This is a genomic window from Haloplanus vescus (assembly GCF_900107665.1).
GTDB classification, from domain to species: Archaea; Halobacteriota; Halobacteria; order Halobacteriales; family Haloferacaceae; genus Haloplanus; species Haloplanus vescus.
Genome location: NZ_FNQT01000003.1, coordinates 164,131 through 272,097, shown reverse-complemented (window position 1 = coordinate 272,097; position 107,967 = coordinate 164,131). Strand labels below are relative to the sequence as shown.

The following is a 107,967-nucleotide window of genomic DNA, read 5'->3' as shown; positions in this document are numbered from 1 at the left end:
GTGACGAGAACGTCGCTCGCGCCCATCTCCTTGAGGTCGTTGATGACGCCGAACACCGCGCGCTCCTCGACGACGGCGTGGACGGCCACGTCGTCGGAGCCGGCCACGTCCATCACCGTCGGGCCGCCCATCCCCGGCAACACGTCGCGCACGTCGTCGAGTTGCTCCTCGGGGACGTTCAGCATCACGTAGCGGCGGTCCTCGGCGGCGAGGACGGACTCGAAGGCGGTGACCAACTGCTGGACCTTCTGGTCGTCGACGACGTCCGGCCGGGCGAACAGGCGGACGGAACTGGCGAGCACCTCCTCGATTTCGGCGAGGCGGTTCACGCGGAGGGTCGTCCCCGTCGACGTGATGTCGACGATGGCGTCGGCCATGTCGACGTGTGGGGTGAGCTCGGTGGCGCCCGTCACCTCGACCACCTCGGCGTCGACGCCGCGCTCGGCGAAAAAGTCGCGCGTGATGCGCGGGAACTCGGTGGCGACGGTGCCGCCGGCGAGGTCCGCGACGGTTTCGATATCGCCGTCCTCGGGGGCCGCGACGACGAGGCGACAGCGCCCGAACTCCAGATCGAGGAGGTCGACGAGGTCGTGGCCCGACTCGCGGACCTGGTCGAGACCGGTGATGCCGACGGCGGCGGCGCCGTCAGCGACGTACTCGGGGATGTCGGCGGCGCGAGCGAACAGCGCGGTCACGTCGGGATCGACGGTATCGGCGTAGAGCTTGCGGTCGGCGCCGCCTTCGAGATGCAGGCCGGCGCGTTCCAGCAGGTCGATCGACGGGTCGTGCAGGCGGCCCTTGTTGGGGACGGCGAGACGCATTGGCTCAGTTCTCGCGCCGACGGGGCAATTGCCTTGCGGTGCCGTCGAACGTTCAGGTCCGCAGCGTCGACGCGACGTGCTCGCTCGCTGAGGGTAGCTCTCGCGCCCGCGCCATCACCGTGAGATACGTCGAGACGGGGTATCGAAGCGAGGTCGCTCGCTCCTCGTCGTCCGCGTCGGCGAGTTCGGCGTCGACACCGGCCAGTCGGTCCGTCTCGTCGGCCAGTATCGAACGAGTCAGTACGGGCACCGACGGGTCTGCGTTCGCCGACTGCACGGCCCTCAGCGCCTCGCTCCGAATCGCCGACACGTCGTCGACCGACTCGATGGCGAATCGCTCCCCGTCGGCGACGCGGGCGCGGAGCGATTCGAAGGCCCGCAGGTCGACGACTGCGCGGTGTGCCCGCACCAGCGACCGCGCCAGCGACCCCTCGGCCCAGTCGAGTTCGTACTCGGGGTCGAGAGGCCGGTAGAGCTCTTCTAGCGCCTCGGCCGCCGGCGTCTCGCTCACGTCGACGCCCTCGACCTGCCACGGGCGCTCCGAGTCCACCGACGGCAGGTCCGCGCGCTCTGACTCGAAATCATCCCGGAGCGTCTCGCGGGCGGCGCGATAGCGCGAGCGGAGCGTCGGCGAGTCGTCGAGCGACGCGACGTGTCGGTCGTAGAGGTGTTCGGCGTCGTCGACGGCGACGCGAGCGCGCTCGATGTCCTCGGCGAGTTCGCCAACGCCGAGCGGGTTGCCTGGGCGGTAGCGTCTCGGGCGGTTCGTGTCGATATGCGTGTCGAGTCGTCGCTCGATGGCGGCGTGAACCACGAGCGCGGTCACGGGGTCGGCGCCGAGATACTCGTGGCGCTCGCGGAGCGCCTGCCGGTCCTCGCGGACGATAGTCGCGTCCGAGTGGAGGTCGTCGCGGGTCAGGCCGTCGTCGATGGCGCGCCACGACGCGGCGGCGAAGCGCGCCTCGGGCCGTGCGTCCGCGAAGCCGTCGAGTCGCTCGTAGTCGCTCGGCGCGTTCGCGGCGCGTTCGACGGCCTCGACGGCGTGCTCGCGGGCGTGGCTCACTCGCTCTCGGATGGCGCCGTTGGGAATCGCGTCGGGGCCGAGGTTCGCGGGCACCTCGTCGAGGAGGTCCCGCGCCCGCGTTTCGGTCGCTTCGAAGTGCGTCATCGAGATGTTGACGGGGATGCGCTCGGGGACCGTCGGCGAGCCGTCGGCGACGAGTTCGCGGAGTGCCGCCCCGTCGAGGGTCGTCGTATCGTCGCCGTTCGAGAGGGCACCACAACCGGCAGTCGCGACGGCGCCGGCGAGGGCGAGCGCCCGGCGGCGTGTGAGTCCCGTCATCGGCGCTCACTCTCGTTTCGGCGCTGGCGGAGGTGGTCGTTGCGGACCGCACAGGACGCCGAGCCACGACTCGACCCGTAGCCGTTGATGTCGGTCGGATCGAACGCGGCCGGAATGCGAATCAGCGTCGCGAGGGTGTCGCGAGCGTCGGTTTCACAGGCCACGTCGGCGTCGCGGTACTCGCGGGCGTAGCTCGTCTTGATGTCCGACTCGGACCACTCGACGTGACAGAGGTCCGTCGTGAAACACTCGCGGATGCTCGAGTGCTCGACGTACACCGTCGCGGAGTCGTAGTCCGTCTCCTCGAGGAAGGCGCGGGCGGTGTCGGCGCCGTCGACGGCCGCGATGCCGACGTTTGCCACCTCGTCGGCGCTGGTGACGAAGAAGTTGCCGCGTGTGTGGATGCGTACCTCGCCGTCGGTCGTCGTCGGTCGCTCGCCCGTCCAGAGGAGGGGCCCGCGGTCGGAGCGTCGCAGGCGACGCCATTCGGGGTCCATGGCGATGTTGCCGGTCGATTCGGAGGGATAGCTCGACTCCGAGGAAGTCTCGCCGGAACAGCCGGCGGCGCCCGTGAGGAGTGCCGCCGCTACGGACAGGGCGGTTCGGCGTGTCGTGGAGGGCATCGTCCGGTCTCCCGCCGCGACGACCAAATGCTTTCCGTCCAAACCCCGGGGCCTTAACCCGGCGGCGTCTGAGATGGCGGTATGCAGACGCTCGCGATTCGCGGCGGTCGCGTCCTCCGACCGGACATGACCGTCACCGAGGCGGACGTACTCGTCGACCGCGAGGGCGGCGACATCGTGGAGATTGGCCCGGACCTCGACGGCGACGAGACGCTGGACGCCACGGACGGTCTGGTGATGCCCGGTCTGGTGAACGCCCACACCCACGTCGCCATGACGCTCCTCCGGGGCTACGCCGACGACAAACCGCTGGAGACGTGGCTCCGCGAGGACATCTGGCCCGTCGAGGCGGCGCTCGAACCCGCAGACATCGAGGCGGGCGCCGAGCTCGGCATGGTGGAGATGATTCGGTCGGGGACGACGGCCTTCGCGGACATGTACTTCGAAATTGACCGCACGGCGGCGGCCGTCGACCGCGCGGGGACCCGGGCCGTCCTCGGTCACGGCGCCATCTCGGCGGGGAAAGACGACGAGGCGGCCCGCGCCGACATCGAGGAGAGCGTCGCGATGGCGGCACAGGTCGACGGCGCCGCCGACGGCCGGGTGTCGGGCGCGGTGATGCCTCATAGCCTCACGACGGTCACGCCCGAGTTGCTGGAATTCGCCGCCGAGCGAGCCCACGAGAAGGGCGTCCCCGTCCACTACCACGCCAACGAGACGCGGGACGAGGTCGACCCCATCGTGGACGAACGGGACCAGCGACCGCTGGCGTGGGCGCGTGACCTCGGCCTGTGTGGCAACGACGACTTCTTCGCCCACGGCGTCCACCTGGACGACAGCGAAATCGACCTGCTGGCCGAGACGGGGACGGGCGTCGTCCACTGCCCGGCCTCGAACATGAAACTCGCGTCGGGGATGGCCCCGGTCCAGCGATTGCTCGACGCGGGCGCGACGGTCGGTTTGGGCACCGACGGCGCCGCCTCGAACAACGACCTCGACCTCTTCGACGAGATGCGAGACGCGGCGATGCTCGGCAAGCTCGCGGCCGACGACGCGAGCGCCGTCGCAGCGCCCGACGCGGTGCGGATGGCGACGGCCGGCGGCGCCGACGTGTTGGGGCTGGACACCGGGCGTCTCGAACCCGGCGCGGCGGCGGACATTGCGGTGGTCGACTTCGACGCGCCGCACCTGACGCCGGGCCATGACCTGGTGAGCCACCTCGCGTACGCCGTCCGGGGCTCCGACGTTCGCCACACGGTGTGTGACGGCGACATTCTCATGCGGGACCGCGAGGTGCTGACGCTGGACGAGGAAGCCGTGGTGGAGCGCGCGGCCGAGCGGGCGCGAGCGTTGGTCGAGCGGGCGGAGTGACGAAGACGGTAGCGTTTTGCCCCGCCTCGCGCTACGGAGCGTATGACCCGCACGATAGCCGAGCGACTCGACGACCCCGAGGCCGCACAGGCCGAGGGCCGCCGGAAGATGGACTGGGCGGAGGCGCACATGCCCATCCTGGCGGAACTTCGCGAGTCGTTCGCGGCGGAACAGCCACTCGACGGCGAGCGAATCGCGATGGCGATGCACGTCGAGGCGAAGACGGCCGTCCTCGTCGAACTCCTCGCCATCGGCGGCGCAGAGGTAGCCATCACCGGCTGTAACCCCCTCTCGACGCAGGACGACGTGAGCGCGGCGCTCCACGCCGTCGACGGCGTCACCTCCTACGCCGCCCACGGCGTCGACACCGAGGAGTATTACGACGCTATCGAGGCCGTCGTCGACGTGGACCCGACCATCACCGTCGACGACGGCGCCGACATGGTGACGCACATCCACGACGAGCATCCGGAGCTGATTCCCCAGCTCAAGGGCGGATGCGAGGAGACGACGACCGGCGTCCACCGCCTGCGGTCGATGGCCGACGACGGCGCGCTCGACTACCCGATGTTCGCCGTCAACGACACGCCGATGAAGACGCTGTTCGACAACGTCCACGGCACCGGCGAGTCCGCGATGGCCAACATCGCGATGACGACGAACCTCGCCGTCGCCGGCAAGACAGTCGTCGTCGCCGGCTACGGCTACTGCGGCCGGGGCGTCGCGAAGAAGGCGTCCGGCATGAACGCCGACGTCGTCGTCACGGAAGTCGACCCCCGGCGCGCGCTCGAAGCCCACATGGAGGGCCACGAAGTGCTACCGATGAACGAGGCGGCCGCCGAGGGCGACATCTTCGTGACGACGACGGGCAACCGCGACGTGATTACGCGCGAGGACTTCGAGCAGATGGCCGACGGCGTCGTCCTCGCGAACGCCGGGCACTTCGACGTGGAAATCAATCTCGCCGAACTCGACGACTTGGCCGAGACGCGCCGAGAGGTGCGCGACGGCGTCGAGGAGTACGCCCTGCCCGACGGCCGGCGCGTGAACGTCCTCGCTGAGGGGCGACTGGTGAACCTCGCCGGCCCGCTGTCGATGGGTCACCCCGTCGAAGTGATGGACCAGAGCTTCGGCGTGCAGGCGGTCTGCGTGCGCGAACTCGCCGCCAACCCCGACGCCTACGACGCCGGCGTCCACGAGGTGCCGGACCGCCTCGACCGCGAGGTGGCGGAGGTGAAACTCGACGCCGAGGACATCGACATCGACACCCTCAGCGACGAACAGCGCGAATACATGGACTCCTGGGACCACGGGACCTGACGGGCACTTTATCAGGCACCGCCGCCCAGTCGGGCGTATGTCCGCGAACCGCAAGGGCGACCGCCGGGAGCGCGAACTCGTCAACGAACTCGACGCGGCGGGCTTCGCCGTCATGCGCGCGCCCGCGAGCGGAAGCGCGACGGAGCGTGACCTGCCGGACGTCCTCGCCGGCGACGGTGAGCAGTTCTACGCCATCGAGGCGAAATCGAGCGCCGGCGACCCCATCTATCTCACGGGCGAAGAGGTCGAGTCACTCATCTACTTCGCGCGCAACTTCGGCGCCAACGCCCGCATCGCCGTTCGCTTCGACCGCGAGGACTGGTACTTCTTCCACCCCGGCGACCTGCACGTCACCGACGGTGGCAACTACCGCGTGAAAAAGGAGACGGCGCTCCAAGACGGCACGGACCTCGACGGCCTCGTCGGCCACTCGACGCAGGCGCGCCTCGACGACACCTAAGCGGTCGTCGGGCCGGCGGCATCGATGCCGTCGGTGGGTGAGGGGCCAGCGTCGCGGTCCGTCACGGGACGGAGTCGCGACGCCGGGAACGCGTAGTGAGTCACGTCGCCGCCGCGACGGAGGGCGTCGAGATAGACCGCCCGGAAGACGGGTTCGTGACGCCCGTAGTCGGCGTTCGAGGGGTAGTCGGCGACGAGGCGACCTTCGTCGGTGGCGACGCTGTCGGCTCGGTCACCGGTCGCGGCGACGACGACGAGTCGGTCGCCGGTTTCGCGGTCACTGACGAGGGTCCCGGGGTCGATGGCGTGGCGCGCACAGAGTGCGGGCGCGTCGTCGCCCGTCGGGACGAACGTCCGCCCGCCACAGACCGCACAGACGGCGGTCCGCTGTCCGGGCGGCGGGACGAGTCCGTCGGTCACGTCGAGGGCGACCCGTCGGCGGTGTTTGCATCTGGCGTCCCGAATCTGGGCGTCGGGGCAGGTGCAGGACCGGGCGTCGAGGTCGACGACGTACGTGCCGCCGTCCGTCTCAACGGCGTAGCGGCCGTCGCGAAGCGGACGGACCGCCATGGGGTCGGTGCGGGCGCGGCGGGCGCGACCCGTGGTGTCCGCGGGCGGGCGGGTGGTCTTCGAGCGGGTAGCCGGCAGTGACGCGGGTGTGTGTTCTGGGTGCGTCATGGTGGGGGGAGCGACCGTCGCTCCGTTACCAACAGTAGGCGCTCGACACACCTAAACCCTCGTTCCGACGGGCTGTGGGTGGGCTACGCGGCAGTCAGGGATTCCGTCGGCATCGAAGGGCTTTTGCCGGGGCCGGCGGATTCCCGAGTATGGAACTCGAAGAGGGGATGGTTCGGAAAATCGCCATCTCCGTCGGCGCCGTCGGCCTCTTCGTCGCACTCGTCGCCGGAATCGGCATAACGTTCAGCGACGGTGGGATTGGGTCGACGGGCGGACTGGCGCTGGTCGGCACTATCGTCGTGTTCATCCTCGTGATGGCGGGCGTCGGTATCTTCCTCGCGGACTGAGGCTCAGTCGTCGGCTTCGGCGACGGCGGCCGCGTAGTATCGGAGCGGATGGTCGATAGTCTCACAGCGCTCGTCGGGGTTCACGCAGGCGTCGAACGTCTGCATCGTCGTACACGAGGGCGCCGGATACTGACTGCCGTCTTTGTCTTCGAGCACCGCCACTCGGTAGTCGAGCGAATCGTCGTCGAGGACGGGCCACCGCTGAGCGATGGTGTCGGCGTCGAGGCCGAGTGAGACGAGGAAGGCGGTGGCGGCGAAGGCCGCGTGTGCCGAGAGGTCGTCACCGTCGAGCGCCGCCTGCATACAGGGCGGGAACTGCTCGGGGGCGACGACGTCGACGGAGGGGAGGCGGTCGCGGTCCGCGAGTCGCTCCCGGAGCGTCGTCACGTCGTCGTCCAACGCCGCGGCGAGTTCGTCGCCGGCGGCGCTCCCCCGAACGTCGAAGGGGAGGCCGTCGACGACCCGGCGGCGGACCGCTTCGCGGAGCAGTCGGTGGAGTTCCTCGCCACGAACGGGCACCTCGCCGGCGGCCAGTTCGCGGTTGACGAGACGCCACTCGTCGCCCCAGTCGGTGTCGACGAGGCGGAGATACGCGGCCACGTCGACCCGAAACCAGGGGTGGTGGGCGTCGTCGCCCTCGCGGGTCACGGCGTCTGCGAGGTCGAACTCCGCGAGGACGGTGTCGAGGTCGGCCCGCGGGCGCGAGACGCTCTGTAGGTCGTCGTCGCTCGCGTTGAGGTCGGCCTGGAGGCGTTCGTGGGCGGTGTCTGCCTCCGCTTCCGCGTACTTCTCGACGGCGGCGCGCATATCGACCAGCGAGACGAGGATGCGCGCGATGGGATACGAGAGGAGTTCGTCGCGGTCGCTCCAGCGTTCGGGCGTCTCCGACTCGACGGTGCCCGACATGAGCGCGCGTTCGACGCGTTCGCGGGCGCGTTCGACCGCGGGGTCACCCTGCGTGACCAGTCGCGGCGGCGAGATATCGGCCCGCTGGACCGCCTCGCGCGCAGCGCGAAAGAACGGATACCGGGCGTAGAGCGGGTCGGGACGCATCGACCGACGGTTGTAGAGCGGGGTGGATAAGCGCGACGGTCACAACCACACGACCTAAGTTCGCGTCCACCCAGCGAGTAGTCGTGCCGACGTTCGAGTACCCGTGCCCGGAATGCCGGACGACCAACAGCCTCCACGACGCCGACTGCCGATTCGAGGGGACGCCGTGGGCCGACATCGAGGCGGCCTACGTCGACGTGGTGGCCGTACTCTCGGGCGGGGTGACCGACGCCGACGCGCTTCCCGAGGCCGTCACGGAGTGGGGACCGCTCCGGCAGGCCGCAGTCGAACGCCTCCGCCGCGACGGCCGCATCGACGACACCAACGACCGCCTGCGTCTCCTGCCCGCTGAGGAGTACCGCGAGGCGGTGTCGGTGCCCACCCGCGACCCCATCAAGACCATCTACGAGCGCGGGAGCGTCCCCGGCTGTCACGACAACGCCGTCTTCGCCATGATTGCCTGGTACGAGATGGTCGGCCTGTCGTGGGCGGAGACGAAACAGAACGTGACCGAGTGGCTCCGCGAGAGCGGAACGTGGGACCGCGGCGGCTTCGAGGAGGCATCGCCCGAGGCGCTGGTCGAGAAGAAACGCCACGTCTACGAGGCGGGGTACGGCTGGAAGGAGAAGGCGACGGCGGCCAAACGCGTCATCGACCGCAGCCTGTAACGGGCCGAAGAGTTTTTTCGACGGCCGTCGACTGCCCGCTATGGTCTCCGATTCCACCCTCAACGCCCTCCTCGGTGCCGCCGTGACCGTCGTGCTCTCGTTCATCCCGTTCTCGCCCGTCTTCGGCGGTGTCGTCGCCGCGTATCTCGACGAGGCCGACCACGCCGAAGGTGCGCGCCTCGGCGCGATTTCGGGGTTGATTGCCTCCGTGCCGCTCGTGCTCATCGGCCTCCTCGCGTTCGTCGTCTTCGGCGTCTTCCTCGGCGTCGCAGACCCGGGGATGGCGTTCGGCGCCCTCGGGATACTCCTCCTCCTCCTCGTCGGCGGCGGGGTTACGCTCGCCTACACCGTCGGACTGAGCGCGCTCGGCGGGTATCTGGGGTCGTATCTGGTGGACGAAATCTGAGTTCGGTGGCAGGTACGAGGAGTTCGGCGAGCCTCGCTATCGTTCGGCCACGCCATTACGGACACGATAGAGTCCGATTCTCCGGCGATGTGCAACCTCGATAGTGACGAATGCAGTTCCTCCACCGAAACCTTTTGACTGTAAACGTTGTAAGGATTGACAGAGGAGTCGAGACGTATGTCCAACGCCAGCAAGCGAATTCCGGTCACGGAAGAACGGTGGAAAGAACTGAACGACCTCAAGGAGGCGGGCGAGACGTACGACGACTTGCTGGGGGAACTGATTCGAGAACACCAGCGCCGCCAACTCGCCGAGCGAGCGACGGAAGTCCGTGAAGCGGACACTGACGAACTGACATCGCTCGATGAGTTATGAGGTCCTCCTCGCGGAGGAAGCCCGTGAGTACGTCGCCGCGCTAGATGAGAAGAGCACCCGCATCGTGACGGACAACCTTCGGAACTTAGCGGACGATCCGTATCCGAGACCGGATTCGGGAGCCGGTGACAAAGAGAAGCTGGTGCTCGAGGGGGCGGAGCTCTATCGTCTGCATATCGGTCGGACCCACACCGCGTTCTACGACGTTCTCGAAGCGGACGAGGAAGTCCGTGTCATCGAAATCATGGACATCGACGAGGCGCACAAGCGCTACGGATTCGACTGATACGGTATCGTGGTTGGCCGAATAGGCACATGGGAGTCCTGCGAGGAGTTCGGCGGGCCTCGCTGACGCTCGGCCACGCCATTACGGGCACGATGGGATTTGAACCCACGACCGTCGGATGCCTTCCCCCACACGCGACCGCGCGGAGTTAGAAGTCCGACGCTCTATCCGGACTGAGCTACGTGCCCTCACCGGGGAGAACGGGGGACGGTCAAAAAACGGTTCGGAACGCCCATCAGCCATCGAAGCGGTACAGCGACGTGACGTAGGGCAGGCGGTCGAACATCGGAACCGCGAGCGGCAAGCCGACGATAGTAATAGCGAGGAAGCTCGCGACGTTCGCCCATATCCAGCCGAGCCACCAGCCGACGAGGACGAAGTAGAGGGCCCGGAGCGCGAGCGAACGCTGGCCCGTCGAATCCTCGTGGGCGTCAAGCGAGCGGGGTTCTTTCAGCGTCAGGACGGTGGGGATGAGATTTATGAGTTTGATGCCGATGGGGGCGCCGACGACGGTCGCACAGAGGAACCACGCGGCGTTGACGACGGCGGGCGTGGCCCACCAGCCGACGACGACGAACCAGAGGGCGCGCGTGAGGAGGGAGCGTTGTGCCATACGTTCCAGAGGGTGACAGCGGGCAAAAGGCTGGCGCGGCGGCGAAGGCAGAGTATAAGCCTGCGAAGCGGGTAGTCGTGTTCGATGAAGGTACTCGGAACCGTCGGGCTCCCCGGAAGCGGGAAGGGGGAGGCCGCGGCAGTCGCCCGCGAGGCCGGCGTCCCGGTCGTCACGATGGGCGACGTCATCCGCGAGGCGTGTCGCGACCGGGGGCTCGACCCAGCGGAACACCACGGGTCGGTCGCGACGGCGCTCCGCGAGGAGGAGGGCGAGACGGCCATCGCCGAGCGGTCGCTTCCGCTCATCGAGTCGTCGCTGGAGGAGGCGGAGACAGTGCTCGTCGACGGGTTGCGCTCGCCCGCCGAAATCGAACGCTTCGAGGACGCCTTCGGGGACGGGTTCGTCCTCGTGAGCATCGAGGCGCCGTTCGAGACGCGCGCGGAGCGGTTGGCCGACCGCGGCCGCGACGACACGGACCTCAACCGCGAGGCGTTGCGGGCGCGCGAGGAGCGCGAACTCGGGTTCGGCATGGGCGAGGTGATGGACCGAGCGGACGTGACGGTACAGAACACGGCGTCGCTCGAATCGTTCCGCGAGCGGATTCGCGAGTTGCTGGAGGACGACTTATGATCTATCAGATCGACGTGCGGGTGGTCGCACCCGTCCGAGATACGGAAGTGACGGACCGAGTGGTAGACGCAGTTCGGAACCTGTTCCCGAACGCGGAGACGGAACAGGAACCGGGGCGAATCGTCGCCGAGGCGCATTCGATGGACGACTTCGCCGAGCGACTGCACGAACAGGAGATTCTCGACACCGCGCGCCGCCAGTTCCTCGGCAGCGCCGACGAGGACGGCTTCTCGTTCGCACTCAAAAAGCAGGCGGCGTTCGAGGGCGTCGTCAACTTCGCGGTGGGCAATCCGGACGAACTCGGCGACATCGAGGTGCAGGTGACCGTCCACGACCCCGACGTGGAGACAGTCATCGACCACGTCGCGCCGCCGACGGAAGAGGGCAAGCCGATTCAGCCCGACGAGTAACTTTTCTCGCTCGGCGGTGACGGTCGGCTATGGAGTTCACCGTCTCGACCGACACGCGCCTCGAAGCCGTCGACATCACCGACCGCGTCGAGTCGGCAGTAGCGGCGCGGGAGCGAAATGCACCGACAGCGACGGTCTTCGTCGAACACACCACCGCGGGCGTCGTCGTCAACGAAGCCGAACCGCGCCTGCTGGACGACGTGGAAACGTTCCTCTCGGAGTTGGTCCCCGACGAGGGGTGGCGCCACGACGAGCTGGACGGGAACGCCGATTCCCACCTCCGGACACTCGTCCTCGGCGCCTCGGAGACGGTTCCGGTCGACGACGGGGAGGTGGCGCTCGGGCGGTGGCAGTCGATGCTGCTGGTCGAGTGCGACGGGCCGCGGGAGCGGACGGTCCGAGTCGTCTAGACGAACACGAGGACGGCGAGATAGAGGAGGACGACGCCGAGAACGTCGCAGGTGTTGGTGACGACGGGAATCACCACGTCGTCGGGGTCGAGTTCGAACCGGTAGGCGGCGTAGGTGGCGACGACGGTGACGAGGACGGCGAGGACGGCCAGCGAGAGCCCACTCGATATCGAGACGGCGAGGACCGTCCACGGCGAGAGTTCGGTCGACCCCGTGAGCGCGGTCAGGCCCCACGCCCCCAGTCCGACGACGGGGAAGATGGAGGCCGCGAGCGCAACGGTGGCGACGGCGTTGCCGGCGAGCGATTCGTCGGCCGGGGAAAACGAGAGCGTCCCGAGGTGGAAGGCCGTCGAGAGGCGCGCGGCGAGGACGCTCCCGAGGTTGCCCGCCGTGCCGATGGTGACGGGGACGAGGACGAGCAGGGAGGGGTAGCGAAGCAGCGTTGTCTCGAACCGGCCGAGGACGAGCCCGCTCCCGATTTCGACCAATGTGAGCACGAGGAGGACGGGGAGCATGGCCCGCGAGATGGCGCGGACGGTCCACGCGGTGCTCACTCACCCACCCCCCGCGACGAGCGCGACGGTTCGGACCGCGATTAGGAGAAAGAGGATACCGAAGACGTCGCCCGTCGTCGTGACGAGGGGGCCGACGAGCGTGTCGGGGTTGTGGCCGCGGCGGTAGCCAGCGAAGACGACGGTGACGACGACGGCGACGAGGGTCACGCCGGAGAGCAGACCCGCAATGAGGGCGATGCCGAGCATTCGGGGGAGGCTCGCGACGGGGTTGCCGAGCGTCGTGAGGATGACGACGACGGCGGCGGCGGCGAACAGCGACGTGACGATACCGTTGGCCAGGGCCGCCGCCACCGCCGCCCGGAGGCGCCGGTCACCGGCGGCGACGCGTGGCTCTATCAACCCCTGATGGAGCCCGGTCGCCAAGCGTGCCCCGAGCGACCCGTAGACGTTCCCGCGGGTCGCGAGGAGGGCCGGGACGAGAACGAGGAGTCCGGGGACCGAGCGAAGGTCGGCGCGCATCCCGCCGAGGACGACGCCGGCGAGAAGGCCGCCGACGAGGCTGGCGCCGAGTGCCGGGAGCGCCTCGCGATAGGCCTCGACGGCAACCTCGCGGACGGTCATCGTTGGGAGGGACGTAGCCCTGCATGAAAAGTATCGGGCTATCCGGTGTGGGGAGCGTTATCCGAACGGACCCATCCCGCCCATGCCGCCCATGCCGCCGCCACCGCCGCCGTCGCCTTGCTGCATCTTCTTCATCATGCGCTGCATGTCGCCGTCGCCCATCCCCTGGAACTGTTTGATGGTCCGCTCCATCATCTTGTGCTGTTCGAGGAGTTCGCGGATGGACTCCTCGTCGACGCCGGCGCCGCGGGCGATGCGCTCGACGCGCTCTTGGCCGATGGTTCGGGGGTTCTCCAGTTCGTCCTCGGTCATCGAGTCCATGGCGACGTCGAAGGTTCGCATCCGGTCCTGAGTCACGTCCATCGCGTCGTCGGGCAACTGGTCCATCAGCCCGCCGCCCATGCCGGGAATCATGTCCATCACCTGGTCGAGCGGCCCCATGTTGTTCATCGCCTCCATCTGCTTTTGCATGTCCTTCAGGGTGAACGACCCCTCCATGATGTCTTGGGGCTCCCAGTCGTCCTCCTCGTCGCCCGTCTCGGCCATCGCGCGCTCGACGCGCTCGGAGAGCTGTTTGAGGTCGCCCATCCCGAGCAGTCGGGAGATGAAGCCGTTGGGCTCGAAGCGCTCGATGTCCTGTACCGTCTCACCGGTCCCGAGGAAGGCGATAGAGGAATTCGTCTCGTTGACGGCGGTCAGCGCACCGCCACCTTTCGCTGTCCCGTCGAGTTTCGTGATGACGACGCCGTCGATGCCGATGGAGTCGTCGAACTGCTGGGCTTGGTCTTTGGCGCCCTGTCCGATGGCGGCGTCGAGGACGAGCAAGGAGCGGTCGGGGTCGACCGTCGAATCTATCTCCTCGATTTCGTCGATGAGGTCGTCTTCGAGGGCGTGTCGACCCGCCGTGTCGACGATGTGAACGTCGGCGTCTGAAGTCGCTTCCAACCCTTCACGGGCAATCTCGACCGGGTCGTCCGAGTCGGGGTCGCCGTAGAACTCCACCTCGGCACGGTCGGACATCTGCTCGGCCTGTTCGTACGCGCCGGGGCGGAAGGTGTCGGTCTGGATGACCGCGGGACGGAGTCCCTTCTTCGAGAACCACCACGCCATCTTCGCCGCGGAGGTGGTCTTCCCCGACCCCTGGAGGCCGGCGAGGAGGATGGTCTGCGGTTCGAGCGGAATCTCCGTCGAGTCGCCGATGAGGTCGACCAGTTCTTCGTAGACGATTTTGAGGACGTGGTCGCGGGCGCTGGTGCCACCCGGTGGTTCCTCTTCGAGCGCTCGCGTCTCGATGGCGTCCGAGAGCTCCATCACGAGGTCGACGTCGACGTCCGCCTGGAGCAAGGAGCGCTGAATCTCCTTGACGACCTCCTCGACGTCGTCCTCGTCGAGACGGGACTTCCCCTGAAGTTTGGAGAGAGTGCCGCGCAGGGAACTCCCCAGATTGTCGAGTACCATTACCATTCGCTACGCGCTGGCGCCGGTAAAGGCTTTGTTCACCGGGAGAGCCGGGGACGCCTATAAGTCGGTCGGGGGCCAACGCGAGTCGATGCAGCGGCGTCACTACCTCCGCACGCTGGGTGCGCTGACGGCCGGGAGCGGCCTCGCCGGCTGTGCGGATTCGGCGACCGAGACGACATCGACGGGCGAGCGGAGCGAGACGCCGCCGGCCACCGCGACTGCGACGGCCACCACCACGTCGACGCCCCAACCGACGTCGCGAACTCTCGACCCCTATCGCTCGTGGCTCGTCGCGCCGACGCCCGTGACGCCGCACACCTACGAGTTCACGCACCTCTCGCTGGCCGCGGTCCGGCGCGACGCCACGCCGTCGTTCGCCGAATCGCTGGACACCTACTGGCGCCAGCGAAGCGAGGCGTACTTCGGGGTCCCCATCCCCGTCGACGCCCTCGACGCCGTCCTCACGGTGAACCACGCCGGCGACCCCGACGAGTCCTATCGCGTCGCTGGCGGGTCGTTCGACCCCGACGCCCTTCGGAGTGCGCTCGCCGAGGCGGGCTTTACCGCCACCGGCTTCGTCGACGACGTGCAGCGATTCACGCGGACCGAGGACGGCGTGCGGCGCGTCGTCGGCCTCCATCCAGACGTCTTCCTCACTATCGGCGCCCCCGACGCCACGACCGACCCACTCGCGACGGCGCTCGACCAGCAGGCGGCGGGCGAAGTCCACACGGCCGATGATTCGGGGCTCGCCGCACTGGTCGACTACTTCGGGACGGCGGACTACGCGACGGGGTACGAACTCGAACCCGCAGAGGACACGTATCCGCTCAGTAACGCCGTCGCGACGGGGCGGCGCCTCGATATCGAGGGCGACACGACGTGGACCGAACGGGTGTACGTCCTCCCGCCGGACGCGACTATCGACCGGGCCGCCGTCGAGGACAAAATCGAGACGCGACACGCCGGCCAGCCCATCGAGGAGTTCCGACGCGAGGGTCGAATCGTCGCCGTCGGCGGCGAAGTGGAGAGCTCGCTGGTTCGGCTGGTGTAGCCGGAAAACCCTTAGTCGTACTCGTCCAGAGAGAGTGTATGTCCTCCAGACGTGACGTCATCGGTGGTCTCGGACTCGCCTTCGTGACCGGACTGGCCGGCTGTAGCGCCCTCAACTCCCCGGATCCGACCGTCGTCGACACCGAAGTCGACGGCGGCATCGACTCCCTGTTCGGTGACACCGACATCTACGTCGTCGTCCAGAACGACGGCGGCGCCGGCGACGTGGACGTGACGCTCGAGCTCCTCGACAGCGAGGGGACGGTGCTCCTCGACGAGACACAGACCGTCGAGTTCGACGCCGACGAGCGAAAGCGCGTGACCTTCTCCGTCGACGTGCCGGAAGACGCCGAAGAGATGAACGCGACGGCGACGGCGGCGTAGGGGGCTCGGGCGGATTCGAACCACGCCGACTTCGGTCGCGATGCTCTCTCGTCGTCTACTTCGAATCGCTCTCACGTCACAAAATCCGAGTGGGCTCGGGCGGATTCGAACCACGGTCACTCCGCTCGCTCACGCTCGCTTCGTTCCCTGATTCGAACCGCCCTCGGGACGACAACCCGTTCGCTGTCGCTCACGGGTTGTAGTGGGCTCGGGCGGATTCGAACCACCGGTCTCGGCCTTGTAAAGGCCGCGTCATAACCAACTAGACCACGAGCCCTCGTCGCACCGTCGGTCCCGGGGCCGAATAACGGTTTCTGTCTCTCGCCGCGAAACCCTTACCGTCGCGCGTCCGATTCGTGCAGTATGCGCCGCACGACTCGACTCGCCCTCGTCTGCTGTCTCGTCGTCGGCCTCGCTGGCTGTGCCGGTGTCGGGTCGACGCCCACCGCGACCGACACGCAGGCGCCCGTGACCGCCGACGCGACGACGACGGCGACCCCCACCGCGACGCCCGAACCGGTCGCCACGCCCGGCAGCGACTACGACACTGCGACAGTCACCATCAGCGCCGAGAACGGGACGCAGGTGGCGACGGTGGAGGCGTGGGTGGCGGACGACTTCGGCAAACGCTACACCGGCCTGAGCGAGACGGAAGCCCTCGAACCGGGCCAGGGGATGCTGTTCGTCCACGGGCAGGAGGGGAATCACGCCTACGTGATGCGGAACATGGACTTCCCGCTCGACATGGTCTTTATCGCCGAGAACGGCACTATCACGACGATTCATCACGCGCCGCTGGAATCCGACGACGACGACCTGACCCAGTATTCGGGGCGCTCGAAGTACGTCCTCGAAGTGCCGTACGGATACACCAACGAGACGGGCGTCGAAGTCGGCGACCGGGTCGACATCGATCGATGACGGGGCTCGACGCGTTGGCCGACCAGGAGGGCTGGCACGTCGAGGGATTCGCGGCCCGCGTCCACTACAAGGGCGAGGGCGACCGCTACGCCGTCGAATACTACGAGCCGAGCGACTGCGTGCTCTACTGGAAGGTGAAAGGCGACGGCGAGACGGCGGTGCCGGTGGGGCGGGACACGGTCCCCGACCCACTCCGCGAGCGAGTGCGAATCGACCTCGACGCGGCGGGCATCGACCCCGACGTCGAAGGGCGATCGCTGTAAATCCGTTCGAGAGGCCGCGAGCCGCCCAAAACCCCAAATACGCAGGGCGCCAACGGAGTGGTATGACATCGACACTCGGCCGCGTCGCGGTGGCGCTTCTCGTGACGCTCTCGTTCGCGGCTGGCGCGGCACCCGTGACCGCGCAATCCGAACAGCCGGCGTGGTCGGACGAGCTCTTCACCGACTTACAGGACATGCAGCCCCGATACAACGGGAACGTCACCGAGGCCAACATGAGCTTCGGCGAACGACAGGTGTTCAACCAAATCAGCGGCAACGTCGTCAACGTCTACTTCGTCGGGACGGACGTGGTCTTCTCCTTCTACATGCGCCCCGACGGCACGCTCACCGACCTCCGGCAGTCGGGCCGTGACGACGCCGACCTGAAGATGGAGATGACGCGTGACACGGCAGAGGGTCTAGTCAGCGCCGACAACCCGGTGCCTCGGTTCGTCAAGGCCGTCAACGACGGGCGCGTCGTCCAGAAGCAGGGTCCGCGCATCGTCCGCGGCATCGTCATCAACGGCGAAGACGGAAATCCGGTCAAGCAGGCGACGTGGGGGATAATCAACGTCGTCAACGGCCTCAGATAAGTAGCGATTTGTGACCGGGGCCCGTCGTGGACAGGCATGAGCGTCCAAGCCGAGTTCGACAGGTGGGCCGCGGCGGGGAAAGACAAGGGAATGGAGGAGCGCCACTGGCACACCGCCAAGGAAGCGCTCGCGCGGATGCCCGTCGAAGCCGGCGAGACGGTGCTCGATTTGGGCACCGGGTCGGGCTACGCGCTCCGCGCCCTCCGCGAGACGCGTGACGTAGGACGGAGCGTCGGCCTCGACGCGTCGACGGCGATGGTAGACAACGCCCGCAGTTACACCGACGACCCGACGCTGGAGTTCCTCGCCGGCGACTTCGAACACCTTCCCTTCGCGGCGGACAGCATCGACCACGCGTGGTCGATGGAGGCGTTCTACTACGCGCAGGACCCCGCAGCGGTGTTGTCGGAGCTCCGGCGCGTGCTCCGCCCGGGTGGGACCTTCTTCTGTGCGGTAAACTTCTTCGAGGAGAGCGTCCACACCCACGAGTGGCAGGACACGGTGGGCGTCGAGATGCAACTGTGGGACCGCCAGCAGTACCGCGAGTCCTTCCGCGAGGCAGGCTTTCACGTGGCCGAACAGGACACGATTCCGGACCGCGAAATCGACATTCCGCCCGCCGATGCCTTCCCGACCGAGGACTGGGAGTCCCGCGAAGCGATGGTCGACCGCTACCGGACGTGGGGGACGCTCCTGACGGTCGGCGTCGCTCCGTAGCGGGGGCTTTTGTCGGCGCCGACCCAACCGACTCGACGTGTCCGCTCGATCACGACTCGCGCTCGCCCGCCGCGTCGTCCGCGAGGTGCAGGCACGCGACGTCACACTATTGGCTGCCAGTATCGCGTACTATGCGTTCGTCTCCCTGCTCCCGCTACTCGTCCTGACGACTGTCGTCGCCACCGCGGTCGGCGGCGCCGAACTCCGGGCCGCGGTGCTGGACCTCGCCGGGCAGTATCTCCTGCCGGTGGGACAGGGGGTCGTCGGTGAGGCCCTCTCGAACACGACCGGCCGGGGTGGCCTGACGGTCGTCGGCGTCGCGCTCCTACTCTGGAGTTCGCTCAAGCTCTTCCGCGGCATCGATACTGCGTTCGCGCGCGTCTACGGCTCCGAGTCCCGGGGGCTCCTCGGGAGCCTCCGAATCGGCGTGACCGTCCTCGGCGCCGTCGGCGCGGGCGCGCTCGGCGGCATCGCACTCGTCGGCGCCCTCACCCTGTTTCGGACGCCAGTCGCGGCGCTCGTGCCCCTGCTCCTGTTCTGTGTCCTCGTCGTCGCCCTGCTGCCGGTGTACTACCTGACGCCGTCGACCGCGCTGTCACTCAGGAAGGCGCTTCCGGGCGCGATTTTCTGTGCTGTCGGGTGGACGGGCCTCGGGACGGGGTTCGCCCTCTACGCGGCCGTCGCGACGACGAGCGGGCGGTTCGCGCTCTACGGCGTCCTCGGCGCCATCCTTCTGCTCGTGACGTGGTTCTATCTCGCGGGGCTGGTCATGCTCGTCGGCGCGACGCTCAACGCCGTCCTCGCGGAGGCGACGGTGGCTCGGAATCGGCAGGTACAACACTCGCCAGACCGAGACCAGCAGACGACGGCAATGACCGGCGACGACACGCGAGACGACGCAGAGCCCTCCCCCGCCCCGGACATCGAGGACCTCGAAGACCGGCTGGACGAGGTCCGCGCCGACCTCGACGAGTTCGAGAGCGACGTCGACGCGCGGACGGTCGACCGCTCCGACCTCGAAGCGGAGCTGAAGGCGTACGTTCGCAACCGGATGCGCCGCGGCCACGCTCGGGGTTGGGGCCCCTATCTCGTGCTCCTCTACGGGACGGCCATGACGCTGGGAGCCTTTTACCTCCTCAACAGCGACCTGCTCGCCGTCGTCGCCATGATAATCATCTTCCTCTCGACGCTCGGGCTGTACGTCCTCTTCGTCCTGTTCGGACTGGGGCTCTCGGCGCTCGGGTCGCCCGTCCGGCTCGTCCGCCGCTTCCGTCGCTAACGGAACGCGGAGTATTTACTCCTCGGCGCGTATGTCTCGCGCATGAGACACGTCGTCGCCGCGGCCGCCGACCGCGGCATCGGCGAAACGAGCGTCGTCGAGACGGCGCCGGACGCGCTCGTCGACCTGTTCGGCGCGCTCACCTACCTCGGCGACCCCGTTGGACTGTTGGTACTCGTCACCGCCGGCTACCTGCTGGCGGACCACCTCGACATCGGGACGCCGCGCATGGCCGCCGCCATCGCCATCGCACTCGGCGGCTTCGCGCTGACGCTCGCGCTCAAACACGCCTTCACGCTCCCCCGGCCGCCGGGCGCAGGCACCGACGGCTACGGCTTCCCGAGCGGCCACGCCATCGGCGCGACAGTCGTCTACGGCGGCCTCGTCGGCCTGCTCTCGCCGCGTCGAATCAGGTCGCGACACTACTGGGGCGCTGCAGGGGTCATCGCACTCGTCGCCGCGTCGCGAGTCGTCATCGGCGTCCACTACCTCGTAGACGTATTCGTCGGCGTCGGCGTCGGCGTCGCGTACCTCGCCGTCGCCACCCGCGTCGGTCCCGGCTGGACCCCGGACCGCGTGACATCCGTCGCGGTCCAGCGGACGTTCGCGCTCGCAGTCGGCGTCGGACTGGTGGCGCTGAGCATCGACGTGGTGCTGGATACGGTCATCGCCGTCGCCGCCGCGGCGGGTGGGTGGCTCGGCTGGCGACTCGCCGGTGACCGCGCCCTCGAAGCGACCGGGTCGACACGACGACTCGTCGCCTCGCTGGCCTTCCTCCCCGTCGTCGCGATTACGGCTGGGACCGTCGTCGAGGGGGGCGTCTCGCTCCCCGTGGCGGCGGCGCTGGCAGGGGGCGTCGTCGCGCTGATTCTCGCGTTGCCGGGGCTACCGCTCTGGAGCGAACGCTCGGCGGCCTGAGTCGCGTCGCGAAAAAAGGTCGGAGACGGGGCGTTAGAACTTCTCGAGGTAGCGGTCGAGTTCCCAGTCGGAGACTTCGACGATGTACTCGCCGAACTCCTGGGACTTGGCCTCGATGAACTTCTCGGAGACGTGTTCGCCCATGGCGCTTTTGATACGCTCGTCGTCCTCGAAGGCCTCGACGGCCTCGCCGAGGTTGGACGGGAGCGTCGTGATGCCGTACTCGTCGCGCTTCTCGGCGTCGAACTCGTAGATGTTCTCGCGGACCGGGTCGGGGCAGTCGAGGTCGTTCTCGATGCCGTCGAGACCGGCGTGAATCATGGCCGCGAAGGCGAGGTAAGGGTTACACGACGGGTCCGGCGAACGCAGTTCGATGCGCGACGCGGCGGGCACGCGGGCCGCGGGCTTGCGGACGAGCGCCGAGCGGTTGCGGTCGGACCAGGCGACGTAGACGGGAGCCTCGTAGCCCGGCACCAGGCGCTTGTAGCTGTTGACGGTCGGGTTGGCGATGGCCGTGATGGCCGGGGCGTGTTCGAGGACACCGGCGAGGTAGCTCTTGGCCGTGTCGCTGAGGTTGAACTCGTCGTCCTCGTCGTGGAACGCGTTCTCGCCGTCCTCGGTGAACAGCGACATGTGGGTGTGCATCCCCGAGCCGTTGATTCGCGCGATGGGCTTGGGCATGAACGTCGCGTGCAGGTCGTGTTCCGCCGCGATGGCGCGAACGACCGCACGGAAGGTGGCGACGTTGTCGGCCGTCGTCAGCGCGTCGTCGTACGTGAAGTTAATCTCGTGCTGACCCTCGGCGACCTCGTGGTGGCTGGCCTCGATGTCGAAGCCCATGCTCTCCAGGCCGTAGATGATGTCACGGCGCACGTCGGACGCGAGGTCTTTCGGTGCGAGGTCGAAGTAGCCGCCAACGTCGTTCGTGACGGTCGTCGCGCGACCGTCCTCGTCTTCCTCGAACAGGAAGAACTCCGGTTCGGGGGCCATGTTGACCTGATAGCCCATATCGTTGGCGCGCTCGATGGCGCTTTTGAGGACACCACGCGGGTCGCCCGAGAACGGCTCGCCGGTGGACGTGTCGATCACGTCACAGATGAGCCGAGCGGTCGCGCCCTCGTCGTCGTCGCGCCACGGCAGAACAGCGAACGTCTCGGGGTCGGGGTCGAGACGCATGTCGGACTCCTGAATGCGGACGAAGCCGTCGATGGAGGAACCGTCGAAGTAGATGCCCTCGGTGAACGCCTTCTCCGCCTGCGACGCCGGCACCGAGACGTTCTTGACCGTCCCGAGAATGTCGGTGAACTGCATCCGGAGGAAGTCGACGTTTTCTTCCTCGATTTCGTCGATTACTTCCTGTTCTGTCTCCGTCAGACCGCCGTCAGTCGCCATATTTTCGTCCGTCATGTTCTGGACAGGGTTAATCTATACTCCTAGTATTAAGCCCTTTTTGTTGAGTGCAATTTACTCGACGCTCGCAACGGAATTGGATATTCGTAAACTTCTATACCCCCCGAACCGTGTGTGACTACCATGACGTACGAAAATCTCGACGCCAAGCTGATTAACGCACTCCTCGGCGACGGTCGAGCGAGCCTTCGAAGCCTGGCCGAAGAACTCGACGTGTCCGTCACCACCGTCTCGAATCACCTCCGTGACCTGGAGGACGAGGGCGTCATCGAAGGGTACACGCCGCGTGTCAACTACGACGCCCTCGGCTACGACGTGACGGCCATCCTCCAGTTGAAGGTGGAGGGGAGTGCCCTGCCCTCGGTCACCGAGAGCCTGCGCGAGCAGAAACAGATGATTAGTGTCTACGAGGTCACGGGCGACTACGACGTCATCGCCATCGGCAAGTTCCTCGATACCGACGGCATGAACCAGCAGATCAAGACGCTGCTGACCGACGCCGACATCCGCGAGTCCAACACGAGCGTCGTCCTCAACGCCGCCGTCGAGAACAAGCAGTTCAACCTCGACGTCGACGAAGAGGAGTAACTACCGTCGCCCCGCGAGCACCCGGGGCGAGCTATTCAACGACTGCCGAGTGGCGACGCTAGAACCCGTCCTCGAACACGAAGGTCCACGTCCCACTTTTTCCCGCATTGCTACGCTCGCGGCAAAAAACTGGACCAAAAACCCTAGAACCCGTCTTCGAACACGAAGGTGCCGTCGCGCTGGACGACTTCACCGTCGACTTCGATGACCGACTCCTCGGACATGTCGACGATCATGTCGACGTGTTCGGCGCTCTCGTTGCGCTCGTTCCCCTCACCGACGGTGTCGGCGTAGGCGTTCCCGACCGCCATGTGGACGGTGTCGCCCATCTTCTCGTCGAACAGCATGTTGTACGTGAACTGGTCGATAGAGCGGTTCATCCCGATGCCGAGTTCGCCGAGGTAGCGGGCGCCCTCGTCAGTCTCCAAAATTCCGGTGAGCACGTCCTCGTTGCGCTCGGCGCTGTGACCGACGACCTTGCCGTCTTCGAAGCGGAGCCGTGCGTCCTCGATTTCCTTGCCCTTCCGGTAGAGCGGCAGGTCGAAGTGGACGTACCCCTCGACGGACTCCTTGACCGGCGCGGTGAACACCTCGCCGCCGGGCAGGTTGTGTTCGCCGTAGTCGTTGAGCGTCGGGTTGCCCGCGACGGACATGGTGATGTCCGTCTCGTCGCCACTCTTGATGCGCACCTCGTCGGCGCCGTCGAGGATGTCGACCATCTGGGCCTGATGCTCACGCTGGGCGTCCCAGTCGAGGGTGACAGCGTCCCAGACGAACTCCTCGTAGGCCTCGGTGCTCATCCCGGCGAGTTGGGCGTGGCCGGACGAGGGGTACTGCGTGAGACACCACCGCTTCTCCAGTCGCTCGTCGAGGACGGGCCGCATCGCCCGGCGGTAGGCGGCGTTGGTGTCCGGGGACACGTCGCTCTGCTCGGAGACGTTCGCGCCGCCGCGGGCGATGACGAACGCGTCCGCTTCCTCGAAGAGGGCAAGCTGGTGACTCGGCGTCTCGAAATCGTCCGCGTCGCTCGCGCGGAGATACGCCCGCGCGGCGCGCTCGGAGTTGTTCATGAAGACGGGGTTGGCGCCCCGCTCGCCGAGCGCTTCGTGGAGCGCGACGGCGAGGTCCTCCGCCTCCGCCGGCATGGTGACGACGACGTTGTCGCCGGCCTCGATTCGCGTCGAGTGGTCGACGATGGTCTCTGCGTGCGTGCGAATGCGCGGGTCCATGTGACCGCCTTCCGGCGCGGGCGGCAAAGCCTTTCGGAGTGGAACTTGCCGTTCAGAGTTCCGGTTCGATGTAGACGAACGACACGCGTTCGTCGTGGGCGCGGAGTTTCTCGTCGATGCGCGCGATGTCGTCGTCGATGCCCCCGGTGTCGAGGTCGGCGGCGAAGCTCACGTCGGCGGTGACGAGGATGTCGGTCGGGCCGACGAACATCGTCCGGAAGCGGTCGACGTGTTCGACGCCGGGGTGGTCGGCGATGATGGACTCGAACTCGGCTTCGCGGCCAGCGGGTACGCTCTCGCCGAGGAGGAGGCGCTTGTTCTCCCACGCCAGCGCGAGCGCGAAGAACATGAGGAGGACGCCGATGACCGCCGCGGAGACGGCGTCGTAGATGTGGTTCCCGGTCACGCGCGTGAGGACGATACCGACGAGGGCGACGACGGCACCCCCGAGGGCGATGGCGTCCTCGGTGAAGGCGGTGAGGGTCGTCACGTCGCTGGTGGTTCGGAAGGCTTCGACCAGCCCCGACCAGCCGTACTCGTTCATCTGCCGCCGGAGTTCGGCGTGCGCCTTCACGAACGCGTAGCTCTCGAAGGCGATGGCGCCGAGCAAGACGGCCACGCTGACGTAGACGGCGTCGAAGGTGTAGCCCGCAAACGTCACCATCCCCGGGGCGGCGGAGTGCCCGTGGAGGATGGCGTCGTAGCCGTGTTTCAGACTCTCCCAGCCCGCGATGCCGAACAGGAGGACGGAGACGAGGAAGCTGTAGAAGAACTGTGCCTTGCCGTAGCCGAAGGGGTGTTCGCGATTCGGCGACTTCCCGCTGTATCGGATGCCGACGAGCAAGAACACCTGATTGCCCGTATCGGAGATAGAGTGGTACGTCTCCGAGAGCATGGAGGGGCTTCCGGTGAGCAGGAAGGCGCCAAATTTCAGGACGGCGATAGCGCCGTTCGCGATGAGTGCGGCCAGAACGACCGACTTACTGCCAGCCATGGGACATCCCTCGAACGGCCCCCGATTCAAGCTTCCGCCTGCTGACCGTAACCGAGTTGGTCGTGGCCGGTCACGGACCCACATGCTCACCGTCTGCGCCGACACGCACGGCAGCGACAGCGCGGAACTCACCGGACGCACGCGCGAGGCCGTCGAAGCCGCTGACCTCGTTCTCCACGCCGGCGACTTCACGACGGGCGCGGTGCTCGACGAGTTCCGCGACCGAGCGGAGCGACTGGTCGCCGTCCACGGCAACGCCGACACCGCCGCGGTGCAGGAGCGTCTCCCATCCGCGGCGACGACCACCTACGCCGGCGTCCAGATAGCGATGACCCACACCGAACCCGGCGGGACGACGGCGCTCTCGCTGTTCGGCCGCCAGCGAGGGGCGTCACTCGTCGTCACCGGTCACACGCACCGGCCGACGGTCGACACGCCCGCGAACGGCCCGACGCTTCTCAATCCGGGGAGCCACGCCGAGCCACGGGGGCATCGCGCCGCCCACGCCGAACTGTGGGCGCCGGGCCACGACGACGTCCCCGCGGACCTGCGCGCGGACGACGCCGCCCTCGTCGGGACGCTCCGCTCGCCGGAGGGCGAGCGACTCGGAGAGATTCGAGTGCCGGGCGAGGACTGAGCGAAAAGGGGAGGACCGAAGGGGGGGAGGGAGGGCCGAAGCGAGGGGGAGAGGGCCGAAGGGAGGGGGAGAGGGCCGAAGCGAGGTCGGGGGGACCACGCACTTCGACGTACGGCCGTCGGTATAATAGGGGCAGCGTAAACTCAAAACGGCGTTGTAGTTTCGGAGACCGTCCGGTGGCGAAACGGCTTTGTGGGGGCCGGAACACGTCTCTCTCATGCAGGCACCGCTGCTCCAGGGTTCGCTCTTCGACGACCCCGTCTTCATCGGACTGGTGGTGCTGATGCTGTTGCTCGTCTTCGGCGGCTACCTGCTCATCCGACGGACCCTGCTCTCGCTCCGAGAGGGGTTCGACGACGGCTACCGCTGACTCCCCCGACACGGCTTAGTACCCCCCTCACACAGGAACGCACACTCGATGGTTGCAACCGGAACTCTGTTGACGTTCGTCGTCGCCGCACTCGCGAGTCTCTTCATGGCGTGGGCCATCGGCGCCGGGTCGTCCGGGTCGACGCCCTTCGCCGCCGCCGTGGGCGCGAACGCAATCTCCGTCATGCGCGCGGGGTTTATCGTCGGTCTCCTCGGGTTCACCGGCGCCGTCCTACAGGGGGCGAACGTCACCGAAGCGGTCGGGACGGAGTTGATCGGCGGCGTGTCGCTGACGGCGACAGCGGCCATCGTCGGTCTTCTCACCGCCGCCATCCTCGTCGCCATCGGCGTGTTCACCGGCTATCCCATCGCGACGGCGTTCACCGTCACCGGCGCCGTCGTCGGCGTGGGCCTCGCCCTCGGCGGCGACCCCGCGTGGGCGAAGTACCGACAGATTACGACGCTGTGGGTGCTCGCGCCGTTCGTCGGCGGCGGCATCGCGTACGGCACCGCGCGCCTCCTCCGGTCGCCCGCCGTCTCCGAACGGTACGCCATCTCGTTACTCGGCGGACTCGTCGGCGCCCTCGTCGCCACTATCGAGTTCGCGTTGCTCGGGCCGGCCGGCGAGGCGGCGTCGATTTCGGCCGCCATCGGCGCGGCGCTGTCGGTGGGAGCTCTCCCCGTCGCGTTCGCCTGTGCCCTCGTCGTGACGGCGCTTCTCTTCCGCGGACTGACCACGCATCCCGAAGCCACCCAGCGCCGGTTTCTCCTCTCGCTGGGGGGTCTCGTCGCGTTCTCCGCCGGCGGGAGTCAGGTGGGGTTGGCTATCGGCCCGCTCGTCCCCCTGCTCGACGAGGTGGCGGTTCCGCTGCCGGCGGTGCTCGCCGGGGGCGGGTTCGGCCTCCTGCTGGGTTCGTGGACCGGAGCGCCGCGGATGATTAAAGCGCTCGCACAGGACTACTCCTCGCTCGGCCCGCGGCGGTCGATTGCGGCGCTCATCCCGGCGTTCGCCATCGCACAAGTCGCCGTCGCCTTCGGCATCCCCGTCTCCTTCAACGAAATCGTCGTCTCGACGATTATCGGGTCGGGCTACGCGGCCGGTGGCGGTGGCGTCAGCCGACGGAAGATGGTCTACACCGTGCTGGCGTGGATTGGGTCGCTCGTCTTGGCGCTCGTGCTCAGCTACGGTGCGTTCACCGCCATCGAGGTGCTGCGCTAACTCTCGGCTTCCGCCTCGGTCTCTGACTCGTCTTCCTCGTCGTCGTGGATGGTGAGGCGGGCTTTCATGATGCGGGTGTTGTCCACCTGCTCGATGCGGATGGTGATGCCGTCGAAGTCTATTTCCTCGCCCTCCTCGACGAGTCGCCCGGCACGGTTGAAGATGAAGCCAGCGAGTGTCTCGAACTCCTCGCCCTCGGGCAAGTCGAGCTCCAGCATCTCGTTGACCTCGTCGATGTTGACCTCGCCGCGAACGATGACCACGTCGTCGTCGAGGAACTCGAACGGCTCTTCCTCGTCACCTTCGAGGATGTCGCCGACGATTTCCTCGACCATGTCTTCGAGCGTAATCAGCCCCTCCGTCGTCCCGAACTCGTCGATGACGATGACCATCCGCATCCGGTTGTCCTGAATCTCCTCCAGCAGTTCGTCGACGTTCTTCGATTCGGGGACGTGGAGCGTGGGCTGGACCACGTCCGTCAGGTCGCTCCGCCCCTCGCCGTAGTCCTTCTCTCGGATGAGGTCACGGAGCGTGACGATGCCGATGATGTTGTCGAGATTCCCCTCGTAGACGGGGATGCGCTCGTGGTCGCTCTGGATGCAGGTTTCGATGGCCTCGTCGAGGGCGGCGTCTTTCGGCACCGCCGTCATGTCGAGTCGCGGCGTCATAATCTCCTTGGCGATGGTGCGGTTGAACCGGAAGATGCGCTGGAGCATCTCGCGTTCCTCCTCTTCGATGACGCCCTCGCGCTCCCCGGTCTGGATCATGTTCTGAATCTCGTCGCGGGTGACGTACGTCGACTCGATGGCGGAGCGCCCGCCCGTCACGCGGTTGATGACGCGCGTGAGGTAGTCGAAGACGACGACCAACGGGAGCAAGGCGAGTTCGGAGTACTTGAGCGGGCGAGCGATGCGGAGCGCCCACGATTCGGTGTGCTCGACGGCGTAGGATTTGGGGGCACTCTCGCCGAACAGGAGGACGAGCGTCGTGACGCCGAAGGTGGCGGCGAGGACGGCCTGCCCCTGCGAGAGGTAGATGGCGAACAGCCCCGTGGCGATGGAGGACATCGCGATGTTGACGATGTTGTTGCCGACGAGAATCGTGATGAGCAGGCGATGCGGATCGGATTTGAGCTCTTGGACCAACCGAGCGCCGGGAATCCCCTCCTCGACGAGGGAGTCGACGCGGTGGCGAGCCAGCGAGAACATCGCAATCTCCGACGAGGAGAAAAACGCCGAGAGCGCGATGAGAAAGAGGATAGCCACCGAGCCGGCAATCGTGACTGTCGTATCCGTCAGCGTCACGATATCGGCAAGCTGTGCCGGGGCGACGATTCCGGCGGCGCTCGCTAGCGGCGACAAACCCATGGAAGTACAGACCGTAGTCGCGGCCCCGAATTAAGCGTTGCCCTCATAGGTACCGTCTCACCCGAGCGAAGGGCTTACGCGGACGCCGACCCAACTGTGGCGCATGTCAGACAGCGACCCGCCGATCACCCTGTATCGACTGCAGGCGTGTCCGTACTGCGAGCGCGTCGTTCGGACGCTCCAGGACCTCGGCCTCGACTACACCTCGCGGTTCGTCGAGCCGATGCACTCCGAGCGGGACGTGGTCAAGCGAGTTGCTGGGTCGCGGCCCGTCCCCGCCATCGTCGACGAGCGAACCGGCGTGACGATGTCGGAGTCGGCGAACGTCGTGGAGTACTTGGAGAAGACGTACGGTGACGGACTCGTCGACGGGGGGTCGGCCTGATGGTCGATTTCGACGTCGTTCCCCTGCCCGACGCCGACCACGTCGCCGAAGGCGAGCAAGCCCCCGACTTCACGCGCCCACTCGTCAACGACGAGTTCTGGGAGGACGCCTCGCTCTCCGACCTCACGGACGAGGGCCCCGTCTGCCTCGTGTTCTACCCCATGGACGGCGCCTTCCCCGCGACGTACATCTGGAACGAACTCCGTGACCGCGAGTGGGACGACCACCTCACCGTCGTCGGCGTCTCCATCTCGACGCCCTACGCCCACAAGCAACTCGTCGAGGAGCGAGAGATGCCCTACGACCTCTTCGCCGACCCCTCGAACGAAGTGGCCGAGGCCTACGGTGTCGCCCACGACCTCGACGGGATGGCTGGCGTCTCGGAGCCACGGCCGGCTGTCTTCCTGCTCGACGAGGACCGGACCGTCCAGCACGCGTGGGTGGCCGAGGAGTGGCCGGACTTCCCGCCGTACGACGACCTCGAAGCCGAGATTCGGGCGCTCGCAGAGTAATGGGCCTCGACGAAGCCGCGGCGGCCGTCCGCGACGGTGACGCCGCCGTCTACCCCACCGAGACGGTGTACGGCCTCGGCGCCGACGCCACCGACGCCGACGCCGTGGCGGGAGTGTTCGACCTGAAGGGACGGCCTCGGGACAAGCCGCTCTCGCTCGGCGTACCGAGCGTCGACGCCGCACTCGAATACACCCGGCCGACGGAGCGCGAAGCGGCGTTCATGCGCCGCTTCCTCCCCGGTCCCGTGACCGTCGTGGTCGAGCGCCGCGAGACGCTCCCAGACAACCTCACGGCGGGTCGGGAGCGCGTCGGCGTGCGCATCCCCGACCACGAGACGGCGCTCGCCCTCCTCGAACGCACGCCACCGCTGACGGCGACGAGCGCCAACCGCTCGGGAGCGCCGAGTGTCACCCGCGTGTCGGACCTCGATTCGCGCGTCCGCGAGGGCGCCGGCGCCGTCGTCGACGGCGGCGAGACGCCCGGAACCGAGAGCACCGTCGTCGACCCCGGCAAGGGCGTGATTCACCGGCGGGGCGCGATGGCCGACGACATCGAGGCGTGGCTACAGGCCGAGCAGTGACTTGAGCGACCGGGTCCGAACGCCACACTCCTCGCGGTACTCGCAGGCGTCGCACTTGGCCTCGTCGTCGATTCGCGGCGGGGGCCCGTCGATATCCCGGACCGACCGGACCGTCCGCCGATACGCCGCCCGCGTGCGCGTCGTCAGGTCGACCCGCCGAACGACTCCGTGAGTCGGATACTCGACGAGCGCGGCCGGAATCTCCCGTTCGCGTTCCCACGCCAGCGCCTTCGCCATCGCCACCGCGCGAACGCGTTGCGGGCGCCAGACACCTCGTGCCGGTGGCCGGCCGGGCGAGACGAACGTCGGCACCGGCGGGTCGCCTGCCAAAATCTTGTGCGCGCGGCCGCGACACTCCCGGCCCGTCAAGGTGACGCGCGTCGCTTCCGGGTCGACGAGTCCGTCCCAGTCGTCGCGGGCGGCGAGTGAGTCGAGCGCTGACCGATACGCCGACGGCGAGGGCGCTATCGGTTCAGTAGCGAGGTCGGCGTCGCTCGCCTCGCGCAACGAAGCGTAGCGAAAGGCGAGGCGCTGTCGGTCCCGGGCGTCCGGTGGCGGACCCCCCTCGTCGTCTCGCTGGGCGTAGTAGTGCTGTCGCAGGCAGTACGCCGCCCGAGCGAGGCCGCTGAACGTGAGCACGGGGGCGGTGGGCGCGGGATGGTATTTGAAGCGCTGGGTGGCCTCGGCTGATTCGAACCTCGGCGGTCCGCTGGCTGTACGCTCTGCGTGTAGACGAGAAACCGACAGGAACCCGGCTTTGTCGTGACTCTCCGAATCGTCAACAGAACCGTCTCACGGAACGAGCGGTGGCTTACAGGTCGTAGCCGTGTCGCCGGAGTGCCTCCGCCAGGTCGCTGTCCGGCGCCGCGTCGAACTCGACCATCGACGACTCCGGTCGCGTCGTCGTGTACAGTTCGGAGTCGATGTTGTCCGGGATTTCGTTCGTGTGGGACTCGTCCACGACTGCAACCGAGATTTTTGGGCCCGAAGGCGCGTCGTCTGATTCACTCATTACCCGACTGTACGGGCGAGCGACGTTTGGCTTTTGGCATTCATTGCGCGTCGTGAGGGAAGTGCTTGAGGCACTTTGCCGGCGTTCGTGCCACCGGATTCGAACCTCGGCCGTTTCGCTCACTTCGTTCGCTCCACTCCCTGAGTCGAATCCTGCTCTGCGGTCTTTTTCCCCACGTTTTTGCGAGGGAGCACGAGGAACCGGAGGTTCCTCGGGCAGCCGGTGCTTCGCGCCGGCGACGAAGCGACCGAGGAAAAGTGGGATGGGCCCTGCCGGATTCGAACCAGCGATCACCCGGTGTCCCATGCCCGCGGACGTGCCGCAGGCAGTATGAGCCGGGGGCTTTAACCAGACTAAGCTAAGGGCCCTCCTGCGCGTATCGACACTCGGACGCCTTGAACGTGCCGGACTCGCTCGTCGGTATCAAAAGGTTGAGGGTGTCCATCGACGTAGTTCACGACAACTGGATGGTCGACGGGACGAATCGCACTCTCGCGACGTCTGCCGTCGACGCCCACCACTCATGACAGACGCCTCCGTATCCAACGCCGTTCTCGTCACTATCGACTCGCTCCGGGCCGACGCCATCGGCCCGTACACCGACGAGTACGAGACACCGACGCTCTCGGCCATCGCCGACCGCGGCACCGTCTTCGAGAACGCCTTCGCACACGGGAACTGGACGCCGATGTCGTTCCCGTCGATTCTCGCCTCGCGCCCCGTGTTCGCCGACACCGGCCGCATCGGCGTCGACGGGGCGACGACACTTGCCGAGCAGTTACAGGATGCCGGCGTCGCCACCGCCGGCTACAACGCCGCGAACGGCTTCCTCACCGAGCAGTGGGGGTACGACGACGGCTTCGGCGACTTCGACGCGTTCGTCGGCGGCGGCAGCGACGGCCCCGCCGGCGAGTTCGTCGCCGCGCACCCGACGTGGGGGGCGTGGATTCAACTGCTCACGTCGCCGTTCCGCCGGGCCGGTAACTTCCTCCGAGGGGGCGCGGACGACCGGCCGTTCACCGACGCCTCGCGGATGCTCGACGCCGAAGAGGCGGCCACCTCCTTCGTCGCCGACACCGACGAGCCGTTCTTCCTCTGGATACATTACATGGACGTCCACACGCCCTACGTCCCGGCGCCGCGGTATCTCCGCGACACCGACCGCCGCGTCGGCAAGACGCGGATGCTGGTCGCGCACGTCCGAACGGGACTGGGGTGGTCCGTCGGCGACCGAACGCTCGCGGACCTGCGGACGCTGTATCAGGGTGCCGTCCGCCAAGTCGACGCCAGCGTCGGGCGTCTGCTCAACGCCCTTGACGACGCGGGCGTCGCCGACGACACCGCACTCGTCGTCGCCGGCGACCACGGCGAGGAGTTCATGGACCACGGCCACCTCGCCCACTACCCGAAGCTCTACGACGAACTGGTTCGCGTCCCCCTCATAATCGACGTACCGGGGATGCCGTCGCGACGCGTCTCGGAACACGTCGGACTCGACGCCATCCCGCCGACAGTCTGTGACTTGCTCGGCGTCGACCCCGCTGAGGAGTGGGTGGGCGAGAGCCTGCGCCCGACGCTCCGCGACGGGACCGCACCGACGGACCGCCCGGTCGTGACCGTCACCGTCCGTGGCGACGACGTGACCCAACAGCCGATTCCGCGGTCGTTGGACGAGGGCGACCTGGTGGTGAGCGCCCGCGACGATGACTGGACGTACATCCGGAACACGGTGACGGGCGAGGAAGAGCTGTACGACCGCCACGCCGACCCGGAGCAACGAACGGACCGCTCGGCGGCCGACGACCCGGAGACGGAGACGGCCCGCGACCGACTGCGTGGCGTCGTCGACGACCACGTCGCTGTGCTCGACGCGGTGGACGCCGAGGAGGAGGCGGCCGGCGTCGACGGGGATATCGAAACCAGATTAAAGGCACTCGGCTACCGATAGCGTCCGGAATGTTCCGTCGATACCTGCGAGCGATGCTGGTCGGGCCGGAGGCGGTGCAGCTCCGCCGGTTTTTCCTCGTCGGACTGCTGGCCGCCGGCTTCCAGACCGGCCTCCTCGGGGCGCTCGTCGAGTGGGGGAACATCCAGTATCTTCTGGCGGCCATCTGTTCCATCGAGGTGACCATCCTCCTCCAGTACGGCGTCAACAATCGCTGGACGTTCAGCGCGGCCCGCCATCAGGGGTGGCGCGAGTACGGACGTGGCCTCCTGCGGACGAACCTCGTCCGCGGGTCGGCCATCCCAATCCAGTTGGGCATCCTGTTCGGCCTCGTCTCGCTCGCGACGGTCCCGTATCTGGTCGCCAACGGGGTCGGTATCGTCGTAAGCGGCGTCTATCGGTACGTCCTCGAATCGCGGTGGACGTGGAAGGACTGACGCGCGGTCTCTCAACGCCACTTACCAGTCCAGCCGACGTTGCAGGAGCGTCGCGCTCCCGAACAGCGACAGACCGAGCGCGAACAGGCAGACGATGGCCGCGTACGTCAGCGAGGGCTGGAAGTTTCGCATCCCCTGATTGACCAAGACGCCGAGGCCGCCGTTGGCGACGAACCACTCCGCGATAACGACGCCGGAGAGCCCGCTGACGAGCGAGAGTTTCACGCCCGCGAGGACGGTCGGAACGCCGTAGCGCAGCCTGACGGCGATACGCGCACGGCGTGGCGCAGCGACGGAGTCAAGCAGCGAGCGGTGCGTCTCGGGGAGTGTCGTCAACCCGCTCGCCGTCGCGACGGCGATGGGGAAGAAGGTTGCGAGCGCTATCAGCACCGTGGCGGCGCTGACGGAGATACCGAACCAGACCAGCAAGAGCGGCGCGGCGACGATGGTCGGCGTCACGCGCGTGCCGACGAGGAACGGGCCGGCTACGGGACGAGTCCGGGGGAAGAAAGCGACGAGCGCACCCACCGCGCCGCCGACAGCCGCCCCGAGCGCCCACCCGGCGGCGAGTTTGGAGAGCGAGCCGAGCGTCGCGCTGGCGAACAGTCCGGGCGCGGCGAGAAGCCGCGACGCCACCTCGGGCGGCGCGGGCAGGAAGGCGTCGGCGTTCGGGACGGTGAGCGTGCCGACGACCCAGAGGCCGGCGAGGAGACAGAGCGCGACGGCGCCGAAGCGGAGCCGTTCCGAGAGCGGGGCGTCGCCCCCGCCGGTCCGCGTGCCGAAGGCGCTCACGCCGTCGGCGTCGCTCCAGCGAAGCAGGCGTTCCGCGACCGAGACGAAGCCGAACAGCGTCAGGCCGACGCCGACGATGAGCGTGACGTGCGCGAACACGAGCGCCGTCTCCAGGTCGGCCGCGGCGCGCAACACGGCGTAGCCGAGGCCGCGCGACGCCGCGAGAAACTCCGCGAGCAACACGCCTTCGACCGCGAGCGGGGTGGCGATTTTCACGCCGGCGAAGACGCTCGGGAGTGCGTTCGGCAGTCGGACGTGTCGAATCCGGGCCCACGTCGACGCCTCCACCGACCGCAAGAGGTCGAGTTGGCTCGACGGGACGGAGAGCAGGCCGTCGAGCGACGCGACGGTCACGGGAAAGAAGGTGAGAATCGCGGCCATCAGCACGCGGGTGTAGAGCGTCGCCCCGAAGGCGACGATCAACAGCGGTGCGATGGCGACGAGGGGGACGATGCGGACGGAGAGCAAGAGCGGGTAGACGGCGAGGCGGAGTCGCCGCGACGCGGCCATGACGCCCGCGAACGCGACGCCCGCGCCGACGCCGACGAGCCACCCGAGACCGATTTCGAAGGTCGTGTAGACGAGGTGACCGGCGATGTCGGCGCGGTGCCCCTGAAGCGCGCCCGCAATCGCCGTCGGCGCGGGCAACAGGATGGTCGGGACGCCGGTGAGCACCGTCGCTACCTGCCAGCAGACGAGGGCGGCGGCGAGCGTGACGGCCGCGACGACGGGGCGGGCGAGGCCGTCGACGAACTGGCGCACGCGGCGGCGACCGGCGTGCATTCAGACGGGGAGGTCGTAGTCGGTGGTGACCTGCGCGGCGTAGTCGCCGACGACCGATGCCTCGGTGTCGAGATAGTCGTTCGTCCAGACGTCGGCAACCGGAATCCCGGTGTCGACGACGCCGCTATCGGCGAGGTTCGAGACGACGCGCTCCCACGCGTCGGCGCGCTGGTGACCCCAGCCGTGTTCGCGGACCGTGTCGGACAACACGAGGTTCTTCGCCGTGTATTTCAGCTTGAGAACGCCCATCTCGCGGGACTGTGAGAGGCTGGAGCGGGCGTCGACCATCCGGTCCATCGCCCCCTCGGGGTTGTTGGACGCCCACGCCCACCCGCGCGCCGTCGCCCGGAGGAACCCGCGGATGGCGTCGCCGTTCTCGTCGGCGTAGCCGGGGCGAGTGAAGACGGTCCGCCCGATGGCCGGCGTGTAGTCGGCCAGCCAAAGCATCGAGGCGTTGTACCCCTGTCGAGCGAGGCCGACGGAGTCGGAGAAGATGCCGACCGCAGCGTCGACGTTGCCCGAGAGGAGGTTCGAGGTCTGCTGTTCGACGCCGACATTGACGAGTTCGACCTCATCGCGAATCCCCTCCTGTTCGAGGAGCATCTCGAGGTAGGTCATCGTCTTCGCCGACTCGGCGACGGCGGCGACGCGCTTACCGGCGAGCTGTTGGGGGTCGGTGAGCTCGCCACCGAACTGCTCCTCAACGGTGTAGATGGCGGCGTTCGAGGCCTGCGCGTTCGCGTACGACCGAACGTCGAGGTCCTTGTCCCGCGCCTGCAACAGGGCGACACCGGTCCCGAGGCCGAGGTCCTGATTCCCGAGGCCGACCTGTTTGGCCGCGAACCCACCACCTTGGCCCGAGACGAGTGTCACGTCGAGGCCCTCCTCCTCGTAGAAGCCGTTCTGGTCGGCGACGAAGTAACCCGCCTGCGTGGCGTTCGGTTTCCAGTTCAGAATGACTGAGAGGGAGGTCGGGTCCTCCGACTCGGCGCTGGCGCTCCCGCCCGACCCACCGACACACCCCGCGAGTCCGGCGCCCGCCATCACACCGACCGCCCGAAGTGCGTCTCGCCGTGTGCTGCGTTCCCAAGACATGCTCGTGCATGGCGGTAGGATTTGTTTCACTTAAACATTTCACAGGAATTCTTATTAATTGGGAACAGACTGCGCGAGGCGTCGCCTCTCGAACGTTGAAGACAGAGAAGCGCCGTCGCCAGGGCTCGAACCTGGGACCACCTCGTTAACAGCGAGGTGCTCTACCATCTGAGCTACGACGGCTCAGTTTCTGGTAGTTGCAGTCGACCCAAAGGGCTTTCGTTTTCACCCGCGCCCCGTCGGCCGGTCACACGATGTCGTGCCACACCGACACGCTTTCCGCGCGGGCGCGCCGACACGACGCCATGAGCGACTTCGAGGCCGTCGTCACGCGCGTCGCCGACCGCGTGACCCCGGACGCCGAGGAGCGAGAGCGTCTGGCGGAAGCGGTCGACGCCCTGACCGACCGAATCCACGACGCCCTCGCTGACGTGCCCGCCGACGCGGACGTGGTCCAAGTCGGGTCAACCGCTCGCGGGACGTGGCTCGCCGACGACCGCGACATCGACCTGTTCGTCCGCTTCCCGCCCGACCTCAACCGCGCCGAACTGGAGCGCTACGGCCTCGACGTCGGCCGGAGTGCCCTCCCCGACGGCCGTGAGGAGTACGCGGAACACCCCTACGTCACCGGCGAATTCCACGGCTTCGACGTCGACCTCGTCCCCTGCTACGACGTGGCCGACGCGACGGAGATTCAGTCGGCGGTCGACCGCACGCCCTTCCACGACGCCTACCTCCAGGAGCGTCTGGACGCCGACCTCGCGCACGACGTGCGCCTGTTCAAGGCCTTCCTCACCGGCATCGGCGCCTACGGCAGCGACCTCCGCACCCGCGGGTTCTCCGGCTACCTCTCCGAACTCCTCGTCCTCGAACACGGCGGCTTCGAGGCCCTCCTCCGCGCGGCCGCCGACTGGCATCCCCCGGTTCGGCTCGACCCCGAGGACCACGGGACGGCGACCTTCGACGACCCCCTCGTGGTCATCGACCCGACCGACCCCGAGCGAAACGTCGCGGCCGTCTGCGCCGCCGAGAACGTCGCCCGCCTCCAGCATTACGCTCGCGACCTCCTCGCGGACCCGCGGGACTCCCTGTTCGTCCCGAGCGACCCCGACCCACTCGACGCCGACGCCGTCCGCGACCACCTCGACCGGCGCGGGACGACGCCCGTCGCCCTCGTCTTCGAGGCACCCGACCTCGTGGACGACCAACTCTACCCCCAGCTGCGCAAGTCGCTGAACGGCATCGCGGGCGAACTCGACCGGCGCGGGTTCGCCCCGCTCCGAACGGCGACCTTCGCCGACGAGCGCGCCGTCCTGCTGGTCGAACTCGCCGTCGAAGAACTCGCCGCGGTGACGCGGCACGACGGCCCGCCCGTCGACGTTCGCGAACACGCGTCTGGCTTCTACGACGCCTACGCCGACGACGACGTGTACGGCCCCTTCATCGACGGTGACCGCTACGTCGTCGAACGCGAACGCGAGTTCACGACGCCGGCGGCGTATCTGACGAGCGACGCGCTCTTCGACGTTGGACTCGGCGCCCAAATCGAGACAGCGTTGGAAGAAGGGTACGAGTGCTACGTCGGCGACGAGGTGGCGACGCTCGCTCCGGAATTCGGCGTCGAACTCGCGCGCTACTTCGAGCCGACGCCCTAAGCGAGGCCGTGGCGCGCCCGCACCGTGGCGAGGAGGTCGGTCGTGTCTTCTGACGCGTCGCCGTCGTCTTCGAGCGGGTCGCGGCCGTCGAACGTCTCGTGGATGGTGGCGACGCTCTCCGAGAGCGTGTCGAGTCCGTAGCCACCTTCGAGGACGAACCCGAGGCCAGCGCCCACGTCGTCGGCGAGCGTCCGAATCCGGTCGGTGAGGCGGGCGTACCCCTCGGTGGAGACGCGCATCCGCGAAATCGGGTCGTGGCGGTGGGCGTCGAAGCCCGCACTCACGAGGACGAGGTCCGGGTCGAAGCGTGCGAACGCGGGGCGAATCGCCTGCTCGAAGGCGAGGAGGTAGTCGGCGTCGCCCGCGCCGGACGCGAGGGGGACGTTGAGCGTCGCGCCCTCTCCTTGGCCCTCTCCCGTCTCCTCGAGTGCGCCGGTACCCGGATACAGTCCCTCCTCGTGAATCGAGGCGTAGAACACGTCGTCGCGGTCGTAGAAGATGTCCTGCGTGCCGTTGCCGTGGTGGACGTCCCAGTCGAAGACGGCGACGCGCGTCGCCGACCCGTCGTCGAGGACGGACTGGGCGGCGACGGCGACGTTGTTGACAAAGCAAAAGCCCATCGCGTCGTCGATGGTCGCGTGGTGGCCGGGCGGGCGCCCGATGGAGAAGGGTGTATCGCGGCCGTCGTCGCCGGCGAGGGCGCGTTCGGCGGCCCACTGGGCGAGGCCGGCGCTCTTGAGTGCGGCGTCCCACGTACCCTCGGAGGCGACGGTGTCGGTGTCCCAGTCGCCGCCGCCGTCCGCGGAGAATTCGCGGACCTCCTCGACGTACGCGGCGTCGTGAACAGCGGTGACCGCCTCGACCGACGCGGGGTCGGCGTCGACGTAGGTGACGCCGTGGCGCCGAGAGAGCTGCCGGCGGATGGCGCGCAACCGGTCGGCAGTCTCCGGGTGGCGTTCGCCCGTATCGTGGTCGAGACAGGTGTCGCTGTAGCCGAACTGCATCTATTCGAAGAGCGCGAAATACGTCTCGATGTCTTCGGCCTGGATGGTCCGCCGGTCGGCGTGGTTGGCAAGCGTCGCCGCCGCCGCGGCGACGTTGTCCGCGTAGTCCTCCAAGATGTCGGCGAGTGCGATGCGGGCATCCATCGAGACGCGATAGCTGTCACCGATGTCGAGGCGGGCGATGCGGTCGACCGGTGCGACGGGGAGCTCGAGGGAGTCACGGTCGACCACCTGCTCGACGCCGAAGTCGGCAGCCATCAGCGTCTTCCGGCCGTCCCCCGTCGCCGCCTCCGCCGCGTCGACGGCGAGTTCCGCCCCGTGGCGCTGGATGCGCCGGGCGAGTTCCTCCGCCGCGTCCGCGCTCACCCGCAGGTCACCCGCGTTCCGACGAATGATCGTGTCTACCGGGGCGAACGGTAACTCGACGCTCATACCCCGATAGGGGTACGTGGCGCGTATAATCCTTTCCGTCGGCCGAGTGGCCGTCTCGCCGCGAATATTACCGCACTTCGTCGGCGTCGATGCGGCCGTCGTGAATCTGGCCGCGAACCGTGACCTCCTCGCCCAGTCGGAGGTCGGCCTCCGTCTCGACGCTCCGCGTCTCGGTGCCGTCGTCGAGGACGACCGGATTCCCGGCCTGGACGACCGTCCCCGTGAACTGGACCGTCTCGCCGTCGTCCGGGTCGGCCGTCTCTGCCGCGACGGTCGCTGCCTCGCCGCCGGCCGCTCCACTGCCGCCGTCGTCGCCGAAGGCACCGAGGCCCGCGTTGCCGTCCTGGCCGCCAGCGTCGGCGCCGCCCGCGTCGTCCGTCCCCGGCGCGTCGCTCGGCGGGTCGGTGACGGTCACCGTCGCGCGCCACCCAGCCGAGGCTTCCAGGTCGTCTTGCCACCCCTCCTGAATCTCGGCGTCGGTGACGACGAGGTAGTCCGCGAGGTCAACGTCAAAGTCGGCCTTTTCGCCCCAGAGCGCGACGCGAATGTCGCCCGTCTCGTCTTTGATGCGGACGTTCCGAACCTGCCCCTCCGAGCCGTCGTCGCGGTCGAACGTCCGCTTCTGGTCCGTCTCGATGACGCCGCCCGCGATGTCGGCCGTCTGTTCGAGTTCGAGGTCCGCGATGTCGGTCGTCTCGGGGTCGTAGTGGACCGCGTCCTCGATTTCCTCGACAGCGCCCCGAGAGCCGACGTGGAGTTCGAGGTCGCCGTCGCGTTCGCGGACGTAGCCGTCGACCACCTCGACGGAGGTGCCGGTGTCGAGCTCCGTGGCCCGGTCCGCTCGCTCGTCCCACAGCGTCACCCGGACGCGACCGGTCTCGTCGCCGATGGTCAGGTTGGCGACGCGACCCTCGGAGCCGTCGTCGCGGTCGAAGGTCCGCACCGAGTCCGTCGCGAGCACGCGCCCACGAAGGTTCACGTCCGAGAGGCCGAGCGAGAGGTCGTCGATCTGGTAGGTGTCCTGAATCTGGATGTCGATTTCCGCCTCCTCGTCGACCTCGGCTTGGTCGGCGCTGACCTCGATGCCGCTGTACCCCTCCTGCGGACGGCCCTTGATGCGAAGCACGTCGCCGACAGCGACTTCGCCGTCGTCGACCGACTGGGCCATCCGGTCCCAGAAGGAGACGCGGACCTGCCCGGTCTCGTCGGCCACGTCGACGTTGATGACGCGGCCCTCCTCGGCGTCCTCGTCCTCCGCGTCGTCGCGTTCGAACGTCCGCAAGTCGCCGACGCCGATCACCTTCGCGAGGAACTTCACCTCGTTCATCTCGGGGTCGATGTCGGCGACACCGCTCACCTCCTCGTCTTCGAGTTCGTGAGCGATGAGCATCGCTGCCGTCTCCTCGTCGGCCAGCCCCCCCATCTGCTCGACCTTGTCGTGTACGGCGGCCTCGAACTCCTCGAAATCAACGTCGGTGTCGAGGTCCTCGTACACGTCCTCGATTACGCCCATCGTATCCAGCAACAGGCGAACCCGTCGGTTAAGCGTTGTCCTTGCCCGAACGCCCCGTTTCCGTCTGCTGATTTCGGGCCCGAATCTATCGCCGGCATGTGACGAGGTGCGTCGCCATCCGGGATGAACCTACGTGTCCAGTCGGTGGGACTCCTCCTCGCTCTCGTGGCCGTCCGACGCGGTGTCGGCGACCGTCTCCCGACCGCCCGGCGTGTCGTGGACTACGCGGACCGAGCCGACGCGGTGGTCGAGCGTGATGGTCGCCGCGTAGGAGCGATAGACCAGCGCCTCGGTACAGGACGTATCCGGCGGCGCGTCCCGTTCCGTCGTGACGACGACGATGAGTTCGTCGCCCTCGACAGTCGCCGAGTCGAGCGCCGCGACCGCACACCCATTTGGCCCGGTGATGCACCCGCCGATTCGGACGGCCGTCGACGACGCGTCGACCGTCGCCGTCTCGGCGTCGGCGTCGCCGTGGGTACACTCACCCGTGTCCGTGAAAGAGCGGTCGGTCACGCGGGGAGTGTCGCCCCCGCCGCGACCAGTACAGCCAGCCAGCGCCAGCAACGGCGCCGCCCGCAGTAGCGTTCTCCGATGCATACCCGACCGGAGACGGGGCGGGGACATACTCTTTCGGGAGACACAAGAGACCGTTTGACGTTCCCGGCGGCGTATCGTAACCGTCTTAAGCGACTCGCCGGTATGGATGAATGAGTCCTGATAGGGTAGTGGACTATCCTCTTGGCTTGCGGAGCCAGGGACCGGAGTTCAAATCTCCGTCAGGACGTTCATTTCATTCGTGACCTGACTTCGTCAGGTCACTCCTTTCGTCGCCGGCTGACCGATGTCAGCCGGCTGCACGCGAGACCACCGGTCTCGCGCTGTTCACGTCCTGACTTGCCCCACGCTCGCTGACGCTCGCGTGGGACTCCGTCAGGACGCAGCCGACACCACAACGACGAGGCGAGTCGTCTACGTCGGCAGATACGCTCCGACGACGCCGCTTTTCAGCCTCGACCCGCAACACCGTGTATGGACGAGTCGCTCCGCGCGGGGATTGCCCTCTACAACGCCGGCGAGTATCACGCCGCGCACGACGCGTGGGAGGGACCGTGGCTCGACCTCGAATCCGGGACCGACGACGAGCGATTCCTCCACGGCCTCATCCAGTTCACGGCGGCGCTCCACCACGCCCGCACCGGCAACTGGAGCGGGGCAACGGGACTCGCCGAGAGCGCGACGGCGTATCTCGACGGTCTCCCGTCGCCGTATCGCGGCGTCGGCCTCGCCCCCGTTCGCGCGGCGCTCGCACGTCTGGACGCCGACCCGGTGTGGGTGGAGCGACGCGCCCCGCCGTCGCTCCGGTACGACGGCGAGGTGCTGACGCCGGACGACCTGCGATTCGAGGCGGCGGCGACGGCGGCGCGGGTGCTGGCCACCGAGTACGACTACGACTCAGACCCAATCGAGCGAGCGATCACGTTCGCGCGCGAGGAAATCGAGGGCGGCGAGCGGACGCTCTTTACGACCACGCTACTGGAGTTCGTGGCCGCCCAGTCGGCGCGGTCGCTGGTCTATCGGCGACTCGCCGAACACGTCGAGCGTCGTGACCGGGAGTATGCGGACGTTGCAGGGCTGTTCGACGCCTGATACGGATTCTTGTAACTGTGTTCCGGTAGGTCGCCGAGAGGGGTCGGCGACCCGCCGGTACTGACTTACAATAACCCGTATGAATCACGACGTTCGGGGGTCGTCCCGAGGCGCGTCGTGGCAGTCTTCGAGGTGGTCGGGGAGTACGTCGACGCGGTCGCCACAGAACGGACACGTTGCTCGCATACACACGGGGTCGTGCACGGGAATTGGCTTAATTGCTCCCCCGCTCAGAACATCGACACCGTGTACGCGAGCGACGAGAACAGCATGAGGAAGACGAACACGAGGGCGATGGCCTGTTGCCGGTCCATACTCCCGTATCGAGCCTCAGGTGCGAATAGGTTTCGCCTGCGCGGCGCTATTCGTCGTCGATGGGGTCGCCCGCCAGCGTGTACTCTGCGGAGTCGTCCTGCGGGTCGTAGCCCAAGACCTCTCGCGCGCGGTCGATGGAGTAGTACTTGCGCTCGTTGTCGGAGATGCCGTAGACGATTTCGTACTCGTAGTCGGCGCGGATACAGCGGTCGAAGAGGTGTGCACAGTCGCGATGCGAGAGCCACATCGCCTGTCCGCGTTCGTAGTTGCGTGGCGGATGCCCCTCGGTGAGGTTGCCGATGCGGACACAGACCACGGAGAGGTCCTCGGTGTCGTGGTAGTAGCGGCCGAGCGTCTCGCCCGCGGCCTTGCTGACGCCGTAGAGGTTGCCGGGACGGGGGAGTTCGGTCCCGTCAAGGCGGTAGTCGTCGTCGGGCCGATACATCTCGGGGGTGCGCGTGTCGGTTTCGTACGCCGAGACGGCGTGATTCGAGGAGGCGAAGGCGACATTCTCGACGCCCGCATCGACGGCCGCTTGGTAGACCGTCTGCGTCCCGTCGATGTTGTTCTCAAGCACCGAGTTCCACGGCGCCTCGGGACGAGGGTCGCCCGCGAGGTGAATCACGGCGCCGACGCCGTCCATCGCGTCGGCAATCGCGTCCTCGTCGGTCACGTCCGCGACGACGACGTCGTCCTCGCCGACGCCCGTCGGGAGGTGGTCGCTCGACAGCGGTTCCCGGTCGAGCAGTCGCCAGTCGTGGGCGTCACCAATCCCGCGGAGGATGGCCTGCCCGACGCGCCCACCCGCGCCAGTCAGTAATACCGGGTCGTCCATTCGAGCGTCAATGGGGCCACCGAACCCAAGTAACAACCGATTCGATGGTGGCGTGGACTGCTATGCCGCCCGACGACAGACCTTACCCCCACGGGGCCGACGACCCGGCATGGTCACCGACCCACAGCAGGCCTGCTTCGAGGCCGGCATCAAGTTCGGCTCGCTCTATCACCAGTTCGCGGGGACGCCCCTCTCGCCCGAGAGCGCGCCGAGTCTCGAACGCGCGATGGCCGAGGCCATCGAGAATCAGCCGTTCTGCGAGGCTGTTGACGTCGATATCGACGAGGAAGCCCTCGCCGAGGCGGCCGACGACCACGGCTATGTCGAGCTCACGGGGCGGTTCATGGAGGTGCAGATGCGCATCGTATACGAGGGCGTGACTGTCCGGACGGAGATGGTGATGGAGGACGGCTACCCGCTGATGCAGGTGGTGGCCGTCGAATAGCGGTCGCTCGCGCCTCGAATCCCGACGTTTCACTTTCACTTTCGGGCGTGCGTTTAACTCACACGGCGGTGAACTGGCGTCCATGAGCCAGACGACTCTCGGTGACGACGAACTCTTCGGCGAAGCGGCGGCGGAGGTCCGCGCAGACGTGGAGAATCACCTGTCGAAGGCACGCGAGGAACTCCCGGCGGCCGCCGACGTGTGGGAGACGGAGGCCGACAACGTCCTCGGCGTGCTGAACGGCCTTCGCTCCGCGCTCGACGTCGGCGACGCGGAAGAGCACCTCCGGCAGGCGAAGAAGTGGTACACGATGGGCGAACGCGCCGACGCCTTCGAGGACGCCGACGACCTCGCCGCTGCCATCGAGGACCTCGAAGCCCTCATCGACGACATCGAGGACGCACACGACGACGTGAGCGACCTCACGAACGCGGTGCCGGAGCTTCGGGGCGCGCTCCAAGAGTTCGAAGCCGACGACGAGGAGTGAGGAAGCGTTCGCGGCGAGTCAGCGGTTCGGCGGCCGCGACACGTCGCGGTCGGCCACCGCTTGCAGGAGGTGGTCCAGCGACGCCGCCGCCGACTCCAGCAGTTCGTCACCCAACTCCGCGTCGCCCGCGTCCGGGTCGCCGACGACACCGTTCTCGGTGAACTCCGCGGTGTCGTGGGCGAGGTTCGTCCGCGACACCCAATCCCCCCAGCCGTCGCTCGCACCCGCCTGTGCCTCCTCCATGCGGTCCTCGCGAACGAGTTCGGGGTGGGTCGCACGCAACAGCGCCGTCTCCAGTGGCCCCCCATGACCCATGTCCGAGGAGTGTTCCCCCACCGCTTCGAACCACGTGAACGGGACGGCGTAGGCGTCGTCGTGACGGGTGATGGTCGCAGTCACTTCGCCGAGGGCGGGGACGTTCCCCCCGTGGCCGTTGACGACGACGACGCGGTTGAAGCCGTGGTGGGCGAGGCTCCGGACCACGTCGCGGACGTACTGACGGAAGGTGTCTGGCGACACCCAGAGCGAACCCGCGAACTGACGGTGTTCTTCGGAGACGCCGACGGAGACGGGCGGCGCCACCACGACGGACCCGTCGTAGCGGTCGGCGCCCGCCTCGGCGACCGTCTCGGCGTGCATCGCGTCGGTGCCGAGGGGGGCGTGCGGGCCGTGTTGTTCCGTGCTTCCGACGGGGAGGAGCGCGAGGTCGGTGTCGGCGTCGCGAACGTCGGTCCACGTCGCGTCACTGAGGTGCATATCCGCATCTCGGCGTCGGGGGCCTTCAACGTCCGGCCAGATACCGACGGGGCGGCCCGTTACCATTAGGTCGGTCTGGGGCATTGGTCCACGTAGACAATTACCATGGATGGAGTGGGCGATCCGGAGCCGGGGGGGCCGATACGGGTCCTACACGTCGACGACGACACGGAGTTCGCGGACTTGACGGCCTCGTTTCTCGAACGGGCGAACGAGCGCATCGTCGTCGAGACGGCCACGAGCGCACGCGAGGGCCTGGCTCGACTGGAAGACGGGGCCGTCGACTGCGTCGTCGCCGACTACGAGATGCCGGAGACGAACGGCATCGAGTTCCTCGAACGGGTCCGCGAGCGCTGGCCGGACAAACCGTTCGTCCTCTTCACCGGGCGGGGGTCGGAAGACGTTGCCAGCGACGCCATCTCCGCGGGCGTGACGGATTACCTCCAGAAGGGAGCCAGCACCGAACGATACGAACTGCTCGCGAACCGCGTCGAGAACGTCGTCGACGGCCATCGCTCCCGGCAGCTGTTGGCGGAGCGAACGCGACGACTGGAGACGCTCATCAGCAACCTCCCGGGCATCGTCTACCGCTGTCGGAACGAACCGGGGTGGCCGATGACGACGGTCGAAGGCGAGGTGACTCGTCTCACGGGGTATACCAGCGAGCAACTGGAGGACGGTGACGTGGCGTGGGGCGAGGACGTCCTCCACGAGGCCGACCGCGACCGCATCTGGGAGCACGTCCAAGACAGCCTCGCGACCAACGAGTCGTTCGAAGTGACCTACCGCATCGTCACCGCCGACGGCGACACGCGGTGGATGTGGGAGCGAGGGCAGCTCGTCGATGCACCCGACGGCGAGCAACGGGTGCTGGAGGGGTTCATCACCGACATCACCGACCGCAAGGAGCGAGAGCGCGAACTCGAAGAGCAGGCCGAGGCACTCGAGGCACAGTATCGCTATCTCTTCGAGGAAGCACCGGTGATGGCGGTGGTCACGCGAGAGGAGGACGGCAAGCCGGTCATCGACGACTGTAACCAGCGGTTCGCGGAGACGGTCGGCGAGTCGCACGAGGATATCGTGGGGACGCCGCTGGCGACGTACTACACGGCTGATTCAGCGCGGAAACTACTCGACGGTGGCGGCTACGACCGGGCGCTCGCGGGCGAGTTCGTCCGCGAGGACCGCGAGTTACTGACCGCGGACGGCGACGTGGTGGAGACGCTGTTGCGCGCGGTGCCGCGGTACGACGCATGCGACGAGGTGGTCGGGACGCTCGCACTCTACATCGACATCAGCGAGCGAAAGGAACTGGAACGGGAGAAAGAGCGCCTCGAAGAGTTCACCAGCATCGTCTCTCACGACCTCCGGAATCCGCTGAACGTCGCGAAGAGTCGGACGAAACTGGCGCGCGACGAGGGCGACATCTCGCATCTCGACGCCGCAATCCGCGCCCACGACCGGATGGAGGCGCTCATCGACGACCTCCTCACCCTCGCCCGGACGGGCGAGGAGATAACCGACTGGGCGGTCGTCGACCTGTCGGCGCTCGCCGGGCGCTGCTGGGAGACGCTCCCCGCGGACGCGGCGACGCTCGACGTCCGAGTCGACTGCGAGATTCTAGCCGACCGGGGACGCCTCCAGCAACTCGTCGAGAACCTCCTCACGAACGCCGTCGACCACGGTGGCGAGGACGTGACCATCACCGTCGGCGAACTCGAGGACGGCTTCTACGTCGCCGACGACGGCCCGGGAATCCCCCCGGACGAACGCGACGAGGTGTTCGACGCCGGCTACTCGACGGTGCAGGACGGCACGGGGTTCGGCCTCCGCATCGTCCAGCAGGTGGCCGCGGCACACGGCTGGCACGTCGACGTGACCGAGAGCGAGGCCGGCGGCGCGCGCTTCGAAATCCGCGGCGTCGAGTTCGGCTGATTACTGGTCGGTCGTCGCCCCGTCCGTCTCGGCCCGTGCGCCCCGGTCGGTGGCGCGCTCGACGAACTCCGCGGGCAGGTCGTCGATTTCGCCCGCCTGCACGCTCCACAGGCTGGCGTAGAGGCCATCGGTCGCCAGCAGATCCTCGTGTGAGCCTCGCTCGACCACCTCGCCGTCGTCGAGGACGACGATTTGGTCGGCGTCTTTCACCGTCGAGAGTCGGTGGGCGATGACGAACGTGGTCCGGTCGGCGGTCAAGCGGTCGAGCGACCGCTGAATCAGCATCTCCGTCTCGGTGTCGACGTCGCTCGTCGCCTCGTCGAGGATGAGGATGTCGGGGTCTCTGAGCATCGCGCGGGCGATGGCGAGACGCTGACGCTGGCCGCCAGAGAGCTTCACGCCGCGCTCCCCGACCATCGTGTCGTAGCCGTCGGGCAGGTTCGTGACGAACTCGTGGGCCTCGGCGGCTTTCGCGGCGGCGACGACGTCCTCGTCGCTCGCCTCGAACGCGCCGTAGGTGATGTTCTCGCGCACCGTCCCGTAGAAGAGGAACGTCTCCTGACTGACGTAGCCGATGGTGTCCCGGAGGCTGGCGAGGGTCACGTCGCGAACGTCCTGTCCGTCGACGCGAATCGCGCCGTCGTCCACGTCGTACATCCGGAGGAGGAGCTTGAGCGCCGTCGACTTCCCGGCGCCAGTGGGCCCGACGAGCGCCACCGTGTCGCCGCCCTCGGCGGTGAAGGAGACGCCGTCGAGAATCGTCTCGTCGCCGTAGCCGAAGGTCACGTCGTCGTAGTCGACGCGCCCGTCGTCGACGACCAGTTCCGCGGCGTCGGGACGCTCCTCGATACCCGCGTCTTCGTCCATCAGTCCGAAGACTCGGGCGGCGGAGGCGTACGCCCGCTGGTACATGTTGATTATCTGCCCGAACTGGGCCATCGGCCAGATGAACCGCTGGCTGTAGAGGATGAAGGTGACGAACTCGCCGGGGCGGAGCGTCCCGGTGAAGAGCCACGGCCCCTCGCCGCGGAACACCCACAGGCCGCCGATGGTGAAGGTGAGCGCGAAGCCGAGGCCCGCGAGCACCCGGAGGCCGGGGAAGAACTTGATGCGCGTCTCGATGGCGCCCCAGTTGGCGTCGAAGTAGTCGCCGGAGACTTCCTCGACCCGGTCGGCCTCGTAGGATTCGGTGTTGCTCGTCTTGATGACCTGGATGCCGCCGAGGTTGTTCTCCAGACGGGAGTTGACCTGCCCCACGGTGGAGCGAACGTCGGCGTATTTGGGCTGGATGGTCTTGACGAACTGGTAGGTGAAGAGGGCGATGAGCGGGACGGGGAGGAGGGCGACGATGGCCAACTGCCAGTTCATCCAGAAGAGGAGGGCGGCGATGCCGACGACCATCACGCCGAGGCGGAACGCGGAGTTCAGGCCGTCGTTGAGGAAGCGCTCCAGCCGGTTCACGTCGTTCGAGAGCACCGACATCATCTCGCCGGTCTGCTTGTCGGCGAAGAAGGTCATGTTCAACCGCTGCATCGCGTCGTAGGTGTCGGTGCGGATGGCGTGTTGGACGTACTGGGCGAAGCGGTTCCAGCCCCAGTTGCGGAACCAGTGGAGGACGGCGCCGCCGAGAAAGGAGAAGAGGACGATGCCGACGACCAGCCAGAACTGCGTTTCGGGGTCGGTCGGCAGCCACCGGTCCGGGACGAGCGGGAGGGAGAACTCGCTCTCGTTCAGGAAGATGGCGTCGACGGCGATGCCGAGCATCAGGGGCGGCAGGAGGTCGAGGACGCGAGCGAAGACGCTGGCCGCGACGCCGACGGCGAAGGTGCCGGACCGCTCGCGGCCGTACTCGTCGAACAGCCGCCGCATCGGGTTGCTCGCTCGTTCACGCTGGGCTTCGAAGGGGTCGTCGTCCGCGGGGACGTCCATCGACGGCATTCGGGGACGCGCCGCCAAAAGGCTACGGCCCGCTCACTCCCCTGCGGTCGTCGCCTCGCGAATCTCCGCCACCGAGGCGTCCGTCTTGAACGCCGTGCCGTGGTAGTGGGCGCGAGAGGCCTCGAAGCCGGCGTCCCGGAGTTCGGCGAGGAAGTCGTCCATCGCGGGCGCCGAGCGCGTCCACTCCTTGCAGAGGCGGTGCTGGTCGTAGTGGGTGGGGCGGTCGAGCTCCGTTTCGAGCGTGTCGAGGGTGCGGCGGGCGCGGGCCGCCTCACCCATCTCGTCGTCGACGTGGCTGGCGACGCGAGCCACGAACTCGGACTCGCGGATAGCGCCCAACCAGAGCGGGCCGGCGGTGACGACGCGATTGCTGCCACAGGCCGGACACGCCTCGGGCGGGTCGGCGATGAGGCCGTACTCGTGGTCGCGGGTGAGACAGTCCTCGCAGTGGTAGACGTGGCCGAGTTCGTCGATGCACTCGTCGGCTTTCGTCGCGCGGCCGTCGAGTTCGAGGTAGGTACGGGCGTAGTGCCGCGAGACGTGCGAGCAGATTGGGCGAGCGGCGGTGTCGTAGCGGGCGGCGGTCCGCACCATCGCCGAGAGGAGGATTCGAAGCCCCATCTCGGGGTGGTAGTCGGTGTTTCGGGGGACGGCGCTGTAGGAGCGGACCCCGCTCTCGAAGTGGGCGCCACAGAGCGGCGCGGTGTCGGTGGCGGTGACACAGACCAGGTCGCGGGCGTTCGAGAACGCGGCGTCGGCGAAGGGGACGGGCGTCCCGAAGGGGTCGAGGTCGATGACGTCGTGGGTCGAATCGTGCATCAGGGCGTTGGCGTCGCGTTCGCGCACGTCGACATCCAAATCGTTGCGAGCGGCGTTCTCGCGGGCGAGGGCGACGGCTTCGGCGTCGGTGTCGGCGGCGGTCACGTCCCAGCCCTCGTTGGCGGCGCGGAGCGCGCGGACGCCACTCGCAGTCATCGCGTCGAGATAGGAGTCGGCGCGGGGTTCGCGCTCGCGGTAGGCTCGGAGGACGGCGACGGTCAGGTCGCGGTTCAGTTCCTGTGTCGGGTTGTAGAAAACGTCGTCGCCGCGGCCCTCGCTCGCGCCGTCGCGAGCGTCGGCCACCTCGAACTCGACTCCACCCTCGGTGACGCGCATGGTCGATGTGGGGTGGGTGCGCCGAAAAACGGCGCGGTTCGCGGGCGAAGCGGAAGTGGCGCGAACGGCCGGGGCGAACGACTCAGAACGGGGTACGACCGGGAAATATCCGGTTTTCGCGGGTTAGCTCGGATTAATTGGGGCGAAGCCGGCCGCGACGGTGGTCCGGGTTGAAGTGGCCAGCGCGGTGGGGAGACGACGATGAAACCAGAACGAATCACGCTCGTCGGCGCCGGCGCGATTATCGTGCTGGCCGCCGTCGCGACGGTGGCACCGTGGCTGACGCCGGGCGTCGTCGACTGGCGCGAGACGTTCGAACTCGTGCTCGCGGGGTCGATGGCGCTGTTCGCGGCGACGGCGCTCACGTGGGCCGTCCTCACCTACGTCGTCGGCGCGGGCTACGAATCGCCGGACCCGGCGTACGGCGCCGACGACGTGCAGGTCCGAATCCTCACCGTCGACGCCGAGTCGGTCGTCCAACAGACCGTCGACTCGCTCCCGGCAGCGTTCGACGACGTGCGCGTCGTCGCGGAGACGGCCATGGACGTCGACGGCGCGACGGTTCACGTCGTCCCCGAGGAGTTCGACTGTGACGCGGTGCGGAAGGGGCGAGCCATCGAGTGGGCGCGCCGACAGTTCGCGTGTGACCGCGAGTACGTCCTGTATCTGGACGAGGACAGCCTGCTGGAGGCGTTCGACGGCCTGCCCGACGCGGACGTGGTCCAGCTGCGCGAGCGACCCCAGCGAACCGGGTCGGTGTTCTCCTATCTCGCCGACGTGTACCGGATGGGCGTCCAAATCGAACAGCGGGCGTTCGCTCGGCTCTCCATTCCCCTGTTCGCGTGGGGTGGCGGCATCGCCGTCCGCCAGTCCGTCGAGGACGAGGTGACGTGGGACCGCGAGACGCTGGTCGAGGACACCGCCTTCGTCTGGACCGCGGCCCAGCACTGTGAGTCGTTCAGTTTCGAACTCGCGACGGCGGTGTGTCGGAATCAAGCGCCGCCGTCGCTGACGGAGATTACCCAGCAGCGCCGGCGGTGGGCGGCGGGGAATCTCCGGGCGTCGACCGACCTGCCCAGCGGCTATCAGGCGCTGACGCGCGTGCGGAACTTCGCGTGGGCGCTCTCGCCGGTCGTGACGCTCGTGGCCGTCCCGCTATCGGTGCTCGGCATCGGCGTCGTGACCACCGGACTGTTCGCGCTGACGGCGCTGGGCTTGGGCGTCCTCACCGCGTTCTGGTATCTCCGCGGCGTGGTGTACTACGGACGGAGCAAGCTGACGTGGGCGCTCGCGGTGCCGCTGACGCCGGTTATCGCCCTCGTGCATTCGATGGGGACGGCCGCCGGCATCGTCGACCCGCCCGAGGAGTTTCGGGTGACAGAGAAGGTGGGCGACGGGTGACGCCACCGCACGGCGTCCGTCCGACCGAACTCCTTTAGACGCCGAGGGACGACGGATTTGGTCGTGAGCGAGGAGGAGGACTGGCGGGCGGCGCTCTCGGCGGCGGGAGCGCTGTCTGGGCCAATCGTCGACGCTATTCTCTCGGCCCACGGTGACCGCGGGCAACGCGCCATCGAAGCCGTCTCGGAGGAGCGAATCAAGCAGTACCGGGATTTCACCGTCGTCGTCGGCCACGACGACGAGTACATCGTCGAGGAGGGCTCCTGCACCTGCAAGGACGCGGAGTACAACCTCGACCAGAGCGACCCGACGGACCTGTGCTGGCACGCCCTCGCCGTCGAAATCGCCGAACGCGTCGACGCCGTCGACCACCACGACATGTGGTACTCCGACGTGCGTGAGTTCATCTGATACGGATTATTGTAACTGTGTTCCGGTGGATCGCCGAGACGGGCGGGCGAACCACCGGTGATGATTTACAATAAACCGTATGAGGGCCACAAGAGTCTCATACACCTCCCCCGAAGCGAGACATTATGTCCCCGACACACCGACACGGACCCCGCGGAATCGACCTGTCCCGAGAAGCGGCGTGGGTCCTGCACGCGGCGGTGGTGGAGCACGCAGAGCGAACCGCCGCGGCGGACGGCGACGTGGGCCGGGTCGTCGCGGTCATCGACCGCATCGAGTCGGGCGCTCGGCTCGACGAAACCGACCGCGAGGTGGCCCGCGAGGCCCTAGACGCGCATCTTGAGAACGCGCCGGAGCGCGACCGAGAGCCGGCAGCAGCTGTTCGGACCGCGCTGGGCGCTCAGGCCTCGTCGAGCCAGTAGTCCACCTCGTCGTCGCGGCGGTAGTAGCCCGCGACGGTTCGCGACTCGGTACTCCCCGGCGGTGAGCCGGCGAAGACGCCGATTTTCCCCGAATCCGGGTAGACGGTCACGTCCGGGTCGTCCATGGTCGAGACGGCGAGATAGCGGAGCGTCTCGTCGCCGTCGTTGCTCACGCGGTGAGCGCCCGCCTCGCCGGCGGGCATGGCGACGTACGCGCCGGCTTCGAGTTCCTCGACGCCGTCGGCGGTACGCAACTGTCCGGTGCCCGCGAGGACGTAGAGTGCCTCCTCGTTGCCGGTGTGGTAGTGGAAGGGCCACGAGCGCTCCCCGGGCGGGAGTTCGTACAGCGAACAGCCCAGCCGCTCGCCACCCGCCGCGGCGGCGAGGCGCTTGCGCCGAAAGCCAGTCTCGTCGTGGTCGACCGTCTCCCAGTCCAGTTCGGCCTCGTTGACGTGCATACCGACGGCTCGGCAGGGGGAGAGAAAGACGCTACGCCGAACGGCGAAATATATATCACTATAGACTGCTATGTGTGTCAAGTAATGTCACGGTATAGTATAGCACAGTTGGACGAGCGGCACGCGGCGCTGTCCGTCTGCGTCGGCGCGTACTTCGCGGTTCGGCTGGCGCAGTTGCTCGTCAGCCCAGTCGTCCCGTCGCTGCGCGACTCGTTCGGCGTCTCGCAGGGCGCCATCGGCGCGATACTCACCGGAATGTGGGTGGTGTACGCCGTCGCGCAGGCACCGAGCGGCGCGGCGGGCGACCGCTACGGGCCGCGTCGGGTCGTCCTCGCCGCCCTCGGCTGTACGGCGGTGGCGGCGGTGGCGCTCGCGGCGGCGCCCTCGCTGCTCACGTTCGGCGCGTTCGCGCTCTTGCTCGGCGTCGGCGCCGGCCTCTACTACACGCCGGCGACGGCGCTCCTCGCCCGGCGCTTCGAGGACGTGGGCCGCGTCATCGGCGTCCACCGGATGGGGAGTCAGGCAGCGGGCCTGGTCGCGCCGGCGCTGGCGACGCTGCTCGGCGCGCGGTTCGGGTGGCGCGTCGCCGTCGGGAGCGGGGCGCTCGTCGCCGTCTTGGTGCTCGGCGTCGTCGCCGTGCGCGGGTCGGGAGGCGCGCCAGCACCGCGGCCGGCGCGGACCGACGGGGGCGCGTCGGTGCGGCCGCGAGCACTCGTCGGCGTCCTCGCTCGCCCGCCGGTGGCGTTCAGCGTCGGCCTCGCCACCGTCGGGGAGTTCGCGTCGCTGGCGACGCTCTCCTTTCTCCCCACGTTTCTCGTCGTCCACCACGGCCTCTCCTTGTCCGCCGCAGGCGCGCTCTTCGCCGCGTACTTCGGCATCGTGGCGGCGCTCCAGCCGGTGAGCGGGTGGGCCGCCGACCGCCTCGGACGAGACGCCGTGACGGGCGGGTTGTTCGCCCTCGGCGCCCTCGGCTACGCGAGTCTGGCGCTCACGGAGGGCGCGCTGGTCGCGGTGCCCGCGGTGGCGCTCGTCGGCGTCGCGATGGCGTGGGGGCCGCCCGTGCAAGCGCGGGCGGTGACGGCACTCGCCGAGACGGATCAAGGCGTCGGCTTCGGCGCCGTCCGCACCAGTTACATCCTCGTGGGGGCGCTCGGCCCCGCCGTCGTCGGAACGCTCGCCGACGACGCCGGGTGGGCCGTCGGCTTCGGCCTCCTCGCCGCCGTGCTCGCAGTCGGCGCCGCGTCGCTCGCCGTCGTCACCTGGCGCGGGACGGCGAAGTAGTGGGGTCAGCAGCGCCGCTCACCAGACGGCCCACGCCAGCAACGCCACGCCGACGGCGACGGCGGGAACGTCCCGCCACGTCGGCGCAAGCGGTGGGAGCGTCGGATTCCACGCGAAACAGCGGGCCTGAAGCGCGAGCGCGAACCGGTCGGCGCGGCCGAACACCCGGCGAAGTCCCGTCACGCCGACGAGTCGAATGCGCTCGCGGAGCGACCGGGCCGTCCCCAGTCGGGCGTGCATCGCCGCGCGAATCGTCGAGAGGTCGTCGCGGAGCAAGGGGAGAAATCGGAGGACGAACCCGACGCCGGCGCCGAGGACGACGCCGACCCGACCCGGGAGAAGCGACTGGATGGCGGCGCGAGACTCCCGAACGGGCGTCGTGCGGATGTACGCCGTCGAGACGAGCAGAAGCACCACGACGCGGTAGCTGGCCAGTCCGGGTCCGACGGCATCGGCAGGGACGAACCACGGCGCCCCGAGCGTCGCCCCCTCCACGAGTGGCGCGGCGACGAGAAAGGGGAGGAAGGCGCGGTAGGAGCGCAGGCTGTCGACCACCGGCGTCGCCGCCACCCAGCAGACGCCGAGGGCGAAGGCGGTGAGGACGAGGAGGCCGCGCGGCGACGTGTGGGCGAAGGCTGCGACGGCGACGGCGGCCTGCACGAACAGTTTGGCGCGGGGGTCGAGGCGGTTGACGACGGTGTCGCCCGTCGCGTCGAACCTCATGGCGGGCGGACGCCGAGCGCTTCCAGTTCCGACGCCGACGGCGACGCCGCGTCGAGCGCGACCGACCCGTCCGAGAGGACGACGACCCGGTCGGCCAGCGAGTAGAGGTCCCGCAGGTCGTGCGTGACGACGACAACGCTGACGCCAGACTCACGCAGAGCGCGCAGGCGGTCGAGCACCGACTCGCGGGCGCGAAGGTCGAGGCCGGTGAAGGGTTCGTCGAGAACGAGGTGGTCGGGGTCCATCGCCAACGCGCCCGCGATGGCGACGCGTTCGCGTTCGCCGCCCGAGAGGTCGGCGACCCGGTCGTCCTCGCGCCCGGCCATCCGCACGGCGTCGAGTGCGTCGGCGACGCGGCGGTCGATTTCGTCGCGTTCGAGTCCGAGGTTCTCGGGGCCGAAGGCCACGTCGGCACCGACCGTCGCGGCGACGAAGCCGTCGCGGGGGTCCTGAAACACCATCCCGACGCTGGTGCGGGCGGCGACCAGGTCGTCGGCGACGGGCCGGCCGTTGACGCGCACCTCGCCCTCGTCGGGGGTCAGGAGGCCGTTGAACCCGCGGACGAGCGTGGTCTTTCCAGACCCATTGGGGCCGGCGAGGACGACACACTCGCCGTCGTCAACGGTGAGAGACACGTCGTCGACGGCCGCCACGTCGTCGTAGCGATACGTGTAGCCGTCGACGGTGATCATCGGGCGACGATGGCGTCGCTGCGGACGATGGCGACCGTCGCCGCAATCTTCAGGCCCGCCACGGGCAGGAAGGGAACGACGACGGCGCTGACCGCGGCCACGAGACCGATGGCCTGGACGAGCGAGTACCCCACCGCACCGGCGGCGTAGACGACGGCTGTCCCCGCGAGCAACCCGACGACGAGTCGCGGAATCGGGACCTCGCTCGGCGGCGTCAACCCGTCGCGCCCGTGGACGACAGCGCCGATAGTCATCGCGGCGAGTGGGAAGCCAATCAGGAAGCCGCCAGTCGGGCCGAGGATGACGCCCAGCCCGGCGTTCCCACCGGCGAACACGGGGAGGCCGATGAGGCCTGCGAGCAGGTAGAGCGTGAAGGCGACGCCCGCCCACAGGGGGCCGAGGACGACGCCCGCGAGATACACCCAGACCGTCTGGAGCGTGATGGGTACGTTCGGGGCGAGCGGATGAACCATATCGACCGGGGCGGTGGCACTGGTCGCGGCCGCGAACAGCACCGCCCGGGCGATGTTGCCCGTCGCCTCGTCGCCGACCAACTCGACCGAATCCGTCGAAGCCGACATACCCACCCCTCTCTCGTAAACCACTTAGTAAATTCTGGTTTACGAAAATCTGCCGGCAGACGTGACAACCAGCGACGATTTCCGCGTACGCGCTCCTTTTCGGTGTCTGGGCCCTCGTATTGACGATGGCAGACTTCTCCATCGACGCGGACTGGGACGCACTCTTCATCGACGGAGAGTGGACCGACGCAGCGAGCGGTGAAACCATCGCGGTGGAGGACCCCTCGACCCGCGAGACGGTGACGACGGTGGCCGCGGGCACCGAGGCAGACGTCGACGACGCGTACGAGGCCGCCGCGGCCGCACAGGCGGAGTGGGCCGAGCAACCCCTCGCCCGCCGACAGGCAGTCATCGAGGAGTTCCTCGACGTGCTGGAGGCCCACCACGACGACGTGACCCACCTCCTCGAACACGAGGTGGGCGGGTCGACGCTCATGGGCGAGACGTCGATGCAGATTGCGACCGACCACGCGACGGAGGCCGCGACGCTCCCCCGGCGGATGAAAGGCGAACACGTCGCCTCGAACATTCCGGGCAAGGAGAACCTCGTCGAGCGCAGTCCGAAAGGCGTCGTGACGGTCATCTCGCCGTGGAACTTCCCGCTGAATCTCTCGATGCGGGCCGTGGCACCGGCCATCGCCGCCGGCAACGCAGTCGTCCTCAAGCCGTCGACGAACTCGCCGATTACGGGCGGCCTGCTCTTCGCGAAGCTGTTCGCGGAGACCAGCCTCCCCGACGGCCTCATCAACGTCGTGACGGGACGCGGGTCCGACATCGGCGACCGAGTCGCGGGTCACCCCGAGAGCGACGTAGTGGCCTTCACCGGGTCGACGTCGGTCGGCCGGCGCGTCGCGGGCATCGCGGGCGAGAACCTCGCGGTCCCGGCGATGGAACTCGGCGGCAACAACGCTCACGTCGTGGCGGCAGACGCCGACCTCGACCGCGCCGTCGACGCCGCGACGTTCGGCTCCTTCGTCCATCAGGGACAGGTGTGTATCTCCATCAACCGCCACATCGTCCACGAGGACATCTACGACGAGTACGTCGAGCGTCTGGTCGAGCGCGCCGAATCCCTCTCGGTCGGGAGCGTCCACGACGAGGACACCGTCGTCGGCCCCATCATCGACGAGTCACAGCGCGACGAGATGCTCGGCTACGTCGAGGAGACGGTCGACGCGGGCGCGACGCTCGAAACCGGCGGTGAGACGGTGCCGGTCGAGGGCGTCGACGACTCGCTGGTCGTCGCGCCGACGGTGCTCTCGGGCGTGACCAACGACATGGCGGCGGCGTGCAACGAGCACTTCGGCCCCATCGCCCCCGTGATTCCGTTCTCGGACGTCGACGAGGCCGTCGCACTCGCCAACGACACCGAGTACGGCCTCTCCGGCGCCGTCCACTCGCAGGACCTCGCCGTCGCGAAGGACATCGCCGAGCGCATGGAGACGGGCAACGTCCACATCAACGACCAGCCAATCAACGACGAGGCCCACGTCCCCTTCAGCGGTATCGGTGCCTCGGGCGTCGGCACCTACAACAGCGACGCCTTCCTCGACGAAATCACCGAGACGAAGTGGATATCCATCCAGCACGAACCGCGGGAGTACCCGATCTGAGCGGCGAGTGCCGATGGGTTTTTGGCCGAGACACGCCCGTCCTGTAATATGGACGAGAAGACCGCGGAGCTACGCGACATCATCCTCGACGCGACGGACGGCGAGGAGACGGTGACGGAGCACCAAGCCGAGCGCCGTGGGTCACTCGTCGACGCCGACCCCGACAGTCCCGAAGTGAGCGACCGCCTGCGCGAACTCGTCACCGCAATGTGCGAACGCTACGACTTCGCCACCGACCTCGACACCGAGACGTACGTGCGGGTGATTCGCGCGTTCTACGACGAGGCCGACGACGACGCCATCGCCGACGCGGCCGGTATCGACACCGAGACGGCGGTCCAAGCCCGCCTCGACTGTCACCTCGTCCGCGAGAGCGACGACTCGGACGCCGCGGAGCGGAGTCGGGACCGGAGCGTCCGCACCAACCACCGCTTCCGGAGCGAGTTCGTCGACCTGTTGACCGACGACGCGCTCTCGGAACGCCTCGCCAGCGACTCCCGCGAAGACGGGTTGCGCGAAGCGACCGAAGATATCGAGACGGACGTCTCGTTCTAAGCGAAGGTTCTTAGCCGGTCCCGCGCAAGGGGCGTGCAATGGCGCAGTCGTCCCCGAACCAGGAGCTCGTCGACCGCTTCGCCCGGTTTTATCGGAACTACTACCGAGACGCGATTAGCCAGCTCGCCCAGCAGTATCCGAACGAGCAGCGCTCCCTCCACATCGACTACAACGACCTCTATCAGTTCGACCCTGACCTCGCCGAGGACTACCTCTCACAGCCGGACCAACTCGGCGACTTCGCGGAGGAGGCCCTCCGCATGTACGACCTGCCCGCGGACGTGTCACTGGGACAGGCCCACGTCCGCCTGCGGAACCTGCCCGACACTGTCGACATCCGGGCGATTCGCGTCCACGACAACCACGTCGGGCGGATGATTGCCGTCTCGGGCATCATCCGCAAGGCGACGGACGTGCGCCCGAAGATAACCGAGGCGGCCTTCGAGTGCCAGCGCTGCGGGACGATGACGTACATCCCCCAGTCCGACGGCGGGTTCCAGGAACCCCACGAGTGTCAGGGCTGTGAGCGACAGGGCCCGTTCCGGGTCAACTACGACCAGAGCGAGTTCGTCGACTCCCAGAAACTCCGGGTTCAGGAGTCACCAGAAGGCCTTCGCGGCGGCGAGACACCCCAGAGCATCGACATCGACATCGAGGACGACATCACGGGCAAAGTGACCGCGGGCGACCACGTCACCGTCACGGGCGTCCTCCACATCGACCAAGTGACGGAGGGCAACGAGAAATCGCAGCTGTTCGACCTCTACATGGATGGGGTGAGCGTCGAAATCGAGGACGAACAGTTCGAGGACATGGAGATTACGGAGGCGGACAAACGCGAGATTATCGAACTGTCGAATCACCCCAGCATCTACGAGGAGATGGTCGCCTCCGTCGCACCCTCTATCTACGGCTACGACGAGGAGAAACTCGCGATGATTCTCCAGCTGTTCTCGGGCGTGACGAAGACGCTCCCCGATGGGTCGCGGATTCGTGGCGACCTGCATATGCTTCTTATCGGGGACCCGGGTACGGGGAAGAGTCAGATGTTGTCATATATCCGAAATATCGCCCCGCGCTCGGTGTACACCTCCGGGAAGGGGTCGAGTTCGGCCGGGTTGACCGCCGCCGCCGTTCGCGACGACTTCGGCGAAGGTCAACAATGGAGTCTGGAGGCCGGGGCGCTGGTGTTGGCCGACCAAGGCATCGCCGCCGTCGACGAACTCGACAAGATGCGCCCGGAGGACCGCTCGGCCATGCACCAGGCGCTCGAACAACAGGAGATCAGCATCTCGAAAGCGGGCATCAACGCCACGCTCAAGTCGCGGTGTTCGCTCCTCGGCGCCGCGAACCCGAAGTACGGCCGGTTCGACCAGTACGAACCCATCGGCGAACAGATAGACCTCGAACCCGCGCTCATCTCGCGGTTCGACCTGATATTCACGGTGACGGACCAACCCGACCCGGACGAGGACGCTGCCCTCGCGGAACACATCCTGCGGACCAACTACGCGGGCGAACTCGAAACCCAGCGGACGAACGTCTCCAACCCCGAGTTCACCGAAGCCGAGGTGGCGTCGGTCACGGACACGGTCGAACCCGCCATCGACCCCGACCTCCTGCGGAAGTACATCGCGTACGCCAAGCGCAACTGCTACCCGACGATGACCGACGAGGCGCAGGCGGCGATTCGAGACTTCTACGTCGACCTGCGCTCGAAAGGCGCGGACGAGGACGCGCCGGTGCCGGTCACCGCCCGGAAACTCGAAGCGCTGGTTCGCCTCGCGGAAGCGAGCGCCCGCGTCCGACTCTCGGACACAGTCGAACAAGAGGACGCCAAGCGCTCGACCGACATCGTGCGCTCGTGTCTGCAGGACATCGGCGTCGACCCCGAGACGGGCGAGTTCGACGCCGACGTCATCGAGACGGGCACCTCGAAGAGCCAGCGTGACCGCATCAAGAGCATCAAAGACGTCATCGAAACCGTCGACGCCGAGTACGAGGGCGAGGCGGGCGCGCCCATCGACGCCATCGTCGAACGCGCCGGAGTCGAGGACATCTCCGAGGAGAAGGTGATGGACCAGATAGAGCAGCTGAAGCGGAAAGGCGACGTGTACACGCCGGCGACGGACCAGTACAAGGTGGTCTGATGGACCGCATCTCCACGATTCGAAACGTCGAGCAGGCGCTTCGGGCGTTCGAAGAGGGAGAGGCGGACCTCGCGGCGACCGAAGAGCGAGTGCTCGCGACGCTGCGGACGTACGCGACGGAGTTCGACGACGAGACCGGGCTGGGGGCGTACGCAGGGCGAGGCGACGAGGCCGTCGAGGGCGTCGTCGTCGTTGCTGAGTCGCGGGCCGCGGCCAGAGAGCGGGTCGCCGAACACGCCTCGGACCCGCCAGAATCGTTCGACGTCGAGCGATTGGGATGACTGCCGGTACCGATACCGTTAGGTCACACCGCGTCTCCAACCGGAGACGTTGCTACTCGTCGTCACGTACTCGCGGGCCGCGAGAACGACGCTTCGAAACGTCTGCCGAACCCACGAGTCGACGGTGGTGCGTTCGCTCGGCCGGGCGGCGCTGTTCGAGGAGACAGAGCTCGGAGCCTTTCTGGCGCTTCGACTCCGCGCGAAACACAGCGGGGACGTACAGGTCGAACGGACCGACCCGTTCAACGAGTTCGAAACCGTCCCGGAGTCGGTCCGCGAAGCCGCCGAGGCGTACGAGGACCGCGACACGCCGAGCACGCCGTACGCCAAGTTCGCGTCGGGGACGGACCACCCAGACCCCGAGAACATGCGCGAAAGCGACCTGTGAGGTGACGGGAGACTGAGCCGTGCGCGTCGACTACGAGGGCCGAACGTACGCGGGAGCAGTCGTGGATTTGCGCGATACTGACGTATCGCCAGCGGCCGTTGTGCGGGCCGTCAGAGAGGGAGAGTCGCCAGTCACCGTCGACTGCCCCGACCCGAGCGCCGTCCACGATCACGTCGCTCGCCTCCCGCCGGCGACGTTCGACTTGCGGGCGGCGCTCGCGGCGGCGGCACGAGCGCTCGGCCACACGTCGCCGTCGCAGTCGGCACTCGAGGACGCACGGGAAGAGTTGGCGTCGCTGTCGCCGCCGACGGTGGAGGTGGCAGACGCGCGACGACGCGTCGCGGCGGCGGGCGACCGGGAAGCACGACTGCGAGAGCGGGTCGCGGAACTGCGCGGGCGTTTGCAGGCCCGCAAGGAGGTAGACGCGGAGACGGAGTCGATAGAGGAGCGACTGCAGGAGGCGACGAGCGAACTCGCCGAGAGCGAGACGGAGCGCATCGCGGCCGAGCAAGCCCTCGAACAGGCGGAACGGGCCGCGAGAGCGGCACGCGACCAGCGTGACCGGCGCCTCGAACTCGAGGACCGCGTCGCGAACCTCGAACGAGAGGTCAGGCAGGACTTGGTCGGCGACGTCTGGGAGCGCTTCCGAACCGCACTCGACGCCGTACCGGGGCGCGGAACCGCGGCCGAATCGCCGGGGACGTACGACGGCCCGCGGACGACGGCAGCGTTCGCGGTGGCACGGCTAGCGCCACTCGACGCCCCGGTCACGGTCACAGCCGAGGCCGATATCGCCGCCGAAACGGCGAGGACGACCCTCGACGCGCCGGTGATTTATGTCGGATAGCGCGGCCACGCGGGCGTATGGAAACCGACTGGTCAGTCACGTCGCTCGACGGGCGAGCGGACGTGACGCTCGTGACGGTCGAGGTGCGTAACCCGTCGTCGGTCCCCCGTCGCGTCCGAGTGACGAACCGACTCGACGGCCGCGTCCTGCCCCCGCGTCGGGACGGCGTCCCCGAATCCGGATGGGACGAAGAAGGGTTCGAGAGCGTCGTGTCGTCGGATGGACGGCGCGTACTCGGGTACGCCTGTTCGGCACCGGCCCGCCGGCCGCCGGTGTCGGTGGCCGACGAGGGGCGTGCGGCCGACGCTGAAGAGAGTACCACGGCGGCGACGGTGCTGCGCGAACTCGGCGATGCTCGACCGCCGGCGGACGCGCTACCGTCGGCAACCAATGCAACGGAACGTTCAGCGGACGAGGCGACAGAACGTCCAGCAGACGAAGCGGCAGAACGTTCGGCGGACGAGGTGACGACGAGCGGCGACGCCACAGCTGAGGGCATACCAGACGCCGTCGAAGCGTGGCTCGATACCGTCGCCGAACGCGTCGAGCGCGGGGAGCGAGTGACCGACGCATCCGTCGAGACGGCGACGACAGTGCTGGAGTCCGACGAGGCAGACATCGCGGCGCTCGAGGAACGCATCGCGAGCGACGCACAGGCGTTGGCGACGGTCGAACGCCGCGTTGCGGCGCTGGCGGAACGGGCGGAGGCGGTCGACGTGCCGGTCGAAGCGCTCTGGAGGTTGTCGTGATTGTCGCCGTCGCGGGCGGGAAAGGCGGTGTCGGCAAGACGACCGTCGCGTACAACGTCGGCGCGGCGCTCGACGCCGTCGTCGTCGACGCCGACCTCGGGATGGCGGACCTCCCCCGGGGCCGAGGACCGGACCTGCACGACGTGCTCGCCGGACGGGCGTCGGCGACGGAAGCGGTGCGCGGCGGAACGGTGTCGGTGCTGCCGTGTGGTCGCTCGCTCGCCGGCGCCCGGGCAGCGGACGTGAGTCGGTTGGCCGAGGTGCTCGAACGGGTGGCCGCCGAGGCGGGCGACGTGGTCGTGGACTGTCCCGCGGGCCTGCGTGCCGACGTTGGCATCCCCCTCGCCGTCGCCGATATCTGCATACTAGTCGCGTCGCCGCGGCGCTTCGCGCTGGCGGACGCGGTTCGGACGCGAGAGTTGGCGCGGGAACTCGACGCTGGGCTGGCAGGCGTCGCACTCAATCGCCTCGATGGAGCGGACGACGCACCGACCGACGCGTTCCGACAAGTCCTCGGGGCGCCGGTCACGACGATACCCACGGACCCGCGGGTCGGGCGGTCTGTCGAAGCGGACCAGCCGATAGTGACGGCGGCACCGGAATCGGACGCAGCGGCGGGTGTTCGGTCGCTCGCCGACGCGGTTCAGTCCTGCAAGAGCTGGTAGGTATTGCGGACCGTAACGGGAGTCACGTCCGCGACTTCGGCGGCATCGCGCTGGGTGAGCGATTCCCCGGCGTCGCGGGCGGCGGTGTAGAGACAAGCCGCGGCGACGCCACTCGGATTGCGGCCGGCGGTGTCGCCCGACTCTCGGAGGCGGCGAGCGTACGTTTCGGCGGCCCGCTGGACCGCCTGACTCACGTCAAGTTCGCTGGCGTAGCGTGGGACGTACTCCGCGGGGTCGATGGGGCCGGTCGGGATGTCGAGTTCGCGATTCAGCGCGCGGTAGGCAGCCTGGTGTTCGTCCTCGGTGGCTTTCGCGGCGTCGACGACTTCCTCGACGGTCCGCGAGACGGAGCAAGTTCGGCAGGTGGCGTACACCGTCGCCGAGGCGAAGCCTTCGAGCGAGCGTCCGCGGAGGAGGTCAGCAGACTGCGCCGACCGGAACAGCGAGCACGCCGACTCGCGGATGTGCTTCGGGAGCGACAACGCACTCACGAGCCGTCGAATCTCGGTGAAGGCGTACACCTGATTGCGCTCGCGCTTGGACGATATCTGAGCCCGGTTGTGCTGGACTCGCATGCGCGAGAGTCGACGACGCTTCCGCCCCTTCACTCGCGTCGACCGCCCGATATCGGTCGACAGCCCGCGGTCGTGTCGCGACTGCGTCAGCGGTGCGCCCGTCCGCTCGGGGTTCGTCTGATCGTCGTCGAACGACCGCCACTCCGGACCGTGGTCGATGCAGTACTCGTCGACGACGAGTCCGCACTGCCCGCAGACCGTCTCGGTCCCGTCGGCGTTCAGTCGTCCACTACACTCCGGGCATTCGGCCTCGCGTGCCTGACTCATCACACGTGAAGATAGGTCCCGATGGAGTATTTAAACGAGGGCGCGAACCGGGAAATTCGGGGCGAGCGGGCGTGCATAACGTACCGGTAATAGGTACGTTACTCGTCGCCGGGCGAGGTTTTTTGTCGGATAGCGAACGAACCTCGGTTGATGGGGTTGTCGGACATCGCGGCCGGAATCGAAGTGTGCGAACAGCAGCGCGAGCGTGGCGTCCCGACGGTCGACGCGACGGGCAGTGACCTGCTGGACCGCCTCGACGCGCACGCGAATCACTTGCCGTGTACGCCCGAGGCGGCAGCGAGCGTCCTCGACGCGTACGCGGCGGGGACGAGTATCGGCGACTGTGCCCGCGAGGCGGGTATCGCACCGATGACGGCCGCCAAACTCCTGCATCGATGTGGCGTCACGGGCGTGTCGCCGCTGGCGCCGACGGCCCGCGAGATTCTGCGCGACTGGCTCGACGGCGACCTCTCGCGGTCCGAAGCCGTCACTCTCGTCGGCGCCGATGAAGCCGAGTTCGCGCTCGCGACGTACGTCGAAACCCACGAGGCCGTCCCGGACCTGGCCGACGCCGTCGCGGGCGTCCTCGAACCCGAGTCGAACGCGTCCGTCGCCAAGCGCGACGCGCTCGCCGAGACAATGAGCGCCGTCGAGGACCTCCGATAACCGGCAGCCCACGGCGGCCGTCGAACCGATTATCCCGGTTGCCGCCCAATCGCCGTCGATGCTCGAACCCGGCGATTCAGCGCCCGAAATCACGGCACAGACACAGGACGGCGAGTCGGTCACCCTCTCCTTCGCGGACCCAGCGGTCGTCTACTTCTACCCCAAGGACTTCACGGGCGGGTGCACGACGGAGGCAAGCGAGTTCCAGGCGACGCTGCCCGAATTCCGCGAACTCGGCGTGACAGTATATGGTGTTTCGACCGACGACGTCGAGACACATGCGGACTTCGCCGATTCGGAGGGTCTCCTGTTCGACTTGCTCGCGGACCCCGACGGCGAGGTTGCGTCGGCCTTCGGCGTCTCGACCGACGGCGGGACGGCAGATAGGGTCACCTTCCTCCTCGCCGACGGTGAGGTGCGCGAACGCTACGACGCGGTCGACCCCGACGGCCACGCGCGGGCAGTCCTCGAGGACGCGCGAAGCGAGTTCGTCGTCGGCGGGTAACTACCCCGAAACAAGGTCGCCGACAGAGTCGAGGAGGCCGCGGCCGTCCTCGGTCGCGGGCGTCGCGTCGACAGCGATGTCGGCGACGGTGGCGACGGCAGTCGCCATCGAGGAGTCGGCGAGACAGGTCGGCGCGGCGGTCACGTCGGCGTCCGTCTCGGGGACAGCGGCGTCGGCGACGGCGAGCTCACCCCGCGTCGAGACGACGCCGTCGATGTCGACGTCGAGGTCGGCGAGGCGGTCGGAGAGTCGCTGGACGGCGTCCCGACCACGCGTCGCCGCGGGCGCGACGAGGACGGTTCGGTCCGTGGCGTTCACGGCAGCGACGGCCTGATTCGCGGCCACGGGCGGCGTATCGACGAGGACGTGGTCGAACGTCGTCGCCGCGGTGGCGACCCGCGATTCGAACGCCTGCGCCGCGGCCGGTGATTTCGCTCGCGCCAGTCGCTCGAAGGGGGCAGCGGCGGGGCAACAGGCCAGCCGACCGCCGTCGCTGTCGAGCGAGAAATCGACGACGCCGTCCGAGAGCGGAGCGTCCGCGTCGTCGGTGAGCAGCGCCGTCAGGTCGGGGTCGAGTCGCCCGGAAAGGTAGTCGGCGAGGCCCTGCGTCGCGAAGGCGGCGTCGAGAATGCACACGTCCCGCCCGTCGTTCGCGAGGAGGGTTCCGAGTTCGACCGTCAGTCGCGTCGTCCCCGCGCCACCAGTGGCGCCGACCAGCGCCGCCGTCCCGTCAGCAGCGTCACTCATGCACCGAGGTGGCGCGCTCTCCGACTAAAGGACTCGGGTCGTGACGCGATTCTACCTGGCTGCAATGCTCGACGAGAAAACGAATTGAGCCCCGCCGAAGTGGCGAGGCATGGCATACCGCGAAGACAGGGTGTCCGGTCCCACCGGGAGCAGGTGGGAGCGCCGGCCGAGAGTCGGGTAGCAATTACTGGCCGCACCACCCTGGTGACTGACCGTCTCGTGTGGCTGTGACGACAGTCGGCTCGGAAGCCGATGTGTCGGTCATCCGGTACTGTGTTCGTGCCTCTATCACCTCGTACAATTATCTGGACGTTCTTACAACATATAGGTTTTTCTCCATACGACCTAGTACAAATATACGTATTTAATTCCACTATTTTCTAATTTATGCCACAGAATCGGACGATTTTCGCGTGGCTATGAGGGTAGAACGTGACGAGAACGAATGCGTCGAAGTAGCGTCAGTCGTCGCGGATGGCGGCGGCCACGTCCGCGAACTCGTCGTCGTCCACCTCGGGCGGGTTGTCGATGAGGGCGTGGACGGGTTTGCCGCCGTCGGCCTCCGAGCGCGGGACGATGTGGGCGTGGACGTGCGGCACTTCCTGCCCGGCGGCGGGGCCGTTGTTGACGGCGATGGTCGTCGCCTCGGCGTCGACGGCCGCCTCCACGTCGTCGGTCAGGTCGTGGACGGTGGCGAACACGTCCGCGGCCAGGTCCGCGGGGAGGTCGTTGACGCGTTCGTGGTGCTCTTTCGGGATGACGAGCGTGTGGCCTCGGGCCAACGGGTTGACGTCGAGGAACGCCAACACGTCGTCGTCCTCGTACACGGTGTGGTTGGGAATGTCGCCGTCGACGATGGAACAGAAGATGCAGTCGGCCATACGTGTATGCTCGTTGTCCCGTCTCAAAAACGTCCCGGCGACGGCAGTTACTCGGCGGCAGCGGACCCCAACGCGTCGGCGACGACGGGCGCGACGGAGGTGGTCGTCACCTCGCGCTCCAAGGTGTCCGTGCCGTAGACGGCGGTGACGCCGGCGCGTTCGAGTTTCGTCCGCGCGTTCCGCACCAGGAGCGGGTGGACGCAGGTGACGAACACGTCGGCAGCGTTGCGGTCAGCGAGGACGCCGATGGACTCGCTCATGGTCGACCCCGTGGCGATGATGTCGTCGACGACGACCACGTCACGTCCGGTCACGTCGGCGTCGCTGGGCGTGATGTCGACCTCCGTCCCCGAGTGACGCACCTTCTCGAAGTAGTCCACGTCGCCGCCGCCGTAGGCGTCACGGACGGATTCAGCGAGTGAGACGGCGCCCGCGTCGGGCGAGAGAAAGAGCGGGTCGGTCAGGTCGGCGGGGAGCGGGTCGGCGAGTCGCGGCGCGGCGTCGACGACGGAACAGGGCACGTCGAAGAAGTCGGTCACCGACGCCTCGTGGGGGTTGACGAGAATCACGCGGTCGGTGCCGGTGGCGACGGCGCGGGCCACTGCCCGCGCGGAGACGGGTTGGCCGGGTTCGAACGCGCGTTCCTGCCGGCCGTAGCCCATGTAGGGGATGACGGTCGTCACGTGGTCGGCGCCGGCTTCCCGGACAGCGTCCTGCAGTTGCAGGAGTTCGACGTAGGCGGTGTCGGAGGGCGTCGACGCGACGACGACGGCCCGGTCGGGGGCCGTGCCGTCGAGGTCGACCGACGCCATCCCTTCCCCGTCGGGGAAGCGGTCGTACGTCACCGCGGCGAGCTCGCGACCCGTCTCGGCGGCGAGTGCCGAACCGAGCGCCTGCGAGTCGGAACCGGGGAGGATCATACCCGGTGGTGGACGGCCGCCACGAAAACCGTTTTCGTTGTCAGCGCTGGACGGCGAGCCCCGTCACGCCCGTGACGCCGAGTTCGCGCGTCCGCCAGCCATCGCCCGTGTCGGCGAGGAGCGTTCCGGACTCGGTGACACAGACGGTCGCCGCGTCGGTGTAAGCCACGTCCGCGAGTCGGTCGTCGGTCGGCACGTCGACGGGCGCCCACGAGCCAATCGCCTCGCGTTCGGACAGGCCGGCGTCGCCGACGGCGTGGGCCCGGTCGTCCGCGGCGTCGACGCTCACGGCGTCGAACGCGCCCTCGGCGTCGTCCATCCACCCGTTGCCCAGTCGATAGAGGCCGTGGCTCGTCGCCGCGAGGGGCATCCCCCGCCCGGACACGTCGCGCACGTCGTCGAGGCCGACGTTCCGCAGGTCGTCGCCGACGACTTGGTGGACGCCGCTGTCCGCGGCGACCATCCCGCCGTCGATTGCGCGGGGGTCCGTAACGGTTCCCAGGGCCGTCCACTCGTCGTCGAGGCGGGCGACGCGCCCGTCCGGGCCGGCGGCGAGGAGTGCGTCGTCGTCGAAACCGACGGCGACGGCGGGGCCGAAGTCGGTCGGGTCGTCGTCGCCGACGAGGACGTCCTCGGCGGTGGCGACGGCGCGGCGGTCACCGGCGGCGGCGACGGCGCGAGCGACGCCCCGGTAGTCGAGGCCGAACTCGCCGACGCGGTCACCGGAGAGCGACGCGACGACGACACCCTGTTCGGCGGCGACCAACACCGTCTCGGCGCCCTCTCGCTCCGCGTAGACGCGCTTCTCGTCGATGGTCACGTCGTGGTCCATACCGCAGCTCGGCGGGCGCGCCTCAAAAACGTGCCCGGGTCAGTCCGCCGCCACACGGTGGCGCACGGACGCAGCGAAGTTGTCGAACAGGCGCTTGGTCCGGCAGGCCGCGTCGTAGGCGTCGTCGTCGACCCCCGCGAGGACTCGCTCGATGCGGTCAGCGGGCAGGTCCTTCTCTCGGGTGACCGCCTCGGCGCTCGCCCGGTCGTACTCGGGGTGGAACTGGACGCCCCAGCAGTCGCCGTGGCGAAAGGCCTGCACGCCGCGGTCGTTCTCGGCGAGCAACGTCGCGCCCGGCGGGAGGTCGGCCACGCGGTCCGAGTGGGTTTCGAAGGCCGTGAACGGCGTCTCGACCCCCTCGAAGAGTGGGTCGTCGGCCACCACCTGCACCTCGCGGTAGCCGAGTTCATAGTCGTCCATGGACTCGACGCGGCCGCCGAGCGCCGCCGCGAGCGCCTGATGCCCGTAGCAGACGCCGAGAATCGGGAGCCCTCGGTCGGCCGCCGTTTCAATCCAGTCGAGCAAGTCGTCTATCCACGGGTCGTCCTGGTAGACCGACGAGCGCGATCCCGTGACGACGACGGCGTCGTAGTCGAAATCGGGCGGGAGGTCGCCGGCGGTCACGTCGAACTCGACGAGCGCGGCGTCGAGTTCGCGACGGAAGTTTCGACGGGTGCGTTCGACACCGTGGGAGGCGTCGAGGAGCGCGAACCGCAACATACGTGGACGGAGGCGGTGGAGACGGGAGACGCTTACGCCGATTCGACGTGGCCGAAGAGGCGGTCGTTCACCGCGCGGGACTGCTCGATTCCGACAAGGTGGCCGGCGTCGAGTTCGACGAACGACCCGCGCGGCAGGCCCTCGGCGAGTCGGCGGCCGCGCTCGACGGGCCAGACGGCGTCGTCGGACCCGTGGACGACCAGCGCCGGACAGTCGATTTCGTACAGGCGGTCGGAGATATCGAACGCCTCGACGGCGGCCGCTTGGGCCTCCCACGCGTCTCGGGTGGCGTCCTCGGCGGCGCGCCACTCGACGATTTGCTCGACCACGTCCGGGTTGGCGTCCACGAACTCGCGGGAGAGCGCGGCCGCGAGCGACGACTCCAAGGTGTCGGGGTCGTCCGGCGCCCCGAACAGGGGGTCGAGCGAGAGGTCGGCCCCCGCGGCCGCCGTCCCGAGGAGGGTGAGCGACCGCGGGCGCGAGGAGAGTCGTGCGAGTTCGAGTGCGACCATCCCGCCCAACCCCGCGCCGACGACGTGGACCCGACGCGCGCCGTGCGCTTCGAGTACCGCTTGGGCGTCGGCGGTGAGGTCGTCGACCGCGTAGGGGCCCGCGGGCGCGTCGGAGCGGCCGGCCCCCCGAAGATCGGTCACCAGCGTCTCGAACGGCCCCGACAGGCCGCCGTGTTGCCACCCCCACTGCCACGCGCCGTAGCCCACGTCGCCGAGGAAGACGACCGTCTCGCCATCGCCGTCAGCCTCGTAATAGAGCGACACGGAGCCGTTCGATGCGGTCGGCATACGTACTCGTCCACCCCCGAGCCACTTATATACTCACTCGAGGCGGGCGCTCAGAAGCGAGAGGCCGATGAGCGTGGCCGCGAAGCCGACGAGGACGAGCGCAGTCGTGTACGCCAGCGACGGCAGGTCGAACGGCGACACGCCGCTCAACAGGTCGAGGACCGTCACGTCGCGAAACAGTGAGTCGGCGGGGAACGCCGCCGCGGAGAGCGAGACGATACCGACAACGAGCAGACCGAACACCGTCAGCGTCGAGGTTCTCGAAGCGGACGACGGCGACTTCACACGAGCGATTTCTGCGCCATCACATATGAACGTTCGTCCGCCCTCAGACGGTTATTGTAAGTCAGTACCGATGGGTCGCCAGCCCGTTTCGGCGAATCACCGGCAAACAGTTACTCCGTATCAGGCGTCCTGCACGGCGCGGAGTACGTCCGGCGCGTCGTCGAGGGCGTCGTCGAGGGCGTCGACATCCGGGCCGCCACCCTGCGCGAAGTCCGGCGGGCCGCCACCGCCGCCGCCGACCTGTGCAGCGAGTCGGCCGACGACTTCGCCCGCGTTGATGTCCACGTCGTCGGGGACGCCGACGACGAACTGCGCGCTGCCGCCCTGTGCGCTCCCGAGGACGGCCACCGACCCCTCCTCCACGATGGCGTTCGCGGTGGCGCGGAGCTCGTCGGCGTCGCCGTCCATCCGCCGAATCACGGCGTCGAAACCGCCGATATCCACCCCGTCATCCGTCGCCGAGGCGGCGCGCACCTCCGCGAGTTCGGACTTGAGCTGGTCGATCTGTTTGCCGCGGGCCTTCCACTCCTCGAAGAACCGCTCGGCCGTCTCGGGCACGTCCTCCGGCGACACGTCGAGGACGTCCGCCGCGTCGTAGAGGGCGTCCTCGGTGCGCTGGGTGGCCTCGATGGCCGCCTCGCCCGCCGCGAAGACGATTCGCTCGACGCCGTCCTGAATCGGCTCGGTCTTGAGAATCTTGATGGCGCCGATGTCGCCCGTCCGCGAGACGTGCGTGCCGGCACACGCCTGCACGTCGTCCGCGACGTGGATAAGCCGAATCTGCTCTCCCGGTGGGACGCCGCCCTGATACAGGTCGAAGCCGTGTTCGGCCTCCGCCTCGTGGCGGTCCGGCCACTCTTGGGCGACCTGCTGGTTGTCCGTCACCACGTCGTTGGCGACGCGTTCGATTTCTTTTACCTCCTCGCGGGAGATGCGCCGGAAGTGCCGCACGTCGAGGCGGGCGCGGTCGGTCCCCTTCTGGGCACCGGCCTGTCGGACGTGCTGGCCGAGGACCTGCCGCGCGGCGTAGCCGATGACGTGTGTCGCGGTATGGTGGCGCATCAACCGGTAGCGACGCTCGGCGTCTAGCTGCCCGCGGACGAACTCGCCCTTGCCGGGGTTGCCGTCGGTTCGGTGGAGGACGACACCGTCGCGGCGCTGCACATCGGTCACTTCGACCGTCGTCTCGTCCGTCGAGAGCGTGCCCGTGTCGGCGGGCTGGCCCCCACCCTCGGGGTAGAACATCGTCTGGTCGAGCACCACGTCGTAGCCGTCCTCGCGTTCGAACACGTCGAGGACGACGGCCTCGAACTCGGTGCGTTCTTGCTCGTCGTAAAACAGGCGGTCGGTCTCGGGGAGGTCGGACAGTCGCTCGTCTCGCTCGGCGGCCGCCTCGCTTGCCCCTTCGCCCTCGTGGCGGGCCGCGACCAGCCCGTAGAAGTCGTCGGGCACGTCGACTTCGGCGCCGTGGTCGCGGGCGATATCGGCCACCATGTCCGGCTGGATGCCGTGGGAGTCGTAGAGTTCGATGAGCGTCTCGCGGGGGATGGGTTCGCCGCGCTCGGCGTACTCCTCGGCGAGGTCGGACACCTTTCGGGCGCCGCGGTCGAGCGTCTCGCGGTACTTGCGCTCCTCGGTGCGGACGATGTCGCGGATGGTGTCGCGGTTGGTGTAGCCGAGACGCTCGGCCTGCATGTCGACGAGTTCGTCGAGCGGTGCGTCGATATCGAGGCCGTCGACGAGGCGCTTGGTCCGTCGAAGGACCATCCGCGCGAGATAGCCCGTGCCGACGTTCGAGGGGACGATGCCGTCGCCGAACATGTACGCGAGCGTCCGGCAGTGGTCCGCGATGGCGTACACGTCTTCGAGGGGTTCGAGCAGACTGGTGAGTCGGTCGGGGTCGACGCCGAGTTCCTCGGCCACGTCCGCGCGGGCCGAGGCGAGGTCTGTCACCTCGTCGATGTCGAGATAGCCCGAGAGGCGGGCCGCATCGCGGATGAGTTCCTCCTCCTCCTCGGAGTGGTCGATGCCGGCGCGGTCGGTGAGGAAGTCTATCATCTCGGGGTAGACCGCCTCGTACACCGTCGGCGTCCCCTGTGTCATCCACGTCCACCGCTCCAGCCCGTAGCCCGTGTCGACGATGTACGTGTCCATCGGGCTGTAGCGGTTGCCGTCTTTCATCTCGTATTCGCCGTCGGGGTCCTGCTCCATCGACATGAAGACGAGCGTGGCGAGTTCGAGGCCGCGGTAGATGACTTCGAAGGCCGGGCCGGCGTTGCCGCCGCCGACCCACGGGTCCTCGATGTACGTGATTTCGGCGGGGTCGGCGCCCATGTGCTCGAAGAACTGGTCGCAGTACGCGACCGTCTCGTCTTTCCAGTACACCTCGCCCTCGTAGGCGTACTCGCCGTCGGCCTCGTCACGGGCGTTGAAGGCGTGGTGGGCCATCATCTCGAAGGCCATCGTGTGCCGGCCCGTCTTGCCCACGTTGTCGATGTCCTGCATCCGAATGCAGGGCTGGGAGATGGCGAGGGGGTTCGCCGGGGGCGGTGTCTCGCCGGAGGTGACCAGTGGCTGGAAGTCGTAAATCGACGCTTGCGTCAGGAGGACGTCGTCACGCCAGCGGTTCGCGGCGACCGGATAGGGGTCGATGCGTTCGTGGCCGTTATCCTCGAAAAAAGAGAGGAAGGCCTCGCGCATCTCCTCCAGCGAGTGTGCTTCGTCGAAGCCGGGGTTGCCGATAAAGGAGTAGTCGTCGCAAGGCGGCTCACCGCAAGTGTCGCGCTCGACGCGCGACCAGAAGTGCACGCCACACGAGGTACACTCCTGCCGAGTGAACCCCTCCTCCTCGAAGTAGTCGAGACGGTAGGCGTCTTCGAGTTCGCTCATTATGCCTTGTTGGCCCGTCTCCGCCTAAAACAGTTCCGGGAAGGGTCGTCGCGGGAGATTTCGTCGTCCCGTCGGGCGACTACGCGTCCTCGTCGTCGAGGGCCAGCGCCGCCAACATCGCCTCCAACTGCACGCGTTCGTTCGCGCCCTCGGTGATGCGGTAGTCCGCCTCACCGAGACGCTCCATCAGTTTGACCGTCCGGCGCTCGTCGATGTCGAACTCCCACGCCGAGCGGTGGAGCTGGTCGATGACGTCGCCCCCGGCCATCCCGGAGTCGACGAGCAGGGTTTCGAGCGTCGAGCGCGCCCGCGGGAAGTTGCCCTCGATGGCCGCCTCCACCATCGACTCGATTTTCTCGGGGCGGACGGTGCTGGTAACGGTGTAGACGGCCTCCTCGTCGACGAGTTCGCCTGTCGTCGCCGCCGCCTGCAGCGTGTTAATGGCGCGGCGCATGTCGCCGCTGGCGGCGTAGACGAGTGCGTCGAGGCCGTCGTCGGTCATCTCGATATCCTCTGCCGCGGCGATTTCGCGCGCCTGCGCAGCGATGGCCTCGTCCGGGAGTGGCGAGAAGCGAAAGACCGCGCACCGCGACTGGATGGGGTCGATGATGCGACTGGAGTAGTTACACGAGAGGATAAAGCGGGTGTTGTCCGCGAACTGCTCCATCGTCCGGCGGAGCGCAGACTGGGCGTCGCTGGTGAGGGAGTCGGCCTCGTCGAGGAATATCACCCGGTAATCGAAGCCGCCGAACGAAGAGCGCGCGAAGCTCTTGATTCGGTCGCGCACCACGTCGATACCGCGTTCGTCGGAGGCGTTGAGTTCGAGGAAGTTGCCCCGCCAGTCGTCGCCGTACACCTCGCGGGCGATGGCGGTAGCGCAGGTGGTCTTGCCGATGCCCGCCGGCCCCGAGAAGAGGAGATGGGGCAGGTCGTGCTGTGCGATGTAGCTCTGCAGTCGGTCGACGATGTCGTCCTGTCCCTTCACGTCGTCGAGGGTCTGTGGACGATACTTCTCGATCCAAATCTCCCGTCCCGCAGACGACCCCTCGGCCTCGCTCATACGGACCAAAGGGGCTGGTCCGCACATAAACTCCCCGAGACGGTGAGCCTCGGGAGTCCATCGGCGTGTGAGTCAGTCCGAGTGCCGGAACGACGAAACGGGAGGCGTCGGGAGCGGGGTGCTCGGACGCCGCGCACCAGATTTAACGGGTCGCGGACGAACACGGAGATATGGTTCTTGACCTTCGGGTCAAGGCGACCGACCCGGTTTCCACCCGTGTCAAGGCAGTCGTCGAACAGGCCATCGCGCCGGAGACTCGCAACGCGTACGACGCCGACACGTTCTTCTCGGACTCGTTCATCCAGCACCACACCGAGTTCGAGTCCTACGACGCGTTCTGCCGCGCCTGTCCGGGCGAGCAGGATACAATCGGTGCCATCCAACGACTGTCCGCCGACGAGCGCGACGAGTTCGTCGCCGCGACGACCGAGTTCGACACGTGGGCAGACATGAAAGAGCGCTCGGCGGTGGCGGACCTCGTCACGCTCAGCAACGCCTAGTCACCCCAGTCCCAAGACCGCGGCGAGAACGTGGTAGAGGGCGAAACTGATCGCTGCCCCGCCGACCATCGAGCCGACCCACGCACCGAGCGTGTAACCGGTCTTCTTGACGGAGACGCCACCCGACCCGGACGACCCACCGACGAGCCCCGCCCCGACGATACTCGAAATCATCACCTTGTTGAACGAGATTGGGAAGCCGAGGATAATCGCAGTCTGTGCGACGAGGAAGGCGGGGATGAACGCGGCGATGGACCGCTTGGGTCCGAGCGACGCGTACTCGCGGGAGACGGCCTGAATGAGTCGTGGCGACCGAACCCAGCCGCCCAGCAGGATGCCGATACTACCGAGCGCGAGCAGGTACAGCCCCGGTAGCCCGAGTGCAGAGGAGAAGACCGGCTCCAGCGGCCCGGTCGCGAGACCGACCTGCGTCCCGCCGCTCGTGAACACGACGACGAGAGCGAGTGCGATGAGGATGCGATTGATGCCCCGCGTCACGTCCCGTTCCAGCTGCCGGTAAGCAATCGCCACCGCAACGAGTGCCACGACGACGCTGACGAGGACGACGGCGAGCCCGTCGCGCCCGAAGAGCGCGGACTGCCCCACCAGTCCGTGCGCGAGGAAGCCGGCGAGCGACCCCTGCTCACCGCGTGGCGTCGGGACGAAGGACAGCTGGACGTTCGCCAGCGCGTACCCGACACCGGCGACCAGCAACGGGATGGAGACCGTATCGGGAATCCGGTCGCCGAGCAGGAGTCGCGCGAGGCCGTAGGCGAGGACGGCTTCGACGATGGGGATGGCGAACCAGAAGCCGAGAATCTGGAGATAGGTGCCGACCGCGAGGCCACCGCCGAGGGCGAGTCCCGCGCCAATCGCGGCTCCGCTGACGGTGAACGCGGAGGGAATCGGATAGCCGTAGGTGTTGCCGACCGTGATGAGCGTGGCCGCCGTGAGCAACGTCGTGGCAGCGGCGAGAGGCGTAATCGTGACCCCCGTGACCAGCCCGTGGCCAATCGTCTCCGAGATACTGCCACCTTGGGCGACGGCGCCGAGCGCAGCGACGATGCCGACCAGTAACGCTCCCTTGAGCGTGGAAATCGCGTTCGCGCCGACGGCGGGCGCGATGGGCGCGGAGTTGCTGTTCGCGCCGACGGTGAACGCCATGAACAGCGACGTGACGAGCGCGATAGCCACGATGCCGATAGCCGAGGACATACGAGAGAGAACTCGTTGCGTGGATGGTGTTTTCTCAGTCTGTAATGCCTTTCCGTTCGGGGCCAGCGATGAATGCGCACCACACCCGTTCGTCGGCGAGGAGTTTCGACCAGCCCAACGAACAGTATAAGGGAATCGCCGAACCAGCACGACGTATGGCCTCACAGGGGGACCCGCGCGTGCTGTTCGTGATGAACCTCGTTCTGTCGACGCTGTTCGCGGCGGGGGTGGTGTGGGGACTGTCGTTCATCGGCTTGCTCGGCCTGACAGTCTGGAACGTCACCGCGCTGGCGCTCCTGCTGATGGCGCTTACGTACGTCGTGACGATGCGGTGAGGCGTGAGAGTCGTCCGAGACAGACTGACACGGCGGCTGACGAACGGGAATTTCTTACGCACGACTCGCGCAGTAGGGGGTATGACCATCGAAGACCGAGACGAGGCCCACCTCATCACGCACGCGCTTGCCAAGGACACGCTCTCGAAGATTCGGGACGTGGAGACCGAACAGGTCGCCTTCCGCAAGGGGCTCGTGAAACTCGGCCGCATCTGTGGCTACGAAATCATCGACGGCGCGATGGACACGGAGTACGTCTCCATCGAGACGCCGATGGCGGAGACGACCGGTGAGCGCGTCAAAGGCCTCGACGACGTGGTCATCATCAACGTCCTCCGCGCCGCGACGCCGTTCGTCGAAGGCCTGTTGAAGGCGTTCCCCCGCGCCAAGCAGGGCGTCATCAGCGCCGGGCGCGACGAGGAGGCCGGCATGAACGAGGAGGGCGAGTTTCCCATCACCATCGACTACGTGAAACTCCCCGAAATCGGCCCGGAGGACACCGTCATCGTCGCCGACCCCATGCTCGCCACGGGGTCGACGATGACCGCCGTCCTCGAACACGTCCTCGAAGACGCGGACCCCGAGAACGTGCTCGTCCTCTCGGCGGTCAGCGCCCCCGCGGGCCTCCTCCGCGTTCGCGAGGCGATTCCCGAGGCGGACCTCCTCACCGTCTCCATCGACGACCACCTCGACGACGACGGCTTCATCGTCCCCGGCCTCGGCGACGCCGGTGACCGCGCGTTCCGCACGAAGTAACCCCTCCTCTTCCGGTCGAAAATCGACCGACTGCGCCGCGTTTCAGGGCCACATATCTCCACTCGGCGTCGACCACCCCAGCGCTCTATAGCCGTCCGTACGTCACGGCAACTTGACCCGCCCGCCGGTCGCGCTCCGGAGTCGGTCACGGAGGGCGTCCGCCTCGTCGATGGGGACGCGCACGTCGAACGTCACGTCGGCCTCGTAGGCGGCGTCGAACTCGGCGCCCGCACTTTCGAGGATGCCCCGGACGGTACCGGAGTCGTCGTACTCGACGGTGACGGTGAACCGCTCATGGGGGCGTTCTTCGACGACGCCCGCCTCGTCGACGGCGTCGCTCACGCCGCGGGCGTAGGCGCGGGCCAACCCGCCGACGCCGAGGTTGACGCCGCCGTAGTACCGCGTCACGACGGCGACGACGTTGCGCACCTCTCGCTGGACGAGGACGTTCAGCGCGGGCTTGCCCGCCGAATTGGTGGGTTCGCCGTCGTCGCTCGCCCACTCGCGGAGCATGTCGCCCTCGGGGACGCGGTACGCGGGGACGTTGTGCGTGGCGTCGGCGTAGGCGTCGCGCACCTCGCTCACGAACGCCTCTGCCTCGGCGAGGGAGTCGGCGGGGGCGACGTGGCCGATGAACTCCGAGCCCTTCACCTCGAACTCGGCTTGGCCGCGTTCGGCGACGGTCAGGTACGCCTCGGCGTCGGCGTCGCTCATCAGAACTCGAGCCGGCGAACGTAGGGCAGTTCTCGAATCTCGACCAGCAGGTCGCCGGGGAGGCTGGCGTCCGTGATGACGTACAGTTTGGGGTCGTCGACGAACTCGGGGTCTTCGCTGATGACCTGCCGGATGGAGATGTCGTGGTCGGCGATGGTCCCCGTCACGTCGGCGACGATGCCCGATTCGGTTTCGTCGTCGACCCAGACGGTGAGGACGGCCAAGTCGAGAACGGGCGCGAGGTCCATCAGACTCGGGATGGCGGTGATGTTCTGGAAGATGCGCCGGAGTTCGGGGTCGTCGAGGATGGCGTCGGTGGTGGAGTCGACCACCCGCCGGTCAACGTCGATTTCGCGGGCGATTCCCGTGTTGGGAATCTCTATCCCGCCGGAGACGACGCGACCCTCGTCGTTGACGGAGAAGCCGCGTTCGAGGAGGAGCCGAATCACCGCCTGCTGGCTCGGGCTCCCCTCGAATTTCTCCATAATCTCGTCGAACATTCGTCGTCGGGCGTTGTCCGGGACAGTTGATATACCCTCGGCTCCGGCGACGACGCGGGGTGCCCGCCCCGGTCAGACGGCGTCGCGGATGCGGTCGGCGGGGAATCGCTGCTCGGGGGCGTGCTCCGCGAGGACGACACGGTCGGAGCCCTCCAGACGGCGAACGATTCCCTCGTCGTCGAGGTGGCTGACGGTTGCGAGGACGGTCAAAAGCGGGAGTCGCAGTCGCTCTGCAATCCGGTCGGGCGTGGCGTCGCCGACGCGGTGCAGGTACAGCACGACCAGTTTCGATGTGTCGCTTTCGAGCCGTTCGAACGCCTGCATACCCGGCTACTCACCCCCCGCAATCAAATAGTTAACGACGGGCGTCGAAAGAACCTACGTCAGCAGTCGTTGCTACAGTTCGCCCTTCGTGCTCGGCGTGTCCGAGCGACGCTCGTCGATTCGGGTGGCGTCGTCCAGGGTGCGCGCGAGCGCCTTGAACAGCGCCTCCACCTCGTGGTGGGCGTTCTCGCCGGTCACCTCGGCGTGGAGCGTGAGGCCGGCTTCCATCGCCAGCGAGCGCGCGAAGTGCCGGGCCATGACCGTCGTGAACTCGCCGACGCGCTCCTCGGAGAACTCGCCGTCGAAGCGAAAGAGGGGGCGCCCGCTCACGTCGAGGACGACAGACGCGACGGCTTCGTCGAGGGGGATTCGGCGGTCGGCGAAGCGGCGGATGCCCCGCTTGTCGCCGAGGGCGTCCTCGAAGGCCGCGCCGACGACCAGCGCCACGTCCTCGACGGTATGGTGGTCGTCGATGTGGAGGTCACCGTCGCAGTCGACGGTCAGGTCGAACAGGCCGTGCTTGGCGAACGACTCGAGCATGTGGTCGAAGAAGCCGATACCCGTGTCGACGCGGGCGTCGCCCTCGCCGTCCACGTCGAGGGTCACCTCGATGGTCGTCTCCGCGGTTTCGCGGGTCCGGGCGGCGGTGCGGTCCATAGCCGATTCTCGCAGGGCGGGCGTAAGTCGGTTGCGCCTGCTACGCGTCCATCGCCTCGGCGAGGGTGAACGCCCCCTCGTAGAGCGCGGTGCCGACGACGACGGCCGCGGCGCCCGCCTCGCGACACGCCCGCACGTCGTCCAGCGTCGCGACGCCACCGCTGGCGATGACGGGAATATCCACGGCGTCGGCGAGGCGTTCGATGCGGTCGGCGCGCACGCCGTCACGTGTCCCCTCCACGTCAACGTCGGTGAAGAGGATGGCCGCCGCGCCGAGGTCGGCGTACCGCCCCGCGGCCTCGACGGGGTCGAGGCCCGTCCCTTCGGTCCACCCCGAGACGACCACCTCGTCGCCTTTCGCGTCGAGGCTGACAACGACGCTCCCCGGCCGTTCCTCGCTGATCTCGCGGACGATGTCGGGGTTCTCGACGGCGGCCGTCCCGAGGATCACCCGGTCGACGCCCCGGTCGAGCAGAGAGATGGCGTCTTCGGCGGTGCGGATGCCGCCACCGAGTTGGACGGGCACGTCCACGGCGTCGACGACGGCCTCGACGGCGTCGGCGTTGGCGCGTTCCCCCTCGAAGGCGCCGTCGAGGTCGACCAGATGGAGGGTGCGCGCGCCGGCGTCGACCCACCGCGTCGCCGCCTCGACGGGGTCGCCGTAGCGCGTCTCGGTCCCTCGCTCTCCCTGTACCAGTTGCACCACCTCGCCGTCCTGCATGTCGACGGCGGGAATCACCTCGAACGTCGAGAACTGGGGCATATCGGGGCGTGGGCGGGGCGGCGGCCTAAACCCACCGTTCGGGGGCCGCCGCGCCGCCCGCAGGCGGAACGGATTTGTGGCCCGGCCGTCGACTCCCCGGCAATGGAACTGTTCGGGTCGAGCGGGACGCGCGGCGTCGTCGGGGAGACGTTCACGCCGACGCTCGTTCGCGACGTGTCGGCGGCGGCCGCGGCCGTCTGGGACGCCGACCGGGTCGCCGTCGCTCGGGACACGCGCGACTCGGGTGAGGCGTTCACCGACGTCGCCGCCGGGACGCTCACCGCGGCCGGCGCCGACGTGGACCGACTGGGCATTCTCCCCACGCCCGCCGTCTCCTACTACTGCGAGCGCGAGGGCGTGCCCGCCGTCCACATCACCGCCTCCCACAACCCGCCGGAGTACAACGGCATCAAACTCCTCGGCGCGGACGGGACGGAGCTGTCCGTCGACGGCTACGGGCGCGTCGAAGACCGGATTTTCGCAGAGACCGAGTCGCTCGCGGCGTGGGACGCGGTGGGGACGAGTCGCCCCGTCGACGGCGTGGCCGCGGACTACCGGGCCGACATGCGGGCCGGTGTCGACACCGACGCCATCGCGGACGCCGACCTCACCGTCGCCATCGACCCCGGCCACGGCGCTGGGTCGGCCGTGTCGCCAGACTTCGTCCGCGAACTCGGCTGTGCGGTCCGGACGGTCAACGCTGACCCGGACGGGCGCTTCCCCGGCCGCGACCCGGAACCGGTGCCCGAGAACCTCGGCGCGCTCCGACGGCTCGTCCGCTCGACGGACGCCGACGTGGGGGTCGCACACGACGGCGACGCCGACCGGGCCATCTTCGTCGACGAGACGGGGGCGATGATAGACGGCGACACCTCCTTCGCCGCGCTCGCTGCCGCCGAACTCGCGGCGGGCGACACCGTCGTCGCCGCGGTCAACGTCTCCCAGCGAGTCGTCGACGCTGTCGACGCCGCGGGCGCGAGTCTCGAACTCACGCCCATCGGCGCGGCACACATCGTCACGCGGGTGCGGAAGTGTCGCGAAGCGGGGCAAAAGGTGCCAATCGCGGGCGAGGGCAACGGCGGCGTGTTCTTCCCGGGCCATCGCCTGACGCGGGACGGTCCCTACATCGCCGCGAAGTTCCTCGAACGCCTCGCCGCGGCCGACGCGCCCGCGAGCGAGGTGGTCGCCCCCTACGCCGGCTACCACCTCGTCCGCGACGCGGTCGAGTACGACGGCGACGCGGAGCGTGACCGCCTCCTCGACGCCGCGGAGGCGTACGCCCGCGAGGCCGACGCCGACCTGAACACGACCGACGGCTATCGGCTCGACTACGGGGACGCGTGGGTGCTCGTCCGGCCGAGCGGGACCGAACCCAAGGTCCGTATCTACGCCGAAGCGCGCGAAAAAGAGCGGGCGGCGACGCTCGTCGACGATGTGCACGCGCACCTGACCGACTAACTCACACCGCGTACTCGTCGAGCGCTGTCGCTATCCGGTCGCGTTCCTCGCGAGCGGCGGCCAAGTCGGCTTCGACCTCGCCACTCGTCAGTCGCTCGCGCTCGTCGGCGTCGAGTTCGTCGCGGGCGAGCGCCGCCTCCCGCAGGCGCTCGTAGTCGACTTGGTCGGGGAGTCGCCGGAGGTGACGCGCGGCGGCGATGGCGTCATCGTCCGCGAAGCGCGCGACGACCGAGACGAGTTCGCCCGCGCGGTGGCGGAGGTGGGAGGCGCTCGCGGGCGGCCACGCCACCGTCAGCGGGTCGGCGTCGAGGCGCTCCAGATAGGTCCTGTGGGTCGCGACGCGCGTCCGGAGCGCGCCGGGGTCGTCGACGTAGTGGTCGAGTTTCGAGGCGGAGTAGTCGGCGTACGTGAGGAGCGTAGGAATCGGCTCCATCCCGGCGTCGTACGTCTCGACGTACTCCCGGATGTCCGGCGGCGGCGAGGGAAAGGCGGCGAGGGGGTAGGCCTGACTCGCCTCGACGACCCGGAACACCTCGCGAGCGCTGGCCTCGCGTCGGAATTCCTGCCACGCCTCGCGCACCGTCTCGTTGTAGTCCTCGACCGGGTCGCGCAGGTTCTCGACGGGGGCGTCGAGGTCGGCGTCACCGAGTCGCTGGAGGCGCGTCAGGTGGTCGATTCGGTCCTCGAGGTCGCGCAGTCGCCGCTCGGCCTCGCGTTCGACGGTCTCGTACCGCTCTTCGGCGCGTTCGCGCTCCGAGAGCAGCGCGGTGTACTCCGTCGCCGGGCCGAGCAGCTCGCGGGCGCGCTCGAAGTCGCCCTCGTCGAGTCGGCGCTGGTCGAGATGCTCGTTGGCCGCCTCGAACGCGTCGCGGGCAAGCAAGTCGTCGGGGAGGCCCTCGACCAGCTGGACGAACGACTCCTGAAACTCGACGAACGACTGGAAGTCGCCGGTGCCGGTCGCTGTCTCCTCGTAGCGGTCGAGGAGGTCCGTCGCCTCGGTGTGGGCGTCTCGCACCGCGCGCAGGCGGTCCTCGCCGTGGTCCGCGACGGCGTCGCGAGCGTCGGTCAGGCGTTGATACGCCTCGCGGAGTCGGTCGGCGTGGTCGGTGCCCTCGCTCATTCGTCGTCGTACACCTCGTCGGGGTCGAAGACGCGCTCCCCGACGTGGTCGCCCTCGACGGTGCGGTAGAAACAGGAGCGGTGGCCGGTGTGGCAGGCGCCGCCGTCCTGATCGACGAGATAGAGGAGGGTGTCGGCGTCACAGTCGACGCGCACCTCCTCGACGTGTTGGACGTGGCCGCTCGTCGCTCCCTTCTCCCAGAGTTCGTCACGGCTCCGGGAGTAGTAGTGAGCGCGCCCCGTCTCGCGGGTGCGTTCGAGCGCCTCGGGCGAGACGTACGCCAGCATCAACACCTCGCCGGAGTCGGCGTCCTGTGCGATGGCGGGGACGAGGCCCTCGGCTCCGAAATCTACCTCGACGGTCATGGCCGACCCAGGGTGGCTCGACCGATAGGTCTTGTGTCACTCCGGCGGAGGGGTGCGGATTTCAGACCAGTCCGAGCGCCCGAAGCAGTCCGAACAGCAGGTCGCCGTACGTCAGCCCGACCACCAACCCGAGGAAGACGGGGACGATGAACGGGATGCCCGGCGAGAGCCAGACGGTGTCACGGGTGGTCACGACGCGAAGCCCCTCGCGGAGCGTCTCGGGCGAGGTGCCGTAGGCCGAGCCCTCGATATCGTCGAGGAAGCGCTCGGCGGCCCACGGGTCGTCGTACTCGGCGTCGAAGTCGGGGGCGGTGTCGGCCGACGCGTCCCCGACTGTCGCCTCGGCGTCGACGGCGCCGTCGGTCGGGTCGTGTGTCTCGTCGACGCTCGCGGGGTCGCGGTGGGCCGCGGGCGACTCGCGGAGGTCGGCAAGCGTCGTCCCCCGCCACCGCAGGTACATTCGGAGGGCGTCGAGGTCGAGGCCGTGGCGAGTGAACCCCTCGGGCGTCTCGAACAGTCGGCCGTGCTCGTGGGTGAGCGCAGTCACCGAGGTTCGCCGCCCGACGAACATGAGCAGTGAGCGGTCGCCGCGGAGTGCGTTCCGAGCGCCGAGATAGAGCGGGTAGGCCAACCCGATGAGCACCGCGTTGGTCAGCACGGTCAGCGAGAACACGCCGAGCGTCGTCGCCACGAGCGGCAGGGCGTCGGTCGAGAGATAGAGGACGGGATAGGTGGGAAAGAGGAGGGCGAGCGTCATCAGCGCCTTGGCGTCGGCGCCGCCGAACCCGCCGAACCACCAGAGGCCGTAGGCGAGCGGAATCAAGACGAGGAGGCTGACGCCGACGCGGACGAAGAACAGGCGGTCGGCGACGCCCGTCATCGGGAGGTGGGCGCCGGCGTCGACCAGGAGCGTCACCACGCCGATGGCGGCGAGCGGGTACCACAGCCAGTTGGGGAGGCGCCGCGTGCGAACGTCGCGCCACGCCGCCCAGCCGAGCGCCGGCACCGCGAGCAGTCGCAACAGGTCCGTCGTCGCCGCGAGCATGTCGGGTAGGGACGCGGCATCGAATTAGGGTTTCCGGTCGGGCGAACGGCGAGGCGGGGCCTCGAAGGGCGTCGTCGATAAAAATTGGGGAGCTGCGAAAACCGCCTGAACCGGCTTAGATGACGCGGTTCTGGAGGTAGTCGAGGTGCTTCGCGTTGAAGACGAGTTTGACCTCGTCCGCCGTCGGGCTGCCGATGCAGGTCAGCCGAACGTTCTTCTCCTCGACTTCCTCGTCGGAGAGGATCTGCTGCATGTCCATGTCCAGATCGCCCTCCTTGACGATGGCGGCACAGTTCGCACAGGCGCCGGCGCGGCACGAGAAGGGCCAGTCGTAGCCCTGGGCCTCGGCCGCTTCGAGGACGTACTCGCCCTCGTTGACTTCGAGCGAGCCGTAGTCCTCTTCACCGAGGTCGGAGTCGGCGGCCTTCTCGAAGAGGTCGTCGTCGTCCATGTCCCAGCCCTGATCGTCCAGCACTTCGTAATTGAGGTATTCTACCGTGGGCATCAGGCGAAACGTTGAGTCGCCACCCCATTAGACTTTGCTGTTCGGCAAAGCCTTGACGACGACTCACGTATCGTTACGAAACCGACTCTATCGCGTCGCAGTCGCCCGATTTTCCCCGGAACGTGACAGCGTTCCAGTAGTTGTTCCTATCGGGACATATTGACGGACGGCGACTATCGGTTGAGCGTGTGGATGGCCTGCCCGAGTGCGTTTTCGGCGGCCTCCATCACCGCCTCGGAGAGGGTCGGGTGGGTGTGAATCGTAGCCGCCACGTCCTCCAGCGTCGCCCCCATCTCGATGCCGAGAGTCGGCTCCGCTATCAGTTCTGACGCCTCGGGGGCGACGATTTGGGCGCCGATGAGGAAGCCGTCCGCGCTGGCGACGACGCGGACGAACCCCTCGGTGTCGCCCGTGGTGAGCGCCCGCCCGCTGGACCGAAGCGGCATCTCGCCCACGACGGGGTCGAACCCCTCCGCCTCGGCTTCCGATTCGGTCAGGCCGACCGTCGCAATCTCGGGGTCGGTGAACACCGCGGCGGGAATCGCCTGCGCGTCGAACGCCGCAGGCTCACCGGCGATGGCCTCCGCGGCGACGACGCCCTCGGCCGACGCGACGTGGGCGAGCATCGGTTCGCCCGCCACGTCGCCGACGGCGTAGATGCCGTCCACCGCCGTCTCGCAGCGCTCGTCCGTCTCGAGTGCGCCGTTCTCGGTCGGCTCGAGCCCCGCGTTCTCGGGGTCGAGCGCGTCGGTGACGGGCGTTCGCCCCACCGCGACGAGGACGCGGTCGGCGCCGTGGGTCGACTCCGTGCCGTCGTCGGACTCGGTAGTGACGACGATACCGCCGTCGGCGGCGTCGCGCCACCCCGTCGCGCGCTCCCCGAAGTGGAAGTCGACGCCCAGCGACTCGGCACGCTTTCGCACCACGCGCGCCACGTCGTCCTCGTAGCCCGGCAGGACGCTATCGAGTGCCTCCACGATGGTCACGTCGGTCCCGAGCTTCGCGAACACCGTCGACAGCTCCATCCCGATGTAGCCCGCGCCGACGACGACGAGGCGGTCGGGGACGGAAGACAGTTCGAGCGCCGCCGCCGCGTCAAGGACGGGGTCGGCGGCGAACGGAAAGCCCGGCAGTTCGAGGGGGCGACTCCCGGTGGCGACGATGCAGTGGTCGAAAGAGAGCGTGTCCGTCTCGTCGCCGTCGTCGACCCGCACCGTCTCGCCGTCGACGAACGACGCCGTGCCCTCGACGAGGGTGACGCCGTTTGCCTTGCAGAGTTTCTCGACGCCGCCGGTGAGTCGGTCGACGACGCCGTCTTTCCAGTCACACATCGCCGCGAGGTCGACGACGGGGTCGGCGTGGATACCCATCTCCTCCGCCGTCGCGGCGTCGTGGGCCACGTCGGTCGCCGTGACGTACGCCTTCGAGGGGATACAGCCACGGTTGAGGCAGACGCCGCCGAGGGCGTCGCGTTCGACCAGCGTCACGTCGAGGCCGCGCTGTGCGGCACGGATGGCGGCGACGTAGCCGCCCGGTCCCGCGCCGATGACCAGTACCTCGGGGTCCGTCGTGGCTTCGGTAGCGACCATGCCTACACGACGCGGGGGCCGCAGGGATAAATACTGGCGGCGATTGGCGGGCGTTTATACGCCTTACTCGTAGACGGGGAACTCGGCACAGAGGCGGTCGACCTCGTCCCGAATCTCGCTCGCCACGTCCGCGTCGTCGGGGTTGTTCAGGCGTTCGACGATGAGCTCGCCCACCGTCGCCATGGCGTCGTCGTCGAAGCCACGGGTGGTGAGCGCGGGCGTCCCGACGCGAATGCCGCTGGTGACGAACGGCGACCGCGTCTCGCCGGGCACCGTGTTCTTGTTGACGGTGATGCCCACGTCGTCGAGGGCGTCCTCGGCCTCCTCGCCCGTCAGGTCGGGGTGGGACTCGCGCAGGTCGAGGAGGAGGAGGTGTTTGTCCGTGCCGCCGGAGACTGGCTGGATGCCCGCGTCGGTGAACACGTCGGCGAGCGTCTTGGCGTTGGAGACCACCTGCTCCGCGTAGTCGACGAAGTCGGATTCGAGTGCCTCGCCGAAGCCGACCGCTTTGCCCGCGATGTTGTGCATCAGGGGGCCGCCCTGCCCGCCGGGGAAGATGGCCTTGTCCACCGCGTCGGCGTGCTCGTCGGTCGTCATTATCATCCCGCCGCGGCCGGCGCGGATGGTCTTGTGCGTGCTCCCGGTGACGAAGTCGGCGGAGCCGACCGGCGAGGAGTGAATCCCCGCGGCCACCAGCCCGGTGATGTGGGCGATGTCGGCGAGGTGGTGGGCGTCGACGTCGTCGGCGATGGCGGAGAGGCGGTCCCACTCGAACTCGCGGGGGTATGCCGAGGACCCGCTGACGATGATGTCGGGGCCGAACTCGGCGGCCTGCTCCGCTACCTCGTCGTAGTCGATGTAGCCCGTCTCGGGGTCGACGCCGTACTGTTCGACCTCGTAGAGCTGACCGGAGAAGTTGACGTGGTGGCCGTGGCTCAGATGGCCGCCGTGGTTCAGGTCGAGCGACATGATCTTGTCGCCCGGGTCGAGCATCGCGAAGTAGACGCCCATGTTCGCCTGCGTCCCGCTGTGGGGCTGGACGTTGACGTGCTCGGCGCCGAACAGCTGCTTCGCGCGGTCGATGGCGAGGTTCTCGACGGTGTCCATGTGCTCGCAGCCACCGTAGTAGCGCTCGCCCGGATAGCCCTCCGCGTACTTGTTCGTCATGACGCTTCCCTGGGCCTCCATCACCGCTTCGGAGACGTGATTCTCCGAGGCGATCATCTCCAAGTTGTTCTCCTGACGGCGCTCCTCTCCAGCGATGGCTTCGGCGACATCGGGGTCGGTGTCCCGAAGGTGCGTATGCGTCGGTGTCACGCAACACACCATGGCGAACACCCAGTTAAGTAGCAGGGTCCATCACAAAATATCCCTAAAAGTGAAGCCGGCTACTCCTCGTCGAGGGCGTGCCACGAGAGCCGGGGGGTCCGGGCCGCCGCGGCCTGGTCGATGCGCCGGGCCGCCGTCGCCGTCGGCGTCTCGGCCAAGTCCTCGGGGTCGGTCGCAGCGACGGCGTCGAACGCCGCCGCCAAGTCGTCGAGTCGCGCCTTCGACTCCGTCTCGGTCGGTTCGGTCATCAACGCCTCGTCGACGATTTCGGGCCACTTCGTCGTCGGCGGGTGGACGCCGTGGTCGAGCATCGCCTTCGCCACGTCCGCGGCGTCGGCGTCTGCACTCGCGACGAACTCGTGGTGGAACGGGCCGTAGGGCACCTCGTAATCTATCTGGGAAGCGAGGTAGTTGGCGTTGAGGACGGCCGTTTCGCTCACGCGTTCGAGGCCCTCGTCGCCGTGGCGGAGGATGTAGGCGTACGCCTTCACCAGCACCAGCCAGTTGCCCAAGAACTCGTGGACGCGCCCGATGCTCTGGGCGGGGGCGTAAGTCTCGTACCCCGCGTCGGTTTCGCGGACCTGCGGCGTGGGGAGGAAAGGTTCGAGGTCGGCCCGGACGCCGATGGGGCCCTGTCCCGGCCCACCGCCACCGTGAGGCGTCGCGAACGTCTTGTGCAGGTTGAAATGCATCACGTCGAAGCCCATGTCGCCGGGGCGGGCCTTCCCGAGCAGGGAGTTGAGGTTCGCCCCGTCGTAGTAGAGGAGTCCGCCAGCGTCGTGGACGATGTCGGCGATTTCCCCGATATCGCGCTCGAACAACCCCAGCGTGTTGGGGTTGGTGAGCATCAGGAGCGCCGTCTCAGACCCGACCGCCGCCCGCAACGCGTCCACCTCGACGCGCCCGTTCTCGTTCGAGGGGAGTTCGACCACGTCGTAGCCGGCCATCGCCGCGCTGGCGAAGTTGGTTCCGTGGGCGGACTCGGGGACGATGACCTCGCTGCGCTCGTCGTCTTCGGCGGCGTGGTAGGCTTTCGCCACCTGGATGCCCGTGAACTCGCCCGCGGCGCCCGCGGGCGGTTGGAGCGTCACCGCATCCATCCCGCCGATGGTCGCGAGGGCGTCCTGTAGCTCGTGACAGAGGCGGAGAATCCCCTGTTTGTCGGCGTCGTCCCGGAGCGGATGCACGCGGTTGCCCGGGTGAGCGGCGATGTCCTCTGTGAACGAGGGGTTGTACTTCATCGTACACGACCCCAGCGGGATGGGGCCAGATTCGACGCCGTAGTTCATCTGCGAGAGGTGCGTGTAGTGACGCGCCAACTCCGGTTCCGCGGGCGCCGGGAGTTCGAGTTCGTCCCGCGTCAGGTCGTCCGGGAGCGAGGAGTCTACCTCGACCGTCTCGGTTCGCTTCTCGGAGAGCAGGGGTTCGTACTGCTCGCCCGCGAACCAGCGCGCCTGCTGGTGGGGGACGTCGCCGTCGGCGTCGTCGCTCATTCGCCACCCCCGTAGCCCGCGAGGGCGTCGACCAACGCATCGACCTGCTCGCGGTTGGTGTCGGTCACACAGACGGCGAGATACTCGTCGTCGCCGTCGGCGACGGTGCGGAGCGCGACCCCCTCGTCGCGGCAGTGCTCGACGACGGCGTCGGGGTCGGCGCAGTTCACCAGCGCCTCGCGGAAGTGGTGGCCGTCGTAGACGGGGGCAGTGAACCCGTCGAGAGCGTCGATGCGCTCGCAGGCGTCGGAAACCCCAGTGACACAGGTTTCGGCCAACTCGACGAGGCCGTCGGGGCCGAGCCACGCGGCGTGCATCGCCGCCCGGAGCGCCAGCCACGCCTGATTCGTACAGATGTTCGAGGTGGCACGCTCCCGGCGGATATGCTGTTCGCGCGTCTGGAGCGTCAGGGTGTAGGCGCGGTTGCCTGCGGCGTCCTCGCCGGCGCCGACGAGGCGGCCAGGGACCTGCCGCAGGTAGTCCTCGCGGCAGGCGAAGAGGCCGAGGCCCATCCCGTAGGTGGTCGGGAGACCGAGGACGCTCGCGTCGCCGACGACGACGTCTGCGCCGTAGGCCGCCGGGGGTTCGAGCAGTCCCAGCGCCACGGCGTCGGTGCCGACACAGAACAGGGCGTCGTGGTCGTCGGCCACGTCGCCGACGGCAGACAGGTCGGGTTCGAGCAGGCCGCGTGCGTTCGGCGTCGCGGCGTACACCATCGACACGTCGTCGTCGATGGAGTCGGCGAGGGCGTCCACGTCGACCGTACCCGAACTGGTGGGGTAGGTGTCGACGCCGATGTCCGGGCCGTCGGTGTAGTTGTCGAGGACGGACCGCACCCGGTCGGGGAGAGAGTCGGGCACCAGCACTCGGTCGCCGTCGACGGCGCGCACCCGGTCGGCGAGGAGCGCCGCCTCGCCGAGCGCCGTCGCGCGGTCGTACATCGAACAGTTGGCGACGCCGAGACCGGTGAGTTCGACGACGAGCGACTGGAACTCGAAGAGCGCCTGCAAGAAGCCCTGCGTGACCTCGGGTTGGTACTGCGTGTAACTCGTGAGAAACTCCGAGCGAAGCGAGAGGTGGTCGACAACCGAGGGGACGTAGTGGTCGTAGTGACCGCCGCCGAGGAACTCGACCATGTCCGCGGAGTCCTCAAGGGCCCCCTCGACCGTCGCGCGGGTCGCCCGCTCCGACCGGGCCTCGATTCCGTACTCGTCGTCGAACCGAACCGAGTCGGGTACGTCGAACAGGTCGTCGGGGTCGTCGACGCCGACGGCGTCGAGCATCGCGGCCCGTTCGGCCGCGGAGTGAGTCGCGTACGGCATACTAGGCGCCCTCAGTCCCCTCGACGTATATATGCGACGCTGTCCCGGGGTTTGCCGTGACGCTCATCGCTGTATCGTCTCGAACTGCCCGTCGAACGCACGTTCGAGGATGGCGGCGAGGTCGTCGGCGTCGGTCGCTCGCGGATTGCCCGTGAGCGAGCCGTCGTCCATCGCCTGCTCCGCCAAGCGCGGGACCGCTTCGCGCTCCGCCGCCGTCTCCGCGAGGGTCTCGGGAATCCGGACGTCGTCCGCGAGGCGGCGCACCGCGTCGACCGCCTTCGTCGCCTCCGCTCGCGCCGGTTTCGCGGGGTCGATGTCCTCGCCGAGCGCCGACGCGATGGCCACCATCTCCTCGGGCACCTGCGGCAGGTTGTACTCCATCACGTACGGGAGGAGGATGGCGTTGGCCAGGCCGTGCGGGACGCCGAAGGTGCCGCCGACCTGATGCGAGAGGGCGTGGACGGCGCCGAGTCCCGCGCCGTTGAAGGCCATGCCGGCCTGCGAACTCGCGCGCGCCATCTTCGACAGCGCCTCGCGGTCGCCGCCGCGATACTCGACCGCTCGCGGCAGGTAGGTGCCGACCTTCTCGATGGAGTCGATTGCGAGCGCCGAGGTCTGGCTCTGGGCCTTGATGGAGACGGAGGCTTCGACGGCGTGGGTCAGCACGTCCATCCCCGTCGCGGCCTTGACGGGGGCGGGCGCGCTCGCCGTCAACTGCGGGTCGACAAGCGCGAGGTCTGCCAGCAGGCTCACGTCACCGATTTCCTCCTTGATGGATGTCTCGGAGTCCTTGACGATGGTCCAGTGGCCGACTTCGCTCCCCGTGCCCGCCGTCGTCGGGACGAACACGCTCGGTGGCGGGTCGTTGGGGACGTTGCCACTCCCCTCGAAATCGAGGATGTGGCCGTCGTTGGTCGCGAGGATGCTCGCAGCTTTCGCCGTGTCGATGGAGGACCCGCCGCCGACACCCAACACGAGGTCGGCGCCCGCCTCGTCGTAGGCCGCCGCGGCGTCGTGAACGATTACGTCCGTCGGGTCTGGCTGGACGCCATCGTAGACGGTGTAGGTCCGCCCCGATTCCTCGATAGCGTCGAGGAGGGGGTCGAGGACGCCCGCCGCCCGAACGCCCTCGTCGGTGACGACGAGTGGGTGCTCGGCGTCGAATTCGTCGAGATAGTCGCCGATTTCGGCCACCGCACCCCAGCCGAAGAGCATTCGATTCGGTACGTTCCACATCTGGTGAGTCGCTGTCATAATGCGTGAAGTCCTGTCGCCGTGGGAGAGCCACGGTCTTGCGTGCGGCGCGTGCGCGAGATGGCGTGACCGCCGCGTGTGGTATACGTTCCCGCTTCGGCGCAAGGCGGTTGTGTCACATATCGACGGGCCGTTAAGTCGCGCGCGCGACTACGCGTCCTCGTCGAGCGGGTAGATGGGTCGCGGGACGTTCTCGTACGCGAAGGCCGAGAGGTCGGGGCTACAGAGACCGGGGGTCGCCACCTCACACACCTCGTCGACGAGTGGCTCGAACGCCGCCCGATAGTGGACCGTGCTCTTGAGGACGAGGACATTCGCACGCTCGGGCGTGAGTCCCTGGCTCCGGAAGGCCTCGGGGTCGTACGGCTGTTGGCGGTGCGAGCCGACGAGCACGTCGATTCCGTCGATTTCGAGGCAGGCCGTCCGCCCGAAGGAGACCCGAAGTCCGGTCGACATTGGGCCGTAGTTGCGATAGGCCCCGTCCGAGAGGAGACGCACCCGCCCCGTCACGTCCAGCGGCTCGCCAGTCTCGCCGCTCGTCCCGCCGAGCGACACGGATACCGTCTCACCGACACCCGCCTCGACTGCCGCGTCGACCGTCGCAGGGTCGTAAATCGTCGCCAGCGCCGCGTCCTCGACGCCAGCGTCAAGGAGGGCCGCGAGCAACGCCGTGCCGTCCTGTGCGCTCCCGCCGCCGGGATTGTCGGAGATGTCCGCGAGGAGAATGGGGTCGTCGCCGTCCCACGACGCCGCTCGCGACGCCGCGTCGGCGACGCTCGTGTACTCGCGGTCGAACTCGTGGCGCCGGTCGTAGGCCTCGTCCGCGAGGCCCCGACACGTCTCACGGGCGTCGTCGGCGACTGACTGGTCGGCGACGCCGACGACCGAGAAGCCGGCGTGAGCCACGTCGGCCTGTGCGAAGCCACCGAACACCGACACGTCGGGCAGCTGGTCGCCTTCCGCTTCGGCGGCCGCCGCGAGTAGCGAGCGCATCGGGTCGAGTTCCGTCCGAAGCTCGGGAAGCGGCGGGAGAAGGGGCGCGCGCTCGACGACCACCGTCGGGTCGAGGTCACCACGGAGCGTCGCGGCCATCGCCTGCGCCGCCGTCTCGCCCGTATCGCCGATGTCGACGTGTGGGTACGTGTCGTAGCCGAACAGGCCGTCCGCGTGACGGGCCATCCGGTCCGAGACGTTGGCGTGGAGGTCGAGTGACGCCATCACGGGCACGTCGGGACCGACGGCGCGGCGCACCTGGTCGAGGATGTACCCGTCGCCGTCGCTGACGCCGTCACTCACCATCGCCCCGTGAAGCGCCAACAGGACGCCGTCGGGGTCGGTCCGCTCGATTCCCGCGAGCACCTCGTCGAGCAGTGTCTCGCGGGCCTCGGCGGTGACGGGGGCGCCCGGCGTGGCGTCGGCGGCGACGGTCGGCACCACGTCCCAGTCCTCGCGGTCGGCGACGCGGAGGAAGCCCCCGACCGCCGTGTTCGTCCCGCCCAGGTCGGCGATGACGTCGTCACCGTAGTGGAGCGACGCGTCCGCGAACTCGGCCAGCCCCGTTTCGAACGACGAGAACGTGTTCGTCTCGTGTTCTATCTGGCCGACGAGGACCGTCTCACTCATACGGCTCTCCGATGTCGTCGTGTTCGACGACGACGCTGTCGACGGTGGTGAAGGCTTCGACGCCCTCCAAGCCGCCCTCGCGCCCGATGCCGCTTTCCTTGTTCCCGCCCCACGGACTCTGTGGCATCGACACCGGGAAGGTGTTGACGGCGACGAGGCCGTGGTCCAGTCGGTCCGCGATTCGGGTCGCGTCGATGGACTCTGTCCACAGCGACGCCGCGAGTGCGAACGGCGAGTCGTTCGCCACCTCGATTGCCTCCTCGGCGGAGGAGACGGTGACGAAGCCCAGCACCGGCCCGAAAATCTCCTCGCACGCGATGGTCATGTCGGGGGTCACGTCGTCGAACACCGTCGGCTCGACGAAGTGGCCGTCGGCGAGGGCGGGGTCGTCGGGCACCTCGCCGCCCGTGAGGAGCGTCGCGCCCTCGTCGCGGGCGGAGTCGATGTAGTCGAGGACCTCCGCCTGCGCGTCCTCGGAGATGACCGGGCCCATGTCCGTCTCGGGGTCGGTTCCCTCGCCGAGCGTAATCCGCCGGGTCTTCTCGACGACTCGGTCGACGAGTTCGTCGTGGATATCCTCGTGAACAAGACACCGAGAGGTGGCGACGCAGTTCTGACCGGCGTTCGAGAAGATGCCGGCGACGACGCCACGGGCGGCGTTCTCCACGTCGGCGTCGGGGAGGACGATGGCGGGGGCCTTCCCCCCGAGTTCGACGTCGACGGGCGTGATGTGCTCTGCCGCGGCTTCGAGGACGCCCCGACCGACGCCCGTCGACCCGGTGAAGGTGATGGCGTCGACGCCGGCGCTGCCCGCGAGTTCCGCACCCACCTCGCTCCCCGGCCCGGGGACGACGTTGACGACGCCGTCGGGGAAGGCGTCGTCGAGCATCTCGCCGACGCGCATCGTCGAGAGAGGGGCGTTACTCGGCGGCTTGACGACCAGCGTGTTCCCCGTCGCGAGTGCACTCGCGAACCCGCGCGTCCCGAGCAAGAGCGGGTAGTTCCACGGGACGACGTGGGCGGTGACGCCGTAGGGCGAGCGCTTGGTGTAGGCAAAGCGGTTCGTCGCCGTCGGAATCGTGTCGCCACGAACCTTGTCGGTCACACCCGCGTAGAAGCGGAACTGCGCCGCTGTCTCGGCGACTTCGCCCTCGGCGGTGGCGAGGGGTTTGCCCGCCTCGGCCGCGAGGAGCGTCGCGAGTTCGTCGTCCGCCTCGATGGCATCGGCGACGGCGTGAAGCGGTGCTTCGCGCTCGCCGGGCGCGCTCTCGGCCCACGCCGGGGCCGCAGCGGCGGCGGCGTCGATGGCCGCGGCAGCGTCGGCCGCGTCGCCTTTCGCCACGCGACCGACCGTCTCGCCGGTCGCCGGGTTCTCGACTGCGAGCGTCGACGCGGCCTGTCGCCGCGTTCCGTCGATCAACAGGTCGTACGCCTGATTCTCCATGCGACGATTCCCCCGCGACCCGGCCTAAGGGTTGTCCACCGGATGTGCGGTCGTTTATACGTCGGGGGCGTGAGGGCGTGTGACCTACTTAGTCACTCGTAAGTACACGGGTGAATCGCTATCAGGAGGTAGCGTGGTTGGTATACTATTGCAATGACCGAATACGACCGGGTTCGACTGGTCTGGACGGACCTGAACGGCGTCGCGCGCGGCATCTCGTTACCGGCGAGCGAGTACGAAGCGGCCGTCGACGAGGGCGTCGGCTTCGCCAACGGCGTCGCGGAGCTCACGCTGGAACCGGGACTGCTCGACGACCCGCGCTACGGGGCGGAAGGGGGCGACATGCTGGCCGTCGCGGACCCCGACTCGCTGCGCGAGATTACGTGGACCGACGACACCGCCGCCGTCTTCTCGAATCTGACGAACGTCGACGGCTCGGCGTTCGACCTCTGTTCGCGGAGCGCGCTCCGCCGCGTCGTCGACGATGTGCGCGACGAAGGGTTCGTCCCCCTCGCCGGCGTCGAAGCCGAGTTCTCCCTGCTCAAACCCGACGGCGAGGGCGACTGGGAGCCCTACAACACCCGGTGCTCGTACGACATGACGGCACTCGACGGCGCGGACGGCATCGTTCGAGCGTGGTCGGACGCGATGGAGACGGCGGGCGCGTCGATGCTCGGCGTCCATCAGGAGTCCCAACCCGGTCAGTTCGAGGTGAACGTCCAGTACGACGACGCCCTCACCACCGCGGACTCGCTCATGTTCTTCCGGCACGCTGCGAAGGCCATCGCCCGCGAGCGCGGCTATCGAGCGTCGTTCATGCCCCGCCCCTACTCGGGCGAAGACGCCAACGGCCTGCACTTCCACCTCAGTCTCTGGGACGAGTCGGTCGGGGAGAACCTGTTCGCCAGCGAGACGGGGAACCTGCAGTTCCCGGCGGGAAAGCACCCGGAGGGAGACTCAGGCCTCTCCGAGACGGCTCACCACTTCATCGGCGGCTTGCTCGACCACATGCAGGCGCTCACCGCGCTCTGTGCGCCGACGGTGAACTCCTACCGTCGCCTCCTGCCGGGTATCTGGGCGCCCGTCAACGTCGCGTGGGGACCGGACAACCGCTCGACGGTCCTCCGCATCCCGCCGGAACTCGGGTCGGCGGCCCGAGTCGAACACCGAGTACCCGACTCGTCGTGCAACCCCTACCTAGGGCTGGCGGCGACGCTCGCGGCGGGGCTGGACGGGATTCGAAACGAGACCGACCCGGGCGAGCCGACGCTCGCCAACGCCTACGAGGAGGACTACGACAGGCTCCCTCGAACCCTCTGGGCGGCGCTGGACGAACTGGAGGCCGACGAGGTGCTGACGGAAGCGCTCGGTGAGCCGCTGGTCGAGGAGTTCCTGAAGCTCAAACGCGACGAGTTCGACCGCTACATGGATTCGGTCACGGAGTGGGAGCGAGCGGAGTACAGCGACGAGTTCTAGGTCTGGGTCAGCATCGACCCGACCGCCTCCAGAATCTTCGCTTCCGAGCGACGGAGGTGTTCGCCGACCGTCGAGGTGTTCGCCGAATCCATCGCCGCGAGTTCTTCGATGTTGCAGCCGCGGGGCGAGTCGTAGTAGCCGTGTTCGATAGCGCGGGCGAGCACCTCGGTCTGCCGGGGCGAGAGGTCTTGGACTGCCTGTTTAATCTCCGTCAAGCCCGTGAGGAGTCGGCCGAGTTCCGGCTGTCGGAGCGCGTCAACCTCGACGGAGCCGATGGCCCGGAGCTCTTCGTGAGTCGTGCTCACCTCCTCGCGTGTGGAGGCGAGGACGCTCCAGTGTTCGCGCCCGTTGGAGACGGTGGCGGGAATCGTCGGGAAGCAGTTGTTCCGCAGGAGGACGTTCAACACGGGTTCGGTGTCGGTGCGATAGTCGCCCTCGAGGCTGATGAACGCCGTGTCCCGCCCCTCGTGGTAGCTGACCAACTGGGCCGAGGTCATGACCTCGTGGTCGCCAAGCCACTCCACCAGCGCGTCGACCCGGCTCTCGTCGATTCCCGTCGCTTCAATCATCGTGATGCTCGTCCCAGTCAAGCGATAAGAGTAGATGATAGTCGCCGCGACGCCCGGGAACGCGTCGTCGACCGTCTCGGTCCAACACCCCTCGTGTCTGATTCTGAATGTGTATTCGAGCATCGAGCCACACCCTGTGGTGGTTGTGGGCAATTGACTACCCACATATTTACGGGTTGTGCCCAATCGAGCCGGATATATCCGGGTAATAGAATCGGGTCGTCGCTCACTCACCGTCGTCACGGAACTCGACGACGAAGGCGGCGACGACCAGGAGGAGCGAGACGTAGAAGATAAGCGACGCTACGGCGGGGACGACGGGCGTAAAGCCCTGCGTCATCCGGCCGTGAATCCACGTCGTAATCGTGCTCTGCGGTCCGGAGAGATAGGAGACGATGTAGTAGTTGTTCCACGAGAGCACGAACGCGAAGATGGCGCCGGAGACGACGCCGTCCTTGATGAGGGGAAGCGTCACCTCCCGGTAGAGCGTGACGGTGTCGGCGCCGAGGTCACGCGCCGCCTCCTCGATGTTGGGGTCGACACCCAGTGCGGTGATGGAGACGACGAACATGACGATGGGCGAAATCCAGACGAGTTCGCCGATTATCGACGGGACGATGCCGTAGCCGAGGCCGATGACGCTCGACCACATCGACATCCCGAGACCGAGGAGGATGAGGGGGAAGAAGATGGGCAGGAGCGCGAGCAGTTTGAACTGCTCTTGCCACGGGAACTCGTAGCGAGTGTACGCGATAGCGCCGCCCGTGCCGATGATGGTGCTCAGAATCGTCACCGGCACCGAGATGCGGACGGTGTTCAGGAAGGCAGAGCGGATGCTCCCCGACGCGAGCGCCGCCCGGTACCAGTCGAGCGAGAACTCGTAGTCGACGATGGAGAAAAAGCGCCCGTCGTAGAAGGAGGCGATGACGAGCGAGAACAGCGGCGTCAGGAAAAAGAGCGCCACGAGGGCGACGTAGCCGTACCACGCACCGGCGCCGAGGCGGTCGGTCAGCGTGCTGGATTCGGCGCTCATGCGTCACCTCGCGACGCGATTTCCTTCAGATTGATCGTCCGCAGAATGATGACCCCGCAGACGACGGTGATGATGAGGAGGCCGACGGCCTGTGCGGAACCGAGTGGCCAGTTCTGACTGTACCCGAACGAGTAGTTGATGTTGCTCGCCATGGTGAAAATCGAGCCACCGCCGAGAATCTGTGCCTCCACGTCGGCACCGAGGCTGAGGATGAACACGAACAGCGAGCCGATGATGACGCCGGGCTTGCTCAGCGGGAGGACGATTCGCCGGAAGAGCGTCCACCGGTTCGCGCCCAAGTCCTGCGCCGCCGCGATAGTCTCGTCCTCGATGGAGAGGAGAGACAGGTAGATGGGGAACAGCATGAACGGCATGTAGACGTATGTCGTCCCGAGGATAATCGTCCACCGCTGGTACATCATCGTGGGGTAGTTCGACACGCCGAACAGGCTGACGACGCTTTCGAGGACGCCGTTGTTGACGAGAAAGAGCGCCCATCCGAACACCCGGATGTTCACGCTCGTGAACAGGGGGATGATGAGCACGAGCAAGAACACCGTCTTGTACCGCTTGATTTTGCGGGCGAGCGCGTAGGCCGCCGGGTAGGAGAGCACGAGCGTCACGACGGTGGTGACGGCGCTCACGGCGGCCGTGTTGACGAGGACGTCGCCGTACACCCCCTCGCCGCTCGCCATGCCGCCGAGTATCTCGGCGTAGTGTTCGACCGTCCACGTCCCGGGGTTCAGCGAGATGGCGTTGCCCGGCTGGACGGAGAACAACACGATGGCGACCATCGGGCCGACGAACATGACGAGCAACAGAACCGCGAGCGGAAGCAAGAGAACGTACGGGGGCGTGACGAGCGTCGCAAGCGGGTTGTCACTCGTCGCCACCGCGTCCATCCGGCCGCGGAGCGTATCTAGCGCGGACATCACTCGGGCACCAGAATCGATTTCTCGGTCTCCCACTGGATGTACGCGGTATCACCGACCGCGATGTCGACCGATTCGAAGTGGTCGTAGTCCACCTCGGCGACGTAGTCGTCGTCGGTAGTGGTCGACGAACACTCGACCAGGACGGTGTTGCCGCGGACGAGAACGTTGTCGACGTGGACGGGTGCGCCGACGGCGCGTCGGAGCGTCGGTTCGACCACACAGTCGTCGTGGCGGACGACGAGGTACTCGGGCGCGTCGTCGATAGGTGTCGACACCGTCACCGACCCCTCGAACTCGCCGCTGTCGACCGTCACTGTCTCGCCGTCGCTGTCGACGACGTCGACGGCGAAGACGTTGGCGTCGCCCATGAACTCCGCGATGAACTTGTTGTTCGGTTCGCGGTAGATTTCCTCGGGCGGACCAGTCTGAATCAGGTCACCCTCGTCGATGACGAAGAGCTTGTCACTCATCACGAGCGCCGCTTCCAGCGAGTGTGTGACGTAGACGAACGTCATGTCGAGTTCGACGTTCAGGTCGGCGAGTTCGCGCTGGAGCTGTTTTTGCAGGACGTAGTCGAGCGACGCGAGCGGTTCGTCGAGCAAGAGGATGTCGGGGTCGTAGGCGAGCGAACGCGCGAGCGCGACCCGCTGGCGCTGCCCGCCGGAGAGCTCCGACACCTGCTTGTCCGCCTGCACCTCGGGGTCGAGCTGAACCTGTTCGAGCAGCGTTTCCACCTGCCCATCCACCGACCGCCCCGTGGTCCGAATCGGGAACTCGATGTTCTCCCGGACGGTCATGTGGGGGAACAGCGCCCACGACTGAAAGACGAGGCTGGTGGGGCGCTCCTGTGGTTTCGTGTCGGTGATGTCCTCCCCATCGAGCGTAATCGTCCCGCCGCTGGGTTCGAGGTGGCCGGCGAGCATGTGCAACAGCGTACTCTTGCCACTCCCGGACGGGCCGACGATGGTCGCGAACTCGCCGGTCTCGATTTCGAGGTCGACATCGTCGACGGCGACGAGCGAGCCATACTCCTTCCGTAGATCGGTTGCCTGTAACATTGATAATCGCCGCAGCCGAGGACCGCTCAGAGTCGACTCTTGGCTTCGCGCCAGATCGGCTCGAACTTGTCCAGATCCGGAATCCCGGTGTAGAACACCGACCGGTCGATGATGTCCCGCACTTCGTCGACGCGAAGCACTTCGCGCTGTCGGTCGTTGTAGTTCTCCCACGCCGTCTGGTGGGGGACGACGTTCGTCCCACCCGAGGTGGGCCAGGAGAGCTTGAGCGCGTTCTCGCCGCGCTGCATGTAGGCGAGGTAGTTGTCGGAGACGGTGGGCTGGTCGCCCTTGACGAAGGCTGTCGTCTCGACCCAGATGACGCTCCCCTCCTCCGGGACGACGGCCTCGAACTGCATGTTGCCACCGCGGCGGAGCGTCCCGTTGATCCAGTTGCCGGAGATGAAGCCGATGTCGATTTCGCCGGACTTCATCGCCTGATTCATCGAGGCGAAGTCGGGCAGGAGCGTCTTCGCGTTGTCGAAGAGGTCGAAGGTGGCCTGTCGGACCTGTTCGACTTCGGCTTCGGTGTGCTCTTTGAAGGGGTCGATGCCCTCGCGGAGCATGATAATCTGGATGCCCCAGAACATCAGGTCGTAGATGCCGACCTCGAACTCGTCGGACCACGCGGCGTCGTAGCTGGAGTAGGCGTCCTCGGAGACGTTGTCGGTGTTGACGACGAACGAGGCCCACCCGAACCGCTGGGGCGCGCCGTACATCGTGCCGTCGATGTCGAAGGTGTAGTCGTCCTCGTTGACGAAGGCGTACTTGTACCCGTTCTCCTTCTTGAACAGGTCGATGTACTGGTCGAAGGTGTACGGCTTCCAGTCCTCGTAGTCGATGGGCCGAATCAGCCCCGCCTCGGCCAAGCGCGGAATCCACGCCATGTCGAACGTAGCTTGGTGGAACTGCTGCCACTCGCCGGACTGGAGCCGGTTGAATGCCTTCGGATTCGACGTGAACAGGTCCAACTGCGTCTGGCAGTCGAACTGTTCCCGGAACGGGCCTTGGACGTTCGAGGCGTCGTACCCCGTCCAGGTGAGGTGATTGATGGTCTCGCCCGTCTGGTCTTGGTCGGTGGGTTCGTAGAGTGCAGCGTCACCCGGCGCCGGGACCGTCGCGAGCTCTTGTGTTCGCCAGCTGTTCCCCTCGCTACCGCCGCCGCCACCGCCGCCGAGGCAACCGGCCGCCCCGGTCATCGCGGCGCCAGCAGCCGCCGCCCGCAGGTACGTTCGTCGCGTGAGGTCGTGATCGTTGGTCATAGTAGTCGACTCGTGCCTGACACGGACGTCGTGTCCGGTCACGTTACGGTAGAGAGTGCAACAGTGTCACGCATCACCATTACGCAGGCTATGTGCGGGCGTTTAAGTTATATAATAGGAACCGACCGCTCATCCACTAATCGCACACACTTCTTGGCGTCCGTCAGTTGACGCGCTCGACTTCGTAGCCGGCGTCCTCGATGGCGCCGATGACGTTCGTGGCGTGGCTCTCACCGCTCGTGAGCACCTGGAAGACGAGGTAGGCGTCGCCGACGTGCAGGTCGCCGACAGCGCGGTCGTGTCTGACCGTCCGGATGTTCGCCCCCTTGTCGCCGATGATGCCCGAGATGCGACCCATCTCGCCGGGTTCGTCGCGGATGCGGATGCGCAGGCGGAGGAGTTGGCTGCGGTCGGTCAGGGCGTGTGTCAGCACCGTCTGGAGCATCGACATGTCGATGTTGCCGCCACAGAGCAGGGGGACGACCGTCTCGCCCTCGACGTCGATTTCGTCGCTCAACAGCGCGGCGACCGACGCCCCGCCCGCGCCCTCTATCAGCTGCTTCGCGCGTTCGAGCACCGTGAGGATGCTCTGGGCGATTTCGTCGTCGCTCACCGTCACCACCTCGTCGACGTGTTCCTCTATCAACCCGAGCGTGAGTTCGGAGATGCTCCCCGTGGCGATGCCGTCCGCGATTGTCTTGGGCGAGTCCTCGTCGACCGGGATGCCCTTGTTGAGGCTGTCTGGCACCGTCGCGGCCATCTCGGCCTGCACGCCGACGACGCGCACCGAATCGTCGAGCGACTTCAGCGCCGTGCTGATGCCGCCGATGAGGCCGCCGCCGCCGATGGGGACGAGGACGGTGTCGACGTCGGGTACCTGCTCGTAGATTTCGAGGCCGAGCGTCCCCTGTCCGGCGACGATGTCGGGGTCGTCGTAGGCGTGGACGAACAGTCGACCGGGCTCTTCGGCCATCGCCTGTGCGTGGCTCATCGCCTCGCCGAAGTTCGCACCGTGGAGTTCGACCGAGGCGCCGTAGCTCCGGGTGGCGTCGATTTTGGCCTGTGGGGCGTTCGTCGGCATGACGATGGTCGAGTCGAGACCGACCGTCGTGGCCGCGAGGGCGACGCCCTGTGCGTGGTTGCCGGCGCTGGCGGCGACGACGTGTTTGTCGCTGCCGTCCTCGGCCTCCTGTTTCAGTTTGTTGTAGGCGCCGCGCGTCTTGAACGAGCCAGTCCGCTGGAGGTGCTCCATCTTCAGGTGGACGTCCCCGCCCGACATCTTGCTGAGCGAACGGTTCGTCTCGATTGGCGTCTGTCGGACGATGTCCGGGTCGTCGAATCGGGCGCGCGCCGCCTCGATATCCTCAAGAGTGACTGTCATGGGGATACCCTGCACGGAGAGGGTGATTAAATGGCGGGGTTACCGCAACTGTTCCTCCGCCGGCGGCGAGAGCAGGCGCGTCGGGTCGGAGAGACACGCTCGCACTCGATTGGTGAAGCGAGCGGCCGTCGCCCCGTCGACGACGCGGTGGTCGACCGACAGCGAGAGCGGGAGGGTGTGCCGGACGACGATGGCGTCGTCGACGACCCGCGGCCGCGGTTGGAGACGCCCGAGGGCGAGCGTCGCCACCTGTGGCGGGCGGACGGCGGGCGTGGCGTACTCCCCGCCGATGGCGCCGGTGTTCGTGACGGTGAACGTCGCGCGAGTCGCGTCGGAGTCGGGCGACGAAGCGTCGAGCGCGGCGGCCGTCTCGGACGCGAGAGTGAGGAGGTCCAGCTGGTCGACATGTTCGACGACGGGCACCGCGAGTCCCGCGCCCGTCGCCGTCGCCACGCCGAGGTGGTAGTCGTCGTGGCGGACGGCCTCGCCATCGTCAAGGGTGGCGTTGAGGCGCGGCACCTCGGCGAGGGCGTGCGTCACGGCGCGCAACACGAAGGGAAGCGGCGTGAGGTCGACGCCCGCGTCCGCGGCGTACGGGTCGAGTTCGGTCGTCAGTTCGACGAGGTCGGTCACGTCCGCGTGGTCGGTGTGTGTCGTCTGGGAGACGGCGGCGTTCGCGGGGTCGAACTCGACGGTGGTGGGGCCGTCGGAGTCCCGGTCGTCCGCTGGGGGAGTCGCCCCCGCATCGACCGTCGTCTTGACCTCGCTCGCGGCGTCGACGGCCGACGCCGATTCGCGGTGGGTCCGCCCCTCGGTGTCGCTCCGCGGTCGCATCACGTCGGTCGCGTCGTCGGCGGGGGTCCGTGGGGTGGGGCGGTCGTCCGTGGCGGTGGATTCCGCCGCCTCGTCGGTCTGGGGCGTCGTCCTCTCGTCGGTCTCGTGGGTCGATTCCTCGCCGCAGTCTGCGGATTCGTCGCCCTCGCTCGCCGCCCGCACGTCCGCGTCCGTGACGCGACCGTTCGGCCCCGTACCGGTGACGCGACCGATGTCGACGCCAAGTTCGCGGGCGAGTCGGCGGACGCGCGGCGGGGCGAACACGCGGCCGTCGGGGACGAGAGGTGGCGTTTCGTCGGGGTCTGAAGTGTCGTCGTCGCTCGGCGCAGTATCGTCGGTGTCGCTCTGCGCGGCGTCGTCGTCGACGTCGATGGAGACCACCGGGTCGCCGACCGGGACCATATCGCCGGCCTCGGCGTGGCGCTCGACCACCCGGCCGTCGTGGGGCGCGGGAAGGTCGACGATGGCCTTGTCCGTCTCCATCTGGGCGAGCACTTGGTCTTCAGTCACCGTCTCGTCGACGTCGACCAGCCACTGGAGGAGTTCGCCCTCGGCGACGCCCTCGCCCAAGTCCGGGAGTGCGACCGTTTCGACGGTCACGCGTGCGTCCCCTCGCGGGCCTCGCGGCGTGCCTCGGCGACGCTCCGCCCGTCGCGGAGGAGGGCGTCGACGAACAGTTCGCCCGCGCGGTACGACGACCGGACCATCGGCCCGCTAGCACAGTAGAGGAAGTCGAGTTCTTCCTCGGCGACGCGGCGCCACGTCTCGAAGGCGTGGGGATGGACGTAGTCGTACACGTCGAGATGGGAACGAGAGGGTTGGAGGTACTGGCCGAGGGTGACGATATCGACGCCCGCCTCCCGGCAGTCCGAGAGCGCTCGGTAGAGTTCGTGGTCGTACTCGCCGAGGCCGAGCATGAGACTCGTCTTGGTGTAGGCGTCGCTGGTATCGGCGGCGTGTTCGAGGACCGAGAGCGACTGGTGGTAGCCCGCGCGGCGGTCGCGGACGGGCCACTGGAGGCGTTCGACCGTCTCGACGTTGTGGGCGAACACGTCCGGCCCGGCGTCGAGGATGCGGTCCACGCAGTCGAGGTCGCCCTGGAAGTCGGGGACGAGGACTTCGACGAGGACGCTCGGGTCGCGGGCCTTGATGGCCTCGACGGTGCGGGCGAAGTGGTCGGCACCCTGGTCGGGCAGGTCGTCGCGGTCGACGCTCGTCAGGACGACGTAGTCCAGTCCGATGTCGGCGACGGCGTCGGCGACGGTGTCGGGTTCCTCGGGGTCGAGCGCCTCCATCCCGCCGGTCTGTACGTCACAGAAGTTACAGCCCCGCGAACAGCGGTCGCCCATGAGCATGAACGTCGCCGTTCCCGGTCCGTTGCGCCCGCTCCAGCATTCGCCCAGATTCGGACAGTTGGCCTCCTCACACACGGTGTTGAGGTCGCGGTCGCGGAGCGTCTGCTTTATCTCCGTGAACCGCTGGCCCGACGGCGGTTGCATGCGCAACCAGTCGGGCTTGCGTTGCCGTGCCATACACGCGCCTTCGGGCGACCGGCCAAAAACGTGTGGGCTCTGCGGGTCGTTCCACCCGTTATCTATAAATCAAGGTACTGCCAAGTGAGCACGTACCATGTCAATGGGTGCCTATGACGAAGCCGAGCACGAACGTCGCGAGCAGAAAACGGCGCAGGTCGACGCGGACTTCGACGACGACCGGTCGCAGTACCGAGGGACCCTCTCGTACGACTCCGGCGACTCCACGGAAGCCCTGCTGGACCAGTTCAAGCAGCTGCAAGGGGAGTAGGAGTCGGCGCTCGCCACGGACTTACCGCTCAGTTTCGAGGAGGAGCGCCGCCGCCGTCGAGACGACGGTCACGGCGGCGACGTGACCGAGCAACGCCGCGACGACGACGGTGTGCGTGGCGACGAACGGCAACAGCGCCAGTTCGAGGAACGCGAATCCGACGTTGACGGCGTCGATGCGTCGACACTGGTGGGCGGCCTCGGGCGTGACGCGAAACCGGAGCGACCGCCACAGCGACACCATCGCCGTCCACCACGAGGTGCCGACGCGATAGCACAGGTCCCAGAGAATCAACAGGGTCACGAAGACCACGGGTGCCGGGGGCGACGACCCGAACAGCGACGCGAGCGGCGTGGGCGACCCGGTGAACAGGTACGTGAGCGTGATGACGAAGGCCATCAGGCCGAAGAAAACCTCGACGCTCGACCCGAACAGGAGGCGCCGGTGGACGGCCGGGAGCGCGAGGTGACGCGTTGCGGCGCCGATATAGAGCATGGCGACGCTTCCCCCTGTCGCGACGGCGACGGCGACGGTGCCCGCGACGACGGCGGTAGAGGGGAGACCGTAGTAGAACGCGAGACCGACCACGAGCGACTCGAAGAGGACCAACTGGATGCCGATGGCCTGCCGCGTCGAGAGTCCGAAGCCGGGAATCCCGCGGACGAGGCTCTCGTAGACCCACGTGTCGCCGAAGATTGGATGCCCGTCGTCCCGCGGGGTGGCCGCGGCCCGTCGCTCGGGGTCGTCCCCGGTTCCGGTCACGGGGCCACCCCGGCCGACTCGCGGGCTGTCAACGCTCGCCGGACGGCTTCGTCGAAGGGAGTGGGGTCGATGGGAACCAGCCGCGACAGTCGGTCGTCGTCGACCACGACCGGATTCTTCAACCCCGCAATCAGGGGGCGGGCGACGCTCCAAGGAACGTCGGTCATCAGGCCGACCCAGTACGCGGAGAGCCGCGGTGTCAACACCGGCACGGCGACGATAATCGGCTCGCGGCCCATGTGACGGCCCGTGCGCCGAAGCATCTCGGCGTAGGTCAGCACCTCCGGGCCGCCGATGTCGTACGTCTCGCCGGCCGTCTCCGGCACGTCGAGGACGCCGACCAGCGTGGCAATCACGTCGTCGATGGCGACGGGCTGACACGGAGTCCGCACCCACCGGGGCGTCACCATCACGGGGAGGCGAGCGGCGAGTTGGACGACCATCTCGAAGCCGGCGCTCCGGGCGCCGACGATGATGGCCGCCCGGAGCGTCGTGAGCGCGTAGTCGCCGGTCGCCAGCACTCGCTCGACCTCGCGGCGGGACCGGAGATGCGCCGAGAGTTGGTCCCGGTCCTCGCCGAGGCCGCCGAGATAGATGACGCGGTCGACCCCCGCGGCGCTGGCGGCGTCGGCGAAGTTCGCGGCCGCCTGTCGGTCCCGGGCCTCGAAGTCGTCGCGCGCAGACATGGAGTGGACGAGGTAGTACGCGGCGTCGACGCCGTTGACGGCGGCGGCAATCGAGTCGGGGTCCAGCAGGTCACCGACGACGACGCGGACTCCCTCGGGCGGGTCGTATCCCGTTGGAGAGCGGACGAGGACGGTCACCTCGTGGCCGGCGTCGAGAAGCGCCGGGACGAGGCGGCCACCGACGAAGCCCGTGGCACCGGTGACGAGCGTGTGCATACCCTTCGTGGGCGCGCGACGGTGTTACCTGTTTGGGGCAGCCGAGGGCGAGCGACGGCAGGTCTTTCCCGCTCGACCCGCTCGATGGGAGCAATGAGTTCCGATCCCTGTGACGGCTGTGGCGAAGACGTGCACGTCGGGGGCGGCATCGGCGACTTCTGGACGTTCGAATCCGAGACGACGGGCGGGATGACGCTCGAACTCGAAGACGGGAGCGAGCACTTCCTGTGTTTCGACTGCATCGAGCGCCTCCCCGACGACCGCGAGGTGACCGCCGAGGACGTGGCAGCGCTGTCGGAGTAGCCGCGTCCGACAGTATTACTTGCGCTGACGGGCTGGACCCATCGTGGACCCCGACCGCATTCCGGCCTCGTTTCCGGCTCCCTCTTTCCGCGGCAATCAGCGCGAAGCGCTCGACGCCATCCGCGACGCCTTCGCCGCCGGCAACGACGCCGTGTTGGTGCGCGCGCCGACCGGGAGCGGCAAGTCCCTCCTCGCGCGCGCCGTCGCCGGCGCGGCCCGAACCCCCGAGGAGGCCGAGCCATCGGACGCCACCGGGGCCTACTACACCACACCGCAGGTGTCCCAACTCGACGACGTGGCCGAGGACGACCTGCTCGAAGACCTGAACGTGATTCGGGGCAAGCGCAACTACACCTGCATCCTCCCCGACGAGCAGTCGACGCCCGTCGACCGCGCGCCCTGCGCCCGCGAGTCGGGCTACGACTGCTCGGTCAAGCACCGCTGTCCGTACTACGCCGACCGAGCCATCGCCTCGAACCGCTCGATTGCCGCGATGACGCTCGCCTACTTCATGCAGACCGCCGGTTCCGAGGTGTTCGGGCGACGGGACGTGGTCGTCGTCGACGAGGCCCACGGCCTCTCGGAGTGGGCGGAGATGTACGCCACCGTCGACCTCCAACCCGCGACAGTGCCCGTCTGGGACGACGTGGGCGTGCCCGACGTGTCGGCGGCAGACGACCCCGTCGAGCGGACGGCACGCTTCGCAGAGACGCTCGCGGGCGTCTGTGAGCGGGCAGCGGAGGACCTGACCGCCAGCGCGGAGTTGACCCCGGGCGAGGCGGCGCGACGCGACAGACTACAGGACCTTCGCTCCGAACTCTCGTGGTTCGTCTCCGACTACCGCGACCCCACCAGCACGACGACGTGGGTGGTCGACCAACCGGACGGCGAAGGGACGCCGATAACTATCAAGCCCCTCGACCCAGCGCGCTACCTCCATCACACCGTCTGGGACCGGGGCAACA

121 protein-coding genes and 5 tRNA genes (2 of these 126 cut by a window edge) are annotated in these 107,967 nt (G+C 68.0%); 56 read left to right on the top strand and 70 right to left on the bottom strand.

What is annotated here, in order from left to right; translation table 11 throughout:
* The 3 genes in view from hisG to BLU18_RS11385 are tightly spaced (at most 52 nt apart) and all read right to left on the bottom strand, a layout consistent with a single transcriptional unit that may run on beyond the window.
* Window positions 1-821: the 5' portion of an ATP phosphoribosyltransferase gene (hisG, locus tag BLU18_RS11395; RefSeq protein WP_092635145.1), read on the bottom strand. 25 nt of this gene lie to the left of the window's left edge; only the first 821 of its 846 coding nucleotides appear in the window; its start codon is at window positions 819-821; the stop codon falls past the left edge of the window.
* Between the two features lie 52 nt (window positions 822-873).
* Entirely contained in the window at window positions 874-2,163 is a 1,290-nt protein-coding gene (locus BLU18_RS11390; protein ID WP_092635142.1) for a hypothetical protein, read from the bottom strand.
* A complete protein-coding gene (locus BLU18_RS11385; protein WP_143025262.1) occupies window positions 2,160-2,786 on the bottom strand; it encodes a hypothetical protein in 627 nt (208 codons plus the stop codon). Before BLU18_RS11385 ends, BLU18_RS11390 begins: the two co-directional genes overlap by 4 nt.
* Window positions 2,787-2,867: 81 nt before the next feature.
* Between BLU18_RS11385 and BLU18_RS11380 the strand changes: the two genes are divergently transcribed.
* From BLU18_RS11380 to hjc, 3 genes are read left to right on the top strand one after another with little or no spacing between them, the layout of a single operon-like run.
* Window positions 2,868-4,157 (top strand): amidohydrolase, encoded by a 1,290-nt coding sequence (locus BLU18_RS11380; protein WP_092635138.1) that lies wholly within the window; start codon window positions 2,868-2,870, stop codon window positions 4,155-4,157.
* Between the two features lie 42 nt (window positions 4,158-4,199).
* Window positions 4,200-5,477, top strand: coding sequence for an adenosylhomocysteinase (locus BLU18_RS11375; RefSeq protein WP_092635136.1), 1,278 nt, complete (start codon window positions 4,200-4,202; stop codon window positions 5,475-5,477).
* A gap of 37 nt (window positions 5,478-5,514) precedes the next feature.
* Window positions 5,515-5,937, top strand: a complete 423-nt coding sequence (gene hjc / locus BLU18_RS11370; RefSeq protein WP_092635134.1) for a Holliday junction resolvase Hjc — start codon at window positions 5,515-5,517, stop codon at window positions 5,935-5,937.
* Here the strand turns inward: hjc and BLU18_RS11365 are convergent.
* Window positions 5,934-6,614: an SWIM zinc finger family protein gene (locus tag BLU18_RS11365; protein WP_092635132.1), complete on the bottom strand. Its 681-nt coding sequence runs from the start codon at window positions 6,612-6,614 to the stop codon at window positions 5,934-5,936. The genes hjc and BLU18_RS11365 overlap by 4 nt on opposite strands.
* Window positions 6,615-6,763: 149 nt before the next feature.
* Here BLU18_RS11365 and BLU18_RS11360 point away from each other — a divergent pair, with 149 nt between their 5' ends.
* Window positions 6,764-6,961, top strand: a complete 198-nt coding sequence (locus tag BLU18_RS11360) for a DUF7472 family protein (RefSeq protein WP_092635130.1) — start codon at window positions 6,764-6,766, stop codon at window positions 6,959-6,961.
* Window positions 6,962-6,964: 3 nt separating this feature from the next.
* Here the strand turns inward: BLU18_RS11360 and BLU18_RS11355 are convergent, their stop codons facing one another.
* Entirely contained in the window at window positions 6,965-8,014 is a 1,050-nt protein-coding gene (locus tag BLU18_RS11355) for a DNA primase (protein ID WP_092635128.1), read from the bottom strand.
* 83 nt (window positions 8,015-8,097) lie between these two features.
* Here BLU18_RS11355 and BLU18_RS11350 point away from each other — a divergent pair, with 83 nt between their 5' ends.
* From BLU18_RS11350 to BLU18_RS11335, 4 genes are all read left to right on the top strand, one after another.
* Window positions 8,098-8,682 (top strand): DUF7474 family protein, encoded by a 585-nt coding sequence (locus tag BLU18_RS11350; protein ID WP_092635126.1) that lies wholly within the window; start codon window positions 8,098-8,100, stop codon window positions 8,680-8,682.
* A 40-nt stretch (window positions 8,683-8,722) separates the two neighbouring features.
* On the top strand, window positions 8,723-9,088 hold the full coding sequence (locus BLU18_RS11345; protein WP_092635124.1) for a DUF5518 domain-containing protein: 366 nt from the start codon (window positions 8,723-8,725) through the stop codon (window positions 9,086-9,088).
* A gap of 177 nt (window positions 9,089-9,265) precedes the next feature.
* The gene (locus tag BLU18_RS11340; protein WP_092635122.1) at window positions 9,266-9,463 is read left to right on the top strand and encodes a hypothetical protein; all 198 of its coding nucleotides are present in this window, start codon (window positions 9,266-9,268) and stop codon (window positions 9,461-9,463) included.
* Complete coding sequence (locus BLU18_RS11335) at window positions 9,453-9,749, top strand: type II toxin-antitoxin system RelE family toxin (protein ID WP_092635120.1); 297 nt, start codon at window positions 9,453-9,455, stop codon at window positions 9,747-9,749. Before BLU18_RS11340 ends, BLU18_RS11335 begins: the two co-directional genes overlap by 11 nt.
* 84 nt (window positions 9,750-9,833) lie before the next feature.
* Here BLU18_RS11335 and BLU18_RS11330 read toward each other — a convergent pair.
* Window positions 9,834-9,937, bottom strand: a tRNA-Arg gene (locus tag BLU18_RS11330).
* A gap of 47 nt (window positions 9,938-9,984) precedes the next feature.
* Window positions 9,985-10,362 (bottom strand): YccF domain-containing protein, encoded by a 378-nt coding sequence (locus BLU18_RS11325; protein ID WP_092635118.1) that lies wholly within the window; start codon window positions 10,360-10,362, stop codon window positions 9,985-9,987.
* 84 nt (window positions 10,363-10,446) lie between these two features.
* Here BLU18_RS11325 and BLU18_RS11320 point away from each other — a divergent pair, with 84 nt between their 5' ends.
* The 3 genes from BLU18_RS11320 to BLU18_RS11310 are packed head-to-tail and all read left to right on the top strand — an operon-like array spanning window position 10,447 to window position 11,812.
* Window positions 10,447-10,992, top strand: coding sequence for an AAA family ATPase (locus BLU18_RS11320; RefSeq protein ID WP_092635116.1), 546 nt, complete (start codon window positions 10,447-10,449; stop codon window positions 10,990-10,992).
* The gene (locus tag BLU18_RS11315) at window positions 10,989-11,402 is read left to right on the top strand and encodes an RNA-binding domain-containing protein (protein ID WP_092635114.1); all 414 of its coding nucleotides are present in this window, start codon (window positions 10,989-10,991) and stop codon (window positions 11,400-11,402) included. The genes BLU18_RS11320 and BLU18_RS11315 overlap by 4 nt, the downstream gene beginning before the upstream one ends.
* Before the next feature lie 29 nt (window positions 11,403-11,431).
* Window positions 11,432-11,812: a secondary thiamine-phosphate synthase enzyme YjbQ gene (locus tag BLU18_RS11310; protein WP_092635112.1), complete on the top strand. Its 381-nt coding sequence runs from the start codon at window positions 11,432-11,434 to the stop codon at window positions 11,810-11,812.
* On the opposite strand, the gene BLU18_RS11305 is transcribed toward BLU18_RS11310, so the two are convergent.
* The 3 genes from BLU18_RS11305 to BLU18_RS11295 are packed head-to-tail and all read right to left on the bottom strand — an operon-like array spanning window position 11,809 to window position 14,406.
* On the bottom strand, window positions 11,809-12,366 hold the full coding sequence (locus BLU18_RS11305) for a magnesium transporter (protein WP_092635110.1): 558 nt from the start codon (window positions 12,364-12,366) through the stop codon (window positions 11,809-11,811). The two genes, BLU18_RS11310 and BLU18_RS11305, sit on opposite strands and share 4 nt — an antisense overlap.
* Window positions 12,367-12,948 carry a magnesium transporter gene (locus BLU18_RS11300; RefSeq protein ID WP_092635107.1) on the bottom strand — a complete coding sequence of 194 codons (582 nt, stop codon included), beginning with the start codon at window positions 12,946-12,948 and terminating at the stop codon, window positions 12,367-12,369.
* 57 nt (window positions 12,949-13,005) lie between these two features.
* Window positions 13,006-14,406: a signal recognition particle protein Srp54 gene (locus tag BLU18_RS11295; protein WP_092635105.1), complete on the bottom strand. Its 1,401-nt coding sequence runs from the start codon at window positions 14,404-14,406 to the stop codon at window positions 13,006-13,008.
* Window positions 14,407-14,497: 91 nt separating this feature from the next.
* On the opposite strand from BLU18_RS11295, the gene BLU18_RS11290 reads away from it, so the two are divergent.
* Window positions 14,498-15,463, top strand: a complete 966-nt coding sequence (locus tag BLU18_RS11290) for a hypothetical protein (RefSeq protein WP_092635103.1) — start codon at window positions 14,498-14,500, stop codon at window positions 15,461-15,463.
* Between the two features lie 38 nt (window positions 15,464-15,501).
* Entirely contained in the window at window positions 15,502-15,846 is a 345-nt protein-coding gene (locus BLU18_RS11285) for a hypothetical protein (RefSeq protein ID WP_092635101.1), read from the top strand.
* Between the two features lie 203 nt (window positions 15,847-16,049).
* Here BLU18_RS11285 and BLU18_RS11280 read toward each other — a convergent pair.
* Window positions 16,050-16,123, bottom strand: a tRNA-Val gene (locus tag BLU18_RS11280).
* 86 nt (window positions 16,124-16,209) lie between these two features.
* Here BLU18_RS11280 and BLU18_RS11275 point away from each other — a divergent pair.
* The 6 genes from BLU18_RS11275 (at window position 16,210) to BLU18_RS11250 (ending at window position 20,537) form a co-directional block, all read left to right on the top strand.
* The gene (locus BLU18_RS11275) at window positions 16,210-16,767 is read left to right on the top strand and encodes a DUF192 domain-containing protein (RefSeq protein WP_092635099.1); all 558 of its coding nucleotides are present in this window, start codon (window positions 16,210-16,212) and stop codon (window positions 16,765-16,767) included.
* Window positions 16,764-17,030, top strand: a complete 267-nt coding sequence (locus BLU18_RS11270) for a DUF7538 family protein (RefSeq protein WP_092635097.1) — start codon at window positions 16,764-16,766, stop codon at window positions 17,028-17,030. The genes BLU18_RS11275 and BLU18_RS11270 overlap by 4 nt, the downstream gene beginning before the upstream one ends.
* A gap of 62 nt (window positions 17,031-17,092) precedes the next feature.
* Window positions 17,093-17,623 carry a hypothetical protein gene (locus BLU18_RS11265; RefSeq protein ID WP_092635095.1) on the top strand — a complete coding sequence of 177 codons (531 nt, stop codon included), beginning with the start codon at window positions 17,093-17,095 and terminating at the stop codon, window positions 17,621-17,623.
* A 36-nt stretch (window positions 17,624-17,659) separates the two neighbouring features.
* The gene (locus BLU18_RS11260; protein ID WP_092635093.1) at window positions 17,660-18,340 is read left to right on the top strand and encodes a class I SAM-dependent methyltransferase; all 681 of its coding nucleotides are present in this window, start codon (window positions 17,660-17,662) and stop codon (window positions 18,338-18,340) included.
* A gap of 37 nt (window positions 18,341-18,377) precedes the next feature.
* Window positions 18,378-19,619: a YihY/virulence factor BrkB family protein gene (locus BLU18_RS11255; RefSeq protein ID WP_092635091.1), complete on the top strand. Its 1,242-nt coding sequence runs from the start codon at window positions 18,378-18,380 to the stop codon at window positions 19,617-19,619.
* Between the two features lie 42 nt (window positions 19,620-19,661).
* A complete protein-coding gene (locus BLU18_RS11250) occupies window positions 19,662-20,537 on the top strand; it encodes a phosphatase PAP2 family protein (protein WP_092635089.1) in 876 nt (291 codons plus the stop codon).
* Window positions 20,538-20,570: 33 nt separating this feature from the next.
* Here the strand turns inward: BLU18_RS11250 and glnA are convergent, their stop codons facing one another.
* Window positions 20,571-21,944, bottom strand: a complete 1,374-nt coding sequence (glnA, locus tag BLU18_RS11245; RefSeq protein WP_092635087.1) for a type I glutamate--ammonia ligase — start codon at window positions 21,942-21,944, stop codon at window positions 20,571-20,573.
* 126 nt (window positions 21,945-22,070) lie between these two features.
* On the opposite strand from glnA, the gene lrp reads away from it, so the two are divergent.
* Window positions 22,071-22,535, top strand: a complete 465-nt coding sequence (gene lrp / locus BLU18_RS11240; protein WP_092635085.1) for an HTH-type transcriptional regulator Lrp — start codon at window positions 22,071-22,073, stop codon at window positions 22,533-22,535.
* Between the two features lie 143 nt (window positions 22,536-22,678).
* On the opposite strand, the gene BLU18_RS11235 is transcribed toward lrp, so the two are convergent.
* Both BLU18_RS11235 and BLU18_RS11230 read right to left on the bottom strand, forming a co-directional pair.
* Window positions 22,679-23,764, bottom strand: coding sequence for an aminopeptidase (locus tag BLU18_RS11235; protein ID WP_092635083.1), 1,086 nt, complete (start codon window positions 23,762-23,764; stop codon window positions 22,679-22,681).
* 52 nt (window positions 23,765-23,816) lie between these two features.
* Window positions 23,817-24,758 (bottom strand): cation diffusion facilitator family transporter, encoded by a 942-nt coding sequence (locus tag BLU18_RS11230; protein WP_092635081.1) that lies wholly within the window; start codon window positions 24,756-24,758, stop codon window positions 23,817-23,819.
* Between the two features lie 82 nt (window positions 24,759-24,840).
* On the opposite strand from BLU18_RS11230, the gene BLU18_RS11225 reads away from it, so the two are divergent.
* The 3 genes from BLU18_RS11225 to BLU18_RS11220 all read left to right on the top strand — a co-directional run bounded on the left by BLU18_RS11225 (window position 24,841) and on the right by BLU18_RS11220 (window position 26,983).
* Window positions 24,841-25,395: a metallophosphoesterase gene (locus tag BLU18_RS11225; protein WP_092635079.1), complete on the top strand. Its 555-nt coding sequence runs from the start codon at window positions 24,841-24,843 to the stop codon at window positions 25,393-25,395.
* A gap of 217 nt (window positions 25,396-25,612) precedes the next feature.
* Window positions 25,613-25,765, top strand: coding sequence for a DUF7859 family protein (locus BLU18_RS14930; protein WP_176791233.1), 153 nt, complete (start codon window positions 25,613-25,615; stop codon window positions 25,763-25,765).
* A 48-nt stretch (window positions 25,766-25,813) separates the two neighbouring features.
* Window positions 25,814-26,983 (top strand): inorganic phosphate transporter, encoded by a 1,170-nt coding sequence (locus BLU18_RS11220; protein ID WP_092635077.1) that lies wholly within the window; start codon window positions 25,814-25,816, stop codon window positions 26,981-26,983.
* Here BLU18_RS11220 and BLU18_RS11215 read toward each other — a convergent pair.
* On the bottom strand, window positions 26,980-28,350 hold the full coding sequence (locus BLU18_RS11215) for a hemolysin family protein (RefSeq protein WP_092635075.1): 1,371 nt from the start codon (window positions 28,348-28,350) through the stop codon (window positions 26,980-26,982). The two genes, BLU18_RS11220 and BLU18_RS11215, sit on opposite strands and share 4 nt — an antisense overlap.
* A gap of 103 nt (window positions 28,351-28,453) precedes the next feature.
* Between BLU18_RS11215 and BLU18_RS11210 the strand changes: the two genes are divergently transcribed.
* From BLU18_RS11210 to BLU18_RS11200, 3 genes are read left to right on the top strand one after another with little or no spacing between them, the layout of a single operon-like run.
* Window positions 28,454-28,735, top strand: a complete 282-nt coding sequence (locus BLU18_RS11210; RefSeq protein WP_092635073.1) for a glutathione S-transferase N-terminal domain-containing protein — start codon at window positions 28,454-28,456, stop codon at window positions 28,733-28,735.
* Window positions 28,735-29,247: a redoxin domain-containing protein gene (locus BLU18_RS11205; RefSeq protein WP_092635070.1), complete on the top strand. Its 513-nt coding sequence runs from the start codon at window positions 28,735-28,737 to the stop codon at window positions 29,245-29,247. The genes BLU18_RS11210 and BLU18_RS11205 overlap by 1 nt, the downstream gene beginning before the upstream one ends.
* Window positions 29,247-29,828, top strand: a complete 582-nt coding sequence (locus BLU18_RS11200; protein WP_092635068.1) for an L-threonylcarbamoyladenylate synthase — start codon at window positions 29,247-29,249, stop codon at window positions 29,826-29,828. Before BLU18_RS11205 ends, BLU18_RS11200 begins: the two co-directional genes overlap by 1 nt.
* On the opposite strand, the gene BLU18_RS11195 is transcribed toward BLU18_RS11200, so the two are convergent.
* From BLU18_RS11195 to BLU18_RS11185, 3 genes are all read right to left on the bottom strand, one after another.
* A complete protein-coding gene (locus BLU18_RS11195) occupies window positions 29,811-30,467 on the bottom strand; it encodes a CRISPR-associated protein Cas4 (protein WP_092635066.1) in 657 nt (218 codons plus the stop codon). The two genes, BLU18_RS11200 and BLU18_RS11195, sit on opposite strands and share 18 nt — an antisense overlap.
* Before the next feature lie 172 nt (window positions 30,468-30,639).
* On the bottom strand, window positions 30,640-30,840 hold the full coding sequence (locus tag BLU18_RS11190; protein ID WP_092635063.1) for a hypothetical protein: 201 nt from the start codon (window positions 30,838-30,840) through the stop codon (window positions 30,640-30,642).
* A 263-nt stretch (window positions 30,841-31,103) separates the two neighbouring features.
* Window positions 31,104-31,208 (bottom strand) — tRNA-Ile (locus BLU18_RS11185).
* Window positions 31,209-31,363: 155 nt separating this feature from the next.
* On the opposite strand from BLU18_RS11185, the gene BLU18_RS11180 reads away from it, so the two are divergent.
* Both BLU18_RS11180 and BLU18_RS11175 read left to right on the top strand, forming a co-directional pair.
* Complete coding sequence (locus BLU18_RS11180) at window positions 31,364-32,788, top strand: sulfatase (RefSeq protein WP_092635061.1); 1,425 nt, start codon at window positions 31,364-31,366, stop codon at window positions 32,786-32,788.
* A gap of 8 nt (window positions 32,789-32,796) precedes the next feature.
* Complete coding sequence (locus tag BLU18_RS11175; RefSeq protein ID WP_092635059.1) at window positions 32,797-33,222, top strand: GtrA family protein; 426 nt, start codon at window positions 32,797-32,799, stop codon at window positions 33,220-33,222.
* Window positions 33,223-33,243: 21 nt separating this feature from the next.
* Here the strand turns inward: BLU18_RS11175 and BLU18_RS11170 are convergent, their stop codons facing one another.
* The 3 genes from BLU18_RS11170 to BLU18_RS11160 form a co-directional block, all read right to left on the bottom strand.
* The gene (locus tag BLU18_RS11170) at window positions 33,244-34,776 is read right to left on the bottom strand and encodes an ABC transporter permease (RefSeq protein ID WP_218124091.1); all 1,533 of its coding nucleotides are present in this window, start codon (window positions 34,774-34,776) and stop codon (window positions 33,244-33,246) included.
* A 21-nt stretch (window positions 34,777-34,797) separates the two neighbouring features.
* Entirely contained in the window at window positions 34,798-35,892 is a 1,095-nt protein-coding gene (locus BLU18_RS11165; RefSeq protein WP_092635055.1) for an ABC transporter substrate-binding protein, read from the bottom strand.
* A 110-nt stretch (window positions 35,893-36,002) separates the two neighbouring features.
* A tRNA-Asn gene (locus BLU18_RS11160) sits at window positions 36,003-36,075 on the bottom strand.
* Window positions 36,076-36,197: 122 nt separating this feature from the next.
* On the opposite strand from BLU18_RS11160, the gene cca reads away from it, so the two are divergent.
* Entirely contained in the window at window positions 36,198-37,547 is a 1,350-nt protein-coding gene (gene cca / locus BLU18_RS11155; RefSeq protein WP_092635333.1) for a CCA tRNA nucleotidyltransferase, read from the top strand.
* Here the strand turns inward: cca and BLU18_RS11150 are convergent.
* The 4 genes from BLU18_RS11150 to BLU18_RS11135 form a co-directional block, all read right to left on the bottom strand.
* The gene (locus BLU18_RS11150; protein WP_092635053.1) at window positions 37,544-38,551 is read right to left on the bottom strand and encodes a histone deacetylase family protein; all 1,008 of its coding nucleotides are present in this window, start codon (window positions 38,549-38,551) and stop codon (window positions 37,544-37,546) included. The two genes, cca and BLU18_RS11150, sit on opposite strands and share 4 nt — an antisense overlap.
* Window positions 38,552-38,983 carry a histone family protein gene (locus tag BLU18_RS11145; protein WP_092635051.1) on the bottom strand — a complete coding sequence of 144 codons (432 nt, stop codon included), beginning with the start codon at window positions 38,981-38,983 and terminating at the stop codon, window positions 38,552-38,554.
* A gap of 67 nt (window positions 38,984-39,050) precedes the next feature.
* Window positions 39,051-40,496, bottom strand: a complete 1,446-nt coding sequence (locus BLU18_RS11140; protein ID WP_092635049.1) for a single-stranded DNA binding protein — start codon at window positions 40,494-40,496, stop codon at window positions 39,051-39,053.
* A gap of 129 nt (window positions 40,497-40,625) precedes the next feature.
* Window positions 40,626-41,096 (bottom strand): hypothetical protein, encoded by a 471-nt coding sequence (locus BLU18_RS11135; protein WP_143025261.1) that lies wholly within the window; start codon window positions 41,094-41,096, stop codon window positions 40,626-40,628.
* A 114-nt stretch (window positions 41,097-41,210) separates the two neighbouring features.
* Between BLU18_RS11135 and BLU18_RS11130 the strand changes: the two genes are divergently transcribed.
* Window positions 41,211-41,283, top strand: a tRNA-Arg gene (locus tag BLU18_RS11130).
* Window positions 41,284-41,528: 245 nt separating this feature from the next.
* Window positions 41,529-42,146, top strand: coding sequence for a DUF309 domain-containing protein (locus tag BLU18_RS11125; protein ID WP_092635045.1), 618 nt, complete (start codon window positions 41,529-41,531; stop codon window positions 42,144-42,146).
* A gap of 361 nt (window positions 42,147-42,507) precedes the next feature.
* On the opposite strand, the gene azf is transcribed toward BLU18_RS11125, so the two are convergent.
* Window positions 42,508-43,296, bottom strand: coding sequence for an NAD-dependent glucose-6-phosphate dehydrogenase Azf (gene azf, locus BLU18_RS11120; RefSeq protein ID WP_092635043.1), 789 nt, complete (start codon window positions 43,294-43,296; stop codon window positions 42,508-42,510).
* Between the two features lie 109 nt (window positions 43,297-43,405).
* Between azf and BLU18_RS11115 the strand changes: the two genes are divergently transcribed.
* Window positions 43,406-43,741 carry a dihydroneopterin aldolase family protein gene (locus tag BLU18_RS11115; RefSeq protein ID WP_092635041.1) on the top strand — a complete coding sequence of 112 codons (336 nt, stop codon included), beginning with the start codon at window positions 43,406-43,408 and terminating at the stop codon, window positions 43,739-43,741.
* An 82-nt stretch (window positions 43,742-43,823) separates the two neighbouring features.
* Entirely contained in the window at window positions 43,824-44,228 is a 405-nt protein-coding gene (locus tag BLU18_RS11110; RefSeq protein WP_092635039.1) for a DUF5790 family protein, read from the top strand.
* An 18-nt stretch (window positions 44,229-44,246) separates the two neighbouring features.
* On the opposite strand, the gene BLU18_RS11105 is transcribed toward BLU18_RS11110, so the two are convergent.
* Window positions 44,247-44,984 (bottom strand): creatininase family protein, encoded by a 738-nt coding sequence (locus BLU18_RS11105; RefSeq protein WP_092635037.1) that lies wholly within the window; start codon window positions 44,982-44,984, stop codon window positions 44,247-44,249.
* 105 nt (window positions 44,985-45,089) lie between these two features.
* Here BLU18_RS11105 and BLU18_RS11100 point away from each other — a divergent pair, with 105 nt between their 5' ends.
* A complete protein-coding gene (locus BLU18_RS11100) occupies window positions 45,090-46,919 on the top strand; it encodes a hybrid sensor histidine kinase/response regulator (protein WP_092635035.1) in 1,830 nt (609 codons plus the stop codon).
* Here the strand turns inward: BLU18_RS11100 and BLU18_RS11095 are convergent, their stop codons facing one another.
* On the bottom strand, window positions 46,920-48,848 hold the full coding sequence (locus BLU18_RS11095) for an ABC transporter ATP-binding protein (RefSeq protein ID WP_092635033.1): 1,929 nt from the start codon (window positions 48,846-48,848) through the stop codon (window positions 46,920-46,922).
* Between the two features lie 42 nt (window positions 48,849-48,890).
* Window positions 48,891-50,012, bottom strand: coding sequence for a tRNA (guanine(26)-N(2))-dimethyltransferase (locus tag BLU18_RS11090; protein WP_092635031.1), 1,122 nt, complete (start codon window positions 50,010-50,012; stop codon window positions 48,891-48,893).
* 201 nt (window positions 50,013-50,213) lie between these two features.
* Here BLU18_RS11090 and BLU18_RS11085 point away from each other — a divergent pair, with 201 nt between their 5' ends.
* The 3 genes from BLU18_RS11085 to BLU18_RS11075 all read left to right on the top strand — a co-directional run bounded on the left by BLU18_RS11085 (window position 50,214) and on the right by BLU18_RS11075 (window position 52,246).
* Window positions 50,214-51,413, top strand: a complete 1,200-nt coding sequence (locus BLU18_RS11085) for a glycosyltransferase family 2 protein (RefSeq protein WP_092635029.1) — start codon at window positions 50,214-50,216, stop codon at window positions 51,411-51,413.
* 63 nt (window positions 51,414-51,476) lie between these two features.
* Window positions 51,477-51,824, top strand: coding sequence for an SWIM zinc finger family protein (locus tag BLU18_RS11080; RefSeq protein ID WP_092635027.1), 348 nt, complete (start codon window positions 51,477-51,479; stop codon window positions 51,822-51,824).
* A 125-nt stretch (window positions 51,825-51,949) separates the two neighbouring features.
* Window positions 51,950-52,246: a DUF7853 family protein gene (locus BLU18_RS11075; protein ID WP_092635025.1), complete on the top strand. Its 297-nt coding sequence runs from the start codon at window positions 51,950-51,952 to the stop codon at window positions 52,244-52,246.
* Here BLU18_RS11075 and BLU18_RS11070 read toward each other — a convergent pair.
* Complete coding sequence (locus BLU18_RS11070; protein ID WP_092635023.1) at window positions 52,225-52,704, bottom strand: cupin domain-containing protein; 480 nt, start codon at window positions 52,702-52,704, stop codon at window positions 52,225-52,227. The two genes, BLU18_RS11075 and BLU18_RS11070, sit on opposite strands and share 22 nt — an antisense overlap.
* An 84-nt stretch (window positions 52,705-52,788) precedes the next feature.
* Here BLU18_RS11070 and BLU18_RS11065 point away from each other — a divergent pair, with 84 nt between their 5' ends.
* Window positions 52,789-53,985 carry an MFS transporter gene (locus tag BLU18_RS11065; protein ID WP_092635021.1) on the top strand — a complete coding sequence of 399 codons (1,197 nt, stop codon included), beginning with the start codon at window positions 52,789-52,791 and terminating at the stop codon, window positions 53,983-53,985.
* Window positions 53,986-54,003: 18 nt separating this feature from the next.
* On the opposite strand, the gene BLU18_RS11060 is transcribed toward BLU18_RS11065, so the two are convergent.
* Genes BLU18_RS11060 through BLU18_RS11050 form a run of 3 tightly spaced genes read right to left on the bottom strand, consistent with a single transcriptional unit; the run spans window position 54,004 to window position 55,981 of the window.
* The gene (locus BLU18_RS11060; protein WP_092635019.1) at window positions 54,004-54,708 is read right to left on the bottom strand and encodes an energy-coupling factor transporter transmembrane component T family protein; all 705 of its coding nucleotides are present in this window, start codon (window positions 54,706-54,708) and stop codon (window positions 54,004-54,006) included.
* Window positions 54,705-55,400 carry an energy-coupling factor ABC transporter ATP-binding protein gene (locus BLU18_RS11055; RefSeq protein ID WP_092635017.1) on the bottom strand — a complete coding sequence of 232 codons (696 nt, stop codon included), beginning with the start codon at window positions 55,398-55,400 and terminating at the stop codon, window positions 54,705-54,707. Before BLU18_RS11055 ends, BLU18_RS11060 begins: the two co-directional genes overlap by 4 nt.
* The gene (locus BLU18_RS11050; RefSeq protein ID WP_092635015.1) at window positions 55,397-55,981 is read right to left on the bottom strand and encodes a biotin transporter BioY; all 585 of its coding nucleotides are present in this window, start codon (window positions 55,979-55,981) and stop codon (window positions 55,397-55,399) included. The genes BLU18_RS11055 and BLU18_RS11050 overlap by 4 nt, the downstream gene beginning before the upstream one ends.
* A gap of 125 nt (window positions 55,982-56,106) precedes the next feature.
* Here BLU18_RS11050 and BLU18_RS11045 point away from each other — a divergent pair, with 125 nt between their 5' ends.
* Genes BLU18_RS11045 through BLU18_RS11010 form a run of 8 tightly spaced genes read left to right on the top strand, consistent with a single transcriptional unit; the run spans window position 56,107 to window position 63,229 of the window.
* Entirely contained in the window at window positions 56,107-57,594 is a 1,488-nt protein-coding gene (locus BLU18_RS11045) for an aldehyde dehydrogenase family protein (protein ID WP_092635013.1), read from the top strand.
* A gap of 48 nt (window positions 57,595-57,642) precedes the next feature.
* Window positions 57,643-58,149 carry a hypothetical protein gene (locus tag BLU18_RS11040; protein WP_092635011.1) on the top strand — a complete coding sequence of 169 codons (507 nt, stop codon included), beginning with the start codon at window positions 57,643-57,645 and terminating at the stop codon, window positions 58,147-58,149.
* Between the two features lie 38 nt (window positions 58,150-58,187).
* The gene (locus tag BLU18_RS11035; protein ID WP_092635009.1) at window positions 58,188-60,299 is read left to right on the top strand and encodes a minichromosome maintenance protein MCM; all 2,112 of its coding nucleotides are present in this window, start codon (window positions 58,188-58,190) and stop codon (window positions 60,297-60,299) included.
* Window positions 60,299-60,580, top strand: coding sequence for a DUF7854 family protein (locus BLU18_RS11030; protein WP_092634999.1), 282 nt, complete (start codon window positions 60,299-60,301; stop codon window positions 60,578-60,580). The genes BLU18_RS11035 and BLU18_RS11030 overlap by 1 nt, the downstream gene beginning before the upstream one ends.
* 49 nt (window positions 60,581-60,629) lie before the next feature.
* Complete coding sequence (locus BLU18_RS11025) at window positions 60,630-60,968, top strand: DUF7855 family protein (RefSeq protein WP_092634997.1); 339 nt, start codon at window positions 60,630-60,632, stop codon at window positions 60,966-60,968.
* Between the two features lie 19 nt (window positions 60,969-60,987).
* Window positions 60,988-61,815, top strand: a complete 828-nt coding sequence (locus BLU18_RS11020) for a DUF7856 family protein (protein ID WP_143025260.1) — start codon at window positions 60,988-60,990, stop codon at window positions 61,813-61,815.
* Between the two features lie 17 nt (window positions 61,816-61,832).
* Window positions 61,833-62,564: a DUF7857 domain-containing protein gene (locus BLU18_RS11015; protein ID WP_092634993.1), complete on the top strand. Its 732-nt coding sequence runs from the start codon at window positions 61,833-61,835 to the stop codon at window positions 62,562-62,564.
* Entirely contained in the window at window positions 62,561-63,229 is a 669-nt protein-coding gene (locus BLU18_RS11010; protein WP_092634991.1) for a nucleotide-binding protein, read from the top strand. Before BLU18_RS11015 ends, BLU18_RS11010 begins: the two co-directional genes overlap by 4 nt.
* On the opposite strand, the gene BLU18_RS11005 is transcribed toward BLU18_RS11010, so the two are convergent.
* Entirely contained in the window at window positions 63,208-64,071 is an 864-nt protein-coding gene (locus BLU18_RS11005; RefSeq protein ID WP_092634989.1) for a transcription initiation factor IIB, read from the bottom strand. The genes BLU18_RS11010 and BLU18_RS11005 overlap by 22 nt on opposite strands.
* Window positions 64,072-64,221: 150 nt before the next feature.
* On the opposite strand from BLU18_RS11005, the gene BLU18_RS11000 reads away from it, so the two are divergent.
* Window positions 64,222-64,737, top strand: a complete 516-nt coding sequence (locus BLU18_RS11000) for a DUF7858 family protein (RefSeq protein WP_092634987.1) — start codon at window positions 64,222-64,224, stop codon at window positions 64,735-64,737.
* Between the two features lie 58 nt (window positions 64,738-64,795).
* On the top strand, window positions 64,796-65,242 hold the full coding sequence (locus BLU18_RS10995) for a peroxiredoxin (protein WP_092634985.1): 447 nt from the start codon (window positions 64,796-64,798) through the stop codon (window positions 65,240-65,242).
* Here BLU18_RS10995 and BLU18_RS10990 read toward each other — a convergent pair whose 3' ends face one another.
* The 9 genes from BLU18_RS10990 to BLU18_RS10950 form a co-directional block, all read right to left on the bottom strand.
* Window positions 65,243-65,989, bottom strand: a complete 747-nt coding sequence (locus tag BLU18_RS10990) for a P-loop NTPase family protein (protein WP_092634983.1) — start codon at window positions 65,987-65,989, stop codon at window positions 65,243-65,245. It abuts the gene before it with no gap.
* Window positions 65,990-66,450: 461 nt separating this feature from the next.
* Window positions 66,451-66,870, bottom strand: coding sequence for an HIT family protein (locus BLU18_RS10985; protein WP_092634981.1), 420 nt, complete (start codon window positions 66,868-66,870; stop codon window positions 66,451-66,453).
* Between the two features lie 47 nt (window positions 66,871-66,917).
* Window positions 66,918-67,790 carry a ribose-phosphate diphosphokinase gene (locus BLU18_RS10980; RefSeq protein WP_092634979.1) on the bottom strand — a complete coding sequence of 291 codons (873 nt, stop codon included), beginning with the start codon at window positions 67,788-67,790 and terminating at the stop codon, window positions 66,918-66,920.
* 40 nt (window positions 67,791-67,830) lie between these two features.
* Window positions 67,831-68,622, bottom strand: coding sequence for an HVO_0234 family beta-propeller protein (locus BLU18_RS10975; RefSeq protein WP_092634977.1), 792 nt, complete (start codon window positions 68,620-68,622; stop codon window positions 67,831-67,833).
* Window positions 68,623-68,661: 39 nt separating this feature from the next.
* Window positions 68,662-69,342: a type 1 glutamine amidotransferase gene (locus tag BLU18_RS10970; protein WP_092634975.1), complete on the bottom strand. Its 681-nt coding sequence runs from the start codon at window positions 69,340-69,342 to the stop codon at window positions 68,662-68,664.
* A 32-nt stretch (window positions 69,343-69,374) separates the two neighbouring features.
* Entirely contained in the window at window positions 69,375-70,142 is a 768-nt protein-coding gene (locus tag BLU18_RS10965) for an alpha/beta fold hydrolase (RefSeq protein WP_092634973.1), read from the bottom strand.
* 33 nt (window positions 70,143-70,175) lie between these two features.
* Window positions 70,176-70,427 (bottom strand): hypothetical protein, encoded by a 252-nt coding sequence (locus tag BLU18_RS10960; protein ID WP_092634971.1) that lies wholly within the window; start codon window positions 70,425-70,427, stop codon window positions 70,176-70,178.
* Between the two features lie 120 nt (window positions 70,428-70,547).
* On the bottom strand, window positions 70,548-73,316 hold the full coding sequence (gene alaS / locus BLU18_RS10955) for an alanine--tRNA ligase (protein WP_092634969.1): 2,769 nt from the start codon (window positions 73,314-73,316) through the stop codon (window positions 70,548-70,550).
* Between the two features lie 79 nt (window positions 73,317-73,395).
* A complete protein-coding gene (locus BLU18_RS10950) occupies window positions 73,396-74,376 on the bottom strand; it encodes a replication factor C small subunit (protein WP_092634967.1) in 981 nt (326 codons plus the stop codon).
* 170 nt (window positions 74,377-74,546) lie between these two features.
* On the opposite strand from BLU18_RS10950, the gene BLU18_RS10945 reads away from it, so the two are divergent.
* Window positions 74,547-74,876, top strand: a complete 330-nt coding sequence (locus BLU18_RS10945) for a hypothetical protein (protein WP_092634964.1) — start codon at window positions 74,547-74,549, stop codon at window positions 74,874-74,876.
* Here the strand turns inward: BLU18_RS10945 and BLU18_RS10940 are convergent, their stop codons facing one another.
* Window positions 74,877-76,091 carry an inorganic phosphate transporter gene (locus tag BLU18_RS10940; RefSeq protein WP_092634962.1) on the bottom strand — a complete coding sequence of 405 codons (1,215 nt, stop codon included), beginning with the start codon at window positions 76,089-76,091 and terminating at the stop codon, window positions 74,877-74,879.
* 155 nt (window positions 76,092-76,246) lie between these two features.
* Here BLU18_RS10940 and BLU18_RS10935 point away from each other — a divergent pair, with 155 nt between their 5' ends.
* Complete coding sequence (locus tag BLU18_RS10935) at window positions 76,247-76,426, top strand: DUF8107 family protein (protein ID WP_092634960.1); 180 nt, start codon at window positions 76,247-76,249, stop codon at window positions 76,424-76,426.
* Between the two features lie 81 nt (window positions 76,427-76,507).
* Window positions 76,508-77,182: a uracil phosphoribosyltransferase gene (upp, locus tag BLU18_RS10930; RefSeq protein ID WP_092634958.1), complete on the top strand. Its 675-nt coding sequence runs from the start codon at window positions 76,508-76,510 to the stop codon at window positions 77,180-77,182.
* Between the two features lie 102 nt (window positions 77,183-77,284).
* On the opposite strand, the gene BLU18_RS10925 is transcribed toward upp, so the two are convergent.
* The 5 genes from BLU18_RS10925 to hisA all read right to left on the bottom strand — a co-directional run bounded on the left by BLU18_RS10925 (window position 77,285) and on the right by hisA (window position 80,140).
* A complete protein-coding gene (locus BLU18_RS10925) occupies window positions 77,285-77,896 on the bottom strand; it encodes an IMPACT family protein (RefSeq protein ID WP_092634956.1) in 612 nt (203 codons plus the stop codon).
* Window positions 77,896-78,396, bottom strand: a complete 501-nt coding sequence (locus tag BLU18_RS10920) for a TrpY family transcription regulator (RefSeq protein ID WP_092634954.1) — start codon at window positions 78,394-78,396, stop codon at window positions 77,896-77,898. The genes BLU18_RS10925 and BLU18_RS10920 overlap by 1 nt, the downstream gene beginning before the upstream one ends.
* Before the next feature lie 72 nt (window positions 78,397-78,468).
* Window positions 78,469-78,720 (bottom strand): hypothetical protein, encoded by a 252-nt coding sequence (locus BLU18_RS10915; protein ID WP_092634952.1) that lies wholly within the window; start codon window positions 78,718-78,720, stop codon window positions 78,469-78,471.
* 72 nt (window positions 78,721-78,792) lie between these two features.
* Window positions 78,793-79,377, bottom strand: coding sequence for an imidazoleglycerol-phosphate dehydratase HisB (hisB, locus tag BLU18_RS10910; protein WP_092634950.1), 585 nt, complete (start codon window positions 79,375-79,377; stop codon window positions 78,793-78,795).
* A gap of 40 nt (window positions 79,378-79,417) precedes the next feature.
* Complete coding sequence (hisA, locus tag BLU18_RS10905; RefSeq protein ID WP_092634948.1) at window positions 79,418-80,140, bottom strand: 1-(5-phosphoribosyl)-5-[(5-phosphoribosylamino)methylideneamino]imidazole-4-carboxamide isomerase; 723 nt, start codon at window positions 80,138-80,140, stop codon at window positions 79,418-79,420.
* A 102-nt stretch (window positions 80,141-80,242) separates the two neighbouring features.
* Here hisA and glmM point away from each other — a divergent pair, with 102 nt between their 5' ends.
* A complete protein-coding gene (glmM, locus tag BLU18_RS10900) occupies window positions 80,243-81,598 on the top strand; it encodes a phosphoglucosamine mutase (RefSeq protein ID WP_092634946.1) in 1,356 nt (451 codons plus the stop codon).
* Between the two features lies 1 nt (window position 81,599).
* Here the strand turns inward: glmM and BLU18_RS10895 are convergent, their stop codons facing one another.
* The 11 genes from BLU18_RS10895 to BLU18_RS10845 form a co-directional block, all read right to left on the bottom strand.
* Window positions 81,600-82,718 carry a DUF7118 family protein gene (locus tag BLU18_RS10895; protein ID WP_092634944.1) on the bottom strand — a complete coding sequence of 373 codons (1,119 nt, stop codon included), beginning with the start codon at window positions 82,716-82,718 and terminating at the stop codon, window positions 81,600-81,602.
* Window positions 82,715-83,083 (bottom strand): phosphoribosyl-AMP cyclohydrolase, encoded by a 369-nt coding sequence (gene hisI, locus BLU18_RS10890; RefSeq protein WP_092634942.1) that lies wholly within the window; start codon window positions 83,081-83,083, stop codon window positions 82,715-82,717. Before hisI ends, BLU18_RS10895 begins: the two co-directional genes overlap by 4 nt.
* A 61-nt stretch (window positions 83,084-83,144) precedes the next feature.
* Window positions 83,145-84,128, bottom strand: a complete 984-nt coding sequence (locus tag BLU18_RS10885; RefSeq protein ID WP_092634940.1) for an A24 family peptidase — start codon at window positions 84,126-84,128, stop codon at window positions 83,145-83,147.
* A 115-nt stretch (window positions 84,129-84,243) separates the two neighbouring features.
* Window positions 84,244-84,633, bottom strand: a complete 390-nt coding sequence (gene fer / locus BLU18_RS10880; protein ID WP_092634938.1) for a ferredoxin Fer — start codon at window positions 84,631-84,633, stop codon at window positions 84,244-84,246.
* A 173-nt stretch (window positions 84,634-84,806) separates the two neighbouring features.
* Window positions 84,807-86,222, bottom strand: coding sequence for a dihydrolipoyl dehydrogenase (lpdA, locus tag BLU18_RS10875; RefSeq protein ID WP_092634936.1), 1,416 nt, complete (start codon window positions 86,220-86,222; stop codon window positions 84,807-84,809).
* Between the two features lie 63 nt (window positions 86,223-86,285).
* Window positions 86,286-87,539 carry a serine hydroxymethyltransferase gene (glyA, locus tag BLU18_RS10870; RefSeq protein ID WP_281241038.1) on the bottom strand — a complete coding sequence of 418 codons (1,254 nt, stop codon included), beginning with the start codon at window positions 87,537-87,539 and terminating at the stop codon, window positions 86,286-86,288.
* A 71-nt stretch (window positions 87,540-87,610) separates the two neighbouring features.
* Entirely contained in the window at window positions 87,611-89,044 is a 1,434-nt protein-coding gene (gcvPB, locus tag BLU18_RS10865; RefSeq protein ID WP_092634934.1) for an aminomethyl-transferring glycine dehydrogenase subunit GcvPB, read from the bottom strand.
* Window positions 89,041-90,366, bottom strand: a complete 1,326-nt coding sequence (gene gcvPA / locus BLU18_RS10860; RefSeq protein WP_092634932.1) for an aminomethyl-transferring glycine dehydrogenase subunit GcvPA — start codon at window positions 90,364-90,366, stop codon at window positions 89,041-89,043. The genes gcvPB and gcvPA overlap by 4 nt, the downstream gene beginning before the upstream one ends.
* A 63-nt stretch (window positions 90,367-90,429) precedes the next feature.
* Complete coding sequence (locus tag BLU18_RS10855; RefSeq protein ID WP_245697946.1) at window positions 90,430-91,620, bottom strand: iron-containing alcohol dehydrogenase family protein; 1,191 nt, start codon at window positions 91,618-91,620, stop codon at window positions 90,430-90,432.
* Window positions 91,621-91,770: 150 nt separating this feature from the next.
* The gene (locus tag BLU18_RS10850) at window positions 91,771-93,243 is read right to left on the bottom strand and encodes a M81 family metallopeptidase (protein ID WP_092634928.1); all 1,473 of its coding nucleotides are present in this window, start codon (window positions 93,241-93,243) and stop codon (window positions 91,771-91,773) included.
* The gene (locus BLU18_RS10845) at window positions 93,236-94,687 is read right to left on the bottom strand and encodes an aldehyde dehydrogenase family protein (protein ID WP_092634926.1); all 1,452 of its coding nucleotides are present in this window, start codon (window positions 94,685-94,687) and stop codon (window positions 93,236-93,238) included. Before BLU18_RS10845 ends, BLU18_RS10850 begins: the two co-directional genes overlap by 8 nt.
* Window positions 94,688-94,840: 153 nt before the next feature.
* On the opposite strand from BLU18_RS10845, the gene BLU18_RS10840 reads away from it, so the two are divergent.
* Window positions 94,841-96,163, top strand: coding sequence for a glutamine synthetase family protein (locus BLU18_RS10840; protein WP_092634924.1), 1,323 nt, complete (start codon window positions 94,841-94,843; stop codon window positions 96,161-96,163).
* Here the strand turns inward: BLU18_RS10840 and BLU18_RS10835 are convergent.
* From BLU18_RS10835 to lipA, 8 genes are all read right to left on the bottom strand, one after another.
* Window positions 96,160-96,855 carry a helix-turn-helix domain-containing protein gene (locus tag BLU18_RS10835; RefSeq protein ID WP_092634921.1) on the bottom strand — a complete coding sequence of 232 codons (696 nt, stop codon included), beginning with the start codon at window positions 96,853-96,855 and terminating at the stop codon, window positions 96,160-96,162. The two genes, BLU18_RS10840 and BLU18_RS10835, sit on opposite strands and share 4 nt — an antisense overlap.
* 103 nt (window positions 96,856-96,958) lie before the next feature.
* Complete coding sequence (locus tag BLU18_RS10830) at window positions 96,959-97,765, bottom strand: ABC transporter permease (RefSeq protein ID WP_092634920.1); 807 nt, start codon at window positions 97,763-97,765, stop codon at window positions 96,959-96,961.
* Entirely contained in the window at window positions 97,762-98,697 is a 936-nt protein-coding gene (locus BLU18_RS10825) for an ABC transporter permease (RefSeq protein WP_092634918.1), read from the bottom strand. Before BLU18_RS10825 ends, BLU18_RS10830 begins: the two co-directional genes overlap by 4 nt.
* The gene (locus BLU18_RS10820) at window positions 98,697-99,758 is read right to left on the bottom strand and encodes an ABC transporter ATP-binding protein (protein WP_092634916.1); all 1,062 of its coding nucleotides are present in this window, start codon (window positions 99,756-99,758) and stop codon (window positions 98,697-98,699) included. Before BLU18_RS10820 ends, BLU18_RS10825 begins: the two co-directional genes overlap by 1 nt.
* A 26-nt stretch (window positions 99,759-99,784) precedes the next feature.
* Complete coding sequence (locus BLU18_RS10815) at window positions 99,785-101,017, bottom strand: ABC transporter substrate-binding protein (RefSeq protein WP_092634914.1); 1,233 nt, start codon at window positions 101,015-101,017, stop codon at window positions 99,785-99,787.
* 163 nt (window positions 101,018-101,180) lie between these two features.
* The gene (ilvA, locus tag BLU18_RS10810) at window positions 101,181-102,398 is read right to left on the bottom strand and encodes a threonine ammonia-lyase (RefSeq protein WP_092634912.1); all 1,218 of its coding nucleotides are present in this window, start codon (window positions 102,396-102,398) and stop codon (window positions 101,181-101,183) included.
* 39 nt (window positions 102,399-102,437) lie between these two features.
* Window positions 102,438-103,832, bottom strand: coding sequence for a dihydrolipoamide acetyltransferase family protein (locus BLU18_RS10805; protein WP_092634910.1), 1,395 nt, complete (start codon window positions 103,830-103,832; stop codon window positions 102,438-102,440).
* Window positions 103,829-104,764: a lipoyl synthase gene (lipA, locus tag BLU18_RS10800; protein ID WP_092634908.1), complete on the bottom strand. Its 936-nt coding sequence runs from the start codon at window positions 104,762-104,764 to the stop codon at window positions 103,829-103,831. The genes BLU18_RS10805 and lipA overlap by 4 nt, the downstream gene beginning before the upstream one ends.
* 97 nt (window positions 104,765-104,861) lie before the next feature.
* Between lipA and BLU18_RS14925 the strand changes: the two genes are divergently transcribed.
* Window positions 104,862-105,035, top strand: coding sequence for a DUF5786 family protein (locus BLU18_RS14925; protein WP_394327339.1), 174 nt, complete (start codon window positions 104,862-104,864; stop codon window positions 105,033-105,035).
* Between the two features lie 21 nt (window positions 105,036-105,056).
* Here BLU18_RS14925 and BLU18_RS10795 read toward each other — a convergent pair whose 3' ends face one another.
* The gene (locus tag BLU18_RS10795) at window positions 105,057-105,731 is read right to left on the bottom strand and encodes a DUF7530 family protein (RefSeq protein ID WP_092635329.1); all 675 of its coding nucleotides are present in this window, start codon (window positions 105,729-105,731) and stop codon (window positions 105,057-105,059) included.
* A 62-nt stretch (window positions 105,732-105,793) separates the two neighbouring features.
* On the bottom strand, window positions 105,794-106,699 hold the full coding sequence (locus BLU18_RS10790; RefSeq protein WP_092634906.1) for an NAD(P)H-binding protein: 906 nt from the start codon (window positions 106,697-106,699) through the stop codon (window positions 105,794-105,796).
* Between the two features lie 93 nt (window positions 106,700-106,792).
* Between BLU18_RS10790 and BLU18_RS10785 the strand changes: the two genes are divergently transcribed.
* On the top strand, window positions 106,793-107,002 hold the full coding sequence (locus tag BLU18_RS10785; protein ID WP_092634904.1) for a DUF7561 family protein: 210 nt from the start codon (window positions 106,793-106,795) through the stop codon (window positions 107,000-107,002).
* 43 nt (window positions 107,003-107,045) lie between these two features.
* Window positions 107,046-107,967 carry the 5' portion of a helicase C-terminal domain-containing protein gene (locus BLU18_RS10780; RefSeq protein ID WP_092634902.1) on the top strand. It continues 869 nt past the right edge of the window, so only the first 922 of its 1,791 coding nucleotides appear in the window; its start codon is at window positions 107,046-107,048; its stop codon lies off the right edge, out of view.

Coding starts and splice junctions, on each gene's coding strand:
- BLU18_RS11390 (WP_092635142.1), bottom strand. CDS start 2,163: ATGACGGGACTCACACGCCGCCGGGCGCTCGCCCTCGCCGGCGCCGTC.
- ilvA (WP_092634912.1), bottom strand. CDS start 102,398: ATGACAGTCACTCTTGAGGATATCGAGGCGGCGCGCGCCCGATTCGAC.
- BLU18_RS11235 (WP_092635083.1), bottom strand. CDS start 23,764: ATGGACCCGCGCATTCGCACGCACGCAGAGACCATCGTCGACCACTCG.
- BLU18_RS11205 (WP_092635070.1), top strand. CDS start 28,735: ATGGTCGATTTCGACGTCGTTCCCCTGCCCGACGCCGACCACGTCGCC.
- BLU18_RS11320 (WP_092635116.1), top strand. CDS start 10,447: ATGAAGGTACTCGGAACCGTCGGGCTCCCCGGAAGCGGGAAGGGGGAG.
- hisA (WP_092634948.1), bottom strand. CDS start 80,140: ATGCCCCAGTTCTCGACGTTCGAGGTGATTCCCGCCGTCGACATGCAG.
- BLU18_RS11325 (WP_092635118.1), bottom strand. CDS start 10,362: ATGGCACAACGCTCCCTCCTCACGCGCGCCCTCTGGTTCGTCGTCGTC.
- BLU18_RS11250 (WP_092635089.1), top strand. CDS start 19,662: ATGAGACACGTCGTCGCCGCGGCCGCCGACCGCGGCATCGGCGAAACG.
- glmM (WP_092634946.1), top strand. CDS start 80,243: ATGGAACTGTTCGGGTCGAGCGGGACGCGCGGCGTCGTCGGGGAGACG.
- BLU18_RS11135 (WP_143025261.1), bottom strand. CDS start 41,096: ATGCATCGGAGAACGCTACTGCGGGCGGCGCCGTTGCTGGCGCTGGCT.
- BLU18_RS11345 (WP_092635124.1), top strand. CDS start 8,723: ATGGTCTCCGATTCCACCCTCAACGCCCTCCTCGGTGCCGCCGTGACC.
- BLU18_RS11380 (WP_092635138.1), top strand. CDS start 2,868: ATGCAGACGCTCGCGATTCGCGGCGGTCGCGTCCTCCGACCGGACATG.
- BLU18_RS11215 (WP_092635075.1), bottom strand. CDS start 28,350: ATGGGTTTGTCGCCGCTAGCGAGCGCCGCCGGAATCGTCGCCCCGGCA.
- BLU18_RS11065 (WP_092635021.1), top strand. CDS start 52,789: ATGTCACGGTATAGTATAGCACAGTTGGACGAGCGGCACGCGGCGCTG.
- BLU18_RS11040 (WP_092635011.1), top strand. CDS start 57,643: ATGGACGAGAAGACCGCGGAGCTACGCGACATCATCCTCGACGCGACG.
- BLU18_RS11210 (WP_092635073.1), top strand. CDS start 28,454: ATGTCAGACAGCGACCCGCCGATCACCCTGTATCGACTGCAGGCGTGT.
- lrp (WP_092635085.1), top strand. CDS start 22,071: ATGACGTACGAAAATCTCGACGCCAAGCTGATTAACGCACTCCTCGGC.
- BLU18_RS11275 (WP_092635099.1), top strand. CDS start 16,210: ATGCGCCGCACGACTCGACTCGCCCTCGTCTGCTGTCTCGTCGTCGGC.
- BLU18_RS11225 (WP_092635079.1), top strand. CDS start 24,841: ATGCTCACCGTCTGCGCCGACACGCACGGCAGCGACAGCGCGGAACTC.
- BLU18_RS11290 (WP_092635103.1), top strand. CDS start 14,498: ATGCAGCGGCGTCACTACCTCCGCACGCTGGGTGCGCTGACGGCCGGG.
- BLU18_RS10970 (WP_092634975.1), bottom strand. CDS start 69,342: ATGTTGCGGTTCGCGCTCCTCGACGCCTCCCACGGTGTCGAACGCACC.
- BLU18_RS10915 (WP_092634952.1), bottom strand. CDS start 78,720: ATGCAGGCGTTCGAACGGCTCGAAAGCGACACATCGAAACTGGTCGTG.
- BLU18_RS10850 (WP_092634928.1), bottom strand. CDS start 93,243: ATGAGTGAGACGGTCCTCGTCGGCCAGATAGAACACGAGACGAACACG.
- BLU18_RS11050 (WP_092635015.1), bottom strand. CDS start 55,981: ATGTCGGCTTCGACGGATTCGGTCGAGTTGGTCGGCGACGAGGCGACG.
- BLU18_RS11030 (WP_092634999.1), top strand. CDS start 60,299: ATGGACCGCATCTCCACGATTCGAAACGTCGAGCAGGCGCTTCGGGCG.
- BLU18_RS11005 (WP_092634989.1), bottom strand. CDS start 64,071: ATGAGTCAGGCACGCGAGGCCGAATGCCCGGAGTGTAGTGGACGACTG.
- BLU18_RS10920 (WP_092634954.1), bottom strand. CDS start 78,396: ATGTTCGACGAGATTATGGAGAAATTCGAGGGGAGCCCGAGCCAGCAG.
- BLU18_RS11260 (WP_092635093.1), top strand. CDS start 17,660: ATGAGCGTCCAAGCCGAGTTCGACAGGTGGGCCGCGGCGGGGAAAGAC.
- BLU18_RS10845 (WP_092634926.1), bottom strand. CDS start 94,687: ATGGAGAATCAGGCGTACGACCTGTTGATCGACGGAACGCGGCGACAG.
- BLU18_RS11125 (WP_092635045.1), top strand. CDS start 41,529: ATGGACGAGTCGCTCCGCGCGGGGATTGCCCTCTACAACGCCGGCGAG.
- azf (WP_092635043.1), bottom strand. CDS start 43,296: ATGGACGACCCGGTATTACTGACTGGCGCGGGTGGGCGCGTCGGGCAG.
- BLU18_RS11180 (WP_092635061.1), top strand. CDS start 31,364: ATGACAGACGCCTCCGTATCCAACGCCGTTCTCGTCACTATCGACTCG.
- BLU18_RS10835 (WP_092634921.1), bottom strand. CDS start 96,855: ATGCTCGAATACACATTCAGAATCAGACACGAGGGGTGTTGGACCGAG.
- BLU18_RS11090 (WP_092635031.1), bottom strand. CDS start 50,012: ATGCGCGTCACCGAGGGTGGAGTCGAGTTCGAGGTGGCCGACGCTCGC.
- BLU18_RS11140 (WP_092635049.1), bottom strand. CDS start 40,496: ATGGGCGTAATCGAGGACGTGTACGAGGACCTCGACACCGACGTTGAT.
- BLU18_RS11070 (WP_092635023.1), bottom strand. CDS start 52,704: ATGCACGTCAACGAGGCCGAACTGGACTGGGAGACGGTCGACCACGAC.
- BLU18_RS11105 (WP_092635037.1), bottom strand. CDS start 44,984: ATGCACCTCAGTGACGCGACGTGGACCGACGTTCGCGACGCCGACACC.
- gcvPB (WP_092634934.1), bottom strand. CDS start 89,044: ATGAGCGACGACGCCGACGGCGACGTCCCCCACCAGCAGGCGCGCTGG.
- BLU18_RS10790 (WP_092634906.1), bottom strand. CDS start 106,699: ATGCACACGCTCGTCACCGGTGCCACGGGCTTCGTCGGTGGCCGCCTC.
- BLU18_RS10855 (WP_245697946.1), bottom strand. CDS start 91,620: ATGACAGCGACTCACCAGATGTGGAACGTACCGAATCGAATGCTCTTC.
- BLU18_RS11200 (WP_092635068.1), top strand. CDS start 29,247: ATGGGCCTCGACGAAGCCGCGGCGGCCGTCCGCGACGGTGACGCCGCC.
- BLU18_RS11385 (WP_143025262.1), bottom strand. CDS start 2,786: ATGCCCTCCACGACACGCCGAACCGCCCTGTCCGTAGCGGCGGCACTC.
- BLU18_RS11310 (WP_092635112.1), top strand. CDS start 11,432: ATGGAGTTCACCGTCTCGACCGACACGCGCCTCGAAGCCGTCGACATC.
- BLU18_RS11060 (WP_092635019.1), bottom strand. CDS start 54,708: ATGAGGTTCGACGCGACGGGCGACACCGTCGTCAACCGCCTCGACCCC.
- lpdA (WP_092634936.1), bottom strand. CDS start 86,222: ATGGTCGCTACCGAAGCCACGACGGACCCCGAGGTACTGGTCATCGGC.
- BLU18_RS10925 (WP_092634956.1), bottom strand. CDS start 77,896: ATGAGCGACGCCGACGCCGAGGCGTACCTGACCGTCGCCGAACGCGGC.
- BLU18_RS11145 (WP_092635051.1), bottom strand. CDS start 38,983: ATGAGCGTCGAGTTACCGTTCGCCCCGGTAGACACGATCATTCGTCGG.
- BLU18_RS11375 (WP_092635136.1), top strand. CDS start 4,200: ATGACCCGCACGATAGCCGAGCGACTCGACGACCCCGAGGCCGCACAG.
- BLU18_RS11340 (WP_092635122.1), top strand. CDS start 9,266: ATGTCCAACGCCAGCAAGCGAATTCCGGTCACGGAAGAACGGTGGAAA.
- BLU18_RS11220 (WP_092635077.1), top strand. CDS start 25,814: ATGGTTGCAACCGGAACTCTGTTGACGTTCGTCGTCGCCGCACTCGCG.
- BLU18_RS11035 (WP_092635009.1), top strand. CDS start 58,188: ATGGCGCAGTCGTCCCCGAACCAGGAGCTCGTCGACCGCTTCGCCCGG.
- fer (WP_092634938.1), bottom strand. CDS start 84,633: ATGCCCACGGTAGAATACCTCAATTACGAAGTGCTGGACGATCAGGGC.
- BLU18_RS10840 (WP_092634924.1), top strand. CDS start 94,841: ATGACCGAATACGACCGGGTTCGACTGGTCTGGACGGACCTGAACGGC.
- BLU18_RS11270 (WP_092635097.1), top strand. CDS start 16,764: ATGACGGGGCTCGACGCGTTGGCCGACCAGGAGGGCTGGCACGTCGAG.
- BLU18_RS11355 (WP_092635128.1), bottom strand. CDS start 8,014: ATGCGTCCCGACCCGCTCTACGCCCGGTATCCGTTCTTTCGCGCTGCG.
- BLU18_RS10815 (WP_092634914.1), bottom strand. CDS start 101,017: ATGACCAACGATCACGACCTCACGCGACGAACGTACCTGCGGGCGGCG.
- BLU18_RS11315 (WP_092635114.1), top strand. CDS start 10,989: ATGATCTATCAGATCGACGTGCGGGTGGTCGCACCCGTCCGAGATACG.
- BLU18_RS10895 (WP_092634944.1), bottom strand. CDS start 82,718: ATGAGCGAGGGCACCGACCACGCCGACCGACTCCGCGAGGCGTATCAA.
- BLU18_RS11230 (WP_092635081.1), bottom strand. CDS start 24,758: ATGGCTGGCAGTAAGTCGGTCGTTCTGGCCGCACTCATCGCGAACGGC.
- BLU18_RS10995 (WP_092634985.1), top strand. CDS start 64,796: ATGCTCGAACCCGGCGATTCAGCGCCCGAAATCACGGCACAGACACAG.
- BLU18_RS11110 (WP_092635039.1), top strand. CDS start 43,824: ATGAGCCAGACGACTCTCGGTGACGACGAACTCTTCGGCGAAGCGGCG.
- BLU18_RS11085 (WP_092635029.1), top strand. CDS start 50,214: ATGAAACCAGAACGAATCACGCTCGTCGGCGCCGGCGCGATTATCGTG.
- BLU18_RS14925 (WP_394327339.1), top strand. CDS start 104,862: ATGTCAATGGGTGCCTATGACGAAGCCGAGCACGAACGTCGCGAGCAG.
- BLU18_RS11055 (WP_092635017.1), bottom strand. CDS start 55,400: ATGATCACCGTCGACGGCTACACGTATCGCTACGACGACGTGGCGGCC.
- BLU18_RS10825 (WP_092634918.1), bottom strand. CDS start 98,697: ATGTCCGCGCTAGATACGCTCCGCGGCCGGATGGACGCGGTGGCGACG.
- BLU18_RS11150 (WP_092635053.1), bottom strand. CDS start 38,551: ATGCAGTTCGGCTACAGCGACACCTGTCTCGACCACGATACGGGCGAA.
- BLU18_RS11300 (WP_092635107.1), bottom strand. CDS start 12,948: ATGACCGTCCGCGAGGTTGCCGTCGAGGCCTATCGCGAGGCGCTCCCG.
- BLU18_RS11165 (WP_092635055.1), bottom strand. CDS start 35,892: ATGTCTTGGGAACGCAGCACACGGCGAGACGCACTTCGGGCGGTCGGT.
- BLU18_RS11095 (WP_092635033.1), bottom strand. CDS start 48,848: ATGGACGTCCCCGCGGACGACGACCCCTTCGAAGCCCAGCGTGAACGA.
- BLU18_RS11285 (WP_092635101.1), top strand. CDS start 15,502: ATGTCCTCCAGACGTGACGTCATCGGTGGTCTCGGACTCGCCTTCGTG.
- hjc (WP_092635134.1), top strand. CDS start 5,515: ATGTCCGCGAACCGCAAGGGCGACCGCCGGGAGCGCGAACTCGTCAAC.
- upp (WP_092634958.1), top strand. CDS start 76,508: ATGACCATCGAAGACCGAGACGAGGCCCACCTCATCACGCACGCGCTT.
- BLU18_RS11115 (WP_092635041.1), top strand. CDS start 43,406: ATGGTCACCGACCCACAGCAGGCCTGCTTCGAGGCCGGCATCAAGTTC.
- BLU18_RS11365 (WP_092635132.1), bottom strand. CDS start 6,614: ATGACGCACCCAGAACACACACCCGCGTCACTGCCGGCTACCCGCTCG.
- BLU18_RS11015 (WP_092634993.1), top strand. CDS start 61,833: ATGGAAACCGACTGGTCAGTCACGTCGCTCGACGGGCGAGCGGACGTG.
- BLU18_RS10950 (WP_092634967.1), bottom strand. CDS start 74,376: ATGAGCGAGGCCGAGGGGTCGTCTGCGGGACGGGAGATTTGGATCGAG.
- BLU18_RS10945 (WP_092634964.1), top strand. CDS start 74,547: ATGGTTCTTGACCTTCGGGTCAAGGCGACCGACCCGGTTTCCACCCGT.
- BLU18_RS11045 (WP_092635013.1), top strand. CDS start 56,107: ATGGCAGACTTCTCCATCGACGCGGACTGGGACGCACTCTTCATCGAC.
- BLU18_RS10940 (WP_092634962.1), bottom strand. CDS start 76,091: ATGTCCTCGGCTATCGGCATCGTGGCTATCGCGCTCGTCACGTCGCTG.
- glnA (WP_092635087.1), bottom strand. CDS start 21,944: ATGACGGACGAAAATATGGCGACTGACGGCGGTCTGACGGAGACAGAA.
- BLU18_RS14930 (WP_176791233.1), top strand. CDS start 25,613: ATGCAGGCACCGCTGCTCCAGGGTTCGCTCTTCGACGACCCCGTCTTC.
- BLU18_RS11175 (WP_092635059.1), top strand. CDS start 32,797: ATGTTCCGTCGATACCTGCGAGCGATGCTGGTCGGGCCGGAGGCGGTG.
- BLU18_RS10785 (WP_092634904.1), top strand. CDS start 106,793: ATGAGTTCCGATCCCTGTGACGGCTGTGGCGAAGACGTGCACGTCGGG.
- BLU18_RS11335 (WP_092635120.1), top strand. CDS start 9,453: ATGAGTTATGAGGTCCTCCTCGCGGAGGAAGCCCGTGAGTACGTCGCC.
- lipA (WP_092634908.1), bottom strand. CDS start 104,764: ATGGCACGGCAACGCAAGCCCGACTGGTTGCGCATGCAACCGCCGTCG.
- cca (WP_092635333.1), top strand. CDS start 36,198: ATGAGCGACTTCGAGGCCGTCGTCACGCGCGTCGCCGACCGCGTGACC.
- alaS (WP_092634969.1), bottom strand. CDS start 73,316: ATGAGCGAACTCGAAGACGCCTACCGTCTCGACTACTTCGAGGAGGAG.
- BLU18_RS11360 (WP_092635130.1), top strand. CDS start 6,764: ATGGAACTCGAAGAGGGGATGGTTCGGAAAATCGCCATCTCCGTCGGC.
- BLU18_RS10935 (WP_092634960.1), top strand. CDS start 76,247: ATGGCCTCACAGGGGGACCCGCGCGTGCTGTTCGTGATGAACCTCGTT.
- hisI (WP_092634942.1), bottom strand. CDS start 83,083: ATGACCGTCGAGGTAGATTTCGGAGCCGAGGGCCTCGTCCCCGCCATC.
- BLU18_RS10990 (WP_092634983.1), bottom strand. CDS start 65,989: ATGAGTGACGCTGCTGACGGGACGGCGGCGCTGGTCGGCGCCACTGGT.
- gcvPA (WP_092634932.1), bottom strand. CDS start 90,366: ATGCCGTACGCGACTCACTCCGCGGCCGAACGGGCCGCGATGCTCGAC.
- BLU18_RS10965 (WP_092634973.1), bottom strand. CDS start 70,142: ATGCCGACCGCATCGAACGGCTCCGTGTCGCTCTATTACGAGGCTGAC.
- BLU18_RS11075 (WP_092635025.1), top strand. CDS start 51,950: ATGTCCCCGACACACCGACACGGACCCCGCGGAATCGACCTGTCCCGA.
- BLU18_RS11190 (WP_092635063.1), bottom strand. CDS start 30,840: ATGAGTGAATCAGACGACGCGCCTTCGGGCCCAAAAATCTCGGTTGCA.
- BLU18_RS11295 (WP_092635105.1), bottom strand. CDS start 14,406: ATGGTACTCGACAATCTGGGGAGTTCCCTGCGCGGCACTCTCTCCAAA.
- BLU18_RS11000 (WP_092634987.1), top strand. CDS start 64,222: ATGGGGTTGTCGGACATCGCGGCCGGAATCGAAGTGTGCGAACAGCAG.
- BLU18_RS10985 (WP_092634981.1), bottom strand. CDS start 66,870: ATGGCCGACTGCATCTTCTGTTCCATCGTCGACGGCGACATTCCCAAC.
- BLU18_RS11100 (WP_092635035.1), top strand. CDS start 45,090: ATGGATGGAGTGGGCGATCCGGAGCCGGGGGGGCCGATACGGGTCCTA.
- BLU18_RS10820 (WP_092634916.1), bottom strand. CDS start 99,758: ATGTTACAGGCAACCGATCTACGGAAGGAGTATGGCTCGCTCGTCGCC.
- BLU18_RS10830 (WP_092634920.1), bottom strand. CDS start 97,765: ATGAGCGCCGAATCCAGCACGCTGACCGACCGCCTCGGCGCCGGTGCG.
- BLU18_RS10885 (WP_092634940.1), bottom strand. CDS start 84,128: ATGCTCGCGGCGACGACGGACCTGTTGCGACTGCTCGCGGTGCCGGCG.
- hisB (WP_092634950.1), bottom strand. CDS start 79,377: ATGGACCGCACCGCCGCCCGGACCCGCGAAACCGCGGAGACGACCATC.
- BLU18_RS10975 (WP_092634977.1), bottom strand. CDS start 68,622: ATGGACCACGACGTGACCATCGACGAGAAGCGCGTCTACGCGGAGCGA.
- BLU18_RS10980 (WP_092634979.1), bottom strand. CDS start 67,790: ATGATCCTCCCCGGTTCCGACTCGCAGGCGCTCGGTTCGGCACTCGCC.
- BLU18_RS11265 (WP_092635095.1), top strand. CDS start 17,093: ATGACATCGACACTCGGCCGCGTCGCGGTGGCGCTTCTCGTGACGCTC.